General features: G+C 72.2%; 111 protein-coding genes and 1 pseudogene (1 of these 112 cut by a window edge). 60 read left to right on the top strand and 52 right to left on the bottom strand.

Going from position 1 to position 110,173, the window contains the following annotated elements; translation table 11 throughout:
• Positions 1-2,453, top strand: partial view of an AAA family ATPase gene (locus ACGFYY_RS26665; RefSeq protein WP_393713054.1) — the 3' portion only. 316 nt of this gene lie to the left of the window's left edge; the window shows 2,453 of its 2,769 coding nt (coding positions 317-2,769); its start codon lies beyond the left edge, outside the window; its stop codon occupies positions 2,451-2,453.
• Between the two features lie 12 nt (positions 2,454-2,465).
• Here ACGFYY_RS26665 and ACGFYY_RS26660 read toward each other — a convergent pair whose 3' ends face one another.
• The 3 genes from ACGFYY_RS26660 to ACGFYY_RS26650 all read right to left on the bottom strand — a co-directional run bounded on the left by ACGFYY_RS26660 (position 2,466) and on the right by ACGFYY_RS26650 (position 4,297).
• Positions 2,466-3,380 (bottom strand): glycoside hydrolase family 19 protein, encoded by a 915-nt coding sequence (locus tag ACGFYY_RS26660; protein WP_365279116.1) that lies wholly within the window; start codon positions 3,378-3,380, stop codon positions 2,466-2,468.
• A 144-nt stretch (positions 3,381-3,524) separates the two neighbouring features.
• Positions 3,525-3,938 carry a rodlin gene (locus ACGFYY_RS26655; RefSeq protein WP_393713052.1) on the bottom strand — a complete coding sequence of 138 codons (414 nt, stop codon included), beginning with the start codon at positions 3,936-3,938 and terminating at the stop codon, positions 3,525-3,527.
• 167 nt (positions 3,939-4,105) lie between these two features.
• The gene (locus ACGFYY_RS26650) at positions 4,106-4,297 is read right to left on the bottom strand and encodes a DUF5302 domain-containing protein (protein ID WP_365279122.1); all 192 of its coding nucleotides are present in this window, start codon (positions 4,295-4,297) and stop codon (positions 4,106-4,108) included.
• 207 nt (positions 4,298-4,504) lie between these two features.
• Between ACGFYY_RS26650 and ACGFYY_RS26645 the strand changes: the two genes are divergently transcribed.
• Positions 4,505-5,866 carry an FAD-dependent oxidoreductase gene (locus ACGFYY_RS26645; protein WP_393713049.1) on the top strand — a complete coding sequence of 454 codons (1,362 nt, stop codon included), beginning with the start codon at positions 4,505-4,507 and terminating at the stop codon, positions 5,864-5,866.
• 86 nt (positions 5,867-5,952) lie between these two features.
• On the opposite strand, the gene ACGFYY_RS26640 is transcribed toward ACGFYY_RS26645, so the two are convergent.
• Both ACGFYY_RS26640 and ACGFYY_RS26635 read right to left on the bottom strand, forming a co-directional pair.
• Positions 5,953-6,471: a DUF664 domain-containing protein gene (locus tag ACGFYY_RS26640; RefSeq protein ID WP_393713047.1), complete on the bottom strand. Its 519-nt coding sequence runs from the start codon at positions 6,469-6,471 to the stop codon at positions 5,953-5,955.
• Positions 6,472-6,565: 94 nt separating this feature from the next.
• Complete coding sequence (locus ACGFYY_RS26635) at positions 6,566-8,104, bottom strand: MFS transporter (protein WP_393713044.1); 1,539 nt, start codon at positions 8,102-8,104, stop codon at positions 6,566-6,568.
• Positions 8,105-8,258: 154 nt separating this feature from the next.
• Between ACGFYY_RS26635 and ACGFYY_RS26630 the strand changes: the two genes are divergently transcribed.
• The gene (locus ACGFYY_RS26630) at positions 8,259-8,696 is read left to right on the top strand and encodes a MarR family winged helix-turn-helix transcriptional regulator (protein ID WP_393713042.1); all 438 of its coding nucleotides are present in this window, start codon (positions 8,259-8,261) and stop codon (positions 8,694-8,696) included.
• A gap of 5 nt (positions 8,697-8,701) precedes the next feature.
• Positions 8,702-9,289, top strand: coding sequence for a HutD family protein (locus tag ACGFYY_RS26625; protein ID WP_365279137.1), 588 nt, complete (start codon positions 8,702-8,704; stop codon positions 9,287-9,289).
• Here the strand turns inward: ACGFYY_RS26625 and ACGFYY_RS26620 are convergent.
• Positions 9,286-11,112, bottom strand: coding sequence for a galactose oxidase-like domain-containing protein (locus ACGFYY_RS26620; RefSeq protein WP_393713039.1), 1,827 nt, complete (start codon positions 11,110-11,112; stop codon positions 9,286-9,288). The genes ACGFYY_RS26625 and ACGFYY_RS26620 overlap by 4 nt on opposite strands.
• A gap of 280 nt (positions 11,113-11,392) precedes the next feature.
• On the opposite strand from ACGFYY_RS26620, the gene ACGFYY_RS26615 reads away from it, so the two are divergent.
• Complete coding sequence (locus ACGFYY_RS26615; RefSeq protein ID WP_365279143.1) at positions 11,393-12,055, top strand: DUF4360 domain-containing protein; 663 nt, start codon at positions 11,393-11,395, stop codon at positions 12,053-12,055.
• Between the two features lie 75 nt (positions 12,056-12,130).
• Here the strand turns inward: ACGFYY_RS26615 and ACGFYY_RS26610 are convergent, their stop codons facing one another.
• Both ACGFYY_RS26610 and ACGFYY_RS26605 read right to left on the bottom strand, forming a co-directional pair.
• Entirely contained in the window at positions 12,131-13,192 is a 1,062-nt protein-coding gene (locus ACGFYY_RS26610) for a LacI family DNA-binding transcriptional regulator (protein WP_365279146.1), read from the bottom strand.
• An 89-nt stretch (positions 13,193-13,281) separates the two neighbouring features.
• A complete protein-coding gene (locus ACGFYY_RS26605; RefSeq protein WP_365279148.1) occupies positions 13,282-13,710 on the bottom strand; it encodes a MarR family transcriptional regulator in 429 nt (142 codons plus the stop codon).
• Positions 13,711-13,838: 128 nt separating this feature from the next.
• Here ACGFYY_RS26605 and ACGFYY_RS26600 point away from each other — a divergent pair, with 128 nt between their 5' ends.
• Positions 13,839-14,723, top strand: a complete 885-nt coding sequence (locus ACGFYY_RS26600) for an MBL fold metallo-hydrolase (protein ID WP_393713036.1) — start codon at positions 13,839-13,841, stop codon at positions 14,721-14,723.
• 44 nt (positions 14,724-14,767) lie between these two features.
• On the opposite strand, the gene ACGFYY_RS26595 is transcribed toward ACGFYY_RS26600, so the two are convergent.
• From ACGFYY_RS26595 to ACGFYY_RS26575, 5 genes are all read right to left on the bottom strand, one after another.
• Positions 14,768-15,778: a glutathione S-transferase family protein gene (locus ACGFYY_RS26595; protein ID WP_393713034.1), complete on the bottom strand. Its 1,011-nt coding sequence runs from the start codon at positions 15,776-15,778 to the stop codon at positions 14,768-14,770.
• Between the two features lie 166 nt (positions 15,779-15,944).
• The gene (locus tag ACGFYY_RS26590; protein WP_365279154.1) at positions 15,945-16,781 is read right to left on the bottom strand and encodes a class II glutamine amidotransferase; all 837 of its coding nucleotides are present in this window, start codon (positions 16,779-16,781) and stop codon (positions 15,945-15,947) included.
• A gap of 131 nt (positions 16,782-16,912) precedes the next feature.
• Positions 16,913-17,425 (bottom strand): pyridoxamine 5'-phosphate oxidase family protein, encoded by a 513-nt coding sequence (locus tag ACGFYY_RS26585; RefSeq protein WP_393713032.1) that lies wholly within the window; start codon positions 17,423-17,425, stop codon positions 16,913-16,915.
• Positions 17,426-17,717: 292 nt separating this feature from the next.
• On the bottom strand, positions 17,718-19,160 hold the full coding sequence (locus ACGFYY_RS26580; protein ID WP_393713030.1) for a glycoside hydrolase family 16 protein: 1,443 nt from the start codon (positions 19,158-19,160) through the stop codon (positions 17,718-17,720).
• Between the two features lie 309 nt (positions 19,161-19,469).
• Positions 19,470-19,691: a hypothetical protein gene (locus tag ACGFYY_RS26575; protein WP_365265765.1), complete on the bottom strand. Its 222-nt coding sequence runs from the start codon at positions 19,689-19,691 to the stop codon at positions 19,470-19,472.
• A gap of 218 nt (positions 19,692-19,909) precedes the next feature.
• On the opposite strand from ACGFYY_RS26575, the gene ACGFYY_RS26570 reads away from it, so the two are divergent.
• Positions 19,910-20,119, top strand: coding sequence for an acyl-CoA carboxylase epsilon subunit (locus ACGFYY_RS26570; RefSeq protein ID WP_393713027.1), 210 nt, complete (start codon positions 19,910-19,912; stop codon positions 20,117-20,119).
• A gap of 50 nt (positions 20,120-20,169) precedes the next feature.
• On the opposite strand, the gene ACGFYY_RS26565 is transcribed toward ACGFYY_RS26570, so the two are convergent.
• A complete protein-coding gene (locus ACGFYY_RS26565; RefSeq protein ID WP_365265769.1) occupies positions 20,170-21,801 on the bottom strand; it encodes an FAD-dependent monooxygenase in 1,632 nt (543 codons plus the stop codon).
• 275 nt (positions 21,802-22,076) lie between these two features.
• Between ACGFYY_RS26565 and ACGFYY_RS26560 the strand changes: the two genes are divergently transcribed.
• From ACGFYY_RS26560 to ACGFYY_RS26515, 10 genes are all read left to right on the top strand, one after another.
• Entirely contained in the window at positions 22,077-23,174 is a 1,098-nt protein-coding gene (locus tag ACGFYY_RS26560) for a SchA/CurD-like domain-containing protein (protein ID WP_365265771.1), read from the top strand.
• A gap of 163 nt (positions 23,175-23,337) precedes the next feature.
• Entirely contained in the window at positions 23,338-23,781 is a 444-nt protein-coding gene (locus tag ACGFYY_RS26555; protein ID WP_161293001.1) for a cupin domain-containing protein, read from the top strand.
• Positions 23,778-25,049 (top strand): beta-ketoacyl-[acyl-carrier-protein] synthase family protein, encoded by a 1,272-nt coding sequence (locus tag ACGFYY_RS26550; protein ID WP_365265775.1) that lies wholly within the window; start codon positions 23,778-23,780, stop codon positions 25,047-25,049. The genes ACGFYY_RS26555 and ACGFYY_RS26550 overlap by 4 nt, the downstream gene beginning before the upstream one ends.
• The gene (locus ACGFYY_RS26545; RefSeq protein WP_393713023.1) at positions 25,046-26,281 is read left to right on the top strand and encodes a beta-ketoacyl synthase N-terminal-like domain-containing protein; all 1,236 of its coding nucleotides are present in this window, start codon (positions 25,046-25,048) and stop codon (positions 26,279-26,281) included. Before ACGFYY_RS26550 ends, ACGFYY_RS26545 begins: the two co-directional genes overlap by 4 nt.
• A gap of 73 nt (positions 26,282-26,354) precedes the next feature.
• A complete protein-coding gene (locus tag ACGFYY_RS26540; protein ID WP_030725715.1) occupies positions 26,355-26,609 on the top strand; it encodes an acyl carrier protein in 255 nt (84 codons plus the stop codon).
• A gap of 1 nt (position 26,610) precedes the next feature.
• On the top strand, positions 26,611-27,090 hold the full coding sequence (locus ACGFYY_RS26535) for an SRPBCC family protein (RefSeq protein WP_393713020.1): 480 nt from the start codon (positions 26,611-26,613) through the stop codon (positions 27,088-27,090).
• Positions 27,091-27,108: 18 nt separating this feature from the next.
• On the top strand, positions 27,109-27,450 hold the full coding sequence (locus ACGFYY_RS26530) for a TcmI family type II polyketide cyclase (RefSeq protein WP_365265781.1): 342 nt from the start codon (positions 27,109-27,111) through the stop codon (positions 27,448-27,450).
• 188 nt (positions 27,451-27,638) lie between these two features.
• The gene (locus tag ACGFYY_RS26525; protein ID WP_393713152.1) at positions 27,639-28,271 is read left to right on the top strand and encodes an NADPH-dependent FMN reductase; all 633 of its coding nucleotides are present in this window, start codon (positions 27,639-27,641) and stop codon (positions 28,269-28,271) included.
• 62 nt (positions 28,272-28,333) lie between these two features.
• Positions 28,334-29,251 (top strand): MurR/RpiR family transcriptional regulator, encoded by a 918-nt coding sequence (locus tag ACGFYY_RS26520; RefSeq protein ID WP_365265785.1) that lies wholly within the window; start codon positions 28,334-28,336, stop codon positions 29,249-29,251.
• Between the two features lie 311 nt (positions 29,252-29,562).
• Positions 29,563-29,949: a hypothetical protein gene (locus tag ACGFYY_RS26515; RefSeq protein WP_365265787.1), complete on the top strand. Its 387-nt coding sequence runs from the start codon at positions 29,563-29,565 to the stop codon at positions 29,947-29,949.
• Positions 29,950-29,970: 21 nt separating this feature from the next.
• Here ACGFYY_RS26515 and ACGFYY_RS26510 read toward each other — a convergent pair whose 3' ends face one another.
• Together ACGFYY_RS26510 and ACGFYY_RS26505 are read right to left on the bottom strand one after the other, a co-directional pair.
• On the bottom strand, positions 29,971-30,354 hold the full coding sequence (locus tag ACGFYY_RS26510; RefSeq protein ID WP_365265789.1) for a toxin Doc: 384 nt from the start codon (positions 30,352-30,354) through the stop codon (positions 29,971-29,973).
• A gap of 66 nt (positions 30,355-30,420) precedes the next feature.
• Positions 30,421-31,275 carry a serine protease gene (locus tag ACGFYY_RS26505; protein ID WP_393713016.1) on the bottom strand — a complete coding sequence of 285 codons (855 nt, stop codon included), beginning with the start codon at positions 31,273-31,275 and terminating at the stop codon, positions 30,421-30,423.
• Between the two features lie 229 nt (positions 31,276-31,504).
• Between ACGFYY_RS26505 and ACGFYY_RS26500 the strand changes: the two genes are divergently transcribed.
• On the top strand, positions 31,505-32,011 hold the full coding sequence (locus ACGFYY_RS26500) for a hypothetical protein (RefSeq protein ID WP_393713014.1): 507 nt from the start codon (positions 31,505-31,507) through the stop codon (positions 32,009-32,011).
• 46 nt (positions 32,012-32,057) lie between these two features.
• Positions 32,058-32,306 (top strand): hypothetical protein, encoded by a 249-nt coding sequence (locus ACGFYY_RS26495; protein WP_393713012.1) that lies wholly within the window; start codon positions 32,058-32,060, stop codon positions 32,304-32,306.
• Between the two features lie 28 nt (positions 32,307-32,334).
• Here the strand turns inward: ACGFYY_RS26495 and ACGFYY_RS26490 are convergent, their stop codons facing one another.
• Positions 32,335-33,237, bottom strand: a complete 903-nt coding sequence (locus ACGFYY_RS26490; RefSeq protein WP_393713010.1) for an aldo/keto reductase — start codon at positions 33,235-33,237, stop codon at positions 32,335-32,337.
• 117 nt (positions 33,238-33,354) lie between these two features.
• On the opposite strand from ACGFYY_RS26490, the gene ACGFYY_RS26485 reads away from it, so the two are divergent.
• Positions 33,355-34,317 carry an ArsR family transcriptional regulator gene (locus tag ACGFYY_RS26485; RefSeq protein ID WP_393713150.1) on the top strand — a complete coding sequence of 321 codons (963 nt, stop codon included), beginning with the start codon at positions 33,355-33,357 and terminating at the stop codon, positions 34,315-34,317.
• Here ACGFYY_RS26485 and ACGFYY_RS26480 read toward each other — a convergent pair.
• The gene (locus tag ACGFYY_RS26480; RefSeq protein WP_393713008.1) at positions 34,298-34,576 is read right to left on the bottom strand and encodes an SHOCT domain-containing protein; all 279 of its coding nucleotides are present in this window, start codon (positions 34,574-34,576) and stop codon (positions 34,298-34,300) included. The two genes, ACGFYY_RS26485 and ACGFYY_RS26480, sit on opposite strands and share 20 nt — an antisense overlap.
• Before the next feature lie 322 nt (positions 34,577-34,898).
• Between ACGFYY_RS26480 and ACGFYY_RS26475 the strand changes: the two genes are divergently transcribed.
• From ACGFYY_RS26475 to ACGFYY_RS26465, 3 genes and pseudogenes are all read left to right on the top strand, one after another.
• Positions 34,899-35,273, top strand: a complete 375-nt coding sequence (locus ACGFYY_RS26475) for a hypothetical protein (protein WP_030725676.1) — start codon at positions 34,899-34,901, stop codon at positions 35,271-35,273.
• Between the two features lie 182 nt (positions 35,274-35,455).
• Positions 35,456-35,827, top strand: a complete 372-nt coding sequence (locus tag ACGFYY_RS26470; RefSeq protein ID WP_365265915.1) for a metalloregulator ArsR/SmtB family transcription factor — start codon at positions 35,456-35,458, stop codon at positions 35,825-35,827.
• A gap of 121 nt (positions 35,828-35,948) precedes the next feature.
• Positions 35,949-36,230, top strand: a pseudogene (locus ACGFYY_RS26465) (hypothetical protein); the annotation flags it as partial.
• 27 nt (positions 36,231-36,257) lie between these two features.
• Here the strand turns inward: ACGFYY_RS26465 and ACGFYY_RS26460 are convergent.
• Positions 36,258-36,623, bottom strand: a complete 366-nt coding sequence (locus tag ACGFYY_RS26460; protein WP_393713006.1) for a darcynin family protein — start codon at positions 36,621-36,623, stop codon at positions 36,258-36,260.
• Positions 36,613-37,527 carry an NAD(P)H-binding protein gene (locus tag ACGFYY_RS26455; protein ID WP_393713004.1) on the bottom strand — a complete coding sequence of 305 codons (915 nt, stop codon included), beginning with the start codon at positions 37,525-37,527 and terminating at the stop codon, positions 36,613-36,615. The genes ACGFYY_RS26460 and ACGFYY_RS26455 overlap by 11 nt, the downstream gene beginning before the upstream one ends.
• 113 nt (positions 37,528-37,640) lie before the next feature.
• Here ACGFYY_RS26455 and ACGFYY_RS26450 point away from each other — a divergent pair, with 113 nt between their 5' ends.
• Both ACGFYY_RS26450 and ACGFYY_RS26445 read left to right on the top strand, forming a co-directional pair.
• Complete coding sequence (locus tag ACGFYY_RS26450) at positions 37,641-38,579, top strand: LysR family transcriptional regulator (RefSeq protein ID WP_393713003.1); 939 nt, start codon at positions 37,641-37,643, stop codon at positions 38,577-38,579.
• Between the two features lie 246 nt (positions 38,580-38,825).
• Positions 38,826-40,214 carry a hypothetical protein gene (locus ACGFYY_RS26445; protein WP_393713002.1) on the top strand — a complete coding sequence of 463 codons (1,389 nt, stop codon included), beginning with the start codon at positions 38,826-38,828 and terminating at the stop codon, positions 40,212-40,214.
• A 37-nt stretch (positions 40,215-40,251) separates the two neighbouring features.
• On the opposite strand, the gene ACGFYY_RS26440 is transcribed toward ACGFYY_RS26445, so the two are convergent.
• Entirely contained in the window at positions 40,252-40,917 is a 666-nt protein-coding gene (locus ACGFYY_RS26440) for a response regulator (protein WP_393713000.1), read from the bottom strand.
• On the bottom strand, positions 40,914-42,119 hold the full coding sequence (locus ACGFYY_RS26435) for a sensor histidine kinase (protein WP_393712998.1): 1,206 nt from the start codon (positions 42,117-42,119) through the stop codon (positions 40,914-40,916). Before ACGFYY_RS26435 ends, ACGFYY_RS26440 begins: the two co-directional genes overlap by 4 nt.
• Before the next feature lie 303 nt (positions 42,120-42,422).
• On the opposite strand from ACGFYY_RS26435, the gene ACGFYY_RS26430 reads away from it, so the two are divergent.
• The 3 genes from ACGFYY_RS26430 (at position 42,423) to ACGFYY_RS26420 (ending at position 49,239) form a co-directional block, all read left to right on the top strand.
• Positions 42,423-43,586, top strand: a complete 1,164-nt coding sequence (locus ACGFYY_RS26430; protein ID WP_393712996.1) for a hypothetical protein — start codon at positions 42,423-42,425, stop codon at positions 43,584-43,586.
• Between the two features lie 357 nt (positions 43,587-43,943).
• A complete protein-coding gene (locus tag ACGFYY_RS26425) occupies positions 43,944-47,714 on the top strand; it encodes a CDP-glycerol glycerophosphotransferase family protein (protein ID WP_393713147.1) in 3,771 nt (1,256 codons plus the stop codon).
• Positions 47,707-49,239 (top strand): hypothetical protein, encoded by a 1,533-nt coding sequence (locus ACGFYY_RS26420; protein WP_393712994.1) that lies wholly within the window; start codon positions 47,707-47,709, stop codon positions 49,237-49,239. Before ACGFYY_RS26425 ends, ACGFYY_RS26420 begins: the two co-directional genes overlap by 8 nt.
• On the opposite strand, the gene ACGFYY_RS26415 is transcribed toward ACGFYY_RS26420, so the two are convergent.
• Complete coding sequence (locus tag ACGFYY_RS26415) at positions 49,223-50,191, bottom strand: endonuclease/exonuclease/phosphatase family protein (protein ID WP_393712992.1); 969 nt, start codon at positions 50,189-50,191, stop codon at positions 49,223-49,225. The genes ACGFYY_RS26420 and ACGFYY_RS26415 overlap by 17 nt on opposite strands.
• A 114-nt stretch (positions 50,192-50,305) precedes the next feature.
• Between ACGFYY_RS26415 and ACGFYY_RS26410 the strand changes: the two genes are divergently transcribed.
• The 3 genes from ACGFYY_RS26410 (at position 50,306) to ACGFYY_RS26400 (ending at position 53,739) form a co-directional block, all read left to right on the top strand.
• Positions 50,306-51,265 (top strand): aldo/keto reductase family oxidoreductase, encoded by a 960-nt coding sequence (locus ACGFYY_RS26410; RefSeq protein ID WP_393712990.1) that lies wholly within the window; start codon positions 50,306-50,308, stop codon positions 51,263-51,265.
• Between the two features lie 98 nt (positions 51,266-51,363).
• Entirely contained in the window at positions 51,364-52,875 is a 1,512-nt protein-coding gene (locus tag ACGFYY_RS26405; protein ID WP_393712988.1) for an alpha/beta hydrolase, read from the top strand.
• 138 nt (positions 52,876-53,013) lie between these two features.
• Complete coding sequence (locus tag ACGFYY_RS26400; RefSeq protein WP_393712986.1) at positions 53,014-53,739, top strand: helix-turn-helix domain-containing protein; 726 nt, start codon at positions 53,014-53,016, stop codon at positions 53,737-53,739.
• A 61-nt stretch (positions 53,740-53,800) separates the two neighbouring features.
• Here ACGFYY_RS26400 and ACGFYY_RS26395 read toward each other — a convergent pair whose 3' ends face one another.
• Positions 53,801-55,237: a nucleobase:cation symporter-2 family protein gene (locus ACGFYY_RS26395; RefSeq protein WP_393712984.1), complete on the bottom strand. Its 1,437-nt coding sequence runs from the start codon at positions 55,235-55,237 to the stop codon at positions 53,801-53,803.
• A gap of 579 nt (positions 55,238-55,816) precedes the next feature.
• Between ACGFYY_RS26395 and ACGFYY_RS26390 the strand changes: the two genes are divergently transcribed.
• Positions 55,817-55,990 (top strand): hypothetical protein, encoded by a 174-nt coding sequence (locus ACGFYY_RS26390; protein WP_158820687.1) that lies wholly within the window; start codon positions 55,817-55,819, stop codon positions 55,988-55,990.
• Positions 55,991-56,083: 93 nt separating this feature from the next.
• On the top strand, positions 56,084-57,424 hold the full coding sequence (locus ACGFYY_RS26385) for a DUF2252 domain-containing protein (RefSeq protein WP_393712981.1): 1,341 nt from the start codon (positions 56,084-56,086) through the stop codon (positions 57,422-57,424).
• 4 nt (positions 57,425-57,428) lie between these two features.
• Here the strand turns inward: ACGFYY_RS26385 and ACGFYY_RS26380 are convergent, their stop codons facing one another.
• Positions 57,429-58,721 (bottom strand): MFS transporter, encoded by a 1,293-nt coding sequence (locus ACGFYY_RS26380; protein ID WP_393712979.1) that lies wholly within the window; start codon positions 58,719-58,721, stop codon positions 57,429-57,431.
• 159 nt (positions 58,722-58,880) lie between these two features.
• On the opposite strand from ACGFYY_RS26380, the gene ACGFYY_RS26375 reads away from it, so the two are divergent.
• The 3 genes from ACGFYY_RS26375 (at position 58,881) to ACGFYY_RS26365 (ending at position 62,954) form a co-directional block, all read left to right on the top strand.
• Entirely contained in the window at positions 58,881-59,921 is a 1,041-nt protein-coding gene (locus ACGFYY_RS26375; RefSeq protein ID WP_393712977.1) for an AI-2E family transporter, read from the top strand.
• A 64-nt stretch (positions 59,922-59,985) separates the two neighbouring features.
• A complete protein-coding gene (locus ACGFYY_RS26370) occupies positions 59,986-62,040 on the top strand; it encodes a prolyl oligopeptidase family protein (RefSeq protein WP_393712975.1) in 2,055 nt (684 codons plus the stop codon).
• A gap of 128 nt (positions 62,041-62,168) precedes the next feature.
• Positions 62,169-62,954 (top strand): class I SAM-dependent methyltransferase, encoded by a 786-nt coding sequence (locus tag ACGFYY_RS26365; RefSeq protein WP_393712973.1) that lies wholly within the window; start codon positions 62,169-62,171, stop codon positions 62,952-62,954.
• A gap of 13 nt (positions 62,955-62,967) precedes the next feature.
• Here ACGFYY_RS26365 and ACGFYY_RS26360 read toward each other — a convergent pair whose 3' ends face one another.
• Positions 62,968-63,492 carry a DUF4188 domain-containing protein gene (locus ACGFYY_RS26360; protein ID WP_393712971.1) on the bottom strand — a complete coding sequence of 175 codons (525 nt, stop codon included), beginning with the start codon at positions 63,490-63,492 and terminating at the stop codon, positions 62,968-62,970.
• Between the two features lie 90 nt (positions 63,493-63,582).
• Here ACGFYY_RS26360 and ACGFYY_RS26355 point away from each other — a divergent pair, with 90 nt between their 5' ends.
• Positions 63,583-64,257, top strand: a complete 675-nt coding sequence (locus tag ACGFYY_RS26355; protein WP_393713145.1) for a MerR family transcriptional regulator — start codon at positions 63,583-63,585, stop codon at positions 64,255-64,257.
• A 37-nt stretch (positions 64,258-64,294) separates the two neighbouring features.
• Here ACGFYY_RS26355 and ACGFYY_RS26350 read toward each other — a convergent pair whose 3' ends face one another.
• From ACGFYY_RS26350 to ACGFYY_RS26340, 3 genes are all read right to left on the bottom strand, one after another.
• Complete coding sequence (locus ACGFYY_RS26350) at positions 64,295-65,320, bottom strand: NAD-dependent epimerase/dehydratase family protein (protein ID WP_393712969.1); 1,026 nt, start codon at positions 65,318-65,320, stop codon at positions 64,295-64,297.
• 74 nt (positions 65,321-65,394) lie between these two features.
• On the bottom strand, positions 65,395-65,949 hold the full coding sequence (locus tag ACGFYY_RS26345) for a GNAT family N-acetyltransferase (protein ID WP_393712967.1): 555 nt from the start codon (positions 65,947-65,949) through the stop codon (positions 65,395-65,397).
• A gap of 35 nt (positions 65,950-65,984) precedes the next feature.
• A complete protein-coding gene (locus ACGFYY_RS26340; protein ID WP_393712964.1) occupies positions 65,985-66,527 on the bottom strand; it encodes a GNAT family N-acetyltransferase in 543 nt (180 codons plus the stop codon).
• A gap of 218 nt (positions 66,528-66,745) precedes the next feature.
• Here ACGFYY_RS26340 and ACGFYY_RS26335 point away from each other — a divergent pair, with 218 nt between their 5' ends.
• The 3 genes from ACGFYY_RS26335 to ACGFYY_RS26325 all read left to right on the top strand — a co-directional run bounded on the left by ACGFYY_RS26335 (position 66,746) and on the right by ACGFYY_RS26325 (position 69,873).
• Entirely contained in the window at positions 66,746-68,158 is a 1,413-nt protein-coding gene (locus ACGFYY_RS26335; RefSeq protein WP_393712962.1) for an Ig-like domain-containing protein, read from the top strand.
• A gap of 76 nt (positions 68,159-68,234) precedes the next feature.
• Positions 68,235-68,933 carry an HAD family hydrolase gene (locus ACGFYY_RS26330; protein ID WP_393712960.1) on the top strand — a complete coding sequence of 233 codons (699 nt, stop codon included), beginning with the start codon at positions 68,235-68,237 and terminating at the stop codon, positions 68,931-68,933.
• A 133-nt stretch (positions 68,934-69,066) separates the two neighbouring features.
• Positions 69,067-69,873 (top strand): 3-hydroxybutyrate dehydrogenase, encoded by an 807-nt coding sequence (locus tag ACGFYY_RS26325; protein WP_393712958.1) that lies wholly within the window; start codon positions 69,067-69,069, stop codon positions 69,871-69,873.
• 26 nt (positions 69,874-69,899) lie between these two features.
• Here ACGFYY_RS26325 and ACGFYY_RS26320 read toward each other — a convergent pair whose 3' ends face one another.
• Positions 69,900-70,157 carry a hypothetical protein gene (locus ACGFYY_RS26320; RefSeq protein ID WP_365265849.1) on the bottom strand — a complete coding sequence of 86 codons (258 nt, stop codon included), beginning with the start codon at positions 70,155-70,157 and terminating at the stop codon, positions 69,900-69,902.
• Positions 70,144-70,428, bottom strand: a complete 285-nt coding sequence (locus ACGFYY_RS26315; RefSeq protein WP_393712956.1) for a DUF6400 family protein — start codon at positions 70,426-70,428, stop codon at positions 70,144-70,146. The genes ACGFYY_RS26320 and ACGFYY_RS26315 overlap by 14 nt, the downstream gene beginning before the upstream one ends.
• A 281-nt stretch (positions 70,429-70,709) precedes the next feature.
• On the opposite strand from ACGFYY_RS26315, the gene ACGFYY_RS26310 reads away from it, so the two are divergent.
• On the top strand, positions 70,710-72,116 hold the full coding sequence (locus ACGFYY_RS26310; protein WP_393712954.1) for a serine hydrolase domain-containing protein: 1,407 nt from the start codon (positions 70,710-70,712) through the stop codon (positions 72,114-72,116).
• A 102-nt stretch (positions 72,117-72,218) separates the two neighbouring features.
• The gene (locus tag ACGFYY_RS26305; RefSeq protein WP_393712951.1) at positions 72,219-73,265 is read left to right on the top strand and encodes an NAD-dependent epimerase/dehydratase family protein; all 1,047 of its coding nucleotides are present in this window, start codon (positions 72,219-72,221) and stop codon (positions 73,263-73,265) included.
• Positions 73,266-73,328: 63 nt separating this feature from the next.
• Here the strand turns inward: ACGFYY_RS26305 and ACGFYY_RS26300 are convergent, their stop codons facing one another.
• From ACGFYY_RS26300 to ACGFYY_RS26285, 4 genes are all read right to left on the bottom strand, one after another.
• Positions 73,329-74,288, bottom strand: a complete 960-nt coding sequence (locus tag ACGFYY_RS26300) for an NAD(P)H-binding protein (protein ID WP_393712949.1) — start codon at positions 74,286-74,288, stop codon at positions 73,329-73,331.
• A gap of 129 nt (positions 74,289-74,417) precedes the next feature.
• Positions 74,418-75,137, bottom strand: a complete 720-nt coding sequence (locus tag ACGFYY_RS26295; protein WP_393712947.1) for a hypothetical protein — start codon at positions 75,135-75,137, stop codon at positions 74,418-74,420.
• 49 nt (positions 75,138-75,186) lie between these two features.
• Complete coding sequence (locus ACGFYY_RS26290) at positions 75,187-76,299, bottom strand: HAMP domain-containing sensor histidine kinase (protein WP_365265859.1); 1,113 nt, start codon at positions 76,297-76,299, stop codon at positions 75,187-75,189.
• The gene (locus ACGFYY_RS26285) at positions 76,292-77,107 is read right to left on the bottom strand and encodes a response regulator transcription factor (protein ID WP_393712945.1); all 816 of its coding nucleotides are present in this window, start codon (positions 77,105-77,107) and stop codon (positions 76,292-76,294) included. The genes ACGFYY_RS26290 and ACGFYY_RS26285 overlap by 8 nt, the downstream gene beginning before the upstream one ends.
• A gap of 123 nt (positions 77,108-77,230) precedes the next feature.
• Here ACGFYY_RS26285 and ACGFYY_RS26280 point away from each other — a divergent pair, with 123 nt between their 5' ends.
• The 3 genes from ACGFYY_RS26280 to ACGFYY_RS26270 are packed head-to-tail and all read left to right on the top strand — an operon-like array spanning position 77,231 to position 79,217.
• Positions 77,231-77,947, top strand: coding sequence for a glycosyltransferase family 2 protein (locus ACGFYY_RS26280; RefSeq protein WP_393712943.1), 717 nt, complete (start codon positions 77,231-77,233; stop codon positions 77,945-77,947).
• Positions 77,944-78,564, top strand: coding sequence for a DUF2064 domain-containing protein (locus ACGFYY_RS26275; protein ID WP_393712941.1), 621 nt, complete (start codon positions 77,944-77,946; stop codon positions 78,562-78,564). Before ACGFYY_RS26280 ends, ACGFYY_RS26275 begins: the two co-directional genes overlap by 4 nt.
• A complete protein-coding gene (locus ACGFYY_RS26270; RefSeq protein WP_365265867.1) occupies positions 78,561-79,217 on the top strand; it encodes a methyltransferase domain-containing protein in 657 nt (218 codons plus the stop codon). Before ACGFYY_RS26275 ends, ACGFYY_RS26270 begins: the two co-directional genes overlap by 4 nt.
• Positions 79,218-79,299: 82 nt before the next feature.
• On the opposite strand, the gene ACGFYY_RS26265 is transcribed toward ACGFYY_RS26270, so the two are convergent.
• Both ACGFYY_RS26265 and ACGFYY_RS26260 read right to left on the bottom strand, forming a co-directional pair.
• A complete protein-coding gene (locus ACGFYY_RS26265; RefSeq protein ID WP_393712938.1) occupies positions 79,300-79,707 on the bottom strand; it encodes a hypothetical protein in 408 nt (135 codons plus the stop codon).
• Positions 79,707-80,849: a molybdopterin-dependent oxidoreductase gene (locus tag ACGFYY_RS26260; protein WP_393712936.1), complete on the bottom strand. Its 1,143-nt coding sequence runs from the start codon at positions 80,847-80,849 to the stop codon at positions 79,707-79,709. Before ACGFYY_RS26260 ends, ACGFYY_RS26265 begins: the two co-directional genes overlap by 1 nt.
• Before the next feature lie 113 nt (positions 80,850-80,962).
• On the opposite strand from ACGFYY_RS26260, the gene ACGFYY_RS26255 reads away from it, so the two are divergent.
• Entirely contained in the window at positions 80,963-82,399 is a 1,437-nt protein-coding gene (locus ACGFYY_RS26255; protein ID WP_393712934.1) for a glycosyltransferase 87 family protein, read from the top strand.
• Here the strand turns inward: ACGFYY_RS26255 and helR are convergent.
• Positions 82,386-84,548 (bottom strand): RNA polymerase recycling motor ATPase HelR, encoded by a 2,163-nt coding sequence (helR, locus tag ACGFYY_RS26250; RefSeq protein ID WP_393712932.1) that lies wholly within the window; start codon positions 84,546-84,548, stop codon positions 82,386-82,388. The two genes, ACGFYY_RS26255 and helR, sit on opposite strands and share 14 nt — an antisense overlap.
• A 473-nt stretch (positions 84,549-85,021) precedes the next feature.
• On the opposite strand from helR, the gene ACGFYY_RS26245 reads away from it, so the two are divergent.
• On the top strand, positions 85,022-86,326 hold the full coding sequence (locus ACGFYY_RS26245) for a hypothetical protein (protein WP_365265877.1): 1,305 nt from the start codon (positions 85,022-85,024) through the stop codon (positions 86,324-86,326).
• Here the strand turns inward: ACGFYY_RS26245 and ACGFYY_RS26240 are convergent.
• The 3 genes from ACGFYY_RS26240 to ACGFYY_RS26230 all read right to left on the bottom strand — a co-directional run bounded on the left by ACGFYY_RS26240 (position 86,321) and on the right by ACGFYY_RS26230 (position 90,584).
• Positions 86,321-87,955: an MFS transporter gene (locus tag ACGFYY_RS26240; protein ID WP_393713143.1), complete on the bottom strand. Its 1,635-nt coding sequence runs from the start codon at positions 87,953-87,955 to the stop codon at positions 86,321-86,323. The genes ACGFYY_RS26245 and ACGFYY_RS26240 overlap by 6 nt on opposite strands.
• A gap of 99 nt (positions 87,956-88,054) precedes the next feature.
• Positions 88,055-89,494 (bottom strand): DUF2252 domain-containing protein, encoded by a 1,440-nt coding sequence (locus ACGFYY_RS26235; protein ID WP_393712930.1) that lies wholly within the window; start codon positions 89,492-89,494, stop codon positions 88,055-88,057.
• An 88-nt stretch (positions 89,495-89,582) separates the two neighbouring features.
• Positions 89,583-90,584 (bottom strand): YhjD/YihY/BrkB family envelope integrity protein, encoded by a 1,002-nt coding sequence (locus ACGFYY_RS26230; protein ID WP_393712928.1) that lies wholly within the window; start codon positions 90,582-90,584, stop codon positions 89,583-89,585.
• A 71-nt stretch (positions 90,585-90,655) separates the two neighbouring features.
• Here ACGFYY_RS26230 and ACGFYY_RS26225 point away from each other — a divergent pair, with 71 nt between their 5' ends.
• The 3 genes from ACGFYY_RS26225 (at position 90,656) to ACGFYY_RS26215 (ending at position 92,220) form a co-directional block, all read left to right on the top strand.
• Positions 90,656-91,306: a GAP family protein gene (locus tag ACGFYY_RS26225; RefSeq protein ID WP_393712926.1), complete on the top strand. Its 651-nt coding sequence runs from the start codon at positions 90,656-90,658 to the stop codon at positions 91,304-91,306.
• A 118-nt stretch (positions 91,307-91,424) separates the two neighbouring features.
• Complete coding sequence (locus tag ACGFYY_RS26220) at positions 91,425-91,898, top strand: DUF6325 family protein (RefSeq protein WP_393712924.1); 474 nt, start codon at positions 91,425-91,427, stop codon at positions 91,896-91,898.
• 28 nt (positions 91,899-91,926) lie between these two features.
• On the top strand, positions 91,927-92,220 hold the full coding sequence (locus ACGFYY_RS26215; protein WP_393713141.1) for an SHOCT domain-containing protein: 294 nt from the start codon (positions 91,927-91,929) through the stop codon (positions 92,218-92,220).
• 85 nt (positions 92,221-92,305) lie between these two features.
• On the opposite strand, the gene ACGFYY_RS26210 is transcribed toward ACGFYY_RS26215, so the two are convergent.
• Positions 92,306-93,829 carry an aminotransferase class I/II-fold pyridoxal phosphate-dependent enzyme gene (locus ACGFYY_RS26210; protein WP_393712922.1) on the bottom strand — a complete coding sequence of 508 codons (1,524 nt, stop codon included), beginning with the start codon at positions 93,827-93,829 and terminating at the stop codon, positions 92,306-92,308.
• 72 nt (positions 93,830-93,901) lie between these two features.
• Between ACGFYY_RS26210 and ACGFYY_RS26205 the strand changes: the two genes are divergently transcribed.
• Positions 93,902-94,819: a LysR family transcriptional regulator gene (locus ACGFYY_RS26205; RefSeq protein ID WP_393712920.1), complete on the top strand. Its 918-nt coding sequence runs from the start codon at positions 93,902-93,904 to the stop codon at positions 94,817-94,819.
• Positions 94,820-94,864: 45 nt separating this feature from the next.
• On the opposite strand, the gene ACGFYY_RS26200 is transcribed toward ACGFYY_RS26205, so the two are convergent.
• On the bottom strand, positions 94,865-95,470 hold the full coding sequence (locus tag ACGFYY_RS26200; RefSeq protein ID WP_393712918.1) for a TetR/AcrR family transcriptional regulator: 606 nt from the start codon (positions 95,468-95,470) through the stop codon (positions 94,865-94,867).
• 97 nt (positions 95,471-95,567) lie between these two features.
• Here ACGFYY_RS26200 and ACGFYY_RS26195 point away from each other — a divergent pair, with 97 nt between their 5' ends.
• Entirely contained in the window at positions 95,568-96,008 is a 441-nt protein-coding gene (locus ACGFYY_RS26195; protein WP_393712916.1) for a nuclear transport factor 2 family protein, read from the top strand.
• Positions 96,005-96,898, top strand: coding sequence for an NAD(P)H-binding protein (locus tag ACGFYY_RS26190; protein WP_393712914.1), 894 nt, complete (start codon positions 96,005-96,007; stop codon positions 96,896-96,898). The genes ACGFYY_RS26195 and ACGFYY_RS26190 overlap by 4 nt, the downstream gene beginning before the upstream one ends.
• A 55-nt stretch (positions 96,899-96,953) precedes the next feature.
• Here the strand turns inward: ACGFYY_RS26190 and ACGFYY_RS26185 are convergent, their stop codons facing one another.
• Positions 96,954-97,805 carry an alpha/beta fold hydrolase gene (locus ACGFYY_RS26185; protein WP_393712912.1) on the bottom strand — a complete coding sequence of 284 codons (852 nt, stop codon included), beginning with the start codon at positions 97,803-97,805 and terminating at the stop codon, positions 96,954-96,956.
• 55 nt (positions 97,806-97,860) lie between these two features.
• Positions 97,861-99,042: a UDP-N-acetylglucosamine--N-acetylmuramyl-(pentapeptide) pyrophosphoryl-undecaprenol N-acetylglucosamine transferase gene (locus tag ACGFYY_RS26180; protein ID WP_365265899.1), complete on the bottom strand. Its 1,182-nt coding sequence runs from the start codon at positions 99,040-99,042 to the stop codon at positions 97,861-97,863.
• A 236-nt stretch (positions 99,043-99,278) separates the two neighbouring features.
• Here ACGFYY_RS26180 and ACGFYY_RS26175 point away from each other — a divergent pair, with 236 nt between their 5' ends.
• The 3 genes from ACGFYY_RS26175 to ACGFYY_RS26165 all read left to right on the top strand — a co-directional run bounded on the left by ACGFYY_RS26175 (position 99,279) and on the right by ACGFYY_RS26165 (position 100,523).
• Positions 99,279-99,638 (top strand): carboxymuconolactone decarboxylase, encoded by a 360-nt coding sequence (locus ACGFYY_RS26175; protein ID WP_365265901.1) that lies wholly within the window; start codon positions 99,279-99,281, stop codon positions 99,636-99,638.
• 130 nt (positions 99,639-99,768) lie between these two features.
• On the top strand, positions 99,769-99,963 hold the full coding sequence (locus ACGFYY_RS26170; protein ID WP_365265903.1) for a hypothetical protein: 195 nt from the start codon (positions 99,769-99,771) through the stop codon (positions 99,961-99,963).
• A gap of 80 nt (positions 99,964-100,043) precedes the next feature.
• Positions 100,044-100,523 carry a DUF4265 domain-containing protein gene (locus tag ACGFYY_RS26165; RefSeq protein WP_393713139.1) on the top strand — a complete coding sequence of 160 codons (480 nt, stop codon included), beginning with the start codon at positions 100,044-100,046 and terminating at the stop codon, positions 100,521-100,523.
• Positions 100,524-100,545: 22 nt separating this feature from the next.
• Here the strand turns inward: ACGFYY_RS26165 and ACGFYY_RS26160 are convergent, their stop codons facing one another.
• The 4 genes from ACGFYY_RS26160 to ACGFYY_RS26145 all read right to left on the bottom strand — a co-directional run bounded on the left by ACGFYY_RS26160 (position 100,546) and on the right by ACGFYY_RS26145 (position 104,715).
• A complete protein-coding gene (locus ACGFYY_RS26160) occupies positions 100,546-100,884 on the bottom strand; it encodes a barstar family protein (RefSeq protein WP_393712908.1) in 339 nt (112 codons plus the stop codon).
• 79 nt (positions 100,885-100,963) lie between these two features.
• Complete coding sequence (locus ACGFYY_RS26155; protein ID WP_393712906.1) at positions 100,964-101,878, bottom strand: phosphatase PAP2 family protein; 915 nt, start codon at positions 101,876-101,878, stop codon at positions 100,964-100,966.
• Positions 101,879-101,948: 70 nt separating this feature from the next.
• The gene (locus ACGFYY_RS26150) at positions 101,949-102,929 is read right to left on the bottom strand and encodes a YihY/virulence factor BrkB family protein (protein ID WP_393712904.1); all 981 of its coding nucleotides are present in this window, start codon (positions 102,927-102,929) and stop codon (positions 101,949-101,951) included.
• Between the two features lies 1 nt (position 102,930).
• Positions 102,931-104,715 (bottom strand): diacylglycerol kinase family protein, encoded by a 1,785-nt coding sequence (locus ACGFYY_RS26145; RefSeq protein WP_393712902.1) that lies wholly within the window; start codon positions 104,713-104,715, stop codon positions 102,931-102,933.
• Between the two features lie 125 nt (positions 104,716-104,840).
• On the opposite strand from ACGFYY_RS26145, the gene ACGFYY_RS26140 reads away from it, so the two are divergent.
• Both ACGFYY_RS26140 and ACGFYY_RS26135 read left to right on the top strand, forming a co-directional pair.
• Positions 104,841-105,380, top strand: coding sequence for a DoxX family protein (locus ACGFYY_RS26140; RefSeq protein ID WP_393712900.1), 540 nt, complete (start codon positions 104,841-104,843; stop codon positions 105,378-105,380).
• A 28-nt stretch (positions 105,381-105,408) separates the two neighbouring features.
• The gene (locus ACGFYY_RS26135) at positions 105,409-105,801 is read left to right on the top strand and encodes a hypothetical protein (protein WP_393712898.1); all 393 of its coding nucleotides are present in this window, start codon (positions 105,409-105,411) and stop codon (positions 105,799-105,801) included.
• 104 nt (positions 105,802-105,905) lie between these two features.
• Here the strand turns inward: ACGFYY_RS26135 and ACGFYY_RS26130 are convergent, their stop codons facing one another.
• Together ACGFYY_RS26130 and ACGFYY_RS26125 are read right to left on the bottom strand one after the other, a co-directional pair.
• Positions 105,906-106,277: a hypothetical protein gene (locus ACGFYY_RS26130; RefSeq protein WP_393712896.1), complete on the bottom strand. Its 372-nt coding sequence runs from the start codon at positions 106,275-106,277 to the stop codon at positions 105,906-105,908.
• A gap of 156 nt (positions 106,278-106,433) precedes the next feature.
• Complete coding sequence (locus ACGFYY_RS26125) at positions 106,434-107,228, bottom strand: MBL fold metallo-hydrolase (RefSeq protein WP_393712894.1); 795 nt, start codon at positions 107,226-107,228, stop codon at positions 106,434-106,436.
• Positions 107,229-107,308: 80 nt separating this feature from the next.
• Between ACGFYY_RS26125 and ACGFYY_RS26120 the strand changes: the two genes are divergently transcribed.
• Both ACGFYY_RS26120 and ACGFYY_RS26115 read left to right on the top strand, forming a co-directional pair.
• On the top strand, positions 107,309-107,917 hold the full coding sequence (locus ACGFYY_RS26120; RefSeq protein WP_393712892.1) for an ABATE domain-containing protein: 609 nt from the start codon (positions 107,309-107,311) through the stop codon (positions 107,915-107,917).
• Positions 107,918-108,113: 196 nt separating this feature from the next.
• Positions 108,114-109,061 (top strand): NADP-dependent oxidoreductase, encoded by a 948-nt coding sequence (locus ACGFYY_RS26115; RefSeq protein WP_393712890.1) that lies wholly within the window; start codon positions 108,114-108,116, stop codon positions 109,059-109,061.
• Positions 109,062-109,208: 147 nt separating this feature from the next.
• Here the strand turns inward: ACGFYY_RS26115 and ACGFYY_RS26110 are convergent.
• Positions 109,209-110,173: carotenoid oxygenase family protein (locus ACGFYY_RS26110; protein WP_393712888.1), on the bottom strand; the 965-nt coding region annotated here is incomplete at its 5' end.

The following is a 110,173-nucleotide window of genomic DNA, read 5'->3' as shown; positions in this document are numbered from 1 at the left end:
CCGACGCGCCCCGGGCCGGCCGCGACCACATCGCGCTGCGCCTCGCCGTGGTCGAGGTGCTGCGGGCGCTCGCCGACCGCCACCCCGTCCTCCTCGTCCTCGACAACGCCCAGTGGCTCGACGCCGAGAGCACCGACCTGCTCCGCTTCGCCCTGCGCCTCACCCCGCCCGGCGTACGGGTCCTGGTCGCCGAATGCGTCCAGGGCGGGGTCCCCGTGGGCGAGCCCCTCTGCGGCCCCGGCGTCCCCGCCATCCGCGTCCCTGCGCTCGGGGCCGACGAGGTCGCCGAACTCCTCGTCCGCCACGGCCTCCCGGCCCGCCTCGCCGGCCGCATCCACCAGGCCAGCGGCGGTAACCCGCGCCTCGCCCTCGCCCTCGGCCACTCCCTCGCCGAAGCCGCCGAGGCCCGCGACTGCAGCGCCCACCACGCCGACGCCCTGCCCGTCTCCGGACAGGCCCGCGAGGTGGCCCGCCGGCTCCTGGCCGGGGCCCCCGCCCAGGCCCGCCGCACCCTGCTGCTCGCCGCCCTCGCCGCCCGCCCCACCATCTCCCTGCTGCGCCGGGCGGGCCGCCCCGACGCCGAGGCCGAGCTGGCCGAGGCGGAACGCGCCGCGCTGGTCAGGGTGGGGGAGGACGGCTCCGTGGAGTTCACCGCCGGCGCCCTGCCCACCGCCCTCGCCGCCGACGCGGGCTGGCCCGAACGCGCCGCCGGGCACGCGGCCCTGGCCGCCGCCGTCGACGACCCCGTCCAGGCCGTACGGCACCGCGCGCTGGCCGTGGACACCCCCGACCAGTGGCTGGCCGAGGAGATCACCGAGGCCGCCGCGGCCTGCCGCCGCCGGGGCCAGCGCGCCCTCGCCGCCGAGCTGGGCCTGCTCGCGGCCGAACGTACGCCGTCCTGGCTGGCCGGCGAGGAACTGGCCCGCCTGGTCGCGGCCGCCGAGGACGCCGGCTGGTCCGGCCGAGCCGACCTCGCCCGCCGCGCCACCGGTGCCGTCCTGGCCCGCGACGCCTCACCCGCCGACCGGGTACGGGCCCGGCTCGCCGTGATCGACGCCGCCGGGCAGGCTCTCGGCGCCCTCGACGAAACCATCGCGTACGCCATGGACGAGGCCGCGGGCGACCCCTCGCTGCAGGCCGCCGTCCAATTGCGGATCGCCTGGAAGCACAACCTCAGCGACGGCGACCCGGTCCGCTCCCGCGACGCCGCGGCCCGCGCCGGGGCGCTCGCCGCACTCGGCGGCGACCAGGTCGCCGAGGCCATGGCCCTGACCGTACGGGCCCGGATGGGCCGCATCCTCGGCGACCCCGGAGCCGAGGCGATCCTGGCCGAGGCCCTCGCACTGCCCGCCCCCGAGGTGCCGCTCGGCATGCGCAACGCGCCCCAGTACCTCGCCGTCCGGCACGCCCTCTTCGACGACGGCCTCGACGACGCCCGCCGCCAGCTCATGGTCCTGCTGCCCGCCGTCCAGCGCACCGGCTCCGCCGAGGACGTCTTCGAGGTGCTGCGCAGCCTCACCGAGGTGGAACTGCGCGGCGGCCGGTGCGAGGCCGCCTCCGCCCACGCCCGCCGGGCCCTGGATCTCACGATAGACGCGGGCCTCTCGCCCGGCCCCGCCTGGTACGTCGCCGCGATGGCGGAGGCCATGGGCGGCAGCTTCGCCCGGGCCGCGGGTTACGCCCGGCGCGGCATCCAGGCCTCCCAGGAGGAGCAGGACCAGGTCTTCCTCTCCCGCAGCCTGCACGCGCTCGGCCTGGTCGAACTCGCCACGGGGGAGGCGGCGAAGGCCGTCGCCACCCTGCGCCGGGTCGCCGAGCTGGAGGCCGCCCAGCAGGTGGTGGACCCCTCGATCCTGCGCTGGCACGGGGAGCTCGCCGAGGCCCTGATCGCCGCCGACGCCCCCGAGGAGGCGGCCCGACTGCTGGCCTCCGTCCGCACGGTCGCCGTCGGCCTCGGCCGCACCGGGGTCGTCGCGGCCCTCGACCGGGCCCGCGGGCTGTGCCTGTCCGCGCAGGGCGACGCCGACGCGGCCGTGCACCTGCTGGAGGCCACCGCCCAGCGCTTCGACCTCCTGCGCCTGCCGCTGGAACGGGGCCGTACGCTGCTCGCCCTCGCCCGGGTGGAGCGCCGACGGCGCCGGCGGGCGCCGGCCCGCGCGGCTCTGCGGGCCGCGGCCGAGGTGTTCGACCGAGCCGGGGCCGCCCCCTGGACGGAGCTCGCCAGGGAACCGGCCCCCGGCGACGGCGCCGGTGCGCGGGTACCGGCGGCCGCGACCCTGACCGACGCCGAGAGTCGGCTCGCGCTGCTGGTCAGCCAGGGCGCCAGCAACCAGGAGGCCGCGGCGAAACTGTTCCTCAGCGTCAAGACGGTGGAGGCCCGCCTGACCCGGATCTACCAGAAGCTCGACGTCCGCTCACGGGCCCAACTGGCCACCGCGCTGCGCGCGCGGTGACCACCGCGCCGGCTAGCAGCCGAGGTTGTTCCCGGGGGTCACCCCGAGCAGCTGCGTGAAGCTCTGGTACTTCGAGATGCGGCTCTGGACCTGGGCGGGGTTGCCGCCGTTGCACTCCAGGGAACCGTTGATCGAGCGGATGGTCTCCCCGAAGCCCGCTCCGTTCACCATGGCGGCGTGGGCGGTCATCGTGCCCGGGCCGTTCTGGGTGTTCCAGTACCAGAGCGCCGTCTTCATGGCGACGGCCGGATCCTGCTCCACGAGGTACGGGTTGGCGAGCAGGTTGATGCCGAGGGCGTCACCGGCCGCCTTGTAGTTGAAGTTCCAACTGAGCTGGATGGGCCCGCGCCCGTAGTAGGCGGCCTGTCCGGCGGGACAGCCGTACGGCTGGCTCGCGTCGCAGTAGTGGGGGTAGTTGGCGGTGTTCTGCTCCACGATGTGCACGAGCCCGCCCGTCTCGTGGGAGACGTTCGCGAGGAAGGCCGCGGCCTCGCGCCGCTTGGTGGTGTCGTCGCCGGTCTTGGCGAACCCGGGGTAGGCGGACAACGCCGCTACCAGGCCGTTGTAGGTGTAGAAGGGGTTCCGGTTCGGGAACATCTGGTTGAACTGGGCCTCGGAGACCACGAATCCGCTGGGGTTGCCCGGGTCCGGGTCCGTGCCCCCGCCGCCGCAGGTGCCCTGGTCCGCCCAGACGCCCCACTGGCCGGTGGTGCCGGGCGTCTCGCCCTGGGTCCACCACTTCGCCTGCCAGTTGTGGCCGCCGTACGAGGCGCTCATGCCGTTGGTGTAGACGGCGGAGGAGGCCCAGGCGCCGGCGCAGGGGGCCGCTGCGACGGCGGTGGAGGAGGGGAGGGTGAGGGCGAGGCCGGCCGTGACGGCCGCGGCGGCGGTGAGTGCGAGGGCGCGGAGGCGAAGCGCACGTATCACGTAACTGCTCCTTCAGTGGGGGGACTTGCCGTGGGGGAACGGTGCCCACTGAAGCGAAAATGGTCTGAACCTGTCAAGGTCTAGACCAAATGAAACGCGCCGGTGTCACGCGTGACGCGTGACACCGGCGCGAAATCGAGCCGATCAGCTGCCCTGGGAGAGGTTTCCGGAGAGGACCGGGATGTTGCTGGCGATGTGCGAGACGGCCTCGTCACCCTTGGCCTGGGTGGAGTTCTCGGCGCACTGCTGGTTCTGCGGGTTGGCGAGCACGTTGACGTCCTGGACGCCGACGTTGGCGATGAGCGCCAGGACGGACTGGGCGTTGACCTTGGCCGGCAGGCCGACGCAGAGCTTGTTGAGCGAGCCCTGGATGGCGCCGAGCTGCGGGCTCATCTTGCCTGACGTCTCCTGGTTGCCGTAGATCTGGGCCGCGTTGTTGCCGTTCACGGTGTTGACGCCGTTGTCGTTGCCGATCGCCATCGCCGGGGAGGCGACTGCGGCACCCGCGCCGAGCACGGCGGCGGTGGCGGCTGCGGTGGCCATGAACTTCTTGAACATGTGGAGATCCTTCTGTCGCACTGTCGCATGTGATGGCTGCCCTCGGCGGGACGTGCTGATCAACTGTCGGCAGTGCTCGGGGTTATCCCCACTCACCCGTGTGGCCCAATCCCGGATCGAGCCACCCCCGGCCGTGACGGCGGGGGCCGGCTCCCCGGGTCCGAGGGTCAGCCGCTCTTGCGGCGGACCTTCTTGTTCTTGCCGCTGGCGGCGCTGCTGGAGCCCTGGACCTTGGCCCGGTTCTGGTGGGCCTGCTGGGACTGGGCGTTCGCGGCGTTGCGGTCCAGGGCCTCCCGGAACCGGCGCTTGGCCGCTTCGGCCGGGGACTCGTCCTGAGGGGTGTCGGTTTCGTCAGCCATCTGTCCTCCTGGGGTGATCAAGCGGCTTCAGTCTGTCAGGTGGTCCACCTGCTGACCAGCGAGTTCCCCTATGCTCCAAGCGCTGCTTGGAGAGGTCATAAGTTTTGATTATGGGGTCATAAAGGGATACCGGGTGCTGAGTTAGGTTTACCTTCGTTTAGGGTTCCCTTTGATCCACCTTGCCGTCGCTCGAAGGGAACCTCTGTCATGCCTCGCCCTCTGCGGGTAGCAATCGTCGGTGCCGGCCCCGCCGGTATCTACGCCGCCGACGCGCTGCTGAAGTCCGAGGCAGCCGTCGAGCCCGGCGTGTCCATCGACCTCTTCGAGCGGATGCCCGCGCCCTTCGGCCTGATCCGGTACGGCGTCGCCCCCGACCACCCCCGGATCAAGGGCATCATCACCGCCCTTCACCAGGTGCTCGACAAGCCGCAGGTCCGCCTCTTCGGCAACGTCGACTACCCGAACGACATCAGCCTCGACGAGCTGCAGTCCTTCTACGACGCCGTGATCTTCTCCACCGGCGCCACGGCCGACCGCGCGCTCACCATCCCGGGCGTCGACCTCGACGGCTCCTACGGCGCCGCCGACTTCGTCTCCTGGTACGACGGCCACCCGGACGTCCCGCGCACCTGGCCGCTGGAGGCCGAGAAGGTCGCCGTGCTCGGCGTCGGCAACGTCGCCCTCGACGTCGCCCGCATCCTCGCGAAGACGGCCGACGAGCTGCTGCCGACCGAGATCCCGGCCAACGTCTACGACGGCCTCAAGGCGAACAAGGCCCTGGAGGTGCACGTCTTCGGACGCCGCGGTCCGGCGCAGGCCAAGTTCAGCCCGATGGAGCTGCGCGAGCTGGACCACTCGCCCAACATCGAGGTCATCGTCAACCCCGAGGACATCGACTACGACGAGGGCTCCATAGCCACCCGTCGCGCGAACAAGCAGGCCGACATGGTCGCCAAGACCCTGGAGAACTGGGCGATCCGCGACATCGGCGAGCGCCCGCACAAGCTGTTCCTGCACTTCTTCGAGTCGCCCGCCGAGATCCTCGGCGAGGACGGCAAGGTCGTCGGACTGCGCACCGAGCGAACCGAGCTCGACGGCACGGGCAACGTCAAGGGCACCGGCAACTTCACCGACTGGGACATCCAGTCCGTCTACCGGGCCGTGGGCTACCTCTCCGACGAGCTGCCCAAGCTCCCCTGGGACGTCGAGTCGGGCACCGTCCCGGACGAGGGCGGCCGCGTGATCGACGCCGGTGGCCACCTGCGGTCGACGTACGTCACCGGATGGATCCGTCGCGGTCCGGTCGGCCTGATCGGCCACACCAAGGGCGACGCGAACGAGACCGTCGCGAACCTGCTCGCCGACCACGCCGAAGGCCGCCTGAGCGAGCCGACCGCCCCGGCGCCGGAGGCCGTGGAGGCCTTCCTCGCCGAGCGCGGCGTCCGGTACACGACGTGGGAGGGCTGGCACCGGCTGGACGCGGCGGAGAAGGCCCTCGGTGAGCCCCAGGGCCGCGAGCGGGTGAAGATCGTCGAGCGCGAGGGCATGCTCGAGGCGAGCGGAGCGTAAGAGATGGAGGGCCGGGACCCGTAGAGGGTCCCGGCCTCCGTGCGTCCGGGCGCGCCGCCCGCGGGCGCCGCGGGGCCGCGGTTTCCTCAGAGGCCCTGGTCCCGCTCCAGCACGCCCCGTACGAAGGCCGCCTGCCCGGCGTGCTGAAGGTCGTCCCCGAGCACGCTGACCAGGCGTACCCCGAGGGTGACCGGCGGGTCCCAGCGTTCGTCGACCACCCGGTCCAGATCGGCGGCGGCCAGTCCACGGACGTACCGCGCGGTCCGCTCGTGCACCGCGTCGAAATAGCCCAGGAGCAGCTCGCCCGAGTCGACCCGTACGGTGTAGACGTCCCGCGGCGAGTGACCGTACCCGGTCGACCCGGCGGGCAGCGGCAGGGCGAAGCGGTCCGCCCAGCCTTCGGTGTCCCACACCTGCTCGGTGCCGGCCGCGTCCGCGATGTGGTCGTCCTGGACCCGGGTCAGATGCCAGACGAGCCAGGTGACCGAGTTCGCCGCCGGGTCCACGCGAGCGTTGAGCAGCTCGGGCGGGACCCCTTCCACGACCTCGTGCACGATCTCCCGGATGCGTCCGAAACCGTCGGCGATGACGTCCGTAGCCTTCATGGCTCCACCATGCAAGGCCCGGGGGCCCGACCGCCGCGAGCGACACGCGGAGGTCGGGCCGCCGGGCCGGCGGGTCGGGCGACGGGGCGGTCGGTCAGCGGGTGGCGTCGACCTTCTCGACCTTTTCGACCTTCTCGGCCGTGTCCGCCTGCTCGGTCACCGTGGCGGCCGCCACGGGCTGTCCGGCGGCCGCGGCCACGGTGCCGTGCCCGCTCCGCAGGCCGATCCAGCCGATCACCGCGACCAGCGCGAAGGCCACCGCGCCGATTCCGAAGGTGAGGGTGAATCCGGACTCGGCCGGCAGCGGGGGAACCCCCGCCGGCAGGTGCTCGATGGTCTTGGAGGCCAGGATCGTGGTGACGACGGCGCTGCCGATCGCGCTGCCCGTGGAACGGGAGATCGAGTTGATGCCGTTGGCGATGCCGCTCTGGTGGTGCGGGACGCTGGACATGATCACGGCGGGCATGGCCGCGTAGCCGAAGCTGACGGCCGCGCCGACGACGAGCCCGGCGCCGATCACCGAGAAGCTGTGCTGGTGGTCCAGGCCGAGCCAGGCGAAGCCGGCCGCGCCGAGCGCCGCGGCCAGGGCCAGGGCCGTACGCGGACCGCGGTGGCGCACGATCTGGCCGCCCACGGGCGAGGCGAGCAGCGAGACGATGGCGCCGGGCAGCAGGAACTGTACGGAGGCGCGCAGGATGGAGGCGTCGAAGCCGTAGCCGGTGAGGGCCTCGGGCATCTGGACGAGGTACGAGACGCCGAGGAAGTTCGCGAACATGCCGAAGCCGACGAGGACGCCGGCCAGGTTGGCCATCAGCACCGGGCGGTGGACGAACATCCTCATGTCGACGAGCGGCTCACGCACCTTGCGCTCGACGAGCACCCAGACGGCGGCCATCACGGCGGCGCCGGCGAAGCTGCCCAGCGTACGGGCGGAGTCCCAGCCCCACTCGTGGCCCTGGGAGATCGGCAGCAGGAGCAGGAGCAGCGCGATGCCGAGGGTCAGCGCGCCGAGGAAGTCGGTGCGGCCGCCGGTCTTGTGGCGGGTCGCCGGGACCAGGAACACCACCGCGAGCAGGGCGAGCAGCGCGAAGCCGGTCGCCATCCAGAAGGCGTTGCGGTAGTCCGCGCCGGAACCGGAGGTGAGCAGCCCGGTCGCGACGAGCGCGAGCCCGCTGCCGAACGCGAGCGTGCCGCTGACCAGGGCCATCGCGCCCGGAAGCTTCTGCGGGCGGACTTCCTCGCGCAGGACCGACAGGGCCAGCGGGAAGATCGCGGTGGCGGCACCCTGGAGCACCCGGCCCAGGATCAGCAGCGGCAGCGAGGACGCCAGGGCGGCGATGACGGAGCCGACGACCATGACGCCGAGCACGGCGACCAGGGTGGGCTTCTTGCCGTGCTGGTCGCCGAACCGGCCGAGCAGCGGGGTGAAGACGGCGGCCGACAGCAGGGTCGCGGTGGTCACCCAGCTCACGTTGGCCGTGGTCGTGCCGAGGTCTTCGCGGATGAGGCCGAGGATCGGGACCGGCAGGGTCTGCATCATCGACACGACCATGGCGGCCAGGCTCAGGGCGAAGACGATGACCGTCTCGTTCCGGTGCCCGGCGGCCGGGGTGGCGGGGGAGTGGGTGCTCATGGCTGGGGTGAACCTTCTTCGTGTTTCGGAGCTGAAGAGCTTCGGAACGCAGATGTTTGACCTTCTCAAGTAACTCGACCGACGGTAGACGTCGATAGTTAAGGTGGTCAAGTAAACAATTGATAATGTGAAGCATCCTGAGTACGCTCCAGGTATGAGCGACACCGCCACGCAGACCCCCACCAAGCTCCAGCTGCTGGAGCTGCTCGCCGCGATCGGCACCGCCCAATGGCGCGAGTTCGCGGCAGCCGCGGCCCAGCACGGCCTGACCTCCACGCAGGCCAGGGTCCTCGCCCAGCTCGACGGCCCCGTGCCCATGCGCGGCCTCGCCACCCTGCTGGTGTGCGACGCCTCCAACGTGACCGGCATCGTCGACCGCCTGGAGGCCCGCGAGCTGGTGCGCCGGGAGGCGAACCCGACCGACCGCCGCGTGAAGAACGTCGTCGCGACGGACGCGGGCCGCGAGGTCATCCGCCGCGTACGCGAGGAGATGCAGGCCATGCACGGCGCCCTGGACACCCTCGACGAGGCCGAGAGCGCGACGCTCTACGCCCTGCTGGGCCGCCTGCGCCCCTCGATGGAAAAGGCCTGATCGCCGTGGGGGCGGCGAGCGGCGCCGGGATCCGGATCCTTCGGGCGGCCGACCGGACCGCTACCGTCTGGAAGAACGGCGGGGGAGTCACCCGGGAGATCGCGGCCTGGCCCGAGGGCGCCGGCATGGACGACTTCGGCTGGCGCGTGAGCCTGGCCGAGGTCGGGGCCGACGGCCCCTTCTCGGCCTTCCCCGGTGTCGCACGCACCCTGACCCTCGCCGAGGGCGCGGGGATGGACCTCACGGTGGCGGGCGTACGCCGGCTCGTGGACGAACGGTTCGCACCGCAGGACTTCCCGGGAGACGAGCCGACCGACTGCCTGCTCCTCGCCGGCCCCGTCGTGAACTTCAACGTGATGTACCGCAGGGGTGCGGTGGAGGCGCGGACCGCCGTCGTACGGGGCGCGCTCGCCCTTACGGTCCCGCCGGGCGGCACCCTGCTGGTGGCCGCCCTGGAGGGACCGGCGGTACTCGAACGGCCCGGTGACCGCGCGGACCTGCTCCCGTACGACGCGGCCCTGCTGACGGGCCCGCTCGACTGCCGGATCCGTACGACCGGCCGCGCGGCCGTGGTGAGCTTCGACGCCGTCTAGCGGGTGCCCAGTTTGATCCATTTCGCGGTGCTGGGCACGCCCTTGGCGTCGAGCAGGAAGAGCATGTAGTACCCGGGCGGGGCGTCGGCCGCGGTCGGGGGCGTGCGGAGCCCGATCGTGGCGCCCTGGACGCCGGTGATCCGCAGGTCCAGGTGGCGCTGGCTGGTGTTCACCGAGTGGGTGACGGTCGTCGGCGCCAGCAGCACGGCGCGCGTGACGTCCTTCGCCGTCGAGCTCGTGACCTGGAAGACCGTGTCGTGGGCGAGGTCGCCCCGGGGCGCCCGGTCGAGCGCCGGTCGGGCGCCCCGGTGCAGGTAGGCGGGCTCGTACAGCTCGATGCTGCCGTCCATCCCGTCCTTGATGTCGGGATCGTTGGCGATCTGCTGGAGCTCGTCGCCGGTGACCATCATCCGGCCGTCCGGCAGGACCAGGGCGTTGGAGTGGTAGCCGCGGGGCAGCCGCTGGGCCGGACCGAGCTTCCAATGGCCGCGGGCGTCGCGCAGTTCGATCTGCCGGTACTTCGGATCGGCCTTCGGGTTGAAGGGCCCGTTGCCGTAGTTCCGGGTGTCCAGGGCACCGTTCACCGTGATCAGGGTTCCGTCGGGCAGGATCAGGGTCCCGTCCTGGGTGCGGCCGAAGGCCCGTGGTTCCTCGATGCTCCAGCGGCCGCCGGAGAGCCGGTACGTGAGCGGGTCGCGCGGGTCGCCGCCGAGCACCAGGACGGAGTCCGGGCCCCGGAGACCGGCCGGGAGCGGCACGGCCGAACCGTAGCCCCGGAAGTCGGCCGGCCGTCGGGGGAGATTCGTGCGGGTGTCCTTGACCGGGTCGAACAGCCACTGCTGGTCGGCGTCGCGGCCGAGTCCGTAGATCTTCCCGTCCCGCAGCGAGAAGAGGTGCGGATAGTCGTTCCGGAAGGGGGCCTCGGACCGGAGCCGTCCCGCGGGGACGTTCGCCGGGATGTCGTACGAACGCCAGGGCACGGGCCGCCCGAGCGCGGGGAAGCGCTCCACCACCGGAGTGGGGGTGCCCGTACCGCGCTCGGACTGGCCGGACATGATGATCTGCCGACCGTCCGGCCCGGTCACCACCGAGGGATACCAACGGCCCACCGCCATGTCGCGGTTGCGGAACCACTTCTCGGTCCACGGGTCGAACACGAAGGACAGCTTGGCGCCGCTGCCGCCCTTGCCGCCGACGTTGCCGCCGAACACCCCCACCATGCCGTTGGGGAGGTAGGAATGACCGGCGCAGAAGAACGGCGCCGGGCGCGGGGCGTAGGCGCCGTCGGGCATCAACACCACCGGTGGCGGTACGTTCTCGAAGGCTTTGGCCCCGGTGCCGCGGGCGGGGTCCCAGAGGTAGGCGCGGCCCGCGTTGGTCCGGCCGACCGTGTTGGTGGGCCCGGTCTCCTTGGTGGGATCGGTCTCCACCCGCTCGAAGGAGAAGAGCAACACCTTGCCCGTCGGCAGCTGGGCCATGTGGACGCCGAAGTCGGGGGAGGGGAAGAACTCGGTGAACCGGCCGAACCGGGCCGCGTCGAACGCCGCGTTGCCCTTGCGCTGGGACTCGCGCAGCGCGGCCAGGCTCGACGTGCGCTTCGCCTGCGGATAGCCCTGATGGCCCTGGGCGGCCTCGCGCAGCCGCGCGTGCGCGCGGGCGTGGTCCTCGCCGAGCACCCCGGCCTCGTCGTCGGTGTGATGGGCCGTGGCGAAGGCCGTAGCCGGTCCGGCCACGGCGAGGGTCAGGGCGCCGGCGAGCGCCAGTGCCGTCAGGGCGGCGGAGCGCGGCCGTGATGCGCGGGACGGCCGTGGTGCGCGGGACATGGAACTCCTCACCGCAGGAGGGCCCCCGTGGCCCCGGAGCCTCGGTGGCCGGCGCCCCGGTCGGCTCCAGAACCCGCTGATTGCCTGAAGGACCTCGCCGATGTTAGGAAAAATGCCGAGAAGTGACCGGTGCGACTCGATGCTTCGGGCCACCTGGGGCCATTCAGTGGAGTGATTTAGGTCGATTTATCGTTTCTGCGGTGATGGGCTACGGCCATCGAGGTGAGACCGCGTGCCCGTCGCCCGACCGGGACGGCCGTGGACCGCTATCCATGACGGTGTGATCAAGTCCCTCCGCACCGGATTCACCGCCGCCGCCGTGACCGCGGCCCTCGTCGCGCTCACCCCCGCCGCCGGGGCCTCGTCCTCGGCGCCCGCGGCCCCCACCGACCAGGTGACCGTGGACGTCGCCTCCGTGAACGGATCGGGCTGCCGTCCAGGCAGTGCCGCCGTCGCCGTGTCGCCGGACAACTCGGCCTTCACCGTCACCTACAGCGAGTACCTGGCCCAGGCCGGCGGCGGTGTCTCCGCCGTCGAGGGCCGCAAGAACTGCCTCCTCTCCCTCGACGTCCACGTCCCCCAGGGCTACACCTACGCCGTGGCCAAGGTGGACTACCGCGGCTTCGGCAGCCTCGCGCCGGGCGCGGTCGGCACGCAGAAGGCCAGCTACTACTTCCAGGGCATGAGCCAGACCGCGTACCGCACCCACAAGTTCACCGGCGAACTCGTCGACAACTGGCAGGCGACCGACACCACGGGCATCGAGGCCCTGGTCTTCGCGCCCTGCGGCGAGCAGCGCAACTTCAACATCAACACCGAGCTGCGCGCGGAGGTCGGTACCTCGGACCCGTCGCACACCAGCTTCATGGCGCTCGACTCGACCGACGGCAGCATCAACAGCGTGTACCACTTCTCCTGGAAGCAGTGCCCGGTTCGACGCTGATCCGGGAACGCCCGCTCCACGTGCGTGCGTGGGGGCCCGCCGTCGGTGGGCCCCCACGTCGTGTCCGGCGCCGGATCAGGCCGACGCCCGCCGCACCAGGGCCGTGGCCGTGATCACCGGATCGGGTACGGTCCGCCCGCGCGGACCGCCGTGCGGGTCGCCGTTCAGACGGCCCATCAACAGTCGTGCCATCAGGCGGCCCATGCCCTCTATGTCCTGACGTACGGTCGTCAGCGGCGGATCGGCGCTCTCCGCCACCGGTTCGGCGTCGTCGAAACCGACCAGCGCCACGTCCCCGGGCACCGTGCGACCGCTCTCCCGCAGGACGCGCAGCGCGCCGGTCGCCATCAGGTCGTTCCCCGCGAAGACGGCGTCGATCCCGGCGTCCCGGTCCAGTAGCTCCGCCATCGCGCGGGCCCCGCCCGCCGGGGTGAAGTCCCCCTCGGCGAACAGCTCGGGGCCGGCCGCCGCCAGCGCGTCCCGGTAGCCGCTCAGGCGGTCGGCCGCCGAGGTCTGGTCGAGCGGGCCGGCGATGTGCGCGATCCGCCGCCGCCCCTGCGCCAGCAGGTAGCGCACCGCCTCCCGCGCGCCACCGCGGTTGTCGGCGTCCACGTAGGCCACGCCCTCGTCCTCGCCCACCCCGGTCCCGGTGGTCCAGCCGGGCCGGCCCCCGAAGACCGTGGGCATGCCGATCCGGCGGGTGATGGCGGGCAGCGGGTCGTCCGTGTGCAGGGAGAAGGCGAGGGCGCCGTCGACGTGGCCGCCCGCCAGGTACCGCTCGATCCGGTCGTAGTCGCCGCGGTCCTCGACCAGCAGCAGGACGAGCTGGGTGTCGTGCGCGGTCAACTCCTTGGCGATGCCGCGGACCTGGCGCGAGAAGAACGGGTCCGAGAAGATCCGGATCTCCGGCTCGGCGATGATCACCGCTACGGCCCCGGTGCGCCGGGTGACGAGGGTACGGGCCGCGTGGTTGGGGACGTACCCCAGCTCGCGGATCGCCGTACGCACCCGGTCCACCAGATGCGCGCGGACCCCGTCGCCGCCGTTGACCACGCGGGACGCGGTGGCCCGGGACACCCCGGCGTGCTCGGCGACGGCCTCCAGGGTGGGGCGGCTGCCGGGACGCGGCTCGGTCACGGATGCTCCTCCAGGGTGTCCACGGACGGTGGCCTCGACGGGCAGCAGGGTAACCGGTGATCGCCCCCGGTCGCTGCCCCGTAGGCGGGTTACGGCCGGGTCGCGGCCCGCTCCAGCAGGCCCCGAAGCGCGCTCTGCTCCTCCGGGGCGAGGCCGGCCAGCGGGGAGTCGACCGCCAGGAGCGCGAGGAGGCGTTCGCGGAGCGCGGTGCCTTCGTCGGTGAGGACGAGCTGTTTCGCGCGCCGGTCGGTGGGGTGCGGATGACGCCCGATCAGGCTCTGCTTCTCCAGCTTGTCGACGACGAACGTGGTGTTGGAGGGCTCGCAGCTCATGCGCTCGGCGAGCTCGCGCATGGTCATCGGCCCGCTCATCTCCCGCAGCGCGGTCGCCTGGGACGCGGTCAGGCCCAGGGCGGCGGCGCGCTCCCTCACGTGTTCCGCGATGCGTTGGGCGAGCCCGTTCACCAGACCGCACAGCTGTCGCTCGGCGATGGCCTGCTGCTCCGGGGGCGTCGTCATACCACCACCCTAGCAAGTCCGTGAAGCCGAAATAATTACAACTTGAATGATTCGAATTTGATGTTTATGGTGGCGTCGTCGCCGGGGCGAACCGCGGCGACCTGATGGCAGATCACAGGAGAGAACCCATGGCCGACTTGACGGCGATCGAGGACGTACGACTGCGCCGACCGGCGGGAATCCGCTCGCTACGGCTGGGCGACACCAAGGTGTCGTACGTGCCGGACGGCGACGTACGGCTGCGCCCGCCCGCACTGCTCCCGGACAGCACCGACGAGGTGTGGGCCGCGCATCCGGAGTACCTGGACCCCGAGGGGCACCTCGTGGGGAGCGTCGGCGGCCTGCTCGTCGAGCACGGGGGCCGTGCCCTGCTGATCGACGCGGGCTTCGGGCCGCAGGAGCACGCGGCCCCGGACGGCCCGCTCGCCACGATCCGGGGCGGCTCGCTGGTGCGCAGTCTGGCCGAACTCGGTCGCCGTCCCGAGGACGTCGAAGCGGTGGCCTTCACCCACCTGCACGCCGACCACCTCGGTTGGGCCTGCCACCCCGCGCCCGGTGGCGTGGGGCCGGTCTTCGCGCACGCCGAGTACCTGGTCTCGGAGCTCGAATGGGCGGGGCGCGACCTCCTGGCGGCCCAGGGCATGGCCGAGCAGGTCGCGGCCCTGGCGCCGCGCGTGCGTACGATCGCGGACGGCCAGGAGATCTTCCCCGGCGTGCGGGTACGGATCACCCCCGGCCACACCGTCGGGCACGCCGAGTACGTGATCACCGGCGGCGGGCGCCGGCTGATCGCCTTCGGGGACGCCGTGCACTCGCCGCTCCAGATCGACCATCCGGCGTGGTCCTCGGGCTTCGACCACGACGGCACCCTGACCGCCGGTCACCGCCACCGCCTCGTCGCCGAACTGGCGGAGCCCGACACCATCGGCTTCGGCGTCCACTTCGCCGACGTGGTGTTCGGGCACGTCCGGTCGGACGGGGACGGCCCGGCCTGGCGCCCCCTGGACGGCTGAGGTCGGGCTCCCGGGATCCGGGGCGACGGCCGCCCGGCGCGGGATCAGGACGAGAGCGGGTTCGAACCCGCCGGGACGGCCTCCTCGGGCACGAGCGGCCCGGGGGCGGTGCCGTCGCCGAAAGGACGGCCGCCGAGCGCCTCCCGGTCGTGCGGTGCGAGCCAGCCCGAGAGGTCCGGCCCGGCGGGCACGATGCCGGTCGGGTTGATGTCCTCGTGCACCAGATAGTAGTGACGCTTGATGTGGTCGAAGTCCACGGTGTCGCCGAAGCCGGGGGTCTGGAACAGGTCGCGGGCGTAGGCCCACAGCACCGGCATCTCCGACAGCTTCTGCCGGTTGCACTTGAAGTGGCCGTGGTAGACGGCGTCGAAGCGGACGAGGGTGGTGAACAGCCGCACGTCGGCCTCGGTGATGGTGTCGCCGACCAGGTAACGGGACGCCCCGAGCCGCTCCGTGAGCCGGTCGAGCCGGGCGAAGAGCTGCTCGTACGCCGAGGCGTAGGACTCCTGGGACCCGGCGAAGCCCGCACGGTAGACGCCGTTGTTCACCTCCCGGTAGACGGTCTCGTTCACGGCGTCGATCTCCGCCCGCAGCTCGGTCGGGTAGAGCGCGGGAGCCCCCTCGCGGTGGTGCGCGGCCCACTCCACCGACATGTCGATCGTGAGCTGGGCGAAGTCGTTGGTCACCACCTTGCCGGTCGGGACGTCGACGACGGCCGGAACGGTGATGCCCCGGTCGTAGTCGGGGTCGCGGGCGAGGTAGGCCTCCTGGAGCCGCTCGATGCCGAGCACCGGGTCGCGGCCCCCGGGATCGAGGTCGAACCGCCAGCTCCGCTCGTCGTGCGTCGGACCCGCCACCGCCATCGGGAGCGCCTTCTCCAGCCCGAGGAGTCGACGTACGACCACGGCACGGCTCGCCCAGGGGCACGCCCGGCTGACCACCAGCCGGTAGCGGCCCGGCTCGACGGCGAAGCCCTCGCGTCCGTCGGCGGTGATCCGGGTGGTGATGTACCGGCTGTCGCGCGCGTAGGCCGCGCCCCGGTTCACATAGCTCACGTCAGGCCCCTGCCTTCCCTGTGCCAAGGGTGTGGTTCCGCTTCACCGTCTCCCCGTGACCGCTCCACCGTGCCGATGTGGACACGGACGGTGACATCGGGTACGTCCTTCGCAGCAGCGCCTACCCGGCACCTCGCCCGCTACGCCCCCGCCGGGTCCCGCGGGGTCACAGTTCGGGCAGGAACGGCAGGTAGTCCGCGTGGGGGCCGGAGGGGATCACCGCGTAGCTGCTCTCGGGGAGCTCGTTCCACACGCCGGGCAGGTCACCGAGCGGCTCGGAGACCACGAGGCGGGTCTCGTCCGAGACCTCCTTGAGGTAGGGCAGCTCCGGATGGAGGTGGCGGACGGTCTCGGCCCTGCTGCTGTAGTACAGGGACCGGGACTTCCCCTGGCTGGAGTAGCGGAAGGCCCAGACGCGCTCGCCGTCGCTCACCGCCACCGTCATCTGGAGCGGCTCGGGCACGCCGTGCTCCTTGCCGAGCCGCTCCACCAGTCCCGCCATCCTGGCCACCGCACCCGGGGGGTCCTGGTCGAGGCCGAAGGTGACCGCCAGGTAGAACATCACCTCGGAGTCCGTGGACCCCTCGATGCACGGGAACAGTGCGGGATCGACGGCCATGCACAGGTCACGCTGCAGCCGGTGGAAGTCCGCGATCGCGCCGTTGTGCATCCACAGCCAGCGGCCGTGGCGGAACGGGTGGCAGTTGGACTGCTGGATCGCCGAACCCGTCGAGGCACGGACGTGCGCGAAGAACAGCGGCGAGCGCACGTGCGCCGCGAGTTCCTGCAGGTTGCGGCTGTTCCAGGCCGGGCCCACGTCCCGGAAGACCGCTGGTGTGCCGTCGCCGTCGGCGCTGTACCAGCCGATGCCGAAGCCGTCGCCGTTGGTCGGTTCCGCGCCCATCCGGGAGCGGAGGCTCTGGTTGATCAGCGAGTGCTCCGCGCGGTAGAGCACGGTGTCGAGGAGCATGGGCGAACCCGAGTAGGCGAGCCACCGACACATGCGCACCATCCCCTTCGCGACCTGCTCCGAGCCTAACCCCACCGACGTCACGGTTCCCGCGGGACAGGCGGGACAGGCGGGACAGGCGGGACAGGCGGGACGCGCGGGGGCGGGGCAGGGCGGGGGCGGGTTCAGGAGAAGAGCCAGCGCGTCTGGCTGTATCCGCCCTTGCCGAATCCGAAGGCCGTGCTCGGACGCACCGCGAAGACCACCGCCTCGCCCGCGTCGGGACTCACGAAGACACCGTCGCCGATGTCGAAGTGCCACTCGGCGCCGTACTTCGCCTCCCAGGCGGCGGCCAGCCGGCGCAGCCGCTCGGGATCCGTGACCCGGGCCGCCACCCCCTCGACGACCAGGTCGAATCCCTCGTGGAGGGTGTTGGTGCCGGTGGTGAGGACGACGTGCTTGTTGCCGCGGAGGTTCTTGGCCTTGCGTTCGTCGGGTCCGGTGCAGAAGTGCAGGGCGCCCTCCGCCCAGACGCCGATCAGCGGCGTGACGTGCGGCCGCGCGTCGGGGCGTACGGTCGTCAGCCAGTACAGCTCCGCCGCGGCCAGCCGGGTGACGGCCTCCCGCCAGGGCACGGCCTTCGCCCGTTCGTCGCTGTAGCGCGCGTCCAGTTCGGCGCGGGGTTCCTCGTCGGCCATGGGCTGTCCTCCTGAGGCGGTCGGCCTCCAGTGTGCACCGGGGCCGCCGGGAGGCGCCGCCCACGCGGTGGGGGGGGGGGGGGGGGCGCCCGCCGGGGGGGGGGGGGGGCCCCCCCCCGCGGGGGGGGGGCGCCCGCCCACATGGTTGTTGTAGGAAGGGGCGCGGGGGGTGGGGGGGGGTCGCGGCTGGGGGGGTTGGGACGCTGGTCTCCGCGGGGGGGGGGGGGCCCCCCCCGGGGGGGGGCCCCGCCCCCCCCGCGGGCGCCCCCCCCCCCCCCCCCGCCACCGGCCGTCAGTGGCCGAAGTCGAACCAGTTGACGTTCACGAAGTCGGCCGGCTGGCCGCTGGCGAAGGTCAGGTAGACGTCATGGGTGCCGGTGACGGCCGTGATGTTCGCGGGTACCGTCCGCCAGCTCTGCCAGCCGCCGGTGGAGGCGACCGAGAAGCTGCCGACCGGCGCCGAGGCCGGGTTGTCGAGCCGGACCTCGACCAGGCCGCTGACCCCGCCGGCGGCACCGCTCGCCACGCGCCCGTAGAACTGCCGGGCCGGGGTGGCGCCGAAGTCGACGCCCCGGAAGAGCGCCCAGTCGCCGTTGCCGATCGCCGCGACGTTCTGACCGCCGCCGCTGTCGGTGGTGCTCTCCTTGGACAGGCCCGACTGGCCGTCGTAGGACTCGGCCCGGATCGCCGTGTACGCGTCGCGCTGACCGGGCGGTGTGGTCGGCGGGGTGGTGGGCGGTGTCGTCGGGGGAGTGGTGGGCGGCGTGGTGGGAGGTGTGGTGCCGCCCGTCGACCGGAGGACGGACACGTAGTCGACGACCATCGCGTGCCCGGGCTGGGTGCCGGCGTCCGGGCCGCCGCCGAAGGCGTCCGGGAATCCGCCGCCCATGGCGACGTTCAGGATGATGAAGTAGCCGTGGTTCGTGGCATCGGTCCAGGTCGTCGCGTCGACCTGATCGGCCCGCACCGTATGGAAGTTGAACTCGTCGACGTAGAAGCGCATCTCCTCGACAGCGGTCGAGCGGTCCCACTCCACGGCGTACGTGTGGAAGCCGGCCTGGCACGTGGCGCCGGGGCAGGCGCGCTGCCCGCCGATCCCGGAGGTCTCGTTGCAGGGGCCACCGGGGCTCGTGCCGCAATGCAGGGTGGCCCAGACGTTGTTGAGGCCCTGGACGTTCTCCAGGATGTCGATCTCGCCGATGCCCGGCCAGTTCCACCAGTTGCCGCGGTAGGGGGCGCCGAGCATCCAGAACGCCGGCCAGTAGCCCTTGGCGGCCGGGCCCGTCACGTTCGGCATCTGGATGCGGGCCTCCGACCGGAGCTTGCCGCCCGCAGGTGGCTCGAAGTCGGCCCGTCGGGTCTCGATACGGCCGGACGTCCAGTTGCCGGCGGCGTCCCGGCGCGGGGTGATGCGCAGGTTGCCCGCGCCGTCGAGCGAGACGTTGGAGGGGTCGGCGGTCATCGTCTCGATCTCGCCGGTACCGAAGTTGGCGGGTCCGCCGGGGTAGGAGGTGCCGGTGGTGTACTGCCAGTCGGCGGTGTTCACCCCGGATCCCGCGGCTCCGTCGAAGTCGTCCAGGAACACCTGGGACCAGCCGGTCGGTGCGGGGGGAGCCGCGGCGCTCGCGGGCAGGACCACGGCCGCGGCGGCTGCCGCGACCACGGTGATCGTGCTGAGTGCGGCGAGTACGGCCCGCCGGACCGTCGGCCGCTTCCTGCCGGATGTCTCGTGCATGGATGCCCTCTCTCAAGCGCGCCGAGGCGCGGTGCGGGGGGAAGGGTCAGCGGATCGGCGCCCGGAGAACCTTCTGAGAGCGCTCTCAGAGCGGCGCCGCTGGACACTGTCCTCCGCGCCCTCACGGGCCGTCAAGAGATTGAACCGGCAAAGCGCTTACGGGCAGGGGGAGTTCAACCAATGAACGCGAGGGGCTCCGGTCGATGGCTCGACCACCGACCGGGGCCCGTACCGGCGCCGCCCGCCGGCCGCCCGCGGACGGTCGGCGGGCGGCAGGGCGCTCACCCGTACGGACCAACTCGCCGTACGTCACACCGGCGGACCGAGTACCTCCTCGGCGCCGGGCAGGTCATGGACGGAGGCCGCCGTCCCGGTCAGCGGCAGCAGACCGGCCAACGGGCACGGTACGGGCATCTCGTGGTCGACCTCCCACTGCCCGACCGTGTTCCCGCCCGCGTGGTCCATGGTGCAGACGGCGTACAGATTGCCCGCGCAGCCCCGGCACAGCAGCGGCCGGTGGCCGGTCACCACGGGCGGTCCGGAATGCCGCGCGCGACACGCTCTTGTAGCGTCGGTCGCGACAGGACTCCCGGTGCTCGCACCGGAGTCCGCCGGCCGGTTCGCTCACGCGGAACACGTCCCGTCAGCGCTCCGAGCCACCCGTGTGCCGCCCGCGCCGGAGCCGAGCCGGTCCGCCCCTCGCGACGCGACCGGGCGCACGCGCAGCCCCCGTGAGAGAGGCCGTGCCGATGTCGAAGGATGTCCCGATAGCGAGCCTGCTGCGTGTGGAGCGGGGCGTCGCCGCCCCTGAGGAACTGGCCGCGATCGCGGTCGTCGTCGCGTGTTACGCCCAACGGACCTCCGGCGGCGGCGACGAGACCGGTGCCGTCGAGCCCGGCCGCCGGCGCACCGCCGTAGCGGCCGCCGGCTGCTGGGCAGGTTGCTGGGCCTGCCGCTGAACCCCTTCCGCCGGCCGCACGCACGGCCGGCGGAAGCGGGGGCGAGGTTCTCACGCCCGACGCAGCACCGTCGAGAGGACCTCGCGCAGCGTCGCCGCGGCATCGGCCACGGCTCCCTCCGAGCGCCAGGCCACGAACCCGTCCGGCCGTACGAGCACGGCGCCCTCGGGGCTCATCGCGTGGACCTCGGTCCAGTCGGAGCGCCCCTCCTGGACCAGGTCCGCATCCGGCCCGGAGCCGATGGTGCAGGCGTCCAGCCGCAGCGTCAGTTGCTCGGCCACCCGCCTCGCGGCCGCCTGCCACGGTGTCCCCGTACCGCTGAGCAGCACGAACGAGCGCTCGTAGAGGTCCAGGGTGGAGATCCGCTCACCCGCGCGGGTCACCCACATGTGCGGGGCCCGGGTCCCGGTGTCGCCGACCAGGCGCAAGGTCTCCGGGATGACGGGCAGTCCGGCCTCGCCGCCGACGAGCGCGCCCGCCGGGTAGCGGTAGCCCATGGCGGTGGTCAGGACCCCGCTGCCGGGCCCGCCGCCCATGGTGGGCGGCGGCGCGTACCCCGGGTGGCTGTGCTCGGCCGAACGGGCCGACGCCCGCTCACTGGTGGCCCTGGCCACGGGCAGTCGCTCGGCCTCGTAGGTGTCGAGCAGCTCGATGCCGGCCGAGCCGTCCAGTACCGCGGCGATCTTCCACGCCAGGTTGTGCGCGTCCTGGATACCCGTGTTCGAGCCGAACGCCCCCGTGGGGGACATCTCGTGGGCCGCGTCCCCGGCCAGGAACACCCGACCGGACGAATACCGCTGCGCCACCCGTTCGGCCGCGTGCCACGGCGCCTTGCCGCCGATCTGCACGTCCAGGTCGGGTACGCCGATCGCGTCGCGGATCTGATCCACGCACCGCTCGTCGGTGAAGTCCTCCAGGGTCTCGCCCTGCTCCGGGTGCCACGGGGCGTGGAAGACCCACTGGGTCTTGTTGTCCACGGGCAGCAGTGCCCCGTCCGCTCCCGGGCGCACCAGGTAGCAGACGATGAAGCGCAGGTCGCCCAGCACCTCGACGAGCTTCTCCGAGCGGAAGGTGACGCTCACGTTGTGGAACAGCTCGCCGTTACCCGTCTGGGGGATCCGCAGCTGCTCCCTGACGGGGCTGCGCGGCCCGTCCGCGGCGATCAGGAAGTCGGCGCGCACCGTGATGTGCTCGCCCGTCTCCCGATCCTTCACCACGGCGTTCACCCCGGTGGCGTCCTGGTCGAAGCTCATCAGCTCGGTGGCGAACCGGACGTCGGCGCCCAGGTCACGGCTCTGTTCGGCCAGTACGGGCTCGATGTTGTTCTGGCTGCACAGGCACCAGCCCGTCGGGCTGAAGCGGGCCAGTGCCCCGGCCGGGTCGATCGACTTGACCAGCCAATTGTGGTCGCCGTCGGTCAGTGACCGGGCCTGCAGAATGCCCTGATTTCCCTCCAGTACGGACGCCGCCCGGCGGATCGCGCGCTCCGCCCCTGCCGTGCGGAACAGCTCCATCGTCCGGGCGTTGATGCCACGGCCCCGCGGATGCGCGGAGGTGCCGGAGTGCTTCTCGACCAGCAGGTGCCTCACTCCGTGGCGGCTCAGGAAAAGCGAGGTGGACAGGCCCACGAGGGAGCCGCCCACGACGAGAACCGGTACGCGAACATCGGCGTTGTCTTCCATCAGCTGCGGGCTCCTGTTTTCTGTGTGGGGGAGTGGAGTCTTTATGCCCCCGATCCGCGATGAGGCCCAGTTGATTCGCCGGTTGTCACCCGCTTGATCCGGACATGTAGCGGTACGTCCCCACCCGGATGACGATGAGCGACAGCGGCTCCCCCTGAGACGCGCCGGCCTGCCGTTCCCCACCGAGGCGGTCGCCGGCCCGGGCGGACGCCACCGGTGACGGACGAGGGGTCCGTACGCGATGGATCTCCACCCCCTCATGAAGGAGTGAGTAGATGACAACCACCCTGTCCGAACGGGTGTCGCAGTCAGCCTTCGACGGCTCCATGCTCCGGGTCGTCCTGCTGATGGATCTCCACGAGGGGACCCAGCAGCAGTTCTTCGAGGCGTACGAACAGCTCCGCCACGACATCGCGTCGGTTCCGGGCCACATCAGCGACCAGCTGTGCCAGTCCTTCGAGAATCCCTCCCAATGGCTCATCACGAGTGAGTGGGAGAGTGCCCCGCAGTACCTCGCATGGGTCAACAGTGAGCATCACGCCGAACAGGTGAAGCCGCTCGGCGCGTGCGCCCGCGCGATGCGCCCGCTCAAGTTCACCGTCCTGCGCGAGACCGGCCGCGGCTACGGCCAGGCGGACCGCCCGGTCGAGGCACGCCTGCAGAAGACCCCCCGGCTGGGCGCGGGCATCGTGCGCCACGCCCTCACGTTCACCGTCAAGCCGGGCAGCGAGAAGGAGGTCGCCGCCATCCTCTCCAGCTACACCTCGCCGGAGGCCCGGGTCGACGACCACACCCGGCTCTGCCGGACCTCGCTGTTCATGTACGGCAACCGCGTCGTGCGCACGGTGGAGGTCCAGGGCGACCTGATGACGGCCCTGCGCCACGTCTCCGAGCAGCCCGGGGTCCGGGCGGCGGAGGAGGCGCTCAACCCGCACCTGGAGAAGGACCGGAACCTGAACGACCCGGAGTCCGCCCGCATGTTCTTCATGCGTGCCGCGCTCCCGGCGGTCCACCACATCGCCGCACCCGAGCCCGAGTCCGCCGACGTGCAGCGGCACGCGCTCTTCTACCCGGCCAAGCCCGGCTGCGGCGCCGCGCTCGCCAAGTTCCTGGCCCGGCAGGACGAGGAGGCCGCACGGAACCCTGGCAGCCCCGTTCGGAGCAGCAGCATCTTCCAGCGTGACGACATCGTCGTCCGGCTCATCGACGTCCGCGGCCCGTTCGACGCCGAGCCCGACACCACCTTCGGCGTATCGGGACCGCGCAAGGCGGCGGTGCTCGACCGGCTGACGGCCCGGGCCGGCAGGCGGGTCCGTGCCACGGGCCACACCATGAACCTGATCACGGACCGTCGGGCACCCGCGGATTCCTGATCCTCCCCGGCCCGCCCGGTCCGTCCGGCGCGGCACGCCCGCCCGGCGCGTCCGGTCGGCCCGGTCGGTCCGGTCCACCCCGGGCCCGTCCCAGCCACCGGCCCCACCCCCGATCCCCATCCATCCGCACCCAGGCTCTCCCCACACGCAGGAGGAACCCGCCATGACCCAACAGCGCCCACGCATCGTGGACCTCAGCGAGACGCCCCCCAACCGCCGGCGCGGCGGAGACCTGAGGGCGGTGCTCACCCCGACCTCCGTGGGCTCCACGAGCGGCTTCATGGGTCTGGCGATCATGGCCCCCGGTGAGTCGATCGCCGAGCACTACCACCCGTACTCCGAGGAGTTCGTGTACGTGGTCAGCGGCCGCCTGGAGGTCGACCTCGACGGCGAGGCCCACCCGCTGCGCACCGACCAGGGACTCCTGGTTCCGCTGAACGTGCGCCACCGCTTCCGCAACGTCGGCGACACCGAGGCCCGCATGGTCTTCCACCTCGGCCCGCTGGCCCCGCGCCCCGAGCTCGGCCACGTGGACACCGAGCAGGCCCCGCACCCGGAGGGCACCGCGTGGGAGCAGCCCCCGGACCGTACGGGAGCGGTCTCGTGACCCGCCGGCGGGTGGCCGTCACCGGTGTCGGTGTCGTCGCACCCGGCGGGATCGGCGTCCGCGACTTCTGGGACCTGCTCTCCAACGGCCGTACGGCGACCCGCGGGATCAGCCTCTTCGACCCGGCCGGGTTCCGCTCCCGGATAGCCGCCGAGGTCGACTTCGACCCTGCCGCGCACGGCCTCGAACCGGGCGAGGCGGACCGGGCCGACCGCTACATCCAGTTCGCCCTGGTCGCCGCCCGGGAGGCGGTGAAGGACGCGGGACTCGACCTCACCACGGACGAGGCCTGGCGCACCGGAGTCTCCCTCGGCACGGCGGTCGGCGGCACCACCCGGCTGGAGCACGACTACGTGGCCGTCAGCCAGTCCGGCTCCTGGTGGGACGTGGACCACAAGCGGGCCGGCCCCTTCCTGCACCGGGCGTTCACCCCCGCCACCCTTGCCTCCGCCGTCGCGGAGCAGACGGGTGCGCGGGGCCCGGTCCAGACCGTCTCCACCGGCTGCACCTCGGGACTCGACGCCATCGGCTACGCCGTGCACTCCATCGCGGAGGGCCGGATGGACGTCTGCATCGCGGGCGCCTCCGACTCACCCATATCGCCCATCACGGTGGCCTGTTTCGACGCCATCAAGGCGACCTCGCCGAACAACGACGACCCGGCCCACGCCTCCCGGCCGTTCGACGCCGACCGGGACGGGTTCGTCCTCGGCGAGGGCGGCGCCGTCCTGGTACTCGAAGAGCTGGAACACGCCCGCGCCCGCGGTGCGACCGTCTACTGCGAGATCGGCGGCTACGCCACCTTCGGCAACGCCCACCACATGACCGGGCTGACCGCCGAGGGCCTGGAGATGGCCCGCGCCATCGAATGCGCCCTCGCCGAGGCCGGCGTCGCCGCCGACGAGATCGACTACGTCAACGCGCACGGCTCCGGCACCAAGCAGAACGACCGCCACGAGACCGCCGCGGTCAAGCGGGTCCTGGGCGACCACGCCTACAAGACGCCGATGACCTCCATCAAATCCATGGTGGGGCACTCCCTCGGCGCGATCGGCGCCATCGAACTCGCGGCCTGCGTACTCGCCATGACCCACCAGGTGGTACCGCCGACCGCGAACTACGAGACGCCCGACCCCGAGTGCGACCTGGACTACGTACCCCGTGTCGCCCGCGGCCGGAAGCTGCGCAGCGTGCTCTCGGTGGGCAGCGGCTTCGGCGGATTCCAGTCCGCCGTGGTCATGACCCGGCCGAAGGAGGAGGTCTCGTGACCAGCCGTACGGTCATCACGGGCATCGGAGTCGTCGCGCCCAACGGCGTGGGCGCCGACGCCTTCTGGAAGGCGACCCAGTCCGGCCTCAGCGTGCTGGACCGGGTCACACGGGCGGGCTGCGAGCACCTGCCGCTGCGCGTCGCGGGCGAGGTACGGGGCTTCGACCCCGGTGCCTTGGTCGAGGACCGCTTCCTGGTCCAGACCGACCGCTTCACCCACCACGCGCTCGCCGCCGCCGACCTCGCCCTGGAGGACGCCCGGCTCGGCCGGGCCGACTACGAGGGCGACCCCTTCTCCGTGGGCGTCGTCACCGCCGCCGGATCCGGCGGCGGTGAATTCGGCCAGCGCGAACTGCAGCACCTGTGGGAACAGGGGCCGCGCTTCGTCGGCCCGTACCAGTCGATCGCCTGGTTCTACGCGGCGAGCACCGGCCAGATCTCCATCCGGCGCGGGCTGAAGGGCCCGTGCGGGGTCGTGTGCAGCGACGAGGCGGGCGGTCTGGACGCCTTCGCGCACGCCGTCCGCGGGATCCGCCAGGGCAGCCGGGCCATGCTGGTCGGGGCGACCGAGGCACCGCTGGCGCCGTACTCCATCGTCTGCCAGTTGGAGTACGACGGCCTGAGCACCCAGGACGACCCCGAGCGCGCCTACCGGCCGTTCACCGACAAGGCCTGCGGGTTCGTCCCCGCCGAGGGCGGCGCGATGTTCGTCGTCGAGGACGAGACGCAGGCCCGGCGCCGCGGCGCCACCGTACGGGCCGTCGTGGCCGGCCACGGCGCGACCTTCACCGGCACCCGGCAGCGGGACGAGTCCGGCGAGGGGCTGGCCCACGCCGTGCGCGGCGCCCTCCGGGAAGCCGGCTGCGCGCCCGAGGAGATCGACGTGGTCTTCGCCGACGCCATGGGGACCCCGGAGGCCGACGCGGCCGAGGCGGCCGCCATCGCCGACGCCCTCGGCGCGCACGGGCGGAAGGTGCCGGTCACGGCGCCCAAGTCCGGTACCGGCAGGGCGTACTGCGCCGCTCCCGCCCTCGACACCGCGGCCGCGGTGCTGGCCCTGGAGCACGGCATCGTCCCGCCGACCCCGAACGTCTACGACGTCTGCCACGACCTCGACGTGGTGACGGGCAGCGCCCGCACCGCGGAACTGCGTACCGCACTGGTGCTCAGCCGCGGCCGGATGGGGTCGAACTCCGCACTCGTCGTCCGCAAGGGCTCGTCGGGCTCGTAGGACCCGAAAGGCTCGTAGGACCCGAAAGGCTCGTGGGGCTCGTAAGGGCTCCTGGGAAGAAGGGAGAACCAAGATGTCCGACCGGCTGACCCTGGAGGAACTGGCGGCGCTCATGAAGAAGGCCGGTATCACCGTCGATCCCACCGAGCTGGCGAGCCGCCCGCACTCCGCCTTCGACGAGTACGGCCTCGATTCACTGGGCCTGCTCGGGATCGTCGGCGAACTGGAGAACCGGCGGGGGCGTGCTCTGCCCACCCACGCCGACCGCTGCAAGACCCCCGGGGAATTCCTCGACCTCGTCAACCACAGTCTGATGACCGGAGCCTGAGATGCCTGGACACACCGAGAACGAGATCACCGTCAACGCGCCCGTGGACGTCGTATGGGAGATGACCAACGATCTCCCCAGCTGGCCGCACCTGTTCAGCGAGTACGCCTCCCTCGAGATCCTCGAGGAGCAGGGCGACACCACCCGCTTCCGCCTGACCATGCACCCCGACGAGAACGGCAAGGTGTGGAGCTGGGTCTCGGAGCGGACCGTCGACCGCAAGGGCCTCACGGTCCGTGCCCGGCGGGTGGAAACCGGCCCGTTCGCGCACATGGACATCCACTGGCAGTACTTCAAGGTGCCCGGCGGCACCCGGATGAAGTGGACCCAGGACTTCGCGATGAAGCCGGACGCCCCCGTCGACGACGTGTGGATGACGGACAACATCAACCGCAACTCACCGATCCAGATGGCGCTCATCCGGGACAAGATCGAGAAGCGTCAGCGCGAGGGCCGCGCCCCCGCCGTCAGTCGAGTCTGAGACGAAAGGCACGCACGGATGAACCAGCCGCACCGCGCTCTCATCGTCGCCCGGATGGCGCCGGGATCGGCGCCGGACATCGCCGAGCTCTTCGCGGGCTCCGACGCGGGTGAACTCCCGCACCTGGTCGGGGTCTCGCGCCGCAGCCTGTTCCAGTTCGGCGACGTCTACCTGCACCTGATCGAGTCGGACCGGCCGCCCGGCCCGGCCATCGCGAAGGTCACCGAGCACCCGGAGTTCCGGGACCTCAGCGACCGGCTGACCGCCTACATCAGCCCGCACAACCCGGACACCTGGCGCAGTCCGAAGGACGCCATGGCCCACGAGTTCTACCGCTGGGAGAACCCCGGCGCGAGGTGACCCGCGGCCCGGACGGGACCCGCACGCCGAGGTGTGCGGGTCCCGCCGCGCGTGGCCCGAGGTACCGGCCGGGCCAGGCGTTCCCGTACGGAGCGAAGAGCAGGAGGAGCGGTATGAACCCGACCGACAGCGATCACTTCCCGACCGATCCGGCCCGTCCGCACGACGGCGCCGCCGCCCGCGGATCCCTGCACGTGCTCGTCCTGTCCGGGTCCTCCCGGAGCGGGTCGGTCAACGTCCGCCTCGGCTCCCTGGTCGCGGGGCTGGTGACCCTGGCCGGCGCCACCGCGGAGGCCGTCACCCTCGGCGACTTCCCGATGCCGCCGTACGACGGCGACGCGGAGGCCGAGGAGGGACTGCCCGAAGGGGCCCTGGCCCTGCGTGAGCGGATCGGGGCCGCGCAGGCGCTGATCATCGCCTCGCCCGAGTACAACGCCTCCGTGCCGGGTGTCCTGAAGAACGCCATCGACTGGGTCTCGCGCTACCGCCCCCAGCCCTTCAAGGACAAGCAGACCCTGCTGGTGTCGGCCTCGCCCTCGATGGTCGGCGGCAACCGCGGGCTCTGGGCCCTGCGCGTACCGCTGGAGCACCTCGGAGCCCGCGTCTACCCGGACATGTTCAGCCTGGCCGGCGCGCACCACGCGTTCACCGAGGACGGAGCCCTCACCGACCAGGGCCTCGGCGAGCGGCTCACCACCACGATCGACTCCTTCCTGAACCTCGTCGAGGCCGACACCCGCTACCTGTGCCTGCAGCGCCGCTGGTACGAGTTCCTGGGCGACCGCACCGACGCTCCCGTGACCTCACGCGCCCAGGACTGATCATCATCGGCCACGAGGCGTGAGCTATGTTGAGCGTGAGTGACGGAGTGAGGGAGGCCCGAGTGTCGTCGGGGCAGCAGGCACGCGCACAAGCGGCTGCGATCACACGCGGAAGCCAGTCGTCCGAAGAGGTCCGCCCTCCGGCCGACCGGCTCCTCGCGCTCTTCGACGGCCGCCGCCTGTCGCCGGGCCAGCGGCGCATCGCCCAGTACCTGATCGACCACCTCACCGAAGCGGCGTTCCTCTCGATCACCGAACTGGCCGAGCGGGTGGGCGTGAGTCAGCCGTCCGTGACCCGCTTCGCGGCCTCCCTCGGCTTCAGCGGCTATCCCGCCCTGCGCGACGTGCTGCAGCCGATCGCGCTCAGCGCCGTCGCCGGCGCGCCGGACACCCGCGCGCAGATCCGCCGCAACGAGCTCCAGGAAGCCGTCGACGCCGAGATCGAGAACCTGGAGAACGTGCGCAGGCTGCTCGCCGACACCGACCAGGTGCTGGACATCGGCCGTGAGCTGGCCGCCTCGGTGCCGCTGACCATCCTGGGGCTGCGCATCTCGGTCTCGCTCGCGGAGTACTTCGCGTACGCGGCCCGGCGCATCCACCCCGACGTACGCCTGGTGACCCGGGGCGGCAGCGTCGCCTTCGACGCGTTGCTGCAGTCCAGGGCCGCCGGTGGGACCTGGGTGTTGGCCTTCGCCATGCCGCGGCACGCCAAGGAGACCCTGGCCGCCATCCGCGCCGCCCGCAGTACGGGGCTGCGTGTGGTCCTGATCACGGACCCCACCCTGGGACCGCTGGTGGACGAGGCGGACGTGGCCCTGACCGCGGGGACCGGATCCCGGCTGGTTTTCGACTCGTACGCGGCACCCGGCATGCTGTCGGCGGCTCTGTTGCAGGCGATGGCCGACGCGGACCCGGAGCGGACCCAGGCGAGACTGGAGAGCTACGAGCACGTGGCCGACCAGCACGGCTTCTTCCTCTAGCCCCTCCGGGCCTGGTTCACCAGGCGATATTCAGCCCTCGAAGTGCATGAAATTTTTCATACCCTTGCTTACTCGACGGTATATATGTTTACTGACGACGGCGCTCCGGATCCACCAGATGCCAAGGAGGACCCCCATGTCCTCCCGAACGTACTCGCGGTACGACGAACCTCCTCAGGTCGCGACCGCGTGTCGGGTCCAGGCTTTCGGATCCCCGCAGAGCGCCCATGGCGGCCTCGGTCAACCCCTGGGCCGAGGCCGCCCCCCAGAACGTCTCGATCAGAGTTCGACACCACTCGGAAGTGACGAGAATGCCTCAGACGGCCACGTATACCCTCAGCCCTGACTGGCCCATGCAGGTCAAGGCGCCCGGGACGCACGACTGGGAGCGCACGGCCACGCGATGGCTGCGGGATCTGCTCCCGGCCCGCTACGGCGGCTACCTGACCCTCACCCGCCACCACGCGCTCCTCGCGCGGCACGTCCAGCTCCAGTTGCAGCACGAGATGCGCGCGGTGCGGGCGGCCCTGCAGACCAGCCGCGCCGAGCTGCCGACCATGGGCATCGCCGAGTCGGTCATCGAGAACTCGATCAGGATGTACGCCGTCGAGCTGGAGCAGCTGGGTCGGCTCGCCCGCGGCGCACGCCTCGTATCCGACGCGCTCCTCGTCGGCACCCCCGCCCAGCGCCGGCGCTGACCCCGCCGGCGCTGACCTCCCTCAGGACCTCTGCGTCGGCTGCCAGGACCGGAGCCGCGCCGCCACGTCGAAGACGGTGGCGCGCAGCATGCGGATGTCGGTGATGAGGTCGCGCCACTGGTCGTAGGTGGCGTCCACCGCCTCGCCGGAGGCCTCGATGTACGCGACCGCGACCCCGTAGGCGAAGTACTCGTTGGAGTCGGGAAGCGGTCGGAGCAGCACGATCGCGTCGAGCAGGGCGGCGGCACGCCAATAGGCGTCGGGCTCGTCCACTTCCAGGCTCGGCGTGTTCACCCGGTGCCGGGCCACGGCGGCGACCAGGGCGGAGTGGTCGGCCACCGCCACGTCCTTGAACAGCGCCTCCTGCCGCTCCAGCAGCCAGCGGTGATCGATGTGCAGTTCCACGCCTCCGAGTATCCCCGCCCGGGGCCCGGCCGTGGGGCTTTTCCGGTCGGGCGGGGACACGACGACCTACGGCTTGGGCAGTGTGCAGCCGGGGCGGTTCAGGTCGATCTTGTTGCCGGGGGCTATGCAGGGGACGACGATGTACGTCTGCTGCGCGTAGTTGATGCCCTGGCGGACCGTCACGTTGCCGCTCTGATCGACCTCGCACGGGTTGTTCACCGTGCAGCGGGCACCGTCCTCGTTGCCCGTGTTGTTCACTGCGACGACCTTGCCGGTCGCCGTGTCGACCACCGGTGACCCGGAGGTGCCGCCGATCGTGTTGCAGGCGGAGGTGTAGCGGACCGAGTCCTTCCAGGTCCAGTCGCCCTCCTTGAGGCGGTAGGCGAAGCCGTCCACGGCGCAGCTGTAGATCCGCTTCCAGTAGCCGGAGACCACCTTGATCGCCGAGCCCTGGGTCGGGCGGGCGCCGTCGAGGGTCAGCGCGGTGATGCCGTACTGGCTCTGGATCTGGGCGTAGGTCCGGGTCAGTTGGTAGATCGAGATGTCGGTGTCGGTCATGGTCGCGTACGCGACCTTGCTCGCGCGGAGCGTACCGACCTTCGACCCGGCCGAGTTGAGCAGGGAGAACGAGCGGCTGGACGGGCGGTCCTTGACCACCTCGCCGGCCGCCGGGAAGCCCGACTCCAGGCAGTGCCCGTTCGACAGGACCAGCGCGAGGTCGTTCGGCTGGGAGCCGGGCGCGCGGACGACGGATCCGGAACAGTTGCTGAGGGCCACGGTGCCCGCGAAGCCGACCGCCAGGGCGGTGGCCTCGGGGGCGGTGGGCGTTTGCGTGGGTGCGGTGGGCGCGGCCACGGCGGGGCCGACCGCCGCGCCCAGCAGGAGCAGGGAGAGCAGGGCGCCGGTGAGAGGCTTGTTCATGTGGGGGTTCCCCTCTGAGGACAATGCGACCGAAGATCCTCCGGTTGTCATGCGCATTGTTGAGACGCCGGCTTCAACTCGCAAGACCGCATGGCCAGTTGACGACGGTGCCGGAAGAGGGGTTCCGGACCGCACCGAAGGCGTCGATAACGGACCGTGCACAGGTGTTCCGCACCGGTGGCTCCGCCTCCTACGGTCGGTCCAGCACAGTTCCGGACCAGGAGGCAACGTGAAGCGCGAGATCGACATCGACCAGCTGGTGACGGCGATGAAGGCGGTCGACGAGGCGGGGCGGCTCTTCGAGGAGGCCCGCGCCGTGTACGAGGCGCGCGGCCTCAAGAGGATCAGCGACGACTTCAAAGTGGCGGGCGGCTCGGTCCAGACCCTGCAAGGCGCCGAGGAGATGGCCCTCGGGGCCCGCAAGTACCTCGCCGAACTGGCGCTGATCGCCGGCTACGCCGCCGCCGGCCTCCAGGAGCGCGCGGGAGAGAGACCGGACACAGCCCGCGCCGGCTTCCCGGGCCTGCGCGGCGGCGGCGCCCGCATGGGCCGCCCGCTGCTCGACCCGACCCTGGAGGGACTGCGGCTGCTGCTGGCCGTCGACTTCTTCGAGCCCGACTTCAAGGCCGGGATCGAGGAGGTCCTGGAGGCCGAGAAGGCCACCTACCCCGACCCCTCCACCCTCCGCATCCCCAAGCGCGCCGACCGTGCCGCCGCGGCCGGCCGTACCCCCTGACACCCCCTGGGGTGCCGGGCCGGGCCGACGGGGCGAGGCTGGAGGTATGCATCACGCACCCGTCGTCGTCCACCGGATCCACTCGTCGGGGGGCCGCCAGGTGACCCTGCGGACCTCGAACGGAGAGGAGTCCCTCGGTCTGGCCCGCTCCGACGAGGACGTCATCGAGTTCTTGCGCCGAGCCGGTGTGCCGGACCCCGACGACGTGGTCCTCGGCGGCGCCGAGCTGCTGGACTGGCAGGGGGACACCCCCCACGTGTACGAGGCCGACCCGCCGACCGACGACCTCCCTTAGGGCCTCGGGGGGTGTCCGTCCGGTCCGGTCAGCCGTGGTGCACGGCCTCCAGGACGGCCAGATCCGCCTCGGACAGGCACAGCGCCCCGGCGGCCACGTTCGCCTCCAGATGGGCCGGATCACCCGTGCCGGGAATGGCCAGAACGTGCGGTCCCCGCCCGAGCGTCCAGGCCAGCCGTACCTGCGCCGGGCTCGCGCCGTGCGCCCGCGCGACGGAACGCACCCCCGCGTGCTCGGCGCCGCTCGCGCCCGCCTGCCGTCCGGTGCCGGCGATGGAGTAGAAGGGGACGAACGCGATGCCCTGTTCGCCGCAGGCGCGCACGAACCCGTCGTGCTCGGGCCGCACCCCGATCCCGTACATGTTCTGCACACAGACCACCGGCGCGATGGCCCGGGCCTCGGCGAGGTGTTCGGGAGTGACGTTGGAGATGCCGAGATGGCGGACGAGGCCCGCGTCGCGGAGCTCGGCCAGCGCGCCGAAGCGCTCGGCGATGGAGTCGGTCCCCACGATCCGCAGGTTCACCACGTCGAGGTGGTCGCGGCCGAGCTGGCGCAGGTTCTCCTCGACCTGGCCGCGCAGCAGCTCCGGGGTGGCGTGTGCGAGCCACTCCCCGGACGGTCCCCGGCCCGGCCCGACCTTGGTGGTGATCACCAGATCCTCCGGGTAGGGGGCCAGCGCCGCGTTGATCAGCTCGTTGGCGGAGCGCAACGGCGAGAAGTAGAAGGCGGCGGTGTCGATGTGGTTCACGCCGAGCTCGACCGCGCGACGCAGCACGCCGATCGCCCGGCCGCGATCCCTGGGCACGGCGTCGTCCGCGAACGCCTCGCCGGTCTGCGGCAGGCGCATCGCGCCGAAGCCGATCCGGTTGATCTTCAGGTCACCGAGGGTCCAGGTGCCCGCCGCGTCCGCGGTCATCGTCTGTGAGGTCATGCCCGGATGATCCGCACCCGGTAGGCTGCCAGGCCATTGATTAGGACATGACTGAATCCTCGGGGCGGGGTGGACGTGCGGGCGGAACTTGCGTTTTCCGTGAGCGACCTTGCGCAGATGCGGTTCGCCGTCTCACCGATGTGGGAGGTCGGACCCAGCTACCGACTGCTGGCCTCCGGGGCCACGCCCCACGTGCACCGACCCTGGACCGACCAGGTGAGGCCGCGGCTGGCCGCCGCCGGCCTCGACCGGGGCTGGCTGGCCGAACTGATCCCGCCCTCGGGATACGTACCGGACTTCCTCAACCCGGCGCCCACCGGACCGGCGCCCACCCTGGCGGAGGAACTGGAGGGGCTCCGGGCCACGCCCACCGCCCGGGTCCGCCAGGACCTCGACCGGCTGCGACAGGAACAGGGAGGCCTCGGCCCGCGCGCGCGGACCCTGTACGCCGACCCGCCGGCCCGCCTGGCCCGGGTCGCCGAGGAGATCGAGACCTACTGGGAGCTGGCCCTGGCGCCCTACTGGGCACGGATCCGCGCGGTCCTCGACGCCGATGTCTTCCACCGGGCCCGGCAGGCCGCCGAGCACGGCGCCGGCCACCTCTTCAACGACCTGCACCCTTCGGTGAGCTGGGGCGACGACGCGCTCCGGCTCTCCCGCAGGCATCGACCCCTGTCCCGCGGGACGGCGGGCGCGGGGCTGCTGCTGATCCCCTCGGTCTTCACCGGGCCGGTGCCCTTCACGCGCGTGACGCCGCCGGAGCCACCGCAACTCGCCTACCCGGCGCGCGGCACGGGCACCCTGTGGGAACCGCGGCCCGCCGGCCGGGCCGAGGCCCTGGCCGCCGTACTCGGCCGCTCCCGGACCCGGCTCCTGACCGAACTGGAGAGCCCCGCCTCCACCACCGAACTGGCGCGCCGTACAGGGCTCTCGGCCGCCGGAGTGTCCCAGTACCTCACCGCGCTGCGCGCGGCCGGCCTGGTCAGTGCCCACCGCGCCGGCCGCTCCGTGCTGTACGCCCGTACCTCCGTCGCGGAGTCCCTGCTGGTCGCCCCCGCGGTCACGCCGTCCCGTCCTTGAGGGAATGGCCGAACTGCTCGTCCAGGACGGACAGCCGCCGCCAGTACTCGTCCTCGTCGATCTCCCCGGCGGCGAAACGTCGACCCAGGATCGCGATCGGCGACCGCTCCCCGTACCCGGCCGCCGGACCGCGGCGCCCACGCCACACGGTGCGACGGAGCACGGTGACCACACCGACGACGACCGCCGCCCAGATCAGCGGAAGGAACAGGATCCACGGGCCGGGCCCGTCGTAGGCGAGGGTGGTGAAGGTATCCATCTCGGTTCATCTCCTCGGAAGCGTGGACGTTTCGTCTCACCCCGAGACTCCTCCGAAAGGCCCCGTCGGTCGTCGTACGGCCGGCTGCACCCCGGGTACTTCCACGGGAGTAGCCGGGCCGGAGGCCCCGCGGGTGCGCGTCGATACGTGTGGGACAGGTGGGGCGCGTGGGGCAAGGGGGTGCGATGCGCACATTCCACGCAATCCCCCGTTCCCCGTACGCCGCCACGCACGCTCGGTAGCTTCGAGATCACAAGCCGTCCGGTGTCAGCGGGAACCGATCACCGGGCGGAGTCCGTAGCAGGCAAGGGAGCGAATACCGATGGCGAACGTTGAGGTCTCCTTGAAGGAGACGATGACCTCGATCGAGGGTGCGATGGGAGCCGCGCTGGTGGACTACACCAGCGGTATGGCGCTGGGGACCCTGGGCGGCGGGAAGGAGCTCGACCTGACGGTCGCCGCCGCGGGAAACACGGATGTGATCCGGGCCAAGGTCCGCACGATGGAGATGCTGGGCCTGAAGGACGAGATCGAGGACGTCCTGATCACCCTGGGCGGTCAGTACCACCTCATCCGGCTCCTCAAGGGCCGGGGGCACGGCGGCCTCTTCCTGTACCTCGTGCTGGACAAGGGCCAGTCGAACCTGGCCATGGCCCGCCACCAGCTGAAGCGCATCGAGGCCGCTCTGGAGCTCTGACGCCGGCATTTTCGCGCCCACGCATGCCCATGAGTTGAAGAATTCTTCAATCCGGCACATCTGAAACAGGTAATCGCCGGGCGTGCGTGGGCTCGGCCGTACGAATGTATGGGTGGTCGGCCGACTGGAAGCCCCCGCGCCCCCAGGCAAGGTTTGAAGCAACAGCAGGAGCACTCATGGGAATGCAGGTACCCCTCTACCAGGCGAAAGCCGAGTTCTTCCGCATGCTCGGACACCCCGTCCGCATCCGCGTGTTGGAACTCCTGCAGAACGGCCCCGTACCCGTACGCGACCTCCTCGCCGCGATCGATGTCGAGGCGTCGAACCTCTCCCAGCAGTTGGCGGTCCTGCGTCGGTCCGGCATCGTCGTGTCCATCCGGGACGGAGCGACCGTCAGTTACGCCCTCGCCGGCGGCGACGTGGCCGACCTCCTGCGAGCGGCGCGACGCATCCTGACCGAGCTCCTGACGGGCCAGAGCGAACTCCTGGCCGAGCTGCAGCAGTTGGGGCCGCAGGCGGACCGCACGGACAAGGACAAGGTCGCCGGTCGCTGAGTGGCCCGGTGCCGACGCGGCCTTCGCATGAACACGACTCCGTGGCGGATGGGTGATCATGCGAAGGCCGTCCTTCTTCCTCGTCCGACGTACCAGGTGAATCCCGGGGCGGACGACCTGGTCGATCGGCGCTTCGGAGGCGCGGCGCCGCAGCGCGGTCGACGGCCGGCCGGTCGTCTACCGGCGGCCGGGTTGCACGTACCGCATCCGACTGCGCGTCCGGCTGGGCCGCAGCGCGCACCGACTGCACCGGGTCGACATCCGGCGTGACCCGGAAGGGGCGGCGGTGGTCAGGGCTGCCGACGACGGCAACGAGACCGTGCCCACCGTATGCGTGGCGGGGCTGCCACACACCGCCCCGGATCCGCAGTGGGTGCGCGAACAGCTCTCCCCTCCCGCCTGAGCGGAGGCGCCGGGGACCGCCCTCGCCTCAGGTGGTGATGGTGGTGACGGCCTCGACGCCGTAGGTGTGGGCGTAGCCGTTCTCCGTGCCGACGAGAAGGTCGACGACCGTGAAGTAGCGATCCCAGAAGGGGGTTTCGCGCAGCGCGTCGATCAGGAGCCGGTAGGCGTCGTGGTCGTCGGCTTCCCAGACCCAGACGTCGGTGACGCGGGTGGAGTAGAACTCCGTGTCGTAGAAGCGTGAGCGGACGCCGGTGGTCCTGGCCTTGATCGCGGGAACGACCTGGGTGGTGAAGGCGGTCATGCGCTCCTGTGGGCTCATGGCGAGCCACTCGGGCGTGGTCTTGATGAGCATGAACGCCGTGACCGGCGGCGTCGTCCTCTCAACCGGCATGACGGGCACCTCCCGAGCGGACCGCGGGTGCCAGTGTCCGCGCGCACCAGTGCCGGAAGCTGGTGGGTGAACCGGTGACCGGGGTGCGGGCGACCCCCGCGTCGAGGCCCTCGTTCTTGGCCCTCTTCATGTCGACGACGCCCCGTGCGAACGCCTCGTCGAGGCGATGGCCGAGGAGGTCGGCGTACAGCTCGTCGAGCGGCTGCTGTGCGTAGCGGACGGGCCGGCCGAGCTGTTCGGTCATGATGCGGGCCAGGTCGGCGGGGGAGAGGTCCTCGGGTCCGAGGACGGGCACGCTGTCCTGGCCGGACCACGAGCGGTCGCGCAGCAGGTCGGCGGCGACGGCCGCGATGTCGGCGACGGCGGCGCGCGGGGCCTTGAGGTCGGCGTCGACGGCGTCGGTGAAGACGCCCGTCTCACGGAGGCTGTCCACGTCCTCGAGAAGGTTCTCGAAGAAGGACGGGCAGGCCACAGCGCGGTAGGAGACGCCGGTGGTGGCGATGAGGTCGTCCATGGCGTGGGAAGCGGTGACGAGTCCCGCGCGGTGGGCGACCGGTGTGCCGCGGCCGAGCGCCGAGACGCCGACGACATGGCCGACGCCATGGGCCACGAGAGCCTTCGCGGCGGGCCGGGTGAAGCCGCGGTAGGCGGCATCGGGGGTCAGCGACGCGTCCGGGGGAACGAGCCAGAACACCGCGTCGGCGCCCTCGAAGGCGCGCTCGACGACCTCGGCGTCGCCGTGCGAGCCGGCGATCACCTCGACGCGGTCACGCACGGCGTCAGGCAGCCGGACGGGGTCGCGTACGACCACGCGCAGCGCCTCGTCGTGGGCGGGGGTGGAGTCCAGGAGCAAGGACAGCAGGTGGCTGCCGATGTTCCCGGTGGGAGCAGTGATGACGATCATGGAAACCTCGTGGGTCGTGCCGGATCGGGACGACCCTCATCCTGGGGACGGCCGAGGTGTTGCCACAATGGGAATGTGAGCACGGGATCATTGCCTGAAATGGAATCATGCCTATGAGCAGCAGTGCAGCACCTGTCATCGACGCCAATCTCGCCGTCGCGCTGGACGCTCTGCTGACCGAGCAGAGCGTGACCCGCGCCGCTGCCCGCCTCCACACGTCGCCGGCCGCCATGAGTCGCACGCTCGCCCGGCTGCGACGCATCCTGCAGGACCCCTTGCTGGTCCGGGCCGGCCAGGCCATGGTCCCCACCCCCCGGGCCCAGGCCTTGCGCGAGGAGACGGCCGCGGTGGTGCGCCGCCTGGGAGCGCTGCTGGCCCCCGGCGTCGGCGTCGATCCCGCCGACCTGCGCGGCACGTTCACCCTTCAGGCGGCCGACCTGGTCGGCGCGGCGTTGGCGCCCGGGATGGCGGAGCTGGCCCGGCAGGAGGCGCCGGGTGTCTCGTTGCGGTTCCGGGCCGAGGAGGTGGAAGCCGGATCGGCGCTGCGCGACGGCCGGATCGACCTGGAGATCGGCTCCATCGACCACGCGGACCCCGAGACCCGGATCGAAGAACTGGTCACCCTTCGGATGGCGGCGGCCGTCCGGCCCGGCCACCCTCTCACCGAAGGAACCCTGACCCCGGAACGCCTGGCCGCCGCCGAACACGTGGTGGTCAGCCGCCGTGGCCGGTTCACCGGTCCGCTGGACGCCGCACTGGCCGAGCGCGACCTGCGCCGACGGGTCGCCGTCGTCCTCCCCAGCCACCTGGCCGCGATGACGCTCGCCGCCGGAAGTGACATCGTCTGCCTCGTCCCCACCGCCCTTCCCGGCGGTGTCCCCTCCCCGCTGACCGATGTCGCGAGCGCGCTGTGCCTGCGTGTCCTGGACATCCCTCTGTCCCTCCCGCCACTGACCATCGGCATGGCGTGGCACCCCCGCCACGCCGCCGACGGCGGTCACCACTGGCTCCGCGACGCCGTGCGCCGGACCCTGCGCGTATCTGACGGGTAGTCGAGGCCGGGGCGGCGGTGGTCCACGAACCGGGCCTGGGCTTCCGGTCGCCGGGCGACGTGGGGCCTGTCTTTCGGGTCAGGCCCGTTCGCGCGCAATCCTCCTCCATCCGGGCCGTCCGCCCGCCCGTACGGCTGAGGCCGGGAGGCCGACGGCGGTCGCGCGTGGTCGGCTTGGCCCCGCCGGCCGCGGTCCCCGCCGCCCGGCCGCGCACAGCACGGTGCGCAGCACCAGGAGGAGTCCTCGATGTCTCGTCGGTATGTCCCGGCCGTCCTCGGCCTCGTGGCGGGCGCGTTGGTGGCGCTCCCCGCCCCCGCCGCCCACGCCGCCACGGTGCAGGTTCCCTGCTCGGTCCCGGATCTCGTCGCGGCGATCAACGCGGCGAACAGCTCACCGGGACCGGACACCCTCCAACTGGCTCGCGGGTGCACGTACGAGCTGACGGCCCCGGACCCCGTGAGCCCCGGCAACGGGCTGCCGGTGATCACCGGTGAGATGACCATCGACGGCCGCGGTGCCACGATCGGGCGGGACCGGCGCGGAACCAAGGTGCCGCGGTTCCGGATCCTCTTCGTCGGACCGACGGGAAACCTGACGCTCACGCACACGACCATCAGCGGCGGCTTCGCCACGGACTGTCCGGCCTTCCCCGACCCGCCGGGCCTGGCCTGCGGCGGCGGCATCTCCAACGCCGGAACGATGCGGGTGAGCCGCAGCAGGTTCACCGGCAACACCTCCTCGTCCGAGCTGTACGCCCAGGGCGGTGCCATCGACAACCCCGGCACCGGCAGCGTGAGCGAGACCGTGGTGAGCGGAAACCGTGTGATCTACGGCGGCACCGCCGTCGGCGGAATCGCCGCGGGCGCCGGCATCGCGAACGACGGACCGCTCACGGTCACCCGCTCGCGGCTCACCGGGAACACCGCGAGCGTCACGCCTGACACCGATAGCATCGCGTTCGGTGCCGGCATCATCAGCTTCGCCGAGACCACCGTCGAGAACACGGTCTTCAGCGGGAACCGCTCCCACGCCCCGGGTGGTATCGCGCGTGCCGCCGTCGCCAACGGTATTCCGGAGCCGGGCAGGCTGACCGTGACCGGCGGAGCCATCAGCGACAACACGTCGAACGCTCCGCACGGCGACGCCCAGGGCGGAGGCATCGCGAACAACGCCCTGATGACCGTGAGCAAGGTGAAGATCAGCGGCAACCGGGTGGTCGCCGAGAAGGGCACCGCGCGCGGAGCCGGCATCCGCGTGGGTCCCTTCGGCACGCTTCAGCTGACCGACAGCCACATCACGGGCAACACCGCCGACGCGCCGAACGGCACGGCTCAGGGCGGCGGGCTCGACAACCCCGACGGCGGCAACCTGACCGCCACACGCAACAAAATCCTCCGCAACACGGTCACCGCGAAGAACGGCACCGCTCAGGGTGGCGGCCTCTACCACGGCGGGGGAACCACGGGGCTGGGTACCACCACGCTGGAGGGGAACACCGTCACGCACAACCGGGCGGGCGACGGGGGAGGCATCTTCAAGGCCTCCGGCACGCTCACCCTGAACGGCGATGTCGTCCGCGAGAACCGGCCGAACAACTGCAGCCCGGCCGGCTCGGTCCCGGGCTGCACCGGCTGACGGCCTCGGCGGAGCGAGGGCTGCGCGCAATGGTGCGTCAGCCGAGCCAGCCGGGGCGGACCAGGCCGGATTCGTAGGCCAGGACGACCAGCTGGGCGCGGTCGCGGGCGCCCAGTTTCACCATGGTGCGGCTGACATGCGTCTTCGCGGTGAGGGGGCTGACGACCAGGCGGTGGGCGATCTCCTCGTTGGACAAGCCCATGCCCACCAAGGCCATCACCTCGCGCTCCCGGTCGGTGAGTCGTCCCAGCCCGGTCCCCGTCGCGGGCTGCTTCGAGCGGGCCGCGAACTCCGCGATCAGCCGGCGGGTGACGCCGGGGGACAGCAGGGCGTCCCCCGCGACCACCGCACGGACCGCCCGCAGCAGCTCCTCCGGTTCGGTGTCCTTGACCAGGAAGCCGGAGGCGCCCGAACGGATCGCCTCGAAGACGTACTCGTCGAGCTCGAAGGTGGTGAGCATGACCACCCGCACGGCGGCCAGGGACGCGTCCTCGCCGATCCGGCGGGTCGCGGCGAGTCCGTCCAGCACCGGCATCCGGATGTCCATGAGCACGACGTCCGGGCGCAGTTCCCGGACCAGCCGGACGGCCTCGTCGCCGTCGGCGGCCTCGCCCGCCACCTCGATGTCGGGTTGGGCGTCGAGCAGGGCCCGGAACCCCGCCCGGACGAGCAGTTGGTCGTCGGCGAGCAGCACGCGGATCACAGGTCCTCCTCGAACGCGTCGTCCTTGAGTGGGAGTACGGCGATCACCCGGAAGCCGCCGTCCGGTCGCGGGCCGGCTTCGACGGTGCCGCCCAGGGCCGCGGCCCGCTCCCGCATCCCGACCAGGCCGTTGCCACCACTCCCCGAGGGGTCGCCCGTGGCCGGTCCGTCGTCGTCCACCCGTAGCTCCAGGGAGTGCCGCTGCCAGGAGAGGCGGATCCGCGCGGTGCGCGAACCCGAGTGGCGCATCACATTGGTCAGCGCCTCCTGGAGGATGCGGAAGGCGGCGAGATCCACGCCGGGCGGCAGCGCCCGTGCCTCACCCTCGGTCGCGACGTCCGTGCCCAGCCCGGCCGCCACCGCCTGCTCCACGAGCTCGGGGAGGCGGTCCAGACCGGGTGCGGGGGAGCGCGGCGCCTCGCCGGGGGAGCGCAGGGTGTCGAGGACCTGCCGGACCTCGCCCAGCGCCTCCTTGCTCGCCGCCTTGATGGTGGCGAGCGCCGTACGGGCCTGCTCGGGATCCGAGTCGAGCAGGGCCAGCCCGACCCCCGCCTGGACGTTGATCACCGAAATGCTGTGGGCGAGCACGTCGTGCAGTTCCCGTGCGATCCGCAGCCGCTCCTCGTCCACCCGGCGTCTTTCGGCCGCCGCCCGCTCGGCCCGCTCGCGGGCCCACTGTTCCCGGCGTACGCGGACCAGCTCCGCGACGGCGAGCACCGCGAGCACCCATGCGGTGACGCCCACCTCCTGCGCCCAGGGCGTCGGACCGTCGCCCCGGGGCGGGAGCCACCGGTAGAGCCAGTGCCCGATGAGCAGGTGCCCGGCCCAGAACAGACCGACGGCGCCCCAGGCGGCCCGGCGGTGTCCGGCGACGACGGCGGCGAAGCAGGCCAGGGCCAGACTGAGGAACACCGGCCCGTACGGGTAACCTGCGCCCACATAGACCAGGGTGACGATGCTGACCCCGTACGCCACGGCCACCGGGTACCGGTGCCGCACCACGAGCAGGGCGGGCCCGATCAGCAGCAGCAGTCGGGCGAAGCTGTCGAGCGCCACCCGACCGCTCTGCGCGTGCGCCGCCCACCCCGCGCCGATCTGTGTGAAGACGGCGACGAGCAGCGCCGAGCGCCAGGCCGGGCCCCGCCCGGTCCGCTCCACCCATCGTCGCCACGGGGGACCCGGGCGTTCGCGCAGCTCGTCCATACAGCCACGCTAGACGGCGTCCCCCGTCACCCGCGTCACCCCGACGTAGCGTTTCAGGCGTACTCCCCACGTAGTACCCGTACCCGACTTTTCGACCTCACGGACGACGGTCCGGCCGGCGGCGAGGTCTGGCCGGCACCTGCTGGTGGAGGCGGGCGGATCAGGCTAGGTTGCACGGAAGCGGAGGCTGTCGTGGACGTCCGACCCCGACACCCGCCGGTTACCCCACTGCCGTAAATTGTCCAACGGCCCGCCGGGTAAGGCTGGGCAAAAGGTACGAGTTGGGGCAGGTGTGGGCAGGACATGGCGCGACGCGGACGTATGGAAGCGGACCGAGGTGTCACCTCCGCCGCGCCCGCTGTGCCGGGTTCCCGAATAGCCGCGGCGGCCGACGGCGGGAGCGCGGCCCGGAGCTGGCTCCGACTGGGGCGGGACGGACGACTCACCGCCTACGCGAGCTGCGCGGACGGCCTGGTGCGCTGGACCGAGTCCGCGCCCGGCTCCGACATCTGGCAGGGCCCCGAGCTGTTCCCCGTCGAGGGATGGACGGGTCGGTTCACGCTCGCCCAGGACTCCAACGGGTTCGTCTGGTTCGCCGGCACCCGGCACCGGGAGAGCGCGCCGGGCGGCCGCGAGCTGATCATCGCCACCCAATACCAGACCGGCCGCCCTCTCGGCGACTGGCGCGCGGTCGGCAACCCCTTCCCGGAACGCCGGCAGGAGGGCGGGGAGCCCTTGCCTGCGCCGGGGGATCCGATCCTGCTCTCGGACGGCACCGGTTCGCTCCACGTCCTCACCACCCGGTTCGGTGTGGGGGTTTGGGGTCGATCCCGGCACAGTGACGGCAAATGGGGCGATTGGCTCGACTATCAGGGTAAGTGGGCCCGTGAAGCCGTCGTTCCCCTGGTGACGGCCCAGGGACGGGCAGAATTCCTGGCCCCCTTCCGGGGCGGGGCCTCGTACTGGGGTCAGGATGCGCCGGGAAGCGACTTCAGGTGGCTCGGGCGCGTCGAGGCCGATTCCGTCGAAGGAACGTACAGTGCCTACGAGACGAGGCCCGGCGGCGGCACCTACTTCTGGCGCCATCCGGCGGATGGCGGCGTCATCGCCTACCGCCCACAGGCCCCCGCCGGTGCGTCGCCCGCGCTCATGCCGCTGGGTGGCGCGGGCGGCGTCGGCCCGGTGGACGTCGCCCGTACCCGCATCGGTGGGTACGACTGCACCGTCCTGCTGCAGCGAGGGGCCGAGGGCTACCCGGAGATCGCCGCCTACCCGACGGAGGGCGAGCAGTACGGCACTTGGTGGGCCCCCGTCGGAGACCGTTGCGCGGGACTGCCCGCCATCTCGCTCGACGCCCGTGGCTCGGTCGCGATCGCGATGATCGACATGGACGGTGGACTACTCATCGCCCGGCAGGACCAGATGGACCCGGGCCTGACCTTCGGTCCGTGGTGTCGGGTGGGGTGATCCACCTCACCCCAACAGCCCGGCTGTGCCGATTGAAGCGTTGCTTCCGCGTGCCGCACCCTGAGTGCAGGCGTAGTTGAGCTCCCCCGCAGGCGCGGAGGGGCTCTGCTCATTCGCACGTGTGAAGCTTTGAGGGCGTGAACCGCTCGTGAATACTTGCTCGCCATCAAGTCATTGCCCTACGCTGCCCAGGCGCTGTCAAGGTCGTATAAGTGTGCGGTCGAGGGTGGCGGGGCGGGTCGAGTGTTCGGGGAGCGGTGGGTGGCCAGATTCAGGGGCGGGTCTGGTGGCGTGCTGCGACAACTCCCGGTACGCCGTGGCAAGTGTGTCTATCGAGGAGCTTTCTGAGTGGCAGGTATGCCCCGCCTGAGTGTTGTCGTGCCCTTCCAGGATGTTGAGATATACCTCCAGGAATGTCTGGAATCGATAGCCAGGCAGACGTTCTCCGCGCTTGAAGTGATCATGGTCGACGACGGTTCGACCGACTCCTCGACGGCCATAGCCGCCGACTTCGCCCGCCGTGACCCCCGGTTCAAGCTTCTGCGCCAGGAGTCCATGGGACCGGGACATGCCCGCAATGTCGGCATTCGGTCCGCCAGTCCGCAGGCTGAGTTTCTCGCATTCGTCGATGGCGACGACGTCATACCCGAGTACACCTACGAGCTGCTCGTGCAGACCCTCGAGGCCTCCGGCTCCGATTTCGTGTCCGGCAACGTGCAGATGATGAACTCCACCAAGAGGTGGCAGTCCCCCCTGCACAAGGCGCCCATGCAGAAGAGCAGGCGTGGCACGCACATCACCAAGGTGCCGGACCTGATCTACGACCGGACGGTGTGGAACAAGCTCTTCCGGCGTTCCTTCTGGGACTACCACTACATCGCGTTCCCCGAGGGCGTCATGTACGAGGACTCCTGGGTCAACATGTTCGCCCACTTCCGGGCCGCCAAGGTCGACATCCTCACGGACATCGTCTACTTCTGGCGCCGGCGCGAGGGCGGTGCGGCCCCCTCCATCACCCAGCGGCACACCGAGTTCAGCAACCTCCAGGACCGCGTCTCCGCGGTGCAATCGGTCAGCCGCTTCCTCGCCGGCCACCGCGCGCGCTCCTACTCGGACCACAAGCGCAAGTACGACCTGGCCTGCCTGAAGTCGGACCTGATGCTGCACCTGAAGGTGCTGCCCGACGCCGACGAGGAGTACCAGGACGCCTTCATGCAGTGGGCGAACGAGTTCCTGGACGAGGCCGACGCGGACATCATCCACGAACTCCCCGCCGACGCCCGGGTCAAGTGGCTCCTGGTGCGCGAGGGACGCCTGAAAGAACTGCTCGACGTCGTCGAGTTCGAGCGCAAGGGCGGGCCCCTGCCCGTCCAGCGCCGCTTCCACCGCTACCTCAACTACCCCTACCTCGGCGACCGTTCGATCGGCCTCGACAAGAGCGCCTACCGGCTCGACAAGGAACTCTCGCTCCACGGCTCACTCATCCGGGCGGGCTGGGACGACAAGGACCACCTGACCCTGGAGGGTTCGGCGTACGTCCGCTTCATCAACGTGCACAAGCGGCACATGTCGATGAAGGCGATCGCGCTGCGCAACAAGAAGCAGGGCCGCGTGGTCGTCGCCAAGGCCAAGACCACCTATTACCCGCAGGCCACCGAGTACTCGAACCAGAGCCGCTACTGCTACGACTGGTCCGGTTTCCAGGTCAGCTTCGACACCACGCGGCTCAAGCGCAAGGGAGAGTGGGCCGAGGGCACGTGGGACGTGGCGGCCGGCGTACTGAGCCGCGGCCTGTTCCGTTACAAGGGCATAGCCAGGGGTGGTGCGGGCAGCGCGGCCAATCCGCCCTACCGCTACGTGGAGAAGAACACCCGCGTGGTGCCACTCTTCATGCAAGGCAAGCTCAAGCTCCGTGTGGAGCGGGTGCGGTGCCGCATCACCCGGCACCGGCTCGTCGGTGACCACATCGAACTCGGCGGCGTCTACCTGGGTGACAAGCTCCCGGAGTGGGGCAAGTTCCGGGTGACGAGCATGAGCGGCGCCGGCCGGCACGACTCGTGGGTCCACTTCACGCCCGGAGGCGAGGGCTGGTTCCGCTTCGTTACCCGCATTCCGGTCAAGGCACTCGTACCCGGACACCGCACGAGTTCCTCGGACGGGATCCCGGAGACCTGGAACACCGGCGCCAACGGGTGGAAGACAACCTTCCACGTCGAGGGGCGCAAGGCGGCCATCTACCCCGTCATGGCGGAGGACGCCACCGACGGCCACTACCGGATGCCGGCCGGACTGCAGACCGACGGCGGCGACCGCGAGGTCTTCGTGCACCGCAACGGATCCGGCTACGTGGTCCTGTTCGAACGGGACACCCTGCCGCTGGCCAAATCCGCCACCTGGCGCGAGGACGGCTCGCTGGAGATCGTCGTCGGCTACGCCGCGCAGGACATGCTCGACGCCTCCGAGTACGCCATGGCACACGTCGTCGTACGCTCCCGCGCCCACGGCGCGGAGCGCGTCGCCCCGATCACCTGGAACGGCGACGAGTTCCGCTTCGTCGTCACCCCCGCCGCGATGCGCACGCTGGCCGGTGACATCCCGCTCGCCTCCGGCCGCTGGGACTTCTTCCTGCGCCGCCAGGACCACTCCGCGGTCGCCCCGGAGCACCGCACGAGCGACCTCATGGTCAAGATGACGCAGGATCTGATCCCGACCCTGCCCCGGGACATGACCAGCGACGAACGCCGCTACGAGCTCCAGTCGGAGGCCTACGACCGCCTCTCCCTGCTGGTGCACTCGGCCATGCCGGACGAGGCCCGCGGCCCCTACCGGCAGAAGCTGATGCGCACCAAGACGTATCCGGCGGCCCGCCGACAGCCCGTCACCCAGGCCGTGCTGTTCGACGCGTTCAAGGGAACCCAGTACTCCGACAGCCCGCGCGCGCTGCACGAGGAGATGGTCCGTCGGGGCCTGGACCTCGAACACCTCTGGGTGGTGCGCGACGACCAGGTGGACGTTCCGCCCACCGCGCGGCCCGTGCGCATGTGGTCCCCCGACTGGTACGAGGCCATGGCCCGGTCCAAGTACATCGTGGCCAACAACCACATGCCCGACTGGTTCGAGAAGCGCGAGGGCCAGGTCGTCGTGCAGACCTGGCACGGCACCCCGCTCAAGCGCATCGGACACGACATCGAAGCCGTCCACTTCGCCGACAAGCGGTACCTGGAGCGCGTGGCGAAGGAGGTGCAGAACTGGGACATGCTGGTGTCCCCGAACAGCTTCAGCACCCCGATCCTCAAGCGCGCCTTCCAGTTCCCCGGCGAAATGGTCGAGAGCGGCTACCCGCGCAACGACATCCTGCGCCGCGCGGACTCCGGTCGGCGGGCGGCGGAGGTACGCCGTCGCATCGGCCTGCCGCCGGGCAAGAAGGCCATCATGTACGCGCCGACCTGGCGCGACGACCAGTTCTACGCACCCGGGAAGTACAAGCTCGACTTCCGCATCGACCTCGACGAGGCCAAGGCGCAGTTGGGTCACGACCACGTCCTGCTCGTACGGCGCCACCCCAATGTGGTCGACCCCGTACCGGGCGCCGGCGACGGCTTCGTCTTCGACGTGTCCGACTACCCGGACATGGCGGACCTCTCCCTCATCGCCGACGTGATGATCACGGACTACTCCTCCCTGATGTTCGACTTCGTCAACACCGGGCGGCCGATCCTCTTCTTCACCTACGACCTGGACCACTACCGCGACACCCTGCGCGGCTTCTACTTCGACTTCGAGCAGTCCGCCCCCGGCCCGCTCGTGTACACCTCCCCGGAGCTGATCGGGGCGATCCGCAACATCGACCGCATCCAACAGGGCTACGCCGCCCGCTACCGCTGGTTCCAGCAGGAGTTCTGCGACCTCGACGACGGCTACGCCTCGGCCCGGCTCACCGACCGCATCCTGATCGCCGGCGGGGACCTCGACCCCGCGCAGGCCCAGGCCCCGGCCGTGACCCGCGGACGCGCCCCCGGCCATGCCGGGCAGCCGGGGCAGGCGGGGCAGGCGGGTTTCTCGACGAGGGGCACCCTCGGCCAGGTGCCGCGCCAGCCGGTGAGAAGAATGGATTCCGAGCATGTCTAAAGCAGCCCAGAACGCGCGCGCCGTCTTCACGGGCGTGGACAGCTCCGGGGCGGTGCCCATCGAGTACCGGTTCTCCCACGCGAGGAACGGGAACCGCCATCTGCTCGTCGTCTTCGCCAACTTCACCGCCCCCGACGAGTACGGGATGTCCAACGGCGTTCTCGACAAGGTCCGTTCGAACATCCTCTGGATCCGTGACAAGTTCGACGGGGCGAACAGCTACTACCTGTGCAAGGGGATGGACTTCTCCCTCGAACAGTCCGTCGCCGGGCTCATCTCGCGCGTCCTGAACGCGCTCTCCCTGACGCCTGCAGACTGTACGACGATCGGGAGTTCGAAGGGTGGCAGTGCCGCCCTCTACTTCGGGCTGAAGTACGGCCTCAAGAACGTCGTGACCAGCGTGCCGCAGTTTCTGATCGGGTCGTACGTCAGGGCGGGCATCCCGGGCGCCGCGCGTCTGATGATGGGCGAGGTGACCGACCAGAACGTGCACTTCCTCGATTCGGTCCTGCCCGATCTGGTGCGCAGCGGGGCTAACCGCGGGGCCAACATCTATTTGATCACCTCCGCGCAGGACGATCAGTACACGCGTGAGGTGGAGCCCTTCCTCGGGCTGTTCCAGGGGTACGAGAACTTCAACCTCCTCTTCAACGACTCTCCCCTCGTCGCCGACCACAGCAGCGTCGTACCGCGGAACCTCCCGACGATCATGGGTCTGCTGAACCTTGTCGTCGAGGGCATCACCCCCCGTATAGGCGCGGTGAGTTACGGATACGAGCAGCCGAGGAGGGACACCTCCGGCATCGACGCGTATCTCGAGGAGACCTCCCAGGTGAGGGGCGATTCGTTCCCCCGACCGGTGATCTCGATGCCGTCGACGAACGGCCAGGTGCCCGGGAACGCCGTTCGTTTCACGGGAACGGCCCCTCTCAGCGCTGTGCGTGTCAGTTTCTGGGAGAACGGAAAGTACCAGGGTGCTTCGCCCGTCGCGGCGGACGGCAGTTGGGCTTGGCAGCGTGAAAAGCCGTGGGCCGCGGGGAAGCACACCGTCCGGGTGTTCGCGGCGGACGCCAGCAACTACCAGTCCGAACGGACCGAAGTGATCTTCACGGCCGTGGCGCACGCGCCGGTGCCCGGCTCCGCGGCGGAGCCGGGGCGAGCCCCGGCACCGGTGCAGCCGACACCCGTACCCATGCCGGCGCAGCGCCTCGTCCTGACGGTCACCGCCCCCGTCGCCCACCAGCAGCTGTCGGGCCCCGCCGTCGGCTTCGCGGGCTACGCCCCCGGTGCCGTCCGCGTGGACTTCCAGGAGGGCGGAGCCGCCCTCGGGACGTGCGAGGTACGCTCCGACGGCAGTTGGGTGTGGGAGCCGGGCTGGGCCTGGAACCAGGGCGACCACTTCGTCGAGGCCATCGCGGTGGACGCCGTCGGCAACGCCTCGCCCTGGACGGCCGTGCCCTTCACCTTGATCATGAACTCCTACCCCGCGCCCCCGCAGGGGGCGTACTTCAACGCACGGTACTGATCGTGGCCGGGTCCTCCGGCGGGCGGGTCACCCGCATCACCAGCGGCCGGTGGTCGGACGCCTTGGTGTCCACCACCTCGCAGCCCGTGCGGGGGAGCCGGGTGAACAGGTAGTCGATCTTCATACCGTCCTTGAGGGTGGTTCGCCCGGACCGCGAGCTGCCCTTCTGGTCGCACTCGCGGTACGTGGTGTACGCCTCGGTCGGCCAGATCCAGGCGGACGTGTTCTTGTTCTTGTCGCCGCCCGGCGGCGGGGAGTTGAAGTCCCCGCCGAAGACCGTGGCGGGGTCCGTCGACGCGGCGGCGAACAGTGAGCTCAGCTGGTCGTCGCGGAAGTCCCAGTCCGGGTGCTCGTCGTCGCTCTCCCGCAGTGACACGTGGGCGTTGCACACCCGCACCCGCTGGGCCGGGACCCGCGCGCACAGGATCCCGCGGTGCAGTCCCACCGTCGGCTGCTCGGTCGGGATCGCCTCCACGTCGGTGAGCTCGGAGCCGGCCAGCAGCGCGTACCCGGCCTGCCCCTTCCCCTGTCCGGTGCAGTCGACGGACGTACGGCTCCCGTCCGCGCCCACCTCCGCGTACGGCTCGAAGGCCGAGCGCCACTGCGGGCCGAGGCCGCGGGCGAAGGAGACCAGGTCCTCGGAGCACACCTCCTGCAGGAGCAGGACCTGGACGCCGGAATCACCGATCAGGTCGCGCAGTTGCCCCAGCTTCTCCTTCGGTCCGCCGGTCTTCTCGCAGCTCCACTGCCGCACCCCGCACATGTTCCAGGTCGCCACGGAGACGTCGTCGGCCGTCCCGGCGCCCGCGCCGGCACCCGCCACCGAAGCCGGTGTGTGCCCCGAGGTGCACGCCACCGCGGTCAACAGTCCCAGGGTCGTCACCGCGCGGCCGAACCGGAGGCGGAGCGGCCGCGGCCGCGACCACCGCCCGGTCTCCATGTGTCTCTGCATGCGGACATCATTGGGTATGAGCCGGTCAGAGCGTGCATCGGGCCCGGTGTGAGCCGTTCCGCATCCCCCTCGGAAAGCGTGAGGCCTACATCGGGGACCGCATAGGGTGGGACCGTGACGAACGCGAGTACGAACCCCGGCGGGGACCGAGTGCTGTACGGGTGCATGGGCCTGGGCGGGAGCTGGGACCCCGAACCGTACGGGCCCGCCGACATCGACGCCGCCGAGGCGGCCGTGGTCGCCGCGCTCGACAGCGGCATCACCGCCTTCGACCACGCCGACATCTACCGGCACGGGAAGGCCGAGGCCGTCTTCGGCGAGGTGCTCGCGCGTATCCCCGGGCTGCGCGAGCGCATCACGATCCAGACCAAGTGCGGGATCCGGCTGGGCGACGGCGACCGCCCCGGGATGTACGACCTGCGCGGGGACAGCATCACGCGGCGCGTCGAGGAGAGCCTGACCCGGCTGCGGACCGACGTGATCGACGTCCTGCTGCTGCACCGCCCCGACCCGCTGGCGGACGTGGACGAGATGGCCTCCGCGCTGACCTCCCTGCACCGCCAGGGCCTCGTACGGGGCTTCGGCGTGTCGAACATGGGGGCCGCGCAGATCGCCCACCTCCAGGCCCGGCTCGACGTACCGCTGGTGGCGAACCAGTTGGAGATGAGCCTGCACAGCCGAGCCTGGGTCGAGGCCGGAGTCCTGCTCAACACGGAGGAATCCACCCGGAACGGGTTCCCGTTCGGCACGCTGGAGCACTGCCGCGACCACGGCATCCGCCTCCAGGCCTGGGGCGCGCTGGCGCAGGGCCGGTTCACGGGCCGCGAGGAGACCCCCGCCGAGCGCGCCACCGCGGCGCTGCTGACCGAGCTGGCCCGCAAGAAGGACACCACCCCCGAGTCGGTCCTGCTGTGGTGGCTGATGCGGCACCCCGCGGCCATCGCTCCGGTCATCGGCAGCGCGCGCCCCGAACGGATCCGTGCCTGCGCCGACGCGACGCTGCGGGAGCCCGAGCTGACGCACGAGGAGTGGTACGAACTGTGGATCGCGGCCCGGGGCGTTCCGCTGCCCTGACCGACCGGCAACGGGAGCGGGGGGCGGGGGGTAGCCCCACCGGTGGCCGACCGGGAAGCCGGATGGGACCCCGAGGTGAGATCGACAAGGCTTGCGCCATGACGACTCACCCGCACAAGGCCCTGATCCTCGCCCTCGCCGCGGCCACCGTGGCGGCCTCCTTGACCGCGACCGCCGCACCGGCCGTGGCCCGCCCCGCGCCCGCCCCGGCCGGCCCGCGGCTCGACTGGCACCCCTGCACCCATCCGGGCGCGCCCGCCGTCCAGGAGTGCGCCGAGCTGCCCGTCCCGCTCGACTACGACCACCCCGACGGCCCGCAGCTCACCGTCGCGGTCTCCCGGATCCGCAGCGACCGCCCCGAGGCGCGGCGCGGCACGCTGGTCGTGATACCCGGCGGACCGGGCGGATCCGGTGTGCAGCGACTGACGCAGAAGGCCGACGCACTGCGGCGGGAACTCGCCGGGTCCTACGACCTCGTCGCCTTCGATCCGCGCGGGGTGGGCGCCAGTACCACCGCGAGCTGCGAACTCGCCCCCGAGGACCGGTACCTGACCAGCCTGCGGTCCTGGCCGGGCCCGAACGGCGAGATCAACGAGAACATCGCCCGCTCCGAGCGCATCGCCGCGGCCTGCGCCCGCAACGGTGGCCCCGAGCTGCGCAGTTTCACCACGGCCAACCAGGTCCGCGACATGGACCGCTTCCGTGAGGCGCTCGGCGAGCGGAAGCTCTCCGCCTGGGGCACCTCGTACGGGACGTACGTCGGCGCCGTGTACGCGCAGAAGTACCCCCGGCACACCGACCGTTGGGTCCTCGACAGCAGCGGCGACCCCGACCCGAAGCGGGTCGCGCGCGGCTGGCTCGCGAACATGTCGCGGGGCGGGGCGGAGCGTCTGCCCGACTTCACGGCCTGGGCGTCCCACCCCGACCGGGACCGCGACGGCCTGCGCCTGGCCGCGCAGCCGGGGGAGGTGGAGCCGCTCCTCGTCTCGCTCGCGGCCCGACTGGACCGGGAACCCAGGACGACGACGACCCCCGGAGTGCCGCTGACCGGCAACGGCCTGCGCCAGGCCCTCCAGAACGCGCTCTACGCCGATGCCGCCTTCGCCTCCTTCGCCCGGCTCGTGCGGGAGGCGCAGGACCCGGCGGGGACCCCGGTGCTCCCGAGGGAACTCGCCGCGCCCATCCCGGACACGGACGCCGCACTCATGGTCAGCGTCATCTGCAACGACGTCGCGTGGCCCGCCACATCGACGGCCGCGTACCGGAAGGCGGTCGACGCGGACCGAGCACGATACCCCCTCACCGCGGGCATGCCGGTGAACGTACTGCCCTGCTCCTTCTGGAAGACCCCCACGCAGAAGCCGACCCGGATCACCGACGACGGCCCGTCCAACATCCTCATGCTGCAGAGCCGGCGTGACCCGGCCACCCCGCTCTTCGGCGGCCTGAAGATGCGCCAGGCGCTGGGCGACCGGGCCCGCCTGGTCACCGTCGATCAGGGCGGCCACGGGTTGTACCTCGGCAACGGCAACGCGTGCGGCGACCGGGCCGTCACCGAGTTCCTCACGAGCGGCCGCCGCCCCGCCCGGGACACGGACTGCGCAAACTGAGCGGCCTTGGATTCATAGGGATATGGACGGATACGCCCCACTGAACATCTGTTAGTGTGCCCGCGCTTGGTGTTCATCCATCGATCCGTCCTCCCCTCGACCGCCGTGCGCCCGAGGGGGCTGCGAGGTGTCTCGTACGTGCACAGCACCATTCCCTTCTCCCCGACCGAGGCCAGATCCGCGCGCGCCCGCATGGGCCTGACCACGACCCAGGTGGCCCACTCCATGGCCACCTGCGGCACCCCGGTCCACCCCCAGCTCGTCCAGGCCTGGGAACAGGGCACCCAGGTCCCCTCCGACCGGCAACTCTTCGCCCTGGCCGACGTCCTGTGGTGCGATGCCACCACACTGATGGGCATCACGCCGCGCACCCTCGCCGAGCACCGGCTGGCGCGCCGGCTCACCGTCGATCGGCTGGCGTACCGCATAGGCATGGACCCGTCCGAGTACCGAGCGGCCGAATCGGCGCGGCGATGGCACGGGGACACCTGGCAGACCAGAGCGCTCGTGGAGGCCCTCGGACTGTCGCTGCGCGAACTGATCGGGATCATGGGGCGGGTGGAGGAACTGGCCGAGCACCTGCGTTCGGCCGTCGCCGGGAGGTGGAAGACGTACGTGGACCCGGTGGCGGAGATCGTGGTGGTGGACGCGACGAGCGTCGGCGACGCCCTGCGCACGATGCACGCGGAGTTCGCCGCCTTCTCGGAGCGGTACATGGGACACCTCGTCGCGCGCAACGACGACGCCCGGCTCAAGGAGATCGCGGCGGAACGCGCCGCCTACCTGCGTCGACTGGTCGACCACTTCTGGGAGTTGATCGGCGAGGCGGGCGAGGCGCCGCCGTTCCCCACCACCGGACGCTGACCCGATCCGCCGACCGGGAACCACGGGCCGGGCGCGGTCGAGACCCGGCCCGCGGTCCCCTTCAGCGTGCCGGCGCGCCGAGACGCGGTGCGGCCGGGCCCTCTTCGCCGATGTCGTCCCAGTCGATCTCCGACGTGGTCCGGCGCGTGAAGACGTTGAAGAGCAGATTCAACGTGATGGCCGTGAGGGCGCCCAGCGTGATCCCGCTGTCGAGCACGGCCCGAAGGTCGTCCGGCATCCGGTCGAAGAACGGGCCGACGGTCGTCGGGAGCAGCGCGGCGCCCAGACTGACCGCCAGGATCAGGGTGTTGCGCTCCTCGCGCAGATCGGCCTTCCCCAGGATCTGGATGCCGACCGCGGCGACGATACCGAACATGGAGATCGCCGCTCCGCCCAGGACGGGGTGCGGGACCGAGGCGACGAGGCTGCCCGCCTTCGGCAGCAACCCCAGGACGACCATGAACACACCGGCCGCGACGACCACGTAGCGGCTCATCACCTTCGACATCCGCACGAGGCCGATGTTCTCGGCGAACGCCACGTACGGGAAGGAGTTGAGGACGCCGCCGAGCACCGTGGCCGCGCCGTCGGCGCGCAGGGCCCGCGCGACCGTGTCGGCGTCGACCTTCTTGCGGGTGATCTCGCCGATCGCGTAGACGTCACCGGTGGTCTCCACCATGGTGATCAGGACGACGACGAGCATGGCGACGATCGGCAGCAGCTCGAACCGCGGCATGCCGTAGTGGAACGGGGTGGTGATCCCGAACCAGTCGCTCTCGCCGACCGCGGCGAAATCGGTGTCGCCGAAGAGCCAGGCGGCCGCCGTGCCCACGACGAGCCCGAGCAGGACGGCGAGGCTGCTGAGGAACGGCTTGCCGATCCGGACGACGGTGAGGATGAAGAGCAGGGTGCCCAGCGCGTAGGCGAGGTTCTTCGGATCCCCGTACGCGGGGGTGCCGATGAGGTGCGCGCCTCCCGCGGCGTCCTGCAGGGCCACCGGGATCAGCGTGATGCCGATGATGGTGAGGATCGTGCCGATGACGACCGGCGGGAAGTACCTCACCAGCCGGCTGAAGAGCGGGGCGAACAGGAAGGTCGCGATGCCCGCCGTGATCACCGCCCCGTAGACCACGAGGAGGCCGGCGGTGCCGCCGCCCGCTCCGATGCCTATGGCGATCATCGGGGAGACCGCGGTGAAGGTGACGCCTTGGACCAGGGGCAGTCGGGCGCCGATCTTCCAGACGCCGTGGGCCTGGATGATCGAGGCCACGCCGCAGGTCAGGAGGTCCGCGTTGATGAGGTGGACGAGCTCCTGGCGGGAGAGGCCCAGGGCGTTCCCGAGCAGGACCGGGACGATGACGGCCGCCGCGTAGAACGCGAGGACGTGCTGGAAGCCGTACAGGGCGAGCCGGGGGAGGGGGAGTCGTTCGTCGACCGGGTGCGTCTGCGACCGGGTGGACCGGGTGGACCGGGTGGACCGGCGGGGCATTGTTGCCATCTCTGCCTTGCCTTCGCGAGGTAGGTGAATGAGAGGACCGCCGCCCTCCAGCCCTGGGTGACAGGGCGAGGGCAGGTCGGCTCGTACCGAGCCGACGCCGGGCGGTGTTGCCGACATCGCGCCGCTCTGCACTGCATCGTCATGTCCCGGATGCGGGACACCTTCGATCGACATGGCGGATCCGCATTTGATCATGAAATCCGAAGGGTTCTCGACCGGAGGGCGCTCACCATAGCCAAAGGTCGTGTTTCCTCGCGAGTAACCTCCCGGCAAGGTGGCGGTACCGGTCTCCGTCACCGCTCAGGTACCGCGCAACCCGTACGACGTCACCCGCCCCGCCGGGGTGACGTCCGGCCCCGCCGCCCACCCCCGGTCCGAGGGTGGACTCCGGGTCACCGCAAGGCTTTCGGCGGCCGAGGCGATCGCCCGCGCATGCCTCCCGCTTACCCTCCCACCCCACGTTCCGTGCGGCCTTGGCCCCGGATATCCATCCGTACTTGTGGGTACTGCGGCCGAATGGCGCCGGATTTGATAGTTCTGGACTGGTCCGGTGTGAGAAAGCTGCGGGAAGGACCCGGCATGTTCGATCTACTGCGCCCGGAGACCGTCATGTGCCCCTTCTGCAAGGCCACCGCCGCCGACGGAGTGGTGCGGACCTTACGGACCGGAGCGGGTTCACTGTCGGTGACCTGGCACACCCTCAACTGCCCGCACTACGCGGCCGACCGGATCCTCGCCGAGAAGGAGAGCTGACCCGAGCCGTCCCGGACCGCTTCGGCGACGGCGACATGCGGGACCGGACCCGTAGCGCGAGGATGAGGAGGGACCGGCGACGAGGAGCGGCGCATGACCAGTCCAGCTGAGCGGCTTCGGCGCGGACGGGCCGTCCGCAAGATCACCGGCCGCGCCGCGCACGGCCGCTGGACCGCTCCACCGGACCGGCCCGACCCCATCGGCGTACTGCGGCGGCAGGGCACCGACCGCGTGCCCGAGCTGCTGCCGATCCGCTACGGCCGGATGGCGGCATCGCCGCTCGCCTTCCTGCGCGGAGCGGCCGCCGTGATGGCCGCCGATCTGGCCACCGGGCCGCAGACCGGTCTGACCGTCCAGCTGTGCGGGGACGCGCACCTGCTGAACTTCGGCATGTTCGCCTCGCCCGAACGCGCCCTGCTCTTCGACCTCAACGACTTCGACGAGACCTTCCCCGGCCCCTTCGAATGGGACGTCAAACGACTCGCTGCGAGCGTCGCCGTCGCCGCCCGCGACAACGGGCACGGCGACGACCACGCCGCGAGAGCGGCCCGCCACGCGGCCCGGGCCTACCGCCGGACGATCCGGGAACTCGCCGGACACCGCGAGCTGGACGTCTGGTACCACCGGATCGACACCGCCGACCTGCTGCCCCTCATCCGCGAGCCCGAACTGCGCGACCGGGTGGAGGCCAACCTGGCGCGCGCCCGTCGCCGTACCAGCCTGCGCGCCCTCGGCAAGCTCACCGAGGTCCGCGACGGGCGCCGGCGGATCATCCACGATCCGCCGCTGCTGGAGCCGCTCGCCCGGGCCGACTCACGCGAGGTCGACCAGATCTTCGGCACGTACCGCAGCACCCTCCCCGAGGAACGCCGCCTGCTGCTCGACCGTTTCCGCCTCGCCGACGCGGCGCGCAAGGTGGTCGGCGTCGGGAGCGTGGGAACCCGCTGCTTCATCGTGCTGCTCCTCGGCCGCGACGCCGACGACCCGCTCTTCCTGCAGATCAAGGAGGCCGTGCCGTCCGTCCTGCAAGGCCATCTCCCGGACGACGGGCACGAGCACCAAGGGCACCGGGTGGTCGCGGGCCAGCGGCGCATGCAGGCCGCGGGCGACATCTTCCTCGGCTGGACGACCGGACCCGCCGGGCGCCACTTCTACGGCCGGCAGCTGCGCGACATGAAGGGATCCGCCGATGTCGCCGGCATGCCCCCCGGGCTGCTCGGCCGGTACGCCGAGCTGTGCGGCAGGGCCCTGGCCCGCGCCCACGCCCGCACCGGAGACCGCATCGCCATCGCGGGCTACCTCGGCGGCTCCGACACCTTCGACCGCGCCGTGGCCGCCTTCGCGCTCCGCTACGCGGACCGGACCCTCGCCGACCACGCGCTGCTGACCGCCGCCGTCGCCGAGGGGCGCATCACCGCCGTCAGCGGCGTCTGAGCACTCAGGCCGGTACGCCGCTCGGCTCCGCCTCCCGGGCCGCCCGGCGGCGCAGCGCGTCCTCGTCGGTGTCGGCGTCGTAGGAGATCAGCTTCGGCAGCAGGGCGGCCAGCACCGCCACGGATGCCACGCAGGCCAGCCCGCCGCCCCAGAAGGCCGAACGGGTACCGGTCCAGCCGGCCATCGTGCCCGCCCTGACCTGCCCCAGCTGCGGTCCCACGCTGTACGAGAGCACCTCGATGCCCGCGAGCCGGCCCCGCAACTCCTCCGGGATCGTCTGGTTCCAGATCGTCGCCCGGCCCAGCCCGCTCACCATGTCGCCCGCGCCCGCCACCGCGAGGCACAGCAGCACGAGCCAGATGCCGGAGGACGCGCCGGCCCCCGCGACCGCCAGGCCCCAGACCGCCGCACCGAACACCACCAGCAGCCCGTGCCGGCGTACCCGGGACATCCAGCCGCTGGTCATACCGAGCACCAGCGAGCCCACCGCCCCGGCCGCGTACATCAGCCCCAGGGCCCAGACCGCGTCGAGCTCGTCCGCGAGGAAGGGGTAGATCGCGTTCGGGAAGGCGAAGAACATCGCCGCCAGGTCGACGGCGTACGTCCCCAGCAGCACGGGCCGGCTCCACGCGTAGCGCGCGCCTTCGGCGATCCCGCGCAGCGACGGGCGGTCGGCCCCCTTCACCGGCGGCGCCGGGCTGAGCCGCAGGCACAGCAGTACGGAGGCGAGGAAACCGAGGACGGTGACGGAGTAGGCCGCGGCATGGCCGGCGAAGGCGACGACCACACCGGCCAGCGCCGGACCGGCGATCGCCCCGAACTGGTAGCGCAACCCGTTGAGCGCGGCGGCGGCCGTCAGCTGGTCGTGCGGCACGATCCGCGCCATCAGCGAGTCCAGGGCCGGCCGCTGGAGCCCGCTCAGGGCCGACACCCCCGCCGCGACCACGTACAGCGGCCACAGCAGCGGATCCGGCAGCAGCGCGTTCACCAGCAGCACCAGGGCGAGCACCCCGAGCCCGGCCTCGGTCAGCAGGATCATCCGCCGCCGGTCGACGGCGTCGGCGAGGGCACCCCCGTACAGCCCGAAGACCACCAGCGGAACGAGCTCCACCGCACCCATCGCACCGACCGCCAGCGGCGAGTCCGTCAGGTGCTTGATCTGCAGCGGCAGCGCGATCATCGCCATGAACGAACCGAAGTACGTCACCGTGCCCTGGTAGAACAGCAGCCGGAAGTCCCGACCGGATCGGAACGGGGCGAAATCGGGCAGTACGGCGGACCATCGGGAAGTGCTCACGAGATGCCATCGTCCGTGGACGCCGCGGTCGGGGCAACGCATTTTCCGTGCACCGGCCCCGTATCCCTCACGGACGGGCGAATCCGGAGCCCGGCGCGTGGGATCACGGGCCCACCGTGGCACCCATGGGTCATGCCGCCGGTGTCAGCGTTCCTGCGTATGGCAGCGTCGTACGCCTGGCGCCTGCTGGTGGTCGGCGCCGCCGTCTACGCGATCTTCGCCGTGCTCGGCAAGTTCCACGAGATCGCCGTGGCCCTCTTCCTCGGCCTCGTCGTCACCGCCCTGCTGTGGTGGCCCACCCGGCGCCTGGCGCGCGTCCTGCCCCGCTCGGTCGCCGTCGCGGTGGTCCTCCTCGGCAGCGCGCTGGTGCTGCTGGGCGTGCTGACCCTGGTCGGCACGGCGGTGGCGGGGGAGAGCACCACCTTGACCCGGGAGTTCCGCGAGGGACTCGACAGCATCGAGAAGTACCTGGAGCGACCGCCTTTCCGGTTGAACCCGAACGCCCTCTCCGACCTCCAGTCCCGCCTCGGCGCGTACCTGTCGAGCCACCGCTCCACACTGCTCAGCCAGGCGGTCAGCGGAGCCGGGCGCCTGGTGCACGTCCTGACCGTGCTCGCCCTCGGGGCCTTCTGCTCCTTCTTCTTCCTGCACGGCGGCGACCGGCAGTGGTCCTGGTTCCGCGCGCAGCTGCCCCGGTCGGTGCGCGCCCGTGTGGGCATCGCCGGCGCCGCCGCCTGGCGGACGTTCACCGGTTACACCCGAGGGATCGTCCTCGTCGCGGCGACGAACGCGGTCCTCGTGGGGGTGGCCCTGTACTTCCTCGGGGTACCGCTGGCCGTGCCGCTGGCCGTGCTGGAGTTCTTCGCGGCCTTCATCCCGCTCATCGGATCGCCGGTCGCGCTGGCCGTGGCCGCGGTGGTCGCGCTCGCGGCGAAGGGGCCCCTCGTCGCGGGTCTGGTGGTCGCGCTGATCGTGGTCATCGGCCAGATCGAGGGCCACCTGCTGCATCCGCTGGTGATGAGCCGGGCGGTCCGGCTGCACCCGCTGGTGGTGGCGATCTCGGTGGTGGCGGGAGCCATCGCCGCCGGGGTGGTCGGCGCGGTGGTCGCGGTCCCGCTGGTCTCGGTGACCTGGTCGGTGCACACGGCGCTGCGTGACGCCCGGCTCGGGTCCGTCGTCCCGACGACCGACGAGGACTGAGAAGCGGGACGACCGGGCGGCCGGACGGCGGACACCCACCGATCGCTTCCTGCACAATCGCCTGATGAGCGATGAAGACCCCTACCTGTGGCTGGAAGACGTATCCGGCGACGCCGCCCTCGCCTGGGTGCGGGAGCGCAATGCCGAGACCGTGGACGAGCTGACCGCCTCGCCCGGGTTCAAGGTCCTCGAACAGGAGATGCGCGAGGTACTGGACGACGACGGCCGGATCCCCTGGACCGTCCGGCGAGGCGGCCACCTCTACAACTTCTGGCAGGACGCCGACCACGTCCGCGGCCTGTGGCGGCGGACGACGTTGGAGGAGTACCGGACCGACCACCCGGCCTGGGAGGTGCTCCTGGACCTCGACGCGCTCGCCGAGGCCGAGGGCGAGAAGTGGGCCTGGGCGGGCAGCCGGGTGCTGGCGCCCGAGCACCGGCACGCACTCGTCCTGCTGTCCCGGGACGGCGCGGACGCCTGCGTGGTGCGCGAGTTCGACCTGGAGACCCTGGAGTTCGTCGAGGACGGGTTCGTCGTCGCCGAGGCCAAGACCCGGATCGGGTGGATCGACCACGACCAGGTCTGGATCGGTACGGACTTCGGCCCCGGCTCGATGTCCGCGTCCGGCTACCCGCTGCAGGTACGCCGCTGGCGGCGCGGTACCCCCCTCACGGACGCCGAGCTGGTCTACGAGGGCCGGCCGACGGACCTGTCCGCCTCCGGATGGCACGACGACACCCCCGGCTTCGCGCGGGACTTCGTCCACCGGCAGATCGACTTCTGGAACCAGGAGCTCTTCCTGCTCCAGGAGGGCGCCGAGCCGCCCCTGAAGATCGACGTCCCGGACGACGCGGGCGCCTCCGTCCACCGCCGCTGGTTGACCGTCACCATCAAGTCGCCGTGGCTCGGCCACCCCGCGGGCAGTCTGCTGGCCTTCGACCTCGAGGCCTTCCTGGCGGGGGACCGGGCGGCCGAGGTGCTGTTCACACCGGACGAGCGCACCGCGCTCGCCGGGTACAGCTGGACCCGCGACCACCTCATCCTCAGCACCCGGGCGGACGTCTCCTCCCGGATGGAGCTCCTCACCCCGGGCGAATTCGCGGGCGGGGGCGCGGGTGCGGCCTCCGGCGGCTGGCGTCGTGCGCCGCTGCCGGGCCTGCCGCCGCTGTCCACCGCCTCGGTCACCGACACGGACCCGGACGTCGGCGACGAGTACTTCCACCAGGTCTCCGGCTTCCTCCAACCCGCCACCCTGTACCGGGGCACGGCCGGCGACGAGGCCGAGAGCGAAACCCTCAAGCAGAACCCGGCCCTCTTCGACACCGCCGGTCTCGCCGTACGCCAGTACTTCGCGACCTCCGCGGACGGTACGAGGGTGCCCTACTTCGTCGTCGGACCCGAGGACCGCCCGGGCCCCGGCCCCACCCTGCTCTACGGGTACGGCGGCTTCGAGGTCTCCATGGTCCCGCACTACAGCGCGCTCACCGGACGGGCCTGGCTCGCACGCGGCGGCACGTACGTCGTCGCGGGCATCCGGGGCGGGCACGAGTACGGGCCCGCCTGGCACAAGGCGGCACTCGGTGCGAACCGGGTCCGGGCGTACGAGGACTTCGCCGCGGTCGCCCGGGACCTCACCGCCCGGGACATCACCACCCCCGCCCAGCTGGGCATCGAGGGCGGCAGCAACGGCGGGCTGCTCATGGGCGCCATGCTCACCCGCGACCCGGAACTGTTCGGCGCGGTCGTCGCGCACGTACCGCTGCTGGACATGCTCCGCTTCCACAAGCTGCTCGCCGGAGCCAGCTGGATCGCCGAGTACGGGGACCCCGACGACCCGGCCGACCGGCCGCACCTGGAGGCGATCTCCCCGTACCACCGGATCCGGACGGACGGGCCCGCGTACCCGCCGCTCCTCCTGCTGACCTCGACCCGCGACGACCGGGTACACCCCGGCCACGCCCGCAAGATGGCCGCCCGGCTGCGCGCGTACGGGCATCCGGTCCTCTTCCACGAGCACCTCGGGGGCGGCCACGCGGGCGCCACCGACCACCGGCAGACGGCCTTCAACGAGGCCCTCGTCCACACGTTCCTGTGGGAGCGGCTGACCCCGCGGAACTGATCGACACCGATGCCCCAGGTGAACGGGAGGCATCCGTACGGGGGATTTGCGGGGCCAGGCGCTGCCTGGGGCCGGGTTGTGCTCCACCATCGGCGGATGCGACCCCGGCCAGGGAGGACCCAGACCCCATGAGTACCCCGTACGCGTCCGCCGCCCCGTACTACGCCCGCTACCGGCCGCCGTACCCGGCGGAGCTCTACGCACTCCTCGCGGACCGGTTCGCGCTCGACGGTTCCCAGACCGTCCTGGACCTCGGCGCCGGACCGGGCACGATCAGCCTGCCGCTGGCTCCGCTGGTCGAGCAGGTCTACGCCGTCGACCCGGAGCCGGCCATGCTCGCCGAGGGGTGCGCGCGCGCCGACGAGCAAGGCCACGGGAACATCTCCTGGCTGCGGGGCGACGCCGCCGGCATCGGCCGACTGTGCCTGCCCCGGATCGACCTGTGCGTCATCGGCGACGCGTTCCACCGGATGGACCGGGAGCGGGTCCCGGCCGACCTGGACGTCGTACTCGCACCACGGGGCGGGATCGCCGTCGTCACCTCCCTGGCGGCGCCCTGGCCGGCCGCCGTCGACGAGGTGCGCGCACGCTTCCTCGGGCCGGGGAGCGGTGCGGCGGCGGACGCGTCGGCCGCCGCACCCGCGGACCACCTGCGGGACGCGGAGGAGCAGCTCGCGAAGTCGGCGTTCTCCCGCGTCGTGACCACCACGTGGGAGCGGTCCACGCGCTGCACCGTGGAGCAGGTGATCGGCATGCAGTTCTCGCGCGCCTCCTCCAGCCCGGCCCTGCTCGGCGACCGCAAGGACACCTTCGCGTCCGAGCTGCGCCGCGCCCTGCTCGACCACGCCCCCGGCGGTACCTGCACCCGGACCGTCACCGTCGCGGTCACCGTCGCGATCAGGCCGCGGCGGTGACCGCGGTCCCCGCTCACCCGGCTCGCTGATCCGTTCCGGCCGCGGGAGTGCGGTGCGCGAACCGGTCGGCCGCGCGTCGGCCGCGGCTCTCCAGGGGCAGCACCCCGGTGGCCGCGGCCAGCCCGAACGGGGGCATGTCGAAGTAGATCGACTCGTACGAGCCCTCGGGCACGATGTAGGACTCGTGCCACAGCCCCACGTGACGGCGCAACCGTCCCGCACGATCCTTGCGGTTGATGATCGACCAGGCCTTGTGATGGAGCATGTCCGGGGCCGCGGCGTACGCGTAGAGCTTCTCCTTGGACTCCCAGTACTGGACCACGTAGTACGTGCGGGGCGACGCGGTGAGCAGGACGTGGCCCAGCAGACCCCGGGTGGGGTGCTGGGCGAGCTCGCGGAGCATGCGCGGCATGGCCAGGATCACCGGAACCCAATGGTGCACGGCCCAGAAGTGGTTGATGCGCATTCCGATGAGCAGGACGACGACGTCCCCCTCGGCGGCAGCGGTGGTACGGCCCGGTAAGGGTTTCGCGAACAAGTCGGCCTCCCGATCGCCCTGTTGGATAGCACTGCTGTCCAACCGTCACATGATTGGATAGTGGCACTCGCCAAGGGAAGGTTCAAGAGATTGCGGCTCGCGGAACTGAGTGAGCGGAGCGGCGTGGCCCTCGCCACCATCAAGTACTACCTGCGTGAGGGCCTGTTGCCGCCGGGACGCCGCGTCAGTGCGACGACCGCGGACTACGACGAGGGGCATCTGCGCAGACTGCGGCTGGTCCGCGCGATGATCCAGGTCGGGCAGGTGCCGGTCGCGAGGGTGCGGCAGGTTCTCGCGCACGTCGACGACGAGTCCCTGGGCCGGACGATGCGCCTGGGCGCGGCCCTGTGGGCCCTGCCCCACGAGCCCGAACCGGTCGACAGCACAGGTGGAGGCGGTGACGGTGACGGTGAGGACGAGGCCATGACCGCCGCGCGCGCCGAGGTCGACCAGCTGCTACGGACGCTGGGCTGGTCCACGGCACGGGAGTTGGGGGAACTCTCCCCGGTCCACCGCTCGCTCGTGGCGGCGGTGGCCACACTGACGCGGCTCGGCTATCCGTGGGACGCCGCGCTGATGGCCCCGTACGCACGGCTGATGCACCAAGTGGCGGTGCGGGACCTCGACTTCGTGGAGACCTTCCCCTCGGAGGCGGAGAAGGCCGAGACCGCCGTGGCGGCGACCATCCTGTTCCAGCCGGTACTGAAGGCGCTGCACCGACTGGCCCAGGAGGAGGAATCTGCCCGCCGGTACGGACTGGAGTGACCCGCCGCCGGCGCCCTCGGACCCCGCCCGGCGGGAATCAGGGGGCCGGGGTCCCCTCCGCCGCCGGTGCGTCGGCCAGCGCGGTGAGCAGCTCCCGTTCGCGGGCCCTGCTCAGGCCGGCCCGGCGGGGGCGGTCCAGACCCTCGGCGCGTTCCCACCGCAGGAGGTCCTCCAGCATGTCGGCGCGCGGGCGGTCGCGCAGCCCGGCGGCGCGCGCCGCGGCTCCGCTGCGGGCGCAGAAGCCGGCCCACTTCGGGTCCGGCATCCACATGGCCATCGACTCCGGGCCCATGAACACCCCGACGCCCTGGTCGAGGAGCCACTGCGGGTCCGCCACCACCTCGGGTCCGGTGTACCCGGCCGCACGTGCCGACAGGGTGACCCATGCGTCGAAGGGGACGACGGGCCCGACGGCGTCGAAGGTTCCGGTGGTGCCCTGCTGGGCCAGGTCCAGGAGCCAGGCCGCCAGATCGCGTACGTCGATCGCCTGGGTCGGCACGTCGCCGGGCCGGGGGAGGAGCACGGGCTGGTCCACGTCACGGGCGAAGCGTGCCGCCCAGTACCCCGACCGTCCGCTCGCGTCGCCCGGGCCGCCGATCAGACCGGCGCGGGCGATGACGAGCCGGTCCCCGACCGCGGTGCGCGAAGCCTCCTCGCAGGCGACCTTGGCCTCCCCGTACTCCTCCCGGTCCACGTACTCGCCCTCGGCCGCCGGCAGCAGCGCGGCCGACTCGTCGGCGCCGACCGTGCCGTGGTCGGCGTAGGCGCTGACGGAGGAGACGTAGGTCCAATGCCGGGCCCGCCCGGCGAGGGCCGCGAGCGCGCCCCTGACGAAGGCCGGCTGCCAGGACACCTCGATCACGGCGTCCCAGTCGCCGTCGCGTTCGAGGAGTTCCGCGTAGGCGGACTCCTCGTTCCGGTCCGCCGCCACCAGCCGTGCACCGGGCGCGACGGCGCCGCTCTCGCCGCGCGCGAGGCAGGTCACCGTGTGCCCCCGCTCCAGCGCCTGCCGCGTGATCTCACGTCCCAGCCATGCGGTCCCGCCCAGTACAAGAAGATCCATCAGGCCACCTCAGCACATCGCGAGCACGGCCGCGATGCCGGTTCGCGCTCGGCGAAGAGCTCCCCGGGGGGGCATCACGGGGCGGCGGGACCGGCCCACTCCTCGCGCAGCATCCCGAAGAGCACGCTGTCGTAGCGCCTGCCCTCCAACAGCACGGCCGACCGGCGGCGGCCCTCCTCGCGGAAGCCCAGCTTGCCGAAGGCCCGTACGGCGCGCTCGTTGCCGCTCCACGTGTCCAGTTCCAGGCGGTTCAGGCCGAAGGCGCCGAACAGGTGGTCCACGAGCAGCCGGAGCGCGTCGCTGCCGTGGCCCCGGCCCCACAACTCCCTTTCGCCGATGGTGACTCCGAGCGTGGCCACGCCGGCGTACGGGTCCAGGTCCCGGTAGTCGACCATGCCGATCGCCCGGCCGTCCGCCAGGTCCTCGACCGTGAACACGGCCGACTCCCGCGGGATCAGACGCAGCATGCTGTCGAAGCCGAGCCCGACCGCCTCCGCCGTGACCGGGCCGAAACACGGATCACCGGCCGTGGCCCAGCGGACCACCTCCGGATCGTTGCGCCACCGAAGGTGGTGCTCCGCGTCCTCGGAGCGCAGTGCGCGCAGTCTGACCAGTCGTCCTTCGAACATCGTGCAACCCTTGTCGAATCGTTCAGTGGAATGGATCACGCGGCCGGTCCGAGGTGCCGTCGGAGGTCCCGCCGCATGCAGGCGCGGGGCCACCGGTCCAGGCCGTGGGCCGCCTCGCGCTCGCGGATCTCCCGGAGGCCCGGGGTGAGCTCCACGTCCGCCAGCAGCCGGAACCCGCAGCGCGCGTAGTACGGGGCGTTCCACGGGACCTCGGTGAAGGTGGTGAGGGTCAGGGCCGGCACGCCCGTGCGCCCGGCGAACTCCGCCAGGTGCTCCAGCAGCCCCCGGCCGATCCCCCGGCGCGCGTGGTCCGGGTGGACGGACACCTGCTCGACGTGCAGATTCCCCTCGACGTGCTCGGCGATCAGATAGGCGACCGGGATGCCGCCCCCGTCGACCGACACCCAGGCCAGCCCGGCCCGTTGGTAGCGGGCGAGTTCGTCGAGCGTCAGCGGCTCGTCGTCGGCGATCTCCGGCATGCCGAAGTCCCGGAAGCAGCGGCCGGCGGCCCTCTCGATGTCCTGGAGGACGGCCGGCTCGGCCGGTCGTGCCGGGCGGATCTTGCCGGTGATAGCCATGGCCGCATTGTCGCCGGCGGTGCGGGCGAGGGCATCCGATTATCGGGCGTGGGGCCGTTACCCGCGCGCCAGGGGCCGACACTGTGCTCCGTCCGAGTTCTCTTGGGTGCCCGTTCGACCGCAGCGCCGAGGGAATGATCATCATTTTGGCGCCGCATCGCTTTGATACGGCTATGCCACGAATGCGACGGAGACAACCGACCAAGGCGTGGGGCGCCGTGGCTGCGGTGACGGGGGCCATGCTGGTCGTCGCCGCAGCGCCGGGCCGGGCGCCCGATGCGGACACCGCGGAGGGGACCCTGGCGGGCCCGCCGCGCGAAGCCGCGGTCACCCTGCTGGTCGGGAGGGTGCTGGACGAGGGGAGAGGGGCCGGCGACGGGCCGTGCGCGGTGCGCATGTTCCGGCCCGGCCTGTGCAGCGGCTGGCAGGAGCAGCGGGTACGGGCCACCGCGCGCGGCGTGGGATCCGTCGTGAAGGAGCCCGTCCTCGGCGACACGACCCGGACCGCCCGGACCGACGTACTCCCGACGGACTCCGGCGGGCCGCTCCAGATCGCCCTCGCCGAACCGGGCCGCCTCACCGACGTGACGGTGCGCGACGGCCACGGCCGCCACCTCGCCGGTGAGCTCGCCCCGCACAGCGAGCGCTGGCTGAACAGCGAGCCACTGCGGGCGGGGGAGTCCTACACCGTGCAGGTCGGCGCCCTGGACCCGGACGGGACCGCGGTCGGCGTCACCATGGCCTTCCGGACCGCGCCGCCCGCGGACGGAGGCAGGCTGACGGTCGAGTTCGGGCCGGGCCCCGGCACGTACGGAGCGGGGGAGATCGTCACGGCGAGCCTCAGCCGCCCGGTGCCCGCCGACGACCTCCCGGCCCGCGCCCGGCTGGAGCGGGGCCTGCAGGTGACCTCGGAGCCCCATGTCGAGGGCGCGTGGCACTGGGTCGACGAATCGACCCTGCACTTCCGGCCGCGTACCTACTGGCCCGCCCACACCGTCGTGCGGGTGCGCAGCGGTCTCGACGGGGTCGAGGTCGGGGACCACGACTACGGCGGCCCCTCCGACGCCGTGCAGTTCACCATCGCGGACCGGATCGAGGCCGTCACCGACTCCGCCACCCACCGGATGACCGTACGCCGCAACGGACGGGTCATCAGGACGATCCCGGTCACCACCGGCAAGGAGGGCTTCAGGACCCGCAGCGGCATCAAGGTCGTGCTGCGCAAGGAGCCCAAGGTCCGCATGCGCGGCGACACCGTCGGCATCAAGCGCGGCACCAGCGAGTTCTACGACCTGCCCGTCTCCTACGCGACCCGGGTGACCTGGAGCGGCGAGTACATCCACGCCGCGCCCTGGTCGGTCGAGGCGCAGGGCGAGGAGAACGTCAGCCACGGCTGCACGGGCATGAGCACCGAGGACGCCGCCTGGTTCTTCGACACCGTCCGCGAAGGAGACATCGTGGAGGTGGTCAACAGCGGCGGAGAGAAGATGGCCCCCTTCGACAACGGCTTCGGCGACTGGAACGTCGACTGGCGTACGTGGCTGGCGGGCAGCGCCCTGGCCACCATCGACGGGAGCCCGCAGGACGCGTCGGCCGCCTCCGTCCCGTCGCGGCTGCACCCGACCACCTGACGCCGCCGTGGTCGCCCGTCCGACCGTGGTGCCCGCACCCGGTCGGCGGCGGCCCGCACCCGACTACGATCACCACATGATCAAAGGAGTGATGTTCGACTTCTCCGGCACGCTGCTGCGCGTCGAGTCGACGCAGGAGTGGCTCGCCGCCGCACTCGCGGAGACCGGAATCCCGTCGGCCGAGGAGGAATTCGCCGAGACGGTGCGACGGCTGACCGAGTACGGCGCCCTGCCCGGCGGGTTGTCGCCCCAGCACCTACCGACCGATCTCGAAGCCCGCTGGAACCTGCGCGACCTCAGCGCCGAGCACCACCGGGCCGCCTACGGCGGTCTGATCCACGCTGCCGGGGTCACGGATCCGGAGCTGGCGCGGGCACTCTACGACCGCCACATGGCCCCGGCGGCCTGGCGCCCCTACCCGGACACCGAACCCACCCTGCGCGCACTGCGCCGCCGGGGCCTCCCGGTGGCCGTGGTCAGCAACATCGGATGGGACCTGCGTCCGATCTTCCGCGCCCACGGACTCGACGAACTGGTCGACACCTACGTGCTCTCCTTCGAGCTGGGCGTCCAGAAGCCCGATCCGGCGATCTTCCGGGCCGCCTGCGACCGGCTGGCCCTGGCCCCGGCCGATGTGCTGATGGTCGGCGACAGCCGTGAGGCCGACGGCGGCGCGCGGGCGCTCGGCTGCCCGGTGCACTTCGTCGACCACCTCCCGGTCGACCGGCGGCCCGCCGCACTGGCCCCGCTCCTGGACCTGCTCGGACCGGCGTAGCACACCTCTCGGGGCGTGGCCGGGGGCGTCGTCCCCCGGTGTGTCCCCTGGCGACGGCCTCCACACCCCGGGGTCCGACTGTGGCCGCCGCGCACATGGGAGCGGCCCGCGCATGTCCCGGATGATTCCGGGCATGACGAGCGGATACCTTCCCGTGCCCCCACCCACGCCCCACGCGAGCGCCGCCACCACGGGCATCGACCTGGCGGGCCGCACCGCCCTGGTGACCGGAGCCGGCGGCGCCATCGGGCGGGCCTGCGCCTCGGCGCTCGCCGCGGCCGGGGCCCACGTACACGTGGTGGACATCGACGCCGCCACGGCGAAGTCCGTCGCGGACTCGATCGGCGGGCAGGCGCACGTGGTGGACCTGGCCAGGGCCGAGACCGTCGAGGAGCTGCCGGCCGACATCGACATCCTGGTCAACAACGCCGGGCTGCAGCACGTCGCCCCGCTGACGGAGTTCCCGCCGGAGCGCTTCGCCCTCATGCAGCGCGTGATGGTGCACGCCCCGTTCCTGCTGATCCGCCGGACCGTGCCGCACATGCGCGCACGCGGCTGGGGCCGCATCGTCAACATCTCCAGCGCGCACGGACTGCGCGCCAGCGCGTTCAAGGCCGGATACGTGACCGCGAAGCACGCCCTGGACGGGCTGAGCAAGGTCGCCGCCGTCGAAGGGGCCCCGCACGGCATCACCAGCAACTGCGTGAACCCCGGCTACGTCCGCACCCCACTGGTCGAGCGGCAGATCGAGGCCCAGGCCGCCGCGCACGGCATCGACACCGGGCAGGTGGTGTCCGACGTACTGCTCGGCCGCTCCGCGATCAAGCGGCTGATCGAACCGGCGGAGGTCGCCGCGGTCGTTCTGTGGCTCTGCGGCCCGCACACCGGCTACGTCACGGGTGCCTCGATGCCCCTGGACGGAGGCTGGACCGCCACCTGACCCCCGGCGGGGCCGTCACCGGCGGGTCAGAAGCCCGGCCCGGCACCCGTGACGCGGTTCCACAGGGATCGGGTGGCTCCGAAGCCGCTCTCGTGCACCCAGACGTGGGTGCAGCCGGGGCACTGGAGGTGGAGCATGCTGCCGGTGTTGGTGAGCAGGTAGCGCCAGTGGGTGGAGCAGGAACGCCGCTGCTCACAGGGCTCGCAGTCGCGCGCGTCCGCACACTTCGGGCAGGCCACCCAGGCACGACGCCCCGGGTCGGCCTGCGGGTCAAGCGGCAGCACTGCCGTCTCCGCGCGAGGGCAGCACACCGGACGCGACCAGGTCGTCGTAGAGGCGCTGCTGCTCGGCGTCGAGCCCGGAATAGAGCAGGTCGTACGCGGCCTCCTCGCCGAGGAGCACCTCCATCGGATCCCAGTCCGGGCCGAGGGCCGCCATCACCTGAGCGCGCCGGAGCACCTCCTGCGAGGTGAGGTCGACGGCGAAATCGACCAGCTCGGACGCGTCGGAAGCACCGGAGGCGTCGGAGGGAGGGGTGGGTTCGTGGGGGGCCATACCTTCGAAGTTAGGTAGCCCTTCCTTCCCTGGTCAAGGGAGGGTGGGCGGAGTCACAGTCCCCTGATCAGGGGGTGTGCGAGCCCAGGGGAGCCGGTCAGGACGAGGGGGCGCGGCCGGGAGGCCGACGTGACAAATGTAATGGCCTGTCAAGGTGCTTCTCGGTCTGGAGGTTGATGCCCGCTTCGTCCCCGCGGAGGAGGTCGGGGCGCGGGTCCGGGGCGAAGAATTGCAGGGACAGAGATCGCCGGGCCCCACCGGGCCACCGACGAGGAGCCGCCGTGCCCCACACCCGTCCCGCCGACCGATCCGCACCACGTCTGCGGCGTGCCGTCTCGGCCACCGCCGTCGCCCTGGCCGTCCTGGCGGGCCTCGCGCCCGCCGCGAGCGCCGCAGCCCCGGCAGGACCGAGCGCCTACGGTCAGGACGCCGCCCGGCGCCTGGACCGCTCCCAGCTGCAGGCGGGACTGGACGCGGTCCGCGAGGCGGGCCTGTACGGCGTCCACTCCGGGGTCCGCGACGGCCACCGGCGTTTCGACGGCGCGGCCGGAATCGCCGACATCGCCACGGGGCGCAAGGTCCGCCCCGACTTCCGGCACCGCGTCGGCAGCGTCACCAAGACGTTCACCGCCGTGGCCGTCCTCCAGCAGTCCGCGAAGGGCCGTGTCGACCTGGACCGACCGGTCGGCGACTACGTGCCCGAGCTGCTGCCCGACGAGCGTGGCCGCAAGGTGACCGTACGTATGCTCCTCAACCACACCAGCGGCATCAACGACTACATCGGTGACGCCTTCCCCTCCCTCCTGAAGGGGACCACGGAGAGCCTCGACGAGCACCGCTACCGCACGATCGAGCCCGCCGTGCTGATCGGACTCGGCGTGGCCGGGCCGCAGCGGTTCGAGCCGGGCACCGACTGGTCCTACTCGAACACCAACTACATCCTGCTCGGCGAGATCCTCCGCAAGGTGACCGGCCAGGACCCGGAGCAGTTGATCACGCGGGACGTGATCCGGCGCGTGGGCCTGCGCGACACCTACTTCCCCGGCACCGAGCCGCGCATCCGAGGCGCACACGCCCGCATGTACGAGAGCTTCTACGGGCTCATCGACCCGCCGCGCGACTACAGCGACTACAACATGACCTGGGCCGGCACCGCCGGCGCCCTCGTCTCCACCCCGCAGGACCTCAACACCTTCTACCGCGCCCTGCTGGCCGGCGACCTCCTGCCCCGCCGCCAACTGGACCAGATGCGCACCACCGTCGACGTCAAGAACCCGGACGGCGTCGTGGTCATGCACTACGGCCTCGGCATCTACTCCCTGGACACGCCCTGCGGCCCGGCCTGGGGCCATGACGGGGGAGTCTGGGGCGCCGGTACCTGGGCCCTGTCCAGTCCGGACGGCAGCCGCCAGTTCGCCGTCGGGTACAACCTGATGAAGTACCAGCGCGTCAGCGCGGACGGCACCACCTTCGACCCGCACCCGGCCGACATCGCCATGCGCGACTACCGCGACCGGGCCCTCTGCGGCACCACCACGCCGCGCCCCGCGGACCCGGCGGAGAAGAACCGTCCCGCCGAGGCCCCACCGGCCCAGGCCCCGTCGGCCGAGGCCCCGGCCGATCGGCGAGTGGTACTCCCCCCGATCACGCCGCCACTCCCCGCACCGCTCTCGGGACCCGTTCGCTGACCGGGCCCGGGTGCGGTACCCACCTGCCGCCGTTCTTACGGATCCATGACGTACGGCCCGGTCCGAGCGGTGCGGGGCGGTATCCGGCATAGCGTCGGGGGCATGCGCGTACTTGTGACCGGAGGCGCGGGCTTCATCGGCTCGCACATCGTCGCCGAGCTGATCGGCCGTGGCCATGACCCGTTGGTTCTCGACCTGGCGGAGGACGGGAGGGACGTACGGGACCCGGATGCCGTGGCGCGGGCCTTGGCGGGCGTGGACGCGGTCTGCCACCAGGCGGCCAAGGTGGGGCTCGGGAAGGACTTCGGGGACGCCCCCGGCTACGTGTCGGCCAACGACCTGGGCACCGCGGTGCTGCTGGCCGAGATGGCGCGGGCCGAGGTACCGCGGCTGCTGCTCGCCGGGTCGATGGTCGTCTACGGCGAGGGGCGCTACGCGTGCCCCGCCCACGGCACGGTCCGGCCCGGCCCCCGGGCCGAGAGCGACCTGCGGGCCGGCCGGTTCGAGCCGCGCTGCCCGGACTGCGGCGCCGACCTGGCGCCGGGGCTGGTCACCGAGGACGCCCCGACCGACCCGCGGAACGTCTACGCCACGACCAAGCTGGCCCAGGAACACCTCGCGTCCTCCTGGGCCCGGGCCACCGGCGGACGCGTCATCTCGCTGCGCTACCACAACGTCTACGGGCCGGGGATGCCCCGCGACACCCCGTACGCGGGAGTGGCCGCGCTGTTCCGGTCCTCGCTCGCGCGGGGCGAGGCACCGCGTGTCTTCGAGGACGGCGGACAGCGCCGGGACTTCGTCCACGTACGGGACGTGGCCGCGGCCAACGCGGTGGCCCTGGAGGCCCTGGACGCCCCGGCCGGGTTCACCGGGGTCACCCCGGCCGCAGGGCCCGCGGGTTTCACCGCGTACAACGTCGGCAGCGGCGACCCGCGGACCGTCGGCGACATGGCCGAGGCGCTGGCCGCCGCGTGCGGCGGCCCGGAGCCGGTCGTCACCGGCGAGTACCGCCTCGGCGACGTCCGGCACATCACCGCCGACTCCGCGCGCCTGCGTCACGAGCTGGGCTGGCGCCCGGTCGTCCCGTTCGCCGCGGGCATGGCCGAACTGGCCACGGGCCGAGCCGTTCCCGCCGCGACGGGACCGTGACGCGGGCGTAGCCGGCCCCGTACCGCCGGCAGGGGCGGAGCCGCCCCTGCCGGCGGATCGGGGTCAGCGGAACACGTCGATGTGCTCGCGCACCCAGTCGTCGTACGTGCGCGGGGGACGGCCGATGACATCCCGAACGGACGGCCGTCGGTCGAGGGTCCACCGGAGGAGCTCGGCGTATCGGGCGCCGTACGCCTCGAGGGCGAACAGCGTCACGTCGATCGCGCCTTCGGGCCAACCGAGACCTCGCCACACCGCCCGACACTCGTCGGGCGTCAGATCGACCGTGCCGATGTCCCGGCCGAGGGCGGCGCCGATGCTCCGTACCCGTGCACGGGTGCTCAGCGGAGGACCCACTGCCTCCATGACCGTCCCGGCGAGGTCGTCACCGGTCAGAGCAGCGGCCGCCACGGCGGCGAGGTCCTCCTCATGGATGAAGGGGTAGTGCCCTTCGGCGAGGAAGGCCTCCCGGACCACCCCGTCGGCCCGGACGGTGTCGGGCCAGTCGGCCCCCGTGGCCGGGTAGGTGCCCTCGATGACGGCACCCATCACCGCCGACGGCCGGATGTGCGTCCAGGCGATGCCCGAGCCCTCCACCGCCTTCTCGACGGCCAGCCAGAACCAGGTCTCCGGCGGATTCGCAGCCTCGTACTCCGGGCCGTGGGACGACAGCAGGACGATCTTCCCGGCACCGGCGTTCCGGGCGAGTGCGAGGGCGTCCCCGACCGTCGACGGATGGGCGCCAGCGAGGAACACGGCCCCGACAGCGTCGAAGGCCTGGGCACACTCCAGCGGTCGGGTGACGGACCCCTCCACCACCTCGACCCCGTCCGGCCAGCCGTCGCACAGGTCCGGCTCCGCCATCACCCGCACCCGCCGGTCCATGGCGAGCAACTGCCGTGCCAGGCACCGGCCGACGATCCCGGTCGGGCTGTTGCCCTCGTCCTTGCGCGGACCGACGACGGTCAGCAGAACGGGGCGTTCGCCGGGTGGCACCTTCTCAGAGCGCTCGAAACCGTCCACGGCAAGAACCTTCCACGTGTGAGCGGAGATCTTGCACCTGGCCCGGACACCGGACGGCCGCGGCCGTATCCCGTGCCGACGGAAACCACGGCTGCGGATCGAGTTCGACCACCCTAACCGGGCGCAGGCTCACATGACAGGGCGATGGGCGGACGCGTACTCCTGCGCGATCCCGAAGACGCTCGCGCAGCGCGGGCATTCCGCCCGACCGAAGAGATGGGCGATTCCGTCGGCCAACCCGACCTCGTCGTCACGGACGGCCCGCCCGTGCATCCGACGACCGATGCCGCGGAGCTCCTCGGGGGAGGCCGGCCGGAGGGCGCGTCGGTCCACATCGCCCTGGTGCCAGTCCCGGACCGCCGAGTATCGACCGTATCCACCGATGGCGATCGTCACCTCCACCGCGCAGTGAGGACAGTCGACCTGGTAGAAGTCGTCCGAGAAATCCCCCAGGACCGCGCTCCAGTGGTACTGGCCTTCGGCCGCGAGCAGGTCGCGGAAGGAGGCGAGGTAGTCGTCCGGCCGCGACCGCAGGTGCCGATCCAGCAGCTCACGGAACTCCGCGACGGCCGGCGCACAGTCCGCCAGCAGATCGTCACAGTCGTGGTGCCCCGCCGCGCACCGGAGGATGGCCCCGGCCAGGCCACGCGCCCGCGGGTTCCGCGAGGCCAGACGCACCAGACGCGGCAGGGCGGCGAAACTGGCGGGGAAGACCAGGTCGCACTCCAGGACCAGCCGGTGCCCCAGCGCTGTCCATACCTCAGCGGCGTCCTCGCGCTCGGCTCGCGCCAGGAGTTCGGGGACGCGATCGACGTCCCCACGGCAGTCGTACATCTGTGCCCAGTTCATCACCCGCACATTCAACCGCCCTGATGCTCCCCGGTTCGTCCCGGAGATCCTAGCCGGCAGCGGCCGGCAGGGTCAGCTCGAAGCGGCAACCGCCGGAGACGTTGTGGACGTTCGCGTGGCCCGCGTGGGCCTCGACGATGCCCCGGACGATCGCGAGGCCCAGACCCGCTCCCGATGGAGGGGTGCGGGCCGGGGCGCCGCGCCAGCCCGTGTCGAAGACACGCGGGAGGTCCTCCTCTGGGATGCCCCCGCAGGCGTCCGTGACCGAGACCACCACCGAGTCCGCGCGCCGCTCGGCGGCGATCGCGACCGTACCGTCGGCCGGGGTGTGGCGGATGGCGTTGACCAGGAGGTTGGACAGCACCCGGGTCATCTCCTTGCCGTCGACCTCCACCGGCAGCGAGGCGACCCCCTCGCCGACCAGCCGTACCCCGTGCTCGCGGGCGAGCGCGTCGGTACCCGCCAGGGCGTCGCCCACGAGGTCGTGCAGCGACATCCGGGTGAGAGTGAGGGACAGTGCGCCCGCGTGGATGCGGGAGAGCTCGAAGAGGTCGCCGACCATGGAGTTGAGGCGGTCGACCTCGGTGCGGATCTGCCGGTGGTAGCGGGCGGGATCGGCCGCCATGCCGTCCTCCAGCGCCTCCGACATGGCGCGCAGGCCGGCCAGCGGCGTGCGTAGATCGTGCGAGATCCAGGCCACGAGTTCGCGCCGCGAGGCCTCCAGGGCCCGTTCGCGCTCCCGGGAGGCGGCCAGCCGCTCGCTGGTGAGGGCCAACTCGCGGCTCAGCGCGGTCAACTCGGCGGGGGCGGGCACGGTAGGCGCCGCGAAGGTACCCTCCTCACCGAAGACCCGGGCCGCGCCGACGAGTTCCCGGCAGCGCCGCACGACCTGACGGCCCAACAGCAACGCGGTGACCATCGAGACGGCCGCCGCCGTCGCCACGACCATGGTCACGACGGCCAGGTCGTGGGAGGACAGGAACATCGCCCAGGCCACGGTCAGGGTTCCGGCGAGCATCGCGGACACCGCGACCGCGGCGACGATCGCGAGGGAGACGGCGACGCTGCGCCTGCGCAGTATCCGCAACGCCACGGCCCCGAGCAGACCGGCCGCGCCCGCGCCGAGGAGCGCGTACAGGGCGATCAGCAGCACATCACGCATGGCCGTCCTCCGTCCGGAAGGCGTGTGCGGACCCGGTGTCCGGGGCCGCCTCGAAGCGGTAACCGGCACCCCAGACGGTCCGGATCAGCTGCGGGTTCCCCGGATCGTCCTCGATCTTGCCCCGGAGCCGCCGGACGTGCACGGTGACCGTCGACAGGTCGCCGAAGTCCCATCCCCAGACCTCGCGCATCAGCCGCTCCCGGTCGCACACCTGGCCGGGGTGGCGCAGGAAGTAGGCGAGCAGATCGAACTCCCGCAGGGTGAGCGCGAGCTCCCGGCCCTCCTTGTGGACCCGGCGGGCCGACGGGTCCAGCACCAGGCCCGCCACGGAGACGCGCGGACCGCCCCGCGGACCGTCCTCCGACGCATCGGTCGGGGCGCCGGCCCGCGCCCGGCGCAGTACGGAGCGCACCCGCAGCACGAGCTCCCGCGGGCTGAAGGGCTTGGTCACGTAGTCGTCGGCGCCCACCTCCAGGCCCAGGATCCGGTCGTCCTCGTCGCCGCGCGCGGTGAGCATGATGACGGGGACGGGCCGGCGGCCGTCCTCCCCGGCACGCAACCGACGGCAGACCTCCAGGCCGTCCATCCCCGGGAGCATCAGGTCGAGGACCATCAGGTCGGGCCGGTGCTCCTCGGCGGCGCGCAGTCCGGCCGGACCGTCCGCCGCCAGCCGGACCGCGAAGCCGGCCCGCTCCAGATATCCGGCCACGACCTCCGAGACCGTCGGATCGTCGTCGACCACCAGCACGCTGCCCAGGGTGCCCGCGCCGGGCCCCTCGTCCGTACGCTCCGCATCGCTCACTGCCATGTCCCCAGGCTGCCACCCGTCCGGGCCCGAGTGGGCCCCAGCCCCCTCCCACGGGGACGGCGTCCGCGTTTCGTAAGGTCTGCGAAGCCCTTTTCCCCGGTTCCGGTTCCTACGGTGTGGAGGGTGACTTCATCAGCTTGTGCTCCGCCCCGCGCGGACCTCGTACTGCCGTGCCTCGACGAGGCGCAGGCGCTTCCCTGGGTGCTGGCACGGGTGCCGGCCGGATGGCGCGCCATCGTCGTCGACAACGGTTCGACCGACGGCTCGGCGGAGATCGCCCGGAGCCTGGGCGCCACCGTGGTGCACGAGAGCCGGCGCGGTTTCGGCGCGGCCTGCCACGCCGGGCTCCTCGCGGCCCGTGCCGACCTGGTCTGCTTCTGCGACTGCGACGCCTCCATGGACCCCGGGCGGCTCGCCGCCATGGCGGTGCGCGTCGCCGCCGGCGAGGCCGACCTGCTGCTCGGCCGCCGCCGACCCCAGGGGCGCGGCGCCTGGCCCGTGCACGCCCGCGCCGGGAACTTCGCGCTCGCCCGGCTGCTGCGCCGCCGTACCGGACTGCGACTGCACGACCTCGGACCGATGCGGGTCGCACGCCGCGAGGCGCTGCTCGGGCTGGACCTGACCGACCGGCGCAGCGGCTACCCGCTCCAGATGGTCGTCCGGGCCGCCGACGCCGGCTGGCGCGTCGCCGAGACCGACGTCCCCTACCTGCCCCGATCCGGGAAGTCCAAGGTCACCGGCACCTGGCGGGGCACCTGGCAGGCGGTACGGGACATGCGCGGGGTGCTCGCCGAGCCGCCGGGCCCCCGGTCCGCTCCCACCGAAGGGATCTCCGCGTGAGCACTCTCCTCGTCATCGCCAAGGCGCCTGTCGCCGGCCGGGTCAAGACCCGCCTCACCCCGCGGTTCACCCCCGAGCAGGCCGCCGAGCTGGCGCGGGCCGCGCTCCAGGACACCCTGGCCGCCGTCCTGGCCACCCCGGCCCGGCGACGCGTCCTCGTACTCGACGGAGCGCCCGGGCCCTGGTTGCCCCACGGCATCGAGGTCGTCCCGCAGTGCGCCGGCGGGCTCGACGCCCGGCTGGCCGCGGCCTTCGCCCGGGCCGAGGGACCGGCCCTGCTCATCGGCATGGACACCCCGCAGGTCACCCCGGACCTGCTCGCGCGCGGCCTCGACTTCGGCGAGACGGACGCCTGGTACGGCCCCGCCGACGACGGCGGCTTCTGGGCGCTGGGCCTGGCCGAACCGGACCCGGCCCTGCTCCTCGGCGTACCCATGTCCCGGCCGACCACGGGCGAGGCGCAGCGTGCCCGGCTGACCGCCTCCGGACGGACGGTACGGGACCTGCCGGAGCTGTGCGACGTGGACACCCCGGCCGACGCGGCGCGGGTCGCCGCCGCCGTACCCGCCACCCGCTTCGCCGCCCTCCACCGCGACCTGCGCATGGTGACACGATGACCGCCCAACTCGCCGAACCCGCCCTCGCCTGGCGGGCCGACCCCTACGCCGACGCGCTGCGCGCCGGTCAGGGCCCCCTCTACCTGCGGCGCTCGGACGGCTGGCTGCTCCCGCTGGACGTCGAGCGGTGGTGCGCCGAACCGGACGAGGCGGACGAGGGCGTCCTCGCGCGCTGCACGGGGCCCGTCCTGGACATCGGCTGCGGCCCCGGGCGCCTCGTCGCCACCCTGGCCGCGCGCGGGCACCGTGCGCTCGGGGTGGACGTCACCCCCGAGGCGGTGGCCCGTACGACCCGGGCCGGCGGCAGCGCGTTGTGCCGGTCGGTCTTCGATCCGCTGCCCGGCGAGGGCCGTTGGGGCACGGTCCTGCTCATCGACGGCAACATCGGCATCGGCGGTGACCCGGCCGCGCTGCTCCACCGAGCGGCCGAACTCGCCGCCCCGGACGGCTCCTTGTTGGTCGAGGTGACCACCGCCGACGTGGACGAACGCGTGGAGGTACACGTCGACGACGGCCGCGGCGGCCGCGGGGCGCCCTTCCGGTGGGCCCGGCTCGGCGCCCGCGCCCTGTGCGCCGAGGCCACGGAGGCCGGCTGGACCCGGTCCGTGACCTGGCACGCCGCGGGCCGCGGCTTCGTGGGCCTGCGGCGCTGACCGGGGCAGGAACAAGCGGCAGGCAGCACGAAGGGGGGTCGACGCCGCACCGGCGTCGACCCCCCTTTCGGCGTCGCCCTCCTCAGCGCCGGCGGGCCGCCCGCCGGCGCCCCCACGCGCACGCTCCCACGTACCCGGCCGTGAGTACGCCGATCACGGCCATCGCCAGCAGCCAGTTCCGCGGATAGTCCAACGGCAGCACCGACGCGTTCGCCACGCCACCGGGACGCAGCAGCGGCGGCAGGGCGATCAACGTCAGGGAACCCGCGACGACGAGCGCGGCGCGCGGGACCCCGCGCAGCCTCGGGCCCGCCGCCGCGCACAGCGCCCCGACCCCGATGATCAACGGGGCGATCAGCCCGTCGTGCACCAGCACTCCGGCCGCCGACCACACAGCGATCCGCCACAGCTCGGGCTCCCGCACCAGCAGGAGGCCGCCGAAGGCCAGCACGACCACGCCGAAGCCGCCGACCGCGTACCGGAAGACCATCACGCCACCTCCAGTCGGGCGACCCACTTGGTCTGCAGCACGCCCGGCCGGTTCGGGGCGATGATCCGCGCCGGGTAGCCGTGGTCCAGGGACAGCACCTCACCGTTCAGGCGGAGCGCCAGCAGGGTGAGCGGGTCCTGCGCGTACAGGCGGCCCATCTCCATCACCCGGTACGCGCCCACCGCTTCCAGCGACACCACCCGGCAGCGCGCGTCCGCGCCCCCACCGGCCAGCTCCAGAAGGTCCCGTACCCGTACGCCCGTCCACCTCGCGGACTTGCTCCAACCCTCCACACAGGCGAGGGGCAGGGTCACCTCGTGCTGCGGGAGCGCGCGCAGCTCCTCCAGGGTGAGGGCGGCCGGGCGAGGCCCGTCCAGGGTCAGCCGCCAGCCGTCGAGCGAGGCCGCCGTGACGCCCGCCGCGGCGGCCGTACGGTTCACCGGCAGCCCCTGCGGTCCGTGCGCCGGGCTGCGTGGACCGAACAGCTCCAGCGGGCCGAGCGCGGTGACGGATTGCCCGACCGTGGTCAGCGTGACCGCGCCGACCCCCGCCGCGACCGCCGCCAGCAGCTGCCGCCGGTCCGGACCGTCGGCCTCGGGCAGGGCCAGGGTGCCGGGGGAGCGGCGGGTGAAGTGGTCGCGGATCCGGGGCCATTGCACGGCGACGTGCAGCAGCAGAGCACCCAGCAGGACCCAGCCGACGGCGTGGTGCACGGGCACGAAGGAGAACGGCCAGGGGTACCACTGGAAGGTGTTCAGCAGCCCGGTGAACAGCTCGAAGACCGCGGCGGCGACGAGCACGGCCACCGAGAGCCGCTCCAGCGCGTGGAGCACGGACCGTACCGGCGGCCACGCGAAGAGCCGCGGGTAGACCGACCACAACTTGGCCGCCAGCAGCGGGATCGCGGCCGTGCCGGAGGCCACGTGCAGCCCCTGGGTGAGCCGGTAGCCCGAGGAGGGGCGACTCGGCAGGCGGTCGGCGAGCCAGAGCGGCGGGTGCTGGAGGTAGTGGCTGAGCACACCCGTGGCGAAGCAGACGACGACGGCGAGCCCGAGCAGGCGGCCGATCACCGTCGCGGTACGGGCGTCGTGCAGCCGCGCCGTGAAGGCGATCGGCGGGCCTGGGGGCAAAGTGAGGGGCATGAGCCCATGACACCCCCGCCGACGCCCCGATGGGCGGGTGGAACACCTTACGGAATGCGGACATGCGGGTCGGCGGACGCCACTTCCGGGCCCCTTGCTGGAACGCTGCGCAGGTGACAACGCGTACCGTCCCGACCGCGCCGGCGACCCTCCTCGCCCTGACCGCCGTCCTCGCCCTGACCTCCGTCCTCGTCCTGACCGTCCGCCACGACGGCTACTTCACCGACGGCGCGGGGCTGTTCCTCCGGTACGCGGCCTGCTGGGCGCTGTTCGCCCTCGCGCTGCTCGCCCTGCGCAAGGTCCCGGCCGCCCACGTCGTGCCGCTGCTCCTGGCGGGGGCGCTCGCCGTCGCCCTGACCGGGCTGGTGGCGCCGCCCCGTACCAGTACCGACTCCTACCGCTACGCCTGGGACGGGCGGGTCCAGTCGGCCGGCATCTCCCCGTACGACCACGCCCCGCAGGATCCGGGACCGGCCCGGCTGCGCGACCCCTGGCTCTTCCCCACGGGTGCCGCCTGCGCGGGCCCGGACCGCGCCCCGATCCCCGGCGGCGGCCCCGTCCCGCACTGCACCCGCATCAACCGGCCCGCCGTGCACACGATCTACCCGCCCGTCGCCGAGGCGTACTTCCTGGCGGTCGACCGGCTGTCCCCGCACGGAGCCCGCCACAAGCCGCTCCAGATCGGCGCCGGCCTCCTCTCCCTCGGCGTGACGGGCGTGCTGCTGCTGATCCTGCGACGCCGGGGCCGGGACCCGCGCCGGGCCGCGTACTGGGCCTGGTGTCCCGCCGTACCGATCGAAGCCGTGAACAACGCCCACGTGGACGTCCTCGGCGTACTGCTCACCGTGATCGGCCTCGGACTCGTCGCGGAGCGCGGGTCGCGCCGCCGGGCGGCGGGGGGCCTGGTCCTCGGCGCCGCCGTCGCCACCAAGCTGATGCCCGCCGTCGTCCTGCCCGGGGCGCTGTCCGGGGTGCGCCGGATCCGTGACGCGGCCGCCGTCCTGGTCCCCGCCGCCGCCTTCACGCTGCTCGCCTACCTGCCCTACGTCCTCCTCTCGCACGGCTCCGTCCTCGGCTACCTCGGCGGCTACGTGGACGAGGAGGGCTACGACGACCCCTCGGCCGGCTCCCGCTACGCCCTGCTCCGCCTCGTCCTGCCCGACACCTGGGCGTTCCCGGTGCTCCTCGCGGCCATGGTGGCCGTGTCCCTGTACGTGATGTGGCGCGGCGACCCCGAACGGCCCTGGAGCGGCGCCCTGCTGGTCACCGGGTGGGCCTTCGTGCTCCTCACGCCCGGCTACTCCTGGTACGCCCTGCTGCTGATCGCCCTCGTGGCACTGGACGGCCGCTGGGAATGGCTCGGCATCGCCCTCGCGGGCGCGGCGGTCTACCTCCTCGCACCCGTCCTCGGCCACCGGCCGGCGCTGAGCGTGAGCGCGTACGGTGCGGCGGTCCTGGTGGTCGTGGCGGTCGGGGCGGTCCGTCGGTGGCGCGGGCCCGGCGAACCGGGGGAGCCGGCCGTGGCCGGCGACCGGGTCATGAACTCGTGAGGACCACGAGCCGCTGCGTCGCGCGGGTCATCGCGACGTAGCGGTCGACCGCCCCTTCGATCCCCGTGCCGAAGTCCTGCGGGTCGACGAGCACCACGAGGTCGAACTCCAGCCCCTTCGACAGCCCCGGGGTCAGCGACCGGACCCGGGAGCTCTCCCGGAAGTCGCCGACCCCGAGATCCTCGGCGCCGATGACGCAGGCGACCCCGTCGGCATGAGCCTCCAACCAGCCGTCGAGGACCGCGTCCAGATCCGTGACGGAACCGTCCACGACGGGAATGCCGCTGCTACGGACGGAGGTCGGCACATTGGCGTCCGGGAGCGCCTCCCGGATGGCCGGCTCCGCCACCCCCATGACCTCCTCGGGCGTCCGGTAGTTGATGCTCAGGGAGGCCACGTCGATCCGGTCGAAGCCGACCCGCTCCAACCGCTCCCGCCATGATTCCGTGAAACCCTGCCGGGACTGGGCACGGTCCCCGACGATGGTGAAGCTGCGGGACGGGCAACGCAGCAGCAGCATCTGCCACTCCGCGTCGGTCAGTTCCTGGGCCTCGTCCACGACGATGTGCGCGAACGGCCCGGCGAGCAGGTCCGGGTCCGCCGCGGGCAACGCGCCCTCGTCGATCAGGCTGTCCTGCAGGTCCTTGCCGCGCAGCATCGTCACCGCGCCCTCACCGTCGTCGTCGGCCGCCAGCAGGTCGTCGATGACCCCGGCCATGCGCTCGCGTTCGGCCGCCATCGCGGCGCCGCGCCGCCGCAGCCGCCGTGCCGACTCCGGGTCGCCGAGCCGCTGCCGAGCCGCGTCCAGGAGCGGCAGGTCGGACACCGTCCAGGCCTGGGCGTCCGCGCGCTGCAACGCCGCGACCTCCTCCCGACCGAGCCACGGAGCGCACATCCGCAGATAGGACGGCACCGACCACAGGTCCCCGACCAGATCGGCCGCGTCGATCGTCGGCCACGCGCGGTCGAGCGTCCCGATCAGCTCCTCGTCGTACCGCAGCGCTCGGCGCAGCAGGTCCGGCGAGAGGTCCTCGTCGTCGAGCTTGTCGAGCAGGATCGTCACCAACTCCTCCCGGATCAGCTCGCGCGCCTCGTTGTGCGGAGTACCGGCGGCCGCCTCGAACGCCTCGGCCCAGTCGTCCGGGCTCAGCCGGACGTCCGACCAGGGCGTCGTGACCGTCATGCCCTGGGTGGGCGGCTCCTCGTAGATCCTGACGGCCCGCTCGATCGCCTTCACCATGTCCGCGGACGACTTCAGGAGCGCCACCCGCGGGTCGGCCTCGGGCGCGGCCGCCGCGCCCTCGGCGACGAGGTCCCGCACGGTGCAGGTCTGCACGCCCTCCTCCCCGAGGCTGGGCAGGACATCGGCGACATACGCCAGGTAGGGCTGGTGCGGGCCGACGAACAGCACGCCGCCCCGACGATGACCGAGGCGGGGGTCGGAGTAGAGGAGGTGGGCGGTGCGGTGCAGGGCCACGACGGTCTTGCCCGTGCCCGGACCGCCGTCGACGACCAGAGCGCCCCGCGAACCCGCGCGGATGACGGCGTCCTGGTCGGACTGGATGGTGGCGAGGACGTCACGCATCCGCGGCGAGCGGCTGCCGCCCAGCCCGGCGATGAAGGCGGACTGGTCGTCGAGCGCGGCGTGCCCTTCGAGGGCGTCGGCGACGAACACCTCGTCCCAGTAGTCACCGATCCGGCCGCGGGTCCAGCGGTACCTGCGGCGGCTCGCCAGGCCCATCGGGTCGGCGTGGGTCGCGGCGAAGAACGGCTCGGCCGCGGGCGAACGCCAGTCGATCAGCAGCCGGTTGCCGGCGTCGTCGGTGAGACCGAGCCGCCCGACGTACACGGGCTCGGGATCGTCCTCGCCGACCATCCGGCCGAGGCACAGGTCCAACCCGAAGCGCCGCAGGGCCCGCAGACGACCTGTCAGCCGGTGGATCTCCACGTCCCGGTCCATCGCCTCGCGGCCCAGACCGCCGGGAGCCCTGCGCAGGGCCTCCAGCCGGTCGGACACCTCGGCGATCGTCCGCTCCAGGCTCTCCGCGACGGCCGCGAAGTGCCTCTCGTCCGCGCCGATCAGTGCCGGGTCGGCCTTGGGGGCCAGACGGACGGGGAGATCGAACGCACTGGTGGCCGGCGAGTTCATATCAGGGCTCCTCTCCGCGGCGGTCCCCGCGAACTCATCGAACGACCCATCGACCGACCCATCGACCGACAACAGCACACGCACTATGGGGATCTCCCGTTTCCGCAGGTCCTGGCTCCGAGGAGCGATTCTGCGGGATGAGTGGGGCCTTGCCGCAAGCCCCCCTGTGCGTTATAACTTGAGAGTGGAAAGGAGTGGGTACTCCTCCTCGTCCCTTGATCGTCCGCTCCGTACGGACGATGTCCTCCCCGCCGAGTGGCAGCGCGCAACGCGCCGACCCCGGCCGCCCCCTCCGGTGAAACCGGTGCCCTCCCGCGCGTTCATCCGTACGGCCGCACTGCGGATGCCTGCCCCGGCCGGCCGGGGCAGGCTGTGGGGGCAAGGAGAGCCGCCACAGCCTGCCCCGGCGCAGCTTCAGCGTCATCCAACGGGTCCCGAGGGATCCACGGCTCCCGACCCGTAGGAGGTCAGCCATGCAGGGTGACGAGAGCGCGGGCGAACTCGCGGAACTGCGGGCCAGGGTCGCCACCCTGGAAGCGGAGGCCGCGCGCCGACCTCCGCCGAAGCACCGGATGAAGTCGCTGCTGTCCGCACTGCTGATCATCATCGGCTGCGTACTGGCCCCGCTCGGCGTCGTCGCGTCCTGGACCTCCGGCATCGTGGGGAACACGGACCGCTACGTCTCCACGGTCGCCCCCCTGGCCTCCGACCCCGACGTCCAGGCCGCCGCCGCGAACCGCGTCACCGCCGCCCTGATGGAGCACCTCGACCTCGAAACCCTGCTGGAGGACGCGGCCCCCGAGCAACGGCCGCTGCTCCAGAAGGCCCTGGGCAAGCTCGGCGGCTCACTGGAGAGCGCGGTCGGCAGCTTCGTCAAGGAGAAGGCACAGGACGTCATCGCGTCACCCCAGTTCGAGACGATCTGGACCAACGCCAACCGCACCATCCACACCTCCCTCGTCAAAGCCCTGACCGGCAGCGGCGACGGCGCCGTCGAGATCAAGAACGACGCGGTGACCATCGACCTCGCGCCGGTGATCGAACAGGTGAAGACACGGCTCGTGGACGCCGGGATGGGCGTCGCGGCCAAGATCCCCGAGATCCACACCGACTTCACCGTCGTGCAGTCCAACGACATCGGCCGGGTCAAGACGGGCTTCCGGCTGCTCCAGATCCTCGGCCTCTGGCTGCCGATCATCGCCATCCTGCTGGTCGCCGCGGGCGTCCTGCTCTCCGCCCACCGGCGCCGCGTCCTGGTCACCGCGGCCCTCGCGGTGGCGTTCTCCGTCGCCGTCCTCGGCCTCGGCCTGACCGTCTTCCGTACCGTCTACCTCAACGCGCTCCCGGACACCGTCTCCCAGGCCGCGGCCGGCTCCGTCTACGACGCGATGATCCGGCTCCTGCGCACGACGATCCGCATGGTCGTGGTGCTCGGCATCGTGATCGCCCTCGCCGCCTGGCTGTCCGGCCCGGGCAAGTACGCCACCGCCGCGCGCCAGATCTGGCACTCCGGGATCGTCGCCACCCGCGCCACGGCCGACCGACTGGGCCTGCGCACCGGCCCCGTCGGCCCGTTCATCCGGCGCCACCGCGCCTGGTTCACCTGGGGCCTGGTCGCGATCGCCGTCATCGTCTACATCCTGTGGTCCTACCCGACCGGCTGGGTGGTCGTGGGCCTCGCCCTCGCCCTGCTCTTCGCCCTCGCGGTCACGGACTTCCTGGCCGAGGACACGACCGCGCCCGTCGAGGGGACGACCCCGAGTCCGCACCCGTCATGACGGGGCGTCGGCCGGGCCCCGTGCCGCGGTGGGTTGGGCCGCCGGGATGCGCTGGGTGAAGAAGAGGGCGAGCAGGGCCGCCAGAGCCAGGAGGGCGAGCGCGGCCCGCAGCCCCTCGATCCGTGCCTCCTCGTTCGCGTCGAGTGCGGCCTGGGCCACCACCGGGTCCGTGCCCGCCGCTTCCAGGGCCTCGCCGAGCTGCTCGTCCGACAGGAAAGGGGCACTGCCGGCGAGGGCGGTGTGCGCACGGGTCTTCACGTCGGCCGGGATCGCCGGGTTCTGGTCGATGGTGCTGAGGAACGAAGCGGTCAGCACGGCGATCATGATCGACCCGGCGAGGGCCGTGCCGATCGAGGCGCCGAGGTTGGTGACGGTGTTCTGGACGCCGCCGACGTCGGCGCTCTTCTCGTCCGGCACGGCCGACACGGTGACGGCCCCGAGCTGGGAGGCGAGCAACCCGATCCCGAGCCCGATGAGCAGCATGGGTACGGTGACGACCTCCGCGCCGGAATCCGGGGTCAGGGCGGCCATCAGGATGACGGCGCCGGAGAACATCGCCAGGATCCCCGACCGCACGACGCGCCGGGGCGAGGCGTTCGGGAGGAACTTGGGGACCCCGATCGCGGCAGCGAGCAGCGTGATGGAGAGCGGCAGGATCAGCGCGCCCGTATGGAGGGCGGACAGGCCGAGCGCCACCGACAGGTAGAGCGGGACGACGAAGAACACGCCCATCTGCACGAGGTACTGGAAGAGGAACATCGTCAGGCCGCCGGAGAGCTGCCGGTTCTTCAACAGTTCCGGGTCGACCAGCGGTTCGGCGCCGCGCGCCACCAGGCGCGCCTCCCAGCGGAAGAACAGCCACACCAGCATCAGCCCGGCCAGCACCAGCCAGACGACGGGCGAGACGCCGAACCACGAGGGGCCGCCGGCCTTGGGCCGGAACCAGCCCCATTCGCTCGTCCTCAGGATGCCGAACACGAACAGCCCGATGCCCGCGGCGGACAGGATCGCGCCGAGCACGTCGATCCGCGGCCGGTGCTCCGGGGGCGCGTCGGCGATCCGCCGGCCCAGCAGCAGGATGACGAGGACCATCACGACCTCCCCGGCGAACACCCAGCGCCAGGAGAAGAAGGTGGTCGCGAAGCCGCCGATGAGCGGTCCGACCGCGATCGCCACCGCTGCCGCCGCCGCGACCAGGCCGTAGGCGGCGGGCCGCTGCGCCTTGTCGAAGTTCGAGGCGACGAGCGCCACGATCGCCGGCATGATCAGCGCCGCTCCCACACCCTCCAAGAACGACCAGCCCAGCAGCAGGAGCGTCAGGTTCGGGGCGAGCGAGGTCGTGAGGGACCCGAGCCCGTAGATCACGCAGCCGATCATGAACGCCCGTTTGCGGCCGATGAGCGCGCCGACCTTGCCTCCGCTGATCATGAGCATCGCCATCACCAGCGTGTACGCCGTGATGGCGCCCTGCATACCGCTCACCGTGGTGCCGATGTCCTCCGCCACCGTGGCGATCGAGACGTTCATCACCGAGCTGTCCAGGGCCATCAGGAACTGCCCGGCAGCGAGCGTCATCAGGATGAGCCTCGTGTTCCCCGCATTTCCCGCCGTGCCGGCCGGGCCCGCCATCGCCGCTGTCATGCGCGCAGCGTGCCACGGTCGTGGGAGGCCGCCGGGCACCTCGCCCGCCGGTTCAGCCGACTGGCCGAAGCGGCGGCCCGATCCGGGTCAGGCCGAGACGGCGGTCACCCGGCCGGAGGCGATGGCGTCCACCAGGCGCTGGTGGTCGCGCTCGTTCAGGTCGGCGTAGCTCTCCGCGAACCGCACCAGTGCCTGGTCGAAGACATCGCTACGGCCCAGGTACGCCGCGATGGCGATCCGGTCGCCCGACCGGGCGTGCGCCCGCGCCAGGGTCACACCGCACAGGCTCGCGAAGACCCGCATCCCGCGCGGCACCATCCGGGCGGGCTCCGCGATGCCCTTCCAGTCGCGCAGCTGACGTACGTAGAAGTCCCGTTCGAGGCCGTCGAGCCCGTGCGTCTGCTGCCAGCCGAGGAAGATGTCGCTCGCCGCCTGCATCAGCCGCTGCCCGGCCACGACCCGCTCGCCCCCGGTGGCGTACTCGCTGGGCCCCACGTACGCGGCGAGTACCGAGTCCCCGGCCTCCTTCGCCTGCAGGATCAGCGGGTCCTCACCGTCGCGGCCCAGCAGCAGGACGATCCAGCACCGCGTGCCGACACTGCCGACGCCCACCACCTTGCGGGCCATGTCGACGATGGAGTACTGGTGCAGCAGGTGCTTGCGGTCCGTCTGGAGGCTGTCCCCGTACCGTCCGACGACCTCCCGGATCTGGTCCTCGAGCGCCTGCCGATCCCCACTCGCCAGCAGGTCGGAAGCCGGTGTGATCAGCTGTGGTACGGCGGCGAAACGCCGCTGCCCGTCGACCACCTCGGTGAGCTTCTCGAACGCCTGCAGGCTGTCGCGCCCGCGCGCCTTGCTCAGTGCCTCGGACACGTTCTTGCGGCCCCGGGTGTGGAGCGCACCCTCCGCCACCGCCTGGAGCTGCGCCTCGTCCACCCTCGCGTACCAGACGTCGAGGGTGCGCATCCGGGCGAACGCGCGCATCTGCTCGCGGTAGCCGCGGACCCCCGACGCCACGATCTCCGCCCGCTCGCGGTCGGAGAAGCCGTTCTCGCGCCCGGCGATGACCAGGCTCGTCGCCAGCCGCTTGACGTCCCACTCCCAGGGCCCGGGCAGCGTCTCGTCGAAGTCGTTGATATCGAACAGCAGGTTCCGTTCCGGGGAGCCGAGCAGCCGGAAGTTCAGCATGTGCGCGTCGCCGCACAGCTGGGCCCGGATACCCGAGTCGGGGGTGCCGGCCAGGTCACCGGCCATGATCGCGGCGGCCCCGCGGTAGAACCGGAACGGGGACTCGGCCATCCGGCCGTAGCGGATGGGCACCAGCTCCTGCAGCCGGGTGGCGGACTGCCGCTCGATGACGTCCATCGGATCCGCCCGGTGGGACGACGGCTCGAAGTCACCGTGGGCGGATCTCGGAGTGGCCGCCCGGGCGGCCCGGCCTTTCACGGCCCGGTCCTCGGCGGAGAGCCGGCGGCCGTCGTCCGCCGCGGTCGCGGTCCCGGTCACGGTCGTGTCGCGCTTCGTCATCGTCGTTGACCTCCCGGCCACCAGGGCCCCCGTCTCTCAGCATGGCACCGGCCCCGCACCGCTGCCCCACGGACGCCCGTACGGTCCCTCAGGGACTCTCCCGTCGCAGGCCGACCGGCCCCGGGCTGCCCAGCCGCCGGGCCAGGTACGGCTCCTGGGCCAGGGCCGCGCCCAAGGTGATACCGATGGCGACCGCCACGCACAGCACGATCAGCCACGACAGGATGACGAACACCGAGCCCGTGGACCCGTACGTGGCGAGCGACCGGTTGAGCGCGTTCGGCATGTAGACCCGCGCGCCCAGCGACAGTGCGGTCACCGCGGCGGCGGTGATGAGGGCGCCGGGCAGCAGCGGGGGCCACCGGATCATCCCGCCCAGCAGGAGGTGCTGGCTCCACCACCAGGCCGCCGTCTGGAGCAGGAGCGTGAGCGGGATCCCGAGCCACAGGCCGAGTCCGAATCCGTCACGGACCGGTCCCTGGAAGGTCAGCAGGACCATCCAGGCGAGGATCCAGGCGAACCAGCGCCAGATCGCGACCCGCGTCCCGCCCCGTGGGATCTGCCAGGCACGCTTGCAGAGCCGCTGCATGGCACGGCTCACCGCGGTGGCCGACAGCAGCACGACCACGGCGCCGACCGCTCCCACGGCGTTGCGGACGTCCTCCTCGCCGGAGCCGTCGAACATGTCGTTCAGCTGGTCGCTCGCCTGGCCGGTGAGCCCGAACATCGTGCGCACGGATGCGACCAACTGGTCCCGTACCCCCTCCGGGGCGAACGAGGCGACGACGAAGAGCAGGGGCACGGCGGTCAGGAAGCACTGGGCGGCCAACCGGGTGGCGGAGTCGAAGATGTTCACGCCGACCATGCGCTCCGTGACATGGGTGATCACGGGGAACCGGGTCTCGGCCCGCGCCTGTGTCCGCTTGGCGGACGCGGCCAGCTCGCGGGAGCGCTCGCGCCACCGTGCCTTGCGCTCCGACCACATCAGCGGCCCGCAGCGGCGTGCGGCACGGAGGGCGGACGCCGGTTCGTCGTCATGGCGGCCTCCTTCGTCTGGGTCCAGGTTGGTGGACGCGGACGAGGGCGGCATCTCGATGGGCAAAAGATGTCGGGGCCCGGACCGGTGCGTAGTGTCGTAGGCGTCGCACGATTGGGGGCGCCATGGTCCTCGACCTCATGCTCATCGCGTTGGCCATCGCCCTCTACCCGCTGCCCCTGATGGCGTTCATCCTGGTGGTGTCCTCCTCCAGGGGCGTGTGGAAGGGGCTCGCCTTCATCCTGGCGTGGCTGGCCAACCTCGTCGTGGTGATCGCGATCGTGCTGGCGCTGACGGGTGGCCAGCCCCCGGCACCCCGTTCCCCGCCCGGCGTGGCCGCTCTCGCCCTCAAACTGGCCATCGGGGTGGGACTGGTGGTCTACGGAGCGCGCCGCTACCGCCGCATGAAACGGAAGGCCGCCCGGGACGCCACCGCGAAGCCCTCCCGCGTGGAGGTCGGCTCCGTATGGGCCGCCGCGGGCCTGGCCGTGCTGATCCAGCCGTGGGGCATGGTCGCGGCGGGCGCGACGACCGTGGTCGAGGCCGACACCTCGCACGCGACCACGTTCATCGCCCTCTTCGGCTTCTGCCTGCTCGCCAGCGCCGGCCTGTTGGCCGCCGAGCTGTACATGGTGTTCGCACCGGAGGCGGCCCAGGACCGGCTGCTGCGGATGCGTGCGTGGATGGAGGGCCACAAGGACGAGGCCATCGTGTTCGTCTGTCTGCTGCTCGGGCTGTGGCTGACCGCGCAGAGCATCTACGAGCTCACCGGCTGACCGGTGAGACCGGTGGACCGGGCGGTCGGTCGGCGGGACCGGCCAGACGTGCGGGGGAGCGGGCCGCGTGCTGGAATGAGAAGACTTTCCCGCTCACCGATCTCCGACAGGAGCTGCCATGAGCAGCGAGACCGAGCCGCGAGCCGATTTCGGCGACATCGACGAACTCGGCCCGGTCGACTACATCGTGGTCGAGTTCCCGGGCAACCGTATGACGGGCGAGGGGTTCCCGATCCTCGTCGACCTCGTCGACCGGGGCATCATCCGCATCTTCGACTTCGCCTTCATCCGCAAGGAGGAGGACGGCACGGTGACCGCCCTGGAGCTCCAGGACCTCGGCGGCGAGATCGACCTCACCGTGTTCGAGGGGGCGTCGTCCGGCCTGCTGGACGGCGGCGACATCCAGGAGGCGGCCGCCGCCCTGGACCCCGGTAGTTCGGCCGGGGTCATCGTCTACGAGAACACCTGGGCGGCGCCGTTCGCCCGTGCCCTGCGACGCGGCGGAGCCCAGCTCGTGGCCGCCGGACGGATTCCCGTGCAGGCCCTGCTGGCGTCGCTGGACGCCCTGGAGGACCCGCCCGCCGGAGAGTGAAGCCCACACAAGCCTGGAGATGAGCACCATGCCCGGACTCCTTCGCGGGGTCGCCCGCACCGCCGTCATCGCGGGCACCGCCACCGCGGTGTCGAACCGAGTGTCCCGCCGCCAGGGCGGCCGATGGGCGCAGCAGGAAGCGCAACAGCAGCAGGCCCAGCAGGCCCAGCAGCAGGCGCCGCCGCCCCCGCCGCCCGCCGCCCCGCCGGCCGACGACATGACCGCCAAGATCGAGCAGCTGAAGCAGCTCAGCACCCTCAAGGAACAGGGCGTGCTGACCGAGGCGGAGTTCGCCGAGCAGAAGCGTCGACTGCTGGGCTGACCGCTGCCCCGTCGTCCTGCGCGGGAGGGGTACGGACCGCGGTGGTGAGGTGCGCTCGGCTCAGGGCGGCCGGCGAGCCCGGGCCTCAGGCGACGACGCGCAGGCGCGTCACGCCCTGGTCGAGTGCGCCGCGGACATGGCCGTTCGGCGCGGCCGCGGTTCGCCGGAGGAACCGGACGGCCTCCGCGGTGATCACCTCGCCCGGCAGGACGTTGGGGATCCCCGGCGGGTACGCCGCCAGGGTGTCGGCGGAGATCCGTCCGACGGCGTCCTCCGCGGCCACGACCACGGCCGGACTCAGGAACGCCTCGCGCGCGGTCAGCTTCGTGGCACCGGGAGCCGGCAGCCGCAGCCGGTCGGAGTCGGCGGGGTCGACTCCGACCTCGGCCGAGCCGGTGGTGAGCGGGGAGGGCAGGGTGTGCAGCGCCTCGACGAACCGATCCGTGTCCGGGACCGACCCCGCGCCGATCACGGCGACGATCGCCGCGTCGGTCGCCACCTCGACCATGATCTGGTGGTCCCGGAAGAGCCGGCGCCGCGCCTCGTGACCGGTGATCCCGCCGGCCCGCGTATCGATCGCGATGCGCAACGGATCCGCCGCGACGATGTCGGGGAAGGCGCGGAACCCGTCGCTCACCACCGTGAAGCGGCCCAGCGCGCGGACGGCGCCCCGTACCCGCTCCGCCGCCGCGACCGAGCGGCCCGTCGCGGCGGGGTCGGTGACCAGACTCCTTCGGGCGAGGTCGAGCGACGCGGTCAACAACGCACTCGCGCTGGTGGACTGTACGAGCCGGAAGGCCCGGTCCACGAGCGGTTCGAGCAGGTCCGCGAAGGGCCCCTCCGCCAGGTGGAGCATCGCCGATTGGGTCAGGCTGCCCGCCAGCTTGTGCGTGCTCGACGTCGCCAGGTCCGCGCCCGAGGCGAGGGCGTTCGCGGGAAGAGCGGGGTGGAAGCCGAAGTGCGATCCCCACGCCTCGTCGACGATCAGCGGTACCCCGGCGGCGTGGGCGGTGTCCGCGAGGGCACGTACGTCGGCGACCGCGCCGAAGTAGCTCGGCGACACGACGTACACGGCTGCCGCGTCCGGTGTCCGTTCGAGCGCCTCCGCCACGTCCGCGGCGGTCACACCGTGGGCGATGCCCTGCTCCCGGTCGACGGACGGCTGGACGAAGACGGCGTCCAGGCCCGAGAGCACCAGCCCGTCGATGACGCTGGAGTGCACACTGCGCTGCACGACGAGCGTGCGTCCGAGGGTGGGGGCGACCATCGAGGCGATCTGATTGCCCTGCGAAGCCCCGTTCGTCAGGAACCAGGTGCGCCGCGCGCCCCAGGCCTCGGCCGCCAACGCCAACGCCCTGTCCAGCGGGGTGTCCGGGCCGAGGTCGATGCCGTCGAGCAGCGGCGGGAAGTCCAGGGCGGTGATCCGCGAGCCGAGGAGACCGGCAAGGTCCGACGCGGGGGCCGCGGCATGGCCGGGGACGTTCAGCCTCAGCCAGTCCCGTCCCGCGTGGCCCAGCACCGCCTCGGCGTACGGGGCGCACGACTGACCGGCGTCGGGAGGGGCGGGAGCGGGGGAGGAGGTGCGGCGATCGGTGGTTCTCGTGTTCACCCCCGGAGCGTGACAGCCGTCCAGCGATTGAGGAATGGTGGACTTTTCGTTACCCCTCCATACTGTGTCTATATGCTCGACCTGAGGCAGCTCCAGGTACTCCGCTCCATCGCGCGGGAGGGATCGCTCGCCGCCGCCGGCCGTGCCCTGCACTACAGCCAGCCGACGATCACCCACCATCTGGCCGCCCTGGAAGCCCACTTCAACGCCCGGCTCGTCCAGCGCGGACCGCGCGGCGCCACCCTGACCGAACTGGGCGAAGCCCTGTTGCCGCACGCCGAGGCCGTGCTCGACCGCCTGCGTCACGCCGAGTTGGAGGTGCGCAACCTCGCCGAGCGCGGTATGCGCACCCTGCACATCGGTACGTTCCCCACCGCGGGCGCCCTGCTGCTGGCGCCCGCGGTCAAGCGCCTCCACCAGCAGGGCGTTCACATCTCGCTCACCGAGGGCGAGCTTCCCCTGCTGCTGCGCGGGCTGCGGGCCAAGGAGCTCGACGCCGCCCTCGTCTTCTCCCAGCCGGGCGACGACCTCGACCTCGACGAGCACTTCGACGTGCGCCCGCTGCTGTCCGATCCGCTGCTCCTGGTCATGCCGGAGGACCACCCCTGCGCGGCGCGGGACCAGGTCTCCCTCGGTGAACTGCGGGACACCGCGTGGGTGGGCGCCGCGGATCCGCACGACCCCTGCGACCGCGTGCTGGCATGGGCGTGCGGCCAGGAGGGGTACGAGCCCCTGCACGTGATGCGGACCGACGACTACGCGGTGGTCCAGGGCCTCGTCGCCGCGGGGACGGGCGTGGCCCTCGTCCCGCGGCTCGCCCTGGGGCCGCACCGCCCCGACCTGGTCGTACGGCCCCTCACCACACCCGCGCTCGCCCGGGAGATCAGCGTCGCCGTCCTGCGGTCCACCTCGGCCGGCGCCGCCCAGGAACTGATCGAGGCGCTGCGGGAGCAGGCGGCACTGATCACGGCCCGCTGGGCGGCCGCCTGACACCCCGCGGCCTGACCCCGCGAAGCGGCGTACGGCCCCGCGTACTCACCCGGCGTCCGTCCCCCGCCCCGCGCGGGCGTCAAGGACCGCGGCGGTGAAGCCCGCCAGCTGGGTCCGGAGTTCCTCGCGGGGTACGTCCGTCTCGGCCAGATACGCGACCAGGTCGGCCCGGGTGGCCGCGAGCAGCGCGTGAGCGGTGAAGTCGGTGTCGGCCGGACCGGGGACGAGCCGCAGCAGGTCCCGGAGCAGCGTGTGCCAGTACGCGTAGTGCTCGGTTAGGTAGGGGCTGTCGGCGCCGCTTCCCTCCAAGGCCAGCGCGAGGTGCCGGTTGTCGAGCTTGAAGCACAGGAGGGCGTCGAGGAGGGCCGGCACGCGGACGGCCGCCGGTGTGGTCGGGCCCAGCGGCTGCGGGCCCCGCTCGACCGCTTCCGTGATCGGTTCGAGTCGGGCCTGGTACAGCGCGCGGATCAGACCGTTGCGGTCGCCGTAGGCGCGGAACAGCGTCGCCTTGCCCACGCCGGCAGCGGTCGCGATGTCGGCCATGGTCACGTCCTCGGGACTAGCGCACCGGGTGAAGAGGGTGTCGGCGGCGGCGAAGACGGCGGCCCGGTTGCGGACCGCGTCCTTGCGCGGCTTGCGTTCGACGGTCATCGGGTTCCCTCCGGTTTGCGATACGGACCGGCGGTCCGTATCTTTCGGAGGAGAGAAACGGACCGTCGGTCCGTATCGTAGTGGACGGAGAACCGTCGTGCCCACGACCACCTCACCCGCGGATCTGTACCGCCACAGCCTCCGCCTGCTCCTGGAGAAGGACATCGCCTCCTGGGTCGCCCTGTGGGCCGAGCACGGAGTCATGGAGTTCCCCTTCGCGCCCCCGGGTCGGCCCCGGCGACTGGAAGGACGGGAGGCCGTCGCCGCCTACATGCGCGACTATCCCGACCACATCGATCTGCACGACTTCCCCGACCTGCGGATCCACGAGACCACCGCACCGGGCACCCTCGTGGTCGAGATGCGCGGAGTGGGCCGTCTGGTCGCGACCGGGAAGCCCTTCGACATGACCTACATCGCCGTCGTGACCGTCCAGGACGGGCGGTTCACCTCGTACCGCGACTACTGGAACCCCCTCGCCGTCCAGGAACCCGGGGCGGCCTTGACCACGCACCCCACCAGGAGCAGCGCCCGATGACCGCCACCGCCACCGCCCGTACCGCGCCTACCGCCCCCGCCACCCTGGTCATCGGCGCGACCGGCACCACCGGCAGCCGCACCACGGCCCACCTCGTCGCCGCCGGCCGACACGTCAAGGCCGGCAGCCGCCGGGCCGCACCGGTCCCGGGCGCCGAGCCGGTCCGCTTCGACTGGTACGACACCACGTGCTTCGGCGACGCCGTCGCCGGGGCCGACAGCGTCTACCTGGTGCCACCCGTCGGCGATCCGGACCCGGCGGCGGTCATGCTGCCCTTCCTCGACCGGGCCCGCGCCGCCGGCGTGCGGCGCGCCGTACTCCTGAGCTCATCGGCGATCACCGAGGGCGGCCCGGCGGTCGGACAGGTGCACCGGGCCCTGCCCGGCCTGTTCGACGAATGGGCGGTACTGCGCCCCTCCTGGTTCATGCAGAACTTCACCGGCACCCACGCCCACGCCGACAGCATCCGCGCCGACGGCGTCATCCTGACCGCGGCCGGGACGGGCCGCGTCGGTTTCGTCGACGCCGACGACATCGCCGCCGTCGCGGCCCACGCCCTCACCGACGATCGCGCCCCTGACGGCGACCTCGTCCTCACCGGACCGGAGGCGTTGAGCCACGACGACATCGCGGCGGCCCTCACCGAGGTCACCGGCCGCCCGGTGGCCCACCACCGGTTGACCTACGAGGCCCTGCGCGACCGCCTGGCCGCGGCCGTCCCGCCGGAGTTCGCCGCGATGCTGGCCGGGATGGACCGCGCCATCGCCGACGGAGCCGAGGACCGCACCACGGACACCGTCCTCCGCCTGACCGGCCGCCCTCCCCGCGATTTCCGGACGGTCGCCGCACGGGAGCTCTCCGCCCGACCGGCGCCGACGGACGCGCCCTAGGTGTGCATCTGCCGGATCCTGCCGGGCTCATCCGGCAAGATCCGAAAGCGACGACCTAGGCGGTGTGGTCGAGGATCGCGGCGGCGACGGTCGGCCAGTCGGCGCGATCGACGCCGTGCCCGGCGTCCTCCAGGGCCAACAGCCGCGCCCCGGGGATCCGTTCCGCGAGCACCTCACCGTGCCGGAGCGGGAACATCGGATCGGCGGTCCCGTGGATCACCAGCGTGGGTACGGCGATCGAGGACAGGGGAGCCTCGGGGACCTGGCCGTCCGTCAGCGAGTCGTGGTTGCGGGCCGCGTCGACATCGTGCGCGCGCTCGACATCGCGGCGGACGAGGGCGCGTGCGCCATCCTCGTCGAACGGGCGCCGCCCTCCCGCGAGCACCCTCGCGTAGGCCACCTGCTGGTCGATCACCGAATCGGTGTCCGGCCGGTCGACCGGGGTGGCCGAGACGAACCGTGCGAACTCCTTGGTCGGCGGGGGCAGGTCCGCGGGCAGCTCGCCGCGGTCGGGCACCGCGGGGGAGGTACTGATCAGGACGAGCGAGAGCACGCGGTCCGCGTGATCGAGCGCGAGCAACTGCGCGAGGGCCCCGCCCGCCGAGACACCCACGACGTGCGCGGCCGGGACCTCATGGGCGATGAGCACCCGGACGGCGTCGGCGACCAGGTCCGCGCCGGTGTACCCGGGGCGGCCCGGCTCGTAGGTGACCGACCGGCCCGTGTCCCGGTGGTCGTAGCGGATCACGAACCGCCCGCCCGCGGCGAGCATCCGGCAGAAGTCCTCCTCCCACCAGAGCATCGAAGCCCCCAGGCCCATGATGAGCAGGACGGGCGGATCCGCCGGATCGCCGAAGGACTCGGTGCACAACTCGATGCCGTCGGTCTCGATCACACGCTCGGCCACCACGGCACCTCCTCGCCCGTCCCGTCCCGTCATGCCCACGGACGGGAGGCATCGGTCAGTCGGTAGGACCCGCCGCCGCGGACAGCAGCACGTCCACGAGTCGGTCGGCGGCGTCCGGCCGCCCGTACGCACGGGCCCGCGCCGCCATCGCCGTCCGTCCCGCGGGGTCGGTCAGCAGCGGACCGACCGCCTCCGCGAGGGTCCGCCCGGTGACCTCACCGAGCAGGGCCACCGCGGCGCCCGCATCCGCCAGGTGCCGCGCGTTGTGCGCCTGCTCGTTCCCGGCCGAGGTGGCCAGCGGCACGAACACCGCGGGCTTGCCCAGCGCGGTCAGCTCCGCCAGCGTCCCCGCACCGGACCGGGACACCACCACATCGGCGAGCGCCAGTACGTCCGGCAGCTCCGGCCCGACGAAGCCCGTCAGGTGGTACCGGCCCGCGAGGAACGGATCGAGGGCCGCGGCGGCGGACCGCAGCTCGTCGACGTTGGCGGGCCCGCACTGGTGGATCACGTTCGCGTGACCCAGCAGCCACGGAAGGACCTCCCGCACCACGCCGTTGATCTGCTGGGCGCCCTGCGCCCCGCCGGTGACGTAGACGGTGGGAAGACGCCGGTCGAACCCCGTCAGGTTCAGCGCGTGGACCGCCTTGTCGGGGTGCCCGGTCAGGATCTCGGGCCGCACCGGGTTCCCGGTGACCACGGCCCGGTCGCGCACCTCGGCCGGCAGCAGCGGCAGGGACGACTCGGAGGACACCGCGATCCGCGTGGCCGATCCGGCCAGCTTCCGGTTCGCCAGTCCCAGCCGGACCGTCTGCTCGTGCAGGACCAGCGGACGCTTGCACAACCGGGCGGCCAGCCCGGCCGGAACGGCCACGTACCCGCCCGTCGCCAGGACCACGTCCGGCCGGAACTCGGACACGATCGTACGGGCCTGGGCCACTCCGAGCGGCACCCGTGCCATGTCCTTGACATTCGCCGCCGAGAGCATCTTCAGAGGATTCGCCGATCTACGGATCTTCCCCGTGGCGACCGTCCGGAACGCGATGCCCTCCGCCGGGGCGACGCGCGCCTCCAGACCGTCCGCGGTTCCGATCCACAGCACGTCGAGCGTGGCGCCTTCGGCCGCGAGACGGCCACGCAACGTGCGGATCGCTGTCAGGGCAGGGTAGGTGTGACCGCCGGTCCCACCGCCCGTCACGAGCAGGCGGAAGGGACGGGGGTGCGAGGAAGCGTCCATCCGGCAACCCTACTGTCCGTTCCACCCGTGGCCTTCGATCGGGTCGGCGGACCGCCGAAGGCCCCTCGACCGGCTGCTCCGCGCAGCGTCCTGGTGGCCCCGATCCACCCGGACAGTCCAACGGGCGCGGCCTACGGTGGACGACTACGCTGAAACGGCACCCCGCCGACACGCCCCTGGTCCCGCGGTCAGGGCCGGCGCGGCCGGCTCAGTTCAGCACGAAAGGCGGTTCCGTCATGGCCACCAGGTCCGACGCTCCCGTTCTCGACACGCTCGCCGCGATGACCATCGACTCCATCGAGCACTGCGGCATGGACGAGAAGACGCTCATCACCACCCGCATCGCCGCCCTCGTCGCCATGGACGCCCCGGCCATCTCCTACCTCGCCCACATCAGCCCCGCGGTCAAGGCCGACTTCACCGTCGAGCAGCTCCAGGACGTGCTCGTCGCGATCGCCCCCGTCGTGGGCACCGCACGCGTCATGTCGGCCGCCGCCCACATCGCCCAGGCGTTCGGCGTGGCCATAGCGATGCTGGAAAGCGAAGCCGAAGCCATGGCCAACGCCGAATCCGAGAGCCGCCACAAGGCGTCCTGATCGTTGCCCGACCGGACCCGCCCTGCGCGCCGGTCGGCGAACCCCTGAGGACCGCTCCGGCCGACGGGGCGTGCGGGTGCGCGCCCGGCGGCTCGGGTGACGGACGGGGCCCTCGGGCGTTGTTCCCGGCATGACCGAAGACCTGCTGGACGTGCTCCTCGACGGGGTCACCGAACCACGCCTGAAACTGCTGAGCGGGGACGAGGCGAGAGCCTTGATGGTCCTCCTCGAAGTACTCGACGACGACGGACAGCCCGAGGAGGTCCGGCAGGCGGCGGGGGAGATGCGCTTCCGTATCGCGTCCCGTCTGGCCCTGCCGCTGTAGGTCGGACGGCCCGCAAAGGCCCCTGGGCGGGCGGGCCGAGGGCACGGTCGAGTGGTGTGCATGATGGTGCGGTGACGAACATGGGTACCGACCACGTGAAGGTCCACTTCCGGATGGACATGGGCGAGGACGGCCGGCCGCCGGTGGGCGTCGAGAGTCTGTGGGCCGTCGACCTCGGCGATGACACCGTGCGGTTGGACAACACACCGTGGTTCGTACGCGGAGTCGCGAGCGACGACATCGTCCGGGTGGAGGTCGACGACGGCGGCGTCCGCTGGGCCGGGGAGACGGTCCGGGCTTCGGAGAACTGCACGATCCGGCTGATCGTGCTGAAGGATGGCGGTTCGGTCGCTGCCCGGCAGAGCGTCCTGGAGGTCTTCCACCGCCTCGGTACGACCGGTGAGGGTCTCGAGCAGTACCGGATGGTGGCCCTGGACGTCCCGCCGACGGCGGACCTTCCGAAGATCCGCGAGCTCCTGGAACACGGTGACACCAAGGGCTGGTGGCACTGGGAGGAGGGGTGTGTCACCGCTGCCTGGAGGGCCACCGCCTCGGATTGAGGCCCCTGACGCGGCCACCGGCTCACCGGCGCTGGGCGTCGAGCCATTCCTCGCTGTTCCCCATGACGGGCATGGCGCCGGCCGGTTCGAACCGGATGGCAGGGTCATCGCTGTGGATCAGGCCGAAGGAGCGGCGCCGCATCACCGCGGCGCGGCGAGCCTGGTCGGCGATGATGTCCCGAACGATCTGGGCGGACCGTGGGCAGGCGGCGGCGAACCGGTCGTAGTCGGTGTCGGACAGGACGAGCCCCGTGCCTTCCGGTGAGTCGTCGTACGGGCCGTGGCGCGGCACATCGCCGAGCCGGTCGTCGAGCGCGTCGAGGTTGTGGCCGCAGCGGTCGGGGAACCCCAGGCCGGTCACGGGCCGGCACCCGCTCCTCGAACCCGCTTCGCCACGCATCCCGATCAGCGACGACCCGTAGCCCGGTCATCCGCCCGCTCTAGGAAGCCCGTCGGGACTCATCCAGCGGTTCCGACCGACGCGCGGTGGTCGGGGTGTCCCCGCCGCCGGCCGGCGGCTCCGGACGGGCCGTCACCAGCTCCGGTTCGAGGCCCTGGGCGGGCGTGGTGCGCGGGCGGCCGATGTCGCCGCGCCACGCCTCGAAGGCCAGGGTGGTGGCGGTGACCACGGCGAGGCCGAGCAGCCAGCCCCCGACCACGTCGCTCACCCAGTGGACGCCGAGCGCGACCCGCGTGCCGCCGACGCCGAGCACCGCCGCCACGGCGAGCGCCCAGGCCGGTACGCGCCACGCCCGCGGTACCAGCGGGAGCAGGACCAGGAGCAGTACGGCGCAGGAAGTGGTGGCCGTCATGGCGTGTCCGGAGGGGAAGGAGAAGCCGGGCGCGTGGGACACCGGGTCGGGCAGGTGTGGCCGGGCGCGCTCGACCACGTTCTTCGCCAACAGGCCCACCAGGCCACTCGCGACGGCGGTCACGGCCGCCCACGCGGCCAGCCGCAGCGCCCGGCGCCACAGCAGCCACACCACCACCGCGGCCACCAACAGCCGCATGGTCAGCGGCCCCCAGGCCACGTGCGTGAGGAATTCGAGCACCCGCACCCAGGCGGGGTGGTCGAGCGCGGTGCGGTGCAGCCACTCCGCGGCACCCTGGTCGAGGCGGCGCAGCGGCGGCCACCGCGACTCCACCAGGACCAGCGCGAGCGAGAAGGGCACCGCCGCCAGGGCGGTCGCGGCCGAGGTCGCCACCAGCCGCATGCCGAACCGGGCGTCGGGCCCGGTCCGCCCGGACACCAGTCGCGCGAGCAGCCGCCGAGGGAGGCGCCGGGATCGGGGCCGGGACCGGGGCTGGTGTCCGGTTCGGGGCTCGGGTCGGGTTCGGTCGGATCGCTCCGTCATCGTCGGTGGGGTTCCTTTCTCCGTACGGTGGGGCAGGGTCCCGCGGGACCGTGGGGGGCGGTGCGGTGCCTCAGCTCCCCGGGTCCGCCGTGACCGGCTCGTCCACGCCCGCCCGTACGGCTTCCAGTTGGGCGGCGAAGGACAGGCCCAGGAAGAGGGCGAGCGAGGTGAGGTAGGACCACAACATCAGTGCCATGACCGCGCTGAGCGGCCCGTACACGGTGGTGAAGGAGCTGTCGGCCCCGACGTACACGCTCAGCGCCGACGTCGCGCCGAGCCACAGCACCAGGTAGACGGCGGCGCCGAAGGCGAGCCAGGTGTAGCCCGGTTGGGTGCGTCGTGGGGAGCGGCGGAAGACGGCGCTGGTGGCCACCACGGCCAGCAGGATGCCCACCGGCCGGCGCAGCACCTCCCACACCTGATGGGTGGTGGGTCCCAGGTGGTACACCTCCGTCATCGCGCGACCCAGGTCGGAGCCGAGTACGGTGACCGAGAAGGCGAGCCCGAGGGGCAGCCCCGCCGACAGCGCCATCAACAGTCCACGGGTGTACTTGCGCAGGAAGGGGCGGTCGCGCTCCACGCCGTAGATCCGGTTGGCGCCGCGCTCGACCTGGCACATGCCGGTGGTGACGTTGGCGATCGAGAACAGCAGACCCAGCCAGAGGGCCACCTCGCCACCGTCCCCGGCCTGCCGGCGGCTCTCCCGCAGGGCGTCGTCCACGACCCCCTGGCTGGGACCGCTGACGAGCCGGCGGATCGTCAGCTCCGCCATCCGCCCGATGTCCTCGGTGTGCAGCACTCCGGACAGGCCGATGAGCGCGATGGCGAGCGGCAGGATCGCGAGGACCGTCTGGAGGGCGAGGGCCCGGGAGTGGCTGAACCCGTCGGCGTACCGGAACCGGAGAAAGGAGTCCCGTACGAGGTTCCAGCCGCCGTAGCGGCGCAGCGCGGCCCACGCCTCCTCGGCGGAGAGCTCCTCGCCCCGGACCCGCAGCTCGGCCTCCGCCGCCTCCACCTCGCTGCGCTGGGGTACGCGGGTGGCGGTGCCCATGTCAGCGCACCCCGATCGGCTCGGCCGGCCCGGGGGCGGGCAGGTAGACGCGCAGCGCACCCGGCTCGACCTCCGCCGTCAGCCGGGTTCCGGCGGCGAAGGCGTCGCCGTCGACCTCGCGCGGCTGGGGTCGGGCGAAGCACAGGTCGATCCGTTCGGCACTGAAGTACTCCAACGCCCCGTGCGCCGGCCGCCGGTTCGGACCGGTGGCGCGGCGCGGCCCGGGTGTCCGCGTCGCCGAACGCGTCAGGAGGTGCCCGGCTGCCGCGAGCCATCCCGCGACGCCCCGCGGATCGAGGAGCACCACGTCCAACCGGCCGCTGTCGGGTCGGGCGTCCGGCAGGAGGGGGAGCCCGCCCTGCAGCGAGCCGACGTTGCCGAGGACGACCATGCGGGCCCGCCGCTCCAGCGGTGCGCCCCCGTCGAGCCGGACCGACAGGCGCATCCGGGGATCGCCGAGGTGGCGTAGGGCGGAGAGTACGTACGCGACCCAGCCCAGACGCTGCTTGAGCCGGGCGGAGGCGTCCCGGACCATGGCGGCGTCGAATCCGGCCCCGGCCATGACCGTGAACCGGGTCGGCTCGAGGCCGTCACCGTGGATCCGGCCCAGGTCGATCCCGACGGCGGTCCCGGCCAGGGCCTCCCGCAGGGCCGCGTCGGGATCGGAGGGCAGCCGCAGGTTGCGGGCGAGGAGGTTGCCGGTGCCGCAGGGGACGACAGCCAGCGGGATCGCGCCGCCGGACAACACGTCGGCGCAGGCCCGTACCGTGCCGTCGCCCCCGCAGACCACCACCAGGGCGGTGTCCGCCTCGGCCACGCGGGCGGCGAGCGCGCCCGCGGGCTCCTCGGCGGTGGTCGGGGTCCACACCTGGTCCCGGTAACCGTGGTCGCGTAGGAGGGCCCGTACCCGCGCGGCCGTGTCGTCGCCGCAGCCGTGCGGGTGGCGGACCACCACGGCCCGGCGGGGTCCGGCGGGAGCGTCGACACGGGTCGAACGGGCGGAAGGGGCGAGGGCGTCGGGAGCGGTGGCAGCGGGCATCGGGGTGGCAGCGGGCGTCGGGGTGGCGGCGTGGACGTCGTCGTCCGGGCGGCTCCGGGGCGCGGAGAGGCCCGTCGGGATGCTCGCACCGGGCCTGGACGGGAACAGCGCGTACGCCATCACCAGCAAAGTGCACCCGCCGTTGAGCAGCCCCACCACGACATCCGAGGGATGGTGCATGCCCCGGTACACCCGGGAGACGGCCACGGCCGCCGGCACCAGCAGGAGCAGACCCAACACCAGGACGCGCCGGGCACCGCGCAACCGCCCGGCCGCGAGCACGGCGAGTCCACCGAAGAGCGCCGTGGCAGCCCCGACGTGCCCGGAGGGGAAGCTGGAGGTCGGCGGCGCCGCGTCCAGGTGCGGCACGTCGGGCCGGGCACGGCCCACCACCATGGTGACGAACAGGAAAACGGCGGACTGCGCAGCCACGGACCCGGCCAGGAACGCGGCATCCCGCCACCGGCGGACCCGGGGGACCAGTAGCAGGGCCAGCACGGCGACGAGTGTCAGCGTGACGATGCTCTCGGTGGAGGCCAGGAGTGACATCCCCTCCGAGACCGCCGTGGCGAGGGCCTCACGCCGGTCCGCCACGGCCCGGTTGACACCGTCCTCCACCGAGAGGGGCCATCGGCCGGCCAGCGGCCCGGTCACCAGCAATCCCAGACCGGCGAACGAGGCCGCCTGCAAGGGCAGCAGCAGGAGGAGGCGGCCGGGTCTCATGCCTGCGGTGTGTGCGTTGCTCATTGACGGCGTGTTGCCCGCCCCGGCCCGGTCATGCGTCCCGCCGACGCGTCGACCAGGGAAAGCGACGGCGACGGTCCGGGTGGATCCGCCCGGATGGACGGGCGGGGTCGGGGCAACAGCGGGCCATGGCCGTTCTTCGAAAGCTCGCCCGCCCCCTGCTCGCCGCCCCGTTCGTCACCGGCGGACTACGCACCCTGCGCCGCCCCGAGACCGTCGCCGAAGTGGCCGGACCCGTCGTCCGGGAGGTCGGGAAGCGCATCCCGGCCCTTGCCGGGGATCCGCTGCGGTTGGTGCGCGTCACCGGCACGGTCCAGGCCGCGGCGGCTCTGCTGTTCGCGACCGGGCGGGTCCCGCGCCTGAGCGCGCTCACGCTCGCCGCCACACTCGTGCCGACCTCCCTCACCGCCCATGCCTTCTGGACGGTGGAGGACCCGGAGGAGCGCGCGCGGCAACGCGCCCACTTCCTGGCCGACCTCTCCACGTTGGGAGGGCTCCTCATCGCCGCCGCGGACACCCACGGCAAGCCCTCGCTCGCCTACCGTTCTCGGCACGTGCTCGACCACCGCCACCCGGTGGATGCCGTCCGGCGCCCCGTCGAAGCGGCCGCGTCGCGTACGGTCCACCGGGCCAAGGGAGTTGCCGTCTCCCTCACCGGCTCCCGCTGAGCCCCGACCGAACAGGTAGGAGGACGACATGGCAGACGCCGCCCGCCGCAACGCCCTGCGGATACCCATCGGTCCGCCGCTCCGGCCGAGCGCACTGCGCCCGCGCTTCCTGGCGGAGGTCCTGGCCGGCGTCACCCGGAGCGCGCGGCGGCGTAGGCGCCCGGCCATCGGCCCCACCTGCGCAGGGGCGGCCGAGCGCCGGTCGTTCTCCGGCAGGGAGGTCGGTTCCGGGGCGGGTGCCACGGGCGAGCCGCGGTGCGGGGACGACGCCTCTGCGGGGGCCGCCGCCGGCCGTCGGGAGCGCGCCCACGAGGCGGTTGTGTCCCGTACGGCCGGCCCCGACGACCTGGCGGCCCTGCTCGCCATGCTGGACCTGCGGACCGGGCCGGACGAGAGGACGGTCCGACCCGAGGACGGCTGAGGCCCCTGTCCGGTCCCCGGTGGGTCGGGGTCCGGCAGGGGCTGATCGGGCGCGTGTGTGACCGTGTGTCACGGGGTGGGTGCGGAGTGCTGTGCGGTGGGGTTCTACTTCGGGGCCGGAGCGGGTGCCGGTGCCGGTGCCGGTGCCGGGGCGGGTGCGGGCTTGTCGGGCTTGTGTTCGCAGTAGACCTTGCCCTGGTAGAACTTGCAGCCGGGCATGTTCTCGATGTCGCGGACCTTGTTCTTCTTGCCCTGGTGCTTCTGGTTCTTCCTGCTCTTGTCGTTGTGTCGGTCGTTCTTCTTGTCGTGGTGGTCGTGGCCGCTCCTGGCGTGGTCCACCTGTCCGGCGGTGGGCGGGGTCGTCCGTGCGGTGGTCGTCGCGGCGAAGGCGCTGCTGGGTATCAGCACGCCGCCTCCGACGATCGCGGCCGAGACGGCGAGCATCGCGTAACGCTGCTTCCGGGAGGTGCGGACCATGGGAGTGACTCCGATGTGAGGTGGGGGGAGGGGTTCGGTTCCAGAGAATCTCGGGCGGTTTGTCCCGTTTTGCTCTCTGTTGAAAAGAATGACCTCGGGGTTTCATGAAGCTGTCCGTCGACTGTCACAGGCGCGTGACAGGCCCCCGCCCCCCGCTCAGGGCAGCCGTCGCCAGTCCGGGTCCAGGCGGTCGGTCAGTCCGGCGGCGGCGAAGGCGGCCTCCAGCTCGGCGTGGCCTTCGGTGAAGTGGGCCCAGCTGTCGCAGTGGACGGGAACGACGCGGCGGGCATCGAGGATCCGGGCGGCCTCGGCGGCCTGCGGGCTGTCCAGGACGATCGGCCGCCCGTCGAAGAGGACGGGGAAGCGGGGGGCTCCGGCGAAGAGGATGGCGGTGTCCACCGGGGCGAAGCGCTCGGCGATCTCCTTGACCGCGGTGAGTGAGGCGTTGTCGCCGCTGATGTGGACGGTGGGCAGGCCCTCGCCGGTCAGGACGAAGCCGACGACCTGGCCGAGGATCGGTTCCACCTCCTCGCGCGCCCCGGGTCCGTGAACGGCGGGAACGCCGGTGACGGTCACGCTGCCGCCGCCCGGGCGGTTCAGTTCGACGGATTCCCAGTCGGCCAGACCCTTCGCCCTGTCGCCCAGGCGCCGCGCGCCGGCGGGGGTGGTGAGGGTGAGCGGGACGCCCGCGAGCAGGGCTCGGCCGGAGGTGTCGAGGTTGTCGGGGTGCTCGTCATGGGAGAGCAGGACCACGTCGATGGGGCCGAGGTCGCCGGGGGTCGAGGCGGAGGGGGCGGTCTTGGTCAGGGTCACGCCGGGCGCCGGGTAGTCGCCGGGACCGTCGAAGGTCGGGTCGGTCAGGAAGCGCAGGCCTCCGTACTCGAAGAGGGCGGTCGGGCCGCCGAGAACGCGGACGGGGAATCGCTCTGTCGGTATGGGCGCAGCGGACATGGGAGTACACCTCACGGATGGATTCGATTGAACCGTGAGGTGACCGTACGTGCTTCTCACGGATGACCGCAAGGCGTACCATGAGGAATGTGAAGGAGTCCGCGATGGAAGAGCCCGTCCCGCCCCCCGCCCAGGGCGAGGAGGAGCACATCTCCCTCGCGCTCGCCAACAGCGCCGTTGCGCGGCCCGGCGGACACACCGTCGACCTCTTGGGAACCCCGAAGCGGGCGAACCGTTGGCTGGCGGAACGCGACCTCGCCCCGGTCGACGCCGGAATCCAGGAGATGTGCACGACGCAGCTGCGCTCGCTGCGCGAGCAGGTCAGGTCACTGTTCGCGGCCCGTGCCGCGGGCCTTCCCGCCCTCCCCGCCGCCGTCCGGGCCGTCAATGACGCGATGACGCGCGTCCCCACCGCCCCCCTGCTGCGGTGGGACGACAAGAACGGCCCCTACCGCGCCACGACCCACCCCACCACCGCGATCCTCGACCACGCGCTGGCCGCACTCGCCGCCGACGCCGCCGACCTCCTCACCTCCCCGGACGCCGAACGCCTCACCGCTTGCGGTTCCACCCCCTGCAACCGCTACCTGCTCCGCCAGGGCCGCCGCCACTGGTGCTCCACCCGCTGTGGCGACCGGGCCCGCGCCGCCCGCGCCTACGCCCGCCGCAGCCGGCCCGGGACGGAATGACGCCGCTGTCGTCGCAGTCGTCGTCGCCGTCGTCGCCTTCGGATACGCCGTCCGGGTCGGCCCTGGGTGACCGGGGTGTGCTGGGCGGGTCCGCCCGGCGTTCCCGGGCGATGATCCGTTGCGGACCATGCCGGCGTCCGGCCGTCCTCCGCCTCTGGCCGTAGGGGGCCGACGGCCCCTCCTGAAAGGCCCCGCTATGCGCGCTTACGTCATCGACGCCTTCGGCGACACCCCTAGCCTTCGGGACGTTCCCGTTCCGGACCCCGGGCCGGGCGAGGTGCAGATCAGAGTGCGTGCGGCGGGAGTCAATCCGCTCGACTTCAAGACGGCCGGCGGAGAGTTGGCCGGCTCGGGAGCCGAGTTCTCCTTCCCCCTCACCCTCGGCTTCGACGTGTCCGGTACGGTGACCGCGGCCGGCGAGGGCGCCGACTTCACCGTCGGCGACGAGGTGTTCGGCCTGGTCTGGCCGCGCTCCTTCGCGCACGGCTCCTTCGCCGAATACATGACCGCCCCCCAGCAGGCGGCCCTCGCACTCCGCCCCGAGAGCTTGGACCCCGTGGCCGCCGCGGCACTGCCGATGACCGGCGGAACCGCGCAGAGCGTGGTGGACTGGCTCGGCCTGACCGAGGGTGAGAAGCTCCTGGTGGTCGGCGCGACCGGCGGCGTCGGCTCCTACGCGCTGCAGATGGCCGCCGACCGAGGCGCCCACGTCATCGCCGTCGCGGCCGCCTCGGACCACGAGTACGCCCGCTCCCTGGGCGCGGCCGAGACCATCGATCACCGCACCACCGATGTCGCCGACGCGGTCCGCTCCGCGCACCCCGACGGCATCGACGCCGTGATCGACCTCGCCGACGACGCCGAGACCGTCTCCACGCGTATCGCACCTCTGTTGCGCGACGGCGGCCGGCTGCTCAGCACGGTCTTCGCCACCGACCCCGACGCGCTCGCTGCCCGGGGGGTCAGGGCGGTGAACTTCGCCTACCGCGCCACCGGCGAGGACATGGCCCGTCTCGCCACCGGGGTCACGGCGGGCGGCCTGCGCGTCGCCGAGACCCGCGCGTACCCCCTCACCTCCGTCGACGAGGCCCGCACCGCCCTCCTGCACGGGCATGTCCGCGGCAAGCTCGTCATCACGCCCTGACCGTCGTCGAGCGGGCGCGCGCGGTCGGTGGAAGAAGGGTGCCGGAGCCGCGAGACGCTCGCGGCTCCGGCAGTCGGCCCCGGGGGGAGGGCCGTTTCGGGTGAGCGGGGGTGGACGCGGCGGTGCGCGGCCCACCCCCGCTCAGGGTCAGCCCGCGGAACGGTCCAGGGTGCTGTCGGGGATCCAGGAACCGTGGAGTCCGGCGCTGACGCGGTGGGGGAGGTGAACGGTGGCGATGCGGTCGAGGCCCGAGGCGTCGAGGACCAGGAGCTGCGAGGCGTTCTGCTTGAGGTCGGAGACGACGGTGAGGAGGTAGCCGTCGTCCTCGCCGGTGGCGCCGGTGGCGGGGACGAAGACGGCTTCGCTCGGCATGCGGGCGTCGCCGATCCGGTGGATGCGGCGGGCGCCGGTCGTGCGGTCGTACTTGACGATGCCGTAGCCGCCGAAGCCCTTCTCGTCGGGGAAGGAGACCGCGTACTGGTAGCGGTTCTCGGCGCCGAGGTAGTCCTCGTTGAGGGTGGGGAACTCGACGGGAAGGTCGTCGATGATCTGCTCGTCGACGGAGCCCGCGATCAGGTCGAGCACCCAGCGGCGGGTGTAGGAGCGGGTGACCGGCTCGCTGCCGCGCTCGGGGGCGCCGATCCACCAGTTCCAGGAGAGCCGGAAGCCCTCACGGTCGACGGTGGGGCCTTCCAGGACGATGCGGCCCTGGCCGTCCTCGTAGGCGTTGGAGACGTGGAGCATGTTCCCCGGCTCGATGGAGAACCAGCGGGTGTGGCGGGCGCCGTCCTCGCCACGGGGCATGACGCCGATGCGGGAGGGCTGGTGATCGCTCCAGCTGTACGGGATGCCCGAGCTCTCGGTGTGGTCGAAGGTGACGTTGCCCTCGACGAAGACGACGTGCCGGCGGGTGATGGCGAAGTCGTGCTTGAGGGAGGCGGTCGCCCCGGGGACCTCGGCGCTGTGGGTGATGGCGCCCTTGGTGTCGGCGACGTAGTGGGTCAGGAACGGCGGGAAGGGCGAGGAGCCGAAGAAGTGGAGTTCCCCGGTCACGGGGTCTTCCTTGGGGTGCGCGGTCATGGCGGTGCGCAGTGTGCCGTCGAAGTCGTACG

The sequence above is a fragment of the Streptomyces sp. NPDC048331 genome (assembly GCF_043201215.1).
Lineage (GTDB): Bacteria > Actinomycetota > Actinomycetes > Streptomycetales > Streptomycetaceae > Streptomyces.
The sequence above is the reverse complement of the archived record's forward strand: the minus strand, read 5'-3'. Positions and strand labels throughout refer to the sequence as shown.

Bases quoted from the DNA above. Each gene is read 5' to 3' on its own strand.
- ACGFYY_RS26215 (WP_393713141.1), top strand. From the start codon at position 91,927: ATGCCCGGACTCCTTCGCGGGGTCGCCCGCACCGCCGTCATCGCGGGC.
- ACGFYY_RS26580 (WP_393713030.1), bottom strand. From the start codon at position 19,160: ATGCACGAGACATCCGGCAGGAAGCGGCCGACGGTCCGGCGGGCCGTA.
- ACGFYY_RS26325 (WP_393712958.1), top strand. From the start codon at position 69,067: ATGACGAGCGGATACCTTCCCGTGCCCCCACCCACGCCCCACGCGAGC.
- ACGFYY_RS26385 (WP_393712981.1), top strand. From the start codon at position 56,084: ATGACCAGTCCAGCTGAGCGGCTTCGGCGCGGACGGGCCGTCCGCAAG.
- ACGFYY_RS26530 (WP_365265781.1), top strand. From the start codon at position 27,109: ATGAACCAGCCGCACCGCGCTCTCATCGTCGCCCGGATGGCGCCGGGA.
- ACGFYY_RS26330 (WP_393712960.1), top strand. From the start codon at position 68,235: ATGATCAAAGGAGTGATGTTCGACTTCTCCGGCACGCTGCTGCGCGTC.
- ACGFYY_RS26485 (WP_393713150.1), top strand. From the start codon at position 33,355: ATGCGGTTCGCCGTCTCACCGATGTGGGAGGTCGGACCCAGCTACCGA.
- ACGFYY_RS26390 (WP_158820687.1), top strand. From the start codon at position 55,817: ATGTTCGATCTACTGCGCCCGGAGACCGTCATGTGCCCCTTCTGCAAG.
- ACGFYY_RS26650 (WP_365279122.1), bottom strand. From the start codon at position 4,297: ATGGCTGACGAAACCGACACCCCTCAGGACGAGTCCCCGGCCGAAGCG.
- ACGFYY_RS26445 (WP_393713002.1), top strand. From the start codon at position 38,826: ATGTCTCGTCGGTATGTCCCGGCCGTCCTCGGCCTCGTGGCGGGCGCG.
- ACGFYY_RS26220 (WP_393712924.1), top strand. From the start codon at position 91,425: ATGAGCAGCGAGACCGAGCCGCGAGCCGATTTCGGCGACATCGACGAA.
- ACGFYY_RS26490 (WP_393713010.1), bottom strand. From the start codon at position 33,237: ATGACCTCACAGACGATGACCGCGGACGCGGCGGGCACCTGGACCCTC.
- ACGFYY_RS26515 (WP_365265787.1), top strand. From the start codon at position 29,563: ATGCCTCAGACGGCCACGTATACCCTCAGCCCTGACTGGCCCATGCAG.
- ACGFYY_RS26225 (WP_393712926.1), top strand. From the start codon at position 90,656: ATGGTCCTCGACCTCATGCTCATCGCGTTGGCCATCGCCCTCTACCCG.
- ACGFYY_RS26640 (WP_393713047.1), bottom strand. From the start codon at position 6,471: ATGAAGGCTACGGACGTCATCGCCGACGGTTTCGGACGCATCCGGGAG.
- ACGFYY_RS26425 (WP_393713147.1), top strand. From the start codon at position 43,944: ATGCCCCGCCTGAGTGTTGTCGTGCCCTTCCAGGATGTTGAGATATAC.
- ACGFYY_RS26630 (WP_393713042.1), top strand. From the start codon at position 8,259: ATGAGCGACACCGCCACGCAGACCCCCACCAAGCTCCAGCTGCTGGAG.
- ACGFYY_RS26205 (WP_393712920.1), top strand. From the start codon at position 93,902: ATGCTCGACCTGAGGCAGCTCCAGGTACTCCGCTCCATCGCGCGGGAG.
- ACGFYY_RS26375 (WP_393712977.1), top strand. From the start codon at position 58,881: ATGGCAGCGTCGTACGCCTGGCGCCTGCTGGTGGTCGGCGCCGCCGTC.
- ACGFYY_RS26145 (WP_393712902.1), bottom strand. From the start codon at position 104,715: ATGAGCAACGCACACACCGCAGGCATGAGACCCGGCCGCCTCCTCCTG.
- ACGFYY_RS26265 (WP_393712938.1), bottom strand. From the start codon at position 79,707: ATGGTCTTCCGGTACGCGGTCGGCGGCTTCGGCGTGGTCGTGCTGGCC.
- helR (WP_393712932.1), bottom strand. From the start codon at position 84,548: ATGAACTCGCCGGCCACCAGTGCGTTCGATCTCCCCGTCCGTCTGGCC.
- ACGFYY_RS26430 (WP_393712996.1), top strand. From the start codon at position 42,423: ATGGCGCGACGCGGACGTATGGAAGCGGACCGAGGTGTCACCTCCGCC.
- ACGFYY_RS26415 (WP_393712992.1), bottom strand. From the start codon at position 50,191: ATGCAGAGACACATGGAGACCGGGCGGTGGTCGCGGCCGCGGCCGCTC.
- ACGFYY_RS26350 (WP_393712969.1), bottom strand. From the start codon at position 65,320: ATGGATCTTCTTGTACTGGGCGGGACCGCATGGCTGGGACGTGAGATC.
- ACGFYY_RS26655 (WP_393713052.1), bottom strand. From the start codon at position 3,938: ATGTTCAAGAAGTTCATGGCCACCGCAGCCGCCACCGCCGCCGTGCTC.
- ACGFYY_RS26305 (WP_393712951.1), top strand. From the start codon at position 72,219: ATGCGCGTACTTGTGACCGGAGGCGCGGGCTTCATCGGCTCGCACATC.
- ACGFYY_RS26460 (WP_393713006.1), bottom strand. From the start codon at position 36,623: ATGCCGGTTGAGAGGACGACGCCGCCGGTCACGGCGTTCATGCTCATC.
- ACGFYY_RS26540 (WP_030725715.1), top strand. From the start codon at position 26,355: ATGTCCGACCGGCTGACCCTGGAGGAACTGGCGGCGCTCATGAAGAAG.
- ACGFYY_RS26170 (WP_365265903.1), top strand. From the start codon at position 99,769: ATGACCGAAGACCTGCTGGACGTGCTCCTCGACGGGGTCACCGAACCA.
- ACGFYY_RS26180 (WP_365265899.1), bottom strand. From the start codon at position 99,042: ATGGACGCTTCCTCGCACCCCCGTCCCTTCCGCCTGCTCGTGACGGGC.
- ACGFYY_RS26495 (WP_393713012.1), top strand. From the start codon at position 32,058: ATGCATCACGCACCCGTCGTCGTCCACCGGATCCACTCGTCGGGGGGC.
- ACGFYY_RS26240 (WP_393713143.1), bottom strand. From the start codon at position 87,955: ATGGCGGGCCCGGCCGGCACGGCGGGAAATGCGGGGAACACGAGGCTC.
- ACGFYY_RS26555 (WP_161293001.1), top strand. From the start codon at position 23,338: ATGACCCAACAGCGCCCACGCATCGTGGACCTCAGCGAGACGCCCCCC.
- ACGFYY_RS26345 (WP_393712967.1), bottom strand. From the start codon at position 65,949: ATGTTCGAAGGACGACTGGTCAGACTGCGCGCACTGCGCTCCGAGGAC.
- ACGFYY_RS26230 (WP_393712928.1), bottom strand. From the start codon at position 90,584: ATGCCGCCCTCGTCCGCGTCCACCAACCTGGACCCAGACGAAGGAGGC.
- ACGFYY_RS26315 (WP_393712956.1), bottom strand. From the start codon at position 70,428: ATGGCCCCCCACGAACCCACCCCTCCCTCCGACGCCTCCGGTGCTTCC.
- ACGFYY_RS26175 (WP_365265901.1), top strand. From the start codon at position 99,279: ATGGCCACCAGGTCCGACGCTCCCGTTCTCGACACGCTCGCCGCGATG.
- ACGFYY_RS26435 (WP_393712998.1), bottom strand. From the start codon at position 42,119: ATGGACGAGCTGCGCGAACGCCCGGGTCCCCCGTGGCGACGATGGGTG.
- ACGFYY_RS26155 (WP_393712906.1), bottom strand. From the start codon at position 101,878: ATGACGGAGCGATCCGACCGAACCCGACCCGAGCCCCGAACCGGACAC.
- ACGFYY_RS26150 (WP_393712904.1), bottom strand. From the start codon at position 102,929: ATGGGCACCGCCACCCGCGTACCCCAGCGCAGCGAGGTGGAGGCGGCG.
- ACGFYY_RS26635 (WP_393713044.1), bottom strand. From the start codon at position 8,104: ATGAGCACCCACTCCCCCGCCACCCCGGCCGCCGGGCACCGGAACGAG.
- ACGFYY_RS26340 (WP_393712964.1), bottom strand. From the start codon at position 66,527: ATGGCTATCACCGGCAAGATCCGCCCGGCACGACCGGCCGAGCCGGCC.
- ACGFYY_RS26140 (WP_393712900.1), top strand. From the start codon at position 104,841: ATGGCCGTTCTTCGAAAGCTCGCCCGCCCCCTGCTCGCCGCCCCGTTC.
- ACGFYY_RS26420 (WP_393712994.1), top strand. From the start codon at position 47,707: ATGTCTAAAGCAGCCCAGAACGCGCGCGCCGTCTTCACGGGCGTGGAC.
- ACGFYY_RS26645 (WP_393713049.1), top strand. From the start codon at position 4,505: ATGCCTCGCCCTCTGCGGGTAGCAATCGTCGGTGCCGGCCCCGCCGGT.
- ACGFYY_RS26120 (WP_393712892.1), top strand. From the start codon at position 107,309: ATGAGGAATGTGAAGGAGTCCGCGATGGAAGAGCCCGTCCCGCCCCCC.
- ACGFYY_RS26395 (WP_393712984.1), bottom strand. From the start codon at position 55,237: ATGGCAACAATGCCCCGCCGGTCCACCCGGTCCACCCGGTCCACCCGG.
- ACGFYY_RS26200 (WP_393712918.1), bottom strand. From the start codon at position 95,470: ATGACCGTCGAACGCAAGCCGCGCAAGGACGCGGTCCGCAACCGGGCC.
- ACGFYY_RS26115 (WP_393712890.1), top strand. From the start codon at position 108,114: ATGCGCGCTTACGTCATCGACGCCTTCGGCGACACCCCTAGCCTTCGG.
- ACGFYY_RS26505 (WP_393713016.1), bottom strand. From the start codon at position 31,275: ATGAACAAGCCTCTCACCGGCGCCCTGCTCTCCCTGCTCCTGCTGGGC.
- ACGFYY_RS26165 (WP_393713139.1), top strand. From the start codon at position 100,044: ATGGGTACCGACCACGTGAAGGTCCACTTCCGGATGGACATGGGCGAG.
- ACGFYY_RS26295 (WP_393712947.1), bottom strand. From the start codon at position 75,137: ATGAACTGGGCACAGATGTACGACTGCCGTGGGGACGTCGATCGCGTC.
- ACGFYY_RS26450 (WP_393713003.1), top strand. From the start codon at position 37,641: ATGAGCAGCAGTGCAGCACCTGTCATCGACGCCAATCTCGCCGTCGCG.
- ACGFYY_RS26560 (WP_365265771.1), top strand. From the start codon at position 22,077: ATGACAACCACCCTGTCCGAACGGGTGTCGCAGTCAGCCTTCGACGGC.
- ACGFYY_RS26600 (WP_393713036.1), top strand. From the start codon at position 13,839: ATGGCCGACTTGACGGCGATCGAGGACGTACGACTGCGCCGACCGGCG.
- ACGFYY_RS26190 (WP_393712914.1), top strand. From the start codon at position 96,005: ATGACCGCCACCGCCACCGCCCGTACCGCGCCTACCGCCCCCGCCACC.
- ACGFYY_RS26130 (WP_393712896.1), bottom strand. From the start codon at position 106,277: ATGGTCCGCACCTCCCGGAAGCAGCGTTACGCGATGCTCGCCGTCTCG.
- ACGFYY_RS26590 (WP_365279154.1), bottom strand. From the start codon at position 16,781: ATGTGTCGGTGGCTCGCCTACTCGGGTTCGCCCATGCTCCTCGACACC.
- ACGFYY_RS26620 (WP_393713039.1), bottom strand. From the start codon at position 11,112: ATGTCCCGCGCACCACGGCCGTCCCGCGCATCACGGCCGCGCTCCGCC.
- ACGFYY_RS26480 (WP_393713008.1), bottom strand. From the start codon at position 34,576: ATGGATACCTTCACCACCCTCGCCTACGACGGGCCCGGCCCGTGGATC.
- ACGFYY_RS26570 (WP_393713027.1), top strand. From the start codon at position 19,910: ATGTCGAAGGATGTCCCGATAGCGAGCCTGCTGCGTGTGGAGCGGGGC.
- ACGFYY_RS26470 (WP_365265915.1), top strand. From the start codon at position 35,456: ATGCAGGTACCCCTCTACCAGGCGAAAGCCGAGTTCTTCCGCATGCTC.
- ACGFYY_RS26405 (WP_393712988.1), top strand. From the start codon at position 51,364: ATGACGACTCACCCGCACAAGGCCCTGATCCTCGCCCTCGCCGCGGCC.
- ACGFYY_RS26565 (WP_365265769.1), bottom strand. From the start codon at position 21,801: ATGGAAGACAACGCCGATGTTCGCGTACCGGTTCTCGTCGTGGGCGGC.
- ACGFYY_RS26260 (WP_393712936.1), bottom strand. From the start codon at position 80,849: ATGCCCCTCACTTTGCCCCCAGGCCCGCCGATCGCCTTCACGGCGCGG.
- ACGFYY_RS26135 (WP_393712898.1), top strand. From the start codon at position 105,409: ATGGCAGACGCCGCCCGCCGCAACGCCCTGCGGATACCCATCGGTCCG.
- ACGFYY_RS26290 (WP_365265859.1), bottom strand. From the start codon at position 76,299: ATGCGTGATGTGCTGCTGATCGCCCTGTACGCGCTCCTCGGCGCGGGC.
- ACGFYY_RS26475 (WP_030725676.1), top strand. From the start codon at position 34,899: ATGGCGAACGTTGAGGTCTCCTTGAAGGAGACGATGACCTCGATCGAG.
- ACGFYY_RS26455 (WP_393713004.1), bottom strand. From the start codon at position 37,527: ATGATCGTCATCACTGCTCCCACCGGGAACATCGGCAGCCACCTGCTG.
- ACGFYY_RS26585 (WP_393713032.1), bottom strand. From the start codon at position 17,425: ATGGCCGACGAGGAACCCCGCGCCGAACTGGACGCGCGCTACAGCGAC.
- ACGFYY_RS26125 (WP_393712894.1), bottom strand. From the start codon at position 107,228: ATGTCCGCTGCGCCCATACCGACAGAGCGATTCCCCGTCCGCGTTCTC.
- ACGFYY_RS26535 (WP_393713020.1), top strand. From the start codon at position 26,611: ATGCCTGGACACACCGAGAACGAGATCACCGTCAACGCGCCCGTGGAC.
- ACGFYY_RS26370 (WP_393712975.1), top strand. From the start codon at position 59,986: ATGAGCGATGAAGACCCCTACCTGTGGCTGGAAGACGTATCCGGCGAC.
- ACGFYY_RS26270 (WP_365265867.1), top strand. From the start codon at position 78,561: ATGACCGCCCAACTCGCCGAACCCGCCCTCGCCTGGCGGGCCGACCCC.
- ACGFYY_RS26365 (WP_393712973.1), top strand. From the start codon at position 62,169: ATGAGTACCCCGTACGCGTCCGCCGCCCCGTACTACGCCCGCTACCGG.
- ACGFYY_RS26605 (WP_365279148.1), bottom strand. From the start codon at position 13,710: ATGACGACGCCCCCGGAGCAGCAGGCCATCGCCGAGCGACAGCTGTGC.
- ACGFYY_RS26235 (WP_393712930.1), bottom strand. From the start codon at position 89,494: ATGACGAAGCGCGACACGACCGTGACCGGGACCGCGACCGCGGCGGAC.
- ACGFYY_RS26285 (WP_393712945.1), bottom strand. From the start codon at position 77,107: ATGGCAGTGAGCGATGCGGAGCGTACGGACGAGGGGCCCGGCGCGGGC.
- ACGFYY_RS26245 (WP_365265877.1), top strand. From the start codon at position 85,022: ATGCAGGGTGACGAGAGCGCGGGCGAACTCGCGGAACTGCGGGCCAGG.